We start from the raw sequence: 94172 nt of genomic DNA on the forward strand, positions 1-94172 counted from the left end.
TGGAGATTATTTGACGGTAGAAGTCGAACGAACGACGCATCAGGATATTCCGCATCAGCTTCGATTCGGCATGCCCGCCGTTTTATTCAGCAATCATGATCCAAAAGCAGATCGGGTTGAGGGGACGGTTTCGCATCAGAGTGGTAATCGCCTTAAAATTACGTTACGTACCGATGAACTTCCTGATTGGTCAAGGGATGGCAAACTAGGTGTCGAAGCGCTATTCGATGACAATAGCTACGACGAAATGGAAGGGGCTCTTAAAACGGCCAATACCTTAAGTGAGAAAGGCAACAGTAAGTTAATCAGTATTTTAACTGGCGATCAATCCCCAACATTTCATCCTGAGACTCCTACCCTTCTTCTTCCAAAACTAAATTCGAGCCAGGTTTCGGCTGTTGGGAAAATATTGACGGCTAACGAACTGGCGATTGTCCATGGACCTCCTGGTACGGGGAAAACTACCACGTTAGTACAGGCTATCAAAGCCATGTATAAACAGGATAATAAGAAAATTCTGGTGGTAGCCCCCAGCAATACGGCTGTCGATTTGCTCAGTGAAAAATTGCATGATGAAGGGCTCAACGTGCTACGTGTGGGCAATCCGGCCCGAGTATCGGAGCGTTTGATGGCGCTGACGCTGGATCATAAAGTAACCGAGCATCCGGCCATGAAAGAAGCGAAAAAGCTAAAAAAACAGGCCAACGAGTATCGGAACATGGCGCATAAATACAAGCGAAATTTTGGCAAAGCCGAACGCGAACAACGTAAAGCCCTCTTCGATGAAGCGCACCGAATCATGAAAGAAGTTGCTAATACAGAGCAGTATGTCATCGATGACCTCATTGCCAAAGCTCAGGTGATTACGGCTACGTTGGTCGGTGCAAATCATTATACTGTTCGCCATCTGACGTATCATACCGTCGTTATCGATGAAGCCGGACAAGCCCTCGAACCTGCCTGCTGGATTCCCATTCTGAAAGCGCAAAAAGTAGTGCTGGCCGGTGACCATTGCCAACTTCCGCCAACCATCAAATCGCCCGAAGCGGCTCGAAACGGGTTAGCGACTACGTTACTAGAAAAATGTGTAACCCTTCACCCAGAAGCTGTTACGTTGCTAGATGAGCAGTATCGTATGCACGAATACATCATGGGCTACTCGTCGCAGGTATTTTATGAGAACAAAGTGAAAGCGCATCCGTCGGTGGCTAGTCATTCCCTATTTGAGGGAGATACGCCACTAGCGTTTGTCGATACCGCCGGTTGCGGATTCGATGAAAAACTAGACGGAACCAGCTCGACCAACCCAGAAGAAGCGGCCCTGTTGATGAAGCATTTAACGCAACTCGTAGCTGATTTGAGTCAGCATTATTCTGTCGAGAACTTCCCAACGATTGCGGTTATTTCGCCGTATAAACAACAGATCACTATTCTGAAAGAGCAACTATTGCAATCATCCGAATTACGTGCTTATGGTGATAAAATTTCGGTCAATACCATCGACAGCTTCCAGGGACAGGAACGTGATATCGTTTATATTTCCATGACCCGTAGCAATGCCGAAGGAGAAATTGGTTTTCTATCAGACGTCCGCCGAATGAACGTAGCGATGACCCGCGCTCGCAAGAAATTAATTATCGTCGGCGATAGTGCGACACTGGCCAGTCTTCCTTTTTACGCTGATTTTATTTCGTATTCCGAACATCTCAATGGCTATCAGAGCGCCTGGGAATGGATGGATTAGTTATCTAAACATTCTCGTTAAGGATGCGTTCATCAACGAACAGTAATGGTGTCTTTGTCCCAGTTTGTGATGTATGCAGTTTGATTCTTTGTTAGCTACCCGAATACTTGATGCCCACGAGCGGCTGAACGAGGTGTATGGTATTCAGCCAATTAAAGGATATTCCGATCCGATGCACGAACTGATTGGCACGATCTTATCGCACCGAACAACCCACGCAAACGAAGCGGCCGCTTACCGAACCATGCGCGAGCAATTTCCGACTTGGGAGCAGGTTCGTGACGCGCCTGTAGACGATTTGATCGATGCCATAAAAACGGCGAATTATCCTGAAGTAAAAGCACCCTACATTCAGCATTTGTTGGGTCATCTTTTCCAGGAACGGGGAAGTGCTAACCTTGATTTTTTGAGTGATTTATCCACCGAGGAAGCCATGAATTGGCTTACTGTGCTGCCCGGTATCGGCTTAAAAACGGCGACGATTCTGTTGCTGTTCAAATTTCACAAACCCGTACTACCCGTTGATACGCACGTTCACCGCGTCACGCAGCGTATAGGTTTGATCGGTCCAACAATGAGCGCCGAAAAAGCGCATACGTTTTTGCTGGCTCATTTGCCCAAAGATGCTTTACTCCTGTTCAACTTCCACAAGCATTTTTACTGGCACGGCCAGCGGATTTGCACCTGGTATTACCCCAAATGCCGCGACTGTGTGTTACAAGGAATGTGCAACTTTTATCAAACTGGCGGTACGGCTCGTTTAAGCAGCACGCCCGTCCGAAAAAAGAAACCTATTGATCCTTAATAAAGGAGACTATCTTGATGCTAATAGTTTCGCATGTCAACTAACGAAGCAAAGCTATCAATTCAGGAAATGATTTGGAGATAACGTTGGATGGAAGTTTCAAATATGGCACGTCCGTTTTCAGGAATCGTCATCCACTCAAAAGCACCGTAAATACGGTCGAACTCGAAAGCTTTTAAGCGATCACGGATTTGCTCAATGGCCTTTTTAGAGAGTGGAATATGGTTGGGATAGCTGTACATAAACGTTACAGTCTTCCGATCACGAGCTACATAAATGGAGTCACCAGTTAGCAAACTGGCCGGGGTAGACTTTCCGGGAAGATAGCACACGCAGCTTCCCGGAAAGTGTCCCTCTACGTTGATAATTCGTATCCCATCCCAAAGTTCTTTCTCATTACCTGTCCAGAATTGACGATGTGGAGTAGGGTTTTGCACCCATTCAGCGTCATGTTGATGAATATAAATCGGGCAATCAAAAATTCGCGCCCATTCTGCCATGATGCTGTAATAGTGCGGATGCGATATTGCAATTGCTTTCAATCCGCCAACTGAACGGATGAAAGCGACGGTTGGCTCATCAATAAATGGCAGACAATCCCATAATATATTTCCATTTACCGATAAAATCAGGAAGGCACGCTGACCGATAGCGAACGCAGGAGAAATTCGTAAATCGTATAGGTTTTCGGCAGCCTGACTAAATCGGATGGTACGTGTTTGTGCTAACGTCGCCAGACTTGTCCATTGCTGTCCGTTATCACCAATGTATTGCCGATCATCGTTACAAATCGGGCATAGCTCAGGCAATGGCTTGTCAACAGGGAATTGCGTACCACAAGTCGCGCAAATGGTTTGATCGGTTGTATGATTGACAGAACGAGTAGACATTACTATAGTTGATTTAGGATTACGGCGATTATTGCTTTTCCAGTTTCTTCAACTCGCTCTGAATGTACTCCTTTGACAGCCAGTTCGTTCCCATCATAACGCCTTCGATCGATCTGGTTTGCGAAATATCTTTCAACGGATTGCCACTCAATAAAACCAGATCCGACACATTGCCGGTTTTGATGGTTCCCCAATCCGGCTTATTGAAATACGAAGCAACGTTGACCGTTCCCGTACGCAATGTTTCATAAGGTGTCAATCCCGCATCGACCATGTATTTCATTTCGTGGTGAATCGAGAAACCAGGAACGTTCAACACCTGCGGAGCATCGGAACCAAGCAATAGATCCACTCCACCTTTCTGACATTCGTAAATGAGTTTACGACGAATCTGTACTAGTTTTTCAGCGTGTTCTTTTGAGAAATTAGGATTGTTGGTATAGCTGTTTTTCGCGTTCATCCAATTGGTTATATCCTGAGGACGCATGTATTTAAACTCTGGCGCGTTTGCATAAGCATCCCAGGTAAGTGGAGACAGCCATCTTTCTGCTAAGGCTTGGGTAGGCACAACCCGAATGTGTTTTTCGCGTAGTCCTTTCACAAGTTTTGGGATCTGCGACGCGTCGGCCCGATAGGCAATCCAGGCTCCAAACTGCCCCGTTTCCCGCTCAACCAGTGTATCAGAGCGGGGTACAATAGCCTCAACAAAACCATCCAGATGGTCGATGGACGAATAGGCAGCCTCAATAGCCATCCAGATACCAACGTTGAACGAGACATGGCCGACAAACGGAATACCCACTTGGTGAGCGGTTTTGGCAATGGCCGGAAAAGTTTCTTTAGTGAGTCCGGGATGAAGTTTCAGGAAGTCGTATCCGGCCGCTTTCTGTTCGCGGACCATTTCGGCTCCTCGTTCGGCGCTTTTCACGGTTTGCCCACTAAACGAGGGACCAGTTGCGTAAAAATGAGGGCCAAGAATCTCTCCACTGTTGATTTTACTACGTAATTCCAGATGTTTTGGATGGCCTAACATTCCTCGTATTGTCGTGATTCCGTTCGCCAGATACAGAGTTAATACCTCTTTCATGGCCTGAATATCGTCGTTGGGCGGAACGTGGGCATGAATTTCGGCCCAACCAGGTGTCAGATATCGTCCGTTGGCGTCAATGATCAGCGCGCCATTTGGCACTTTCACACTTCCTTCATTGCCCATCGCAGCAATTTTGCCATTTTTCACGATAACTGTCTGGTTTTCGATAACGCGTTCCCGATCCATTGGAATCACATTGACCGACCGGAACACAATATCGCGCTGACGATTGCTCACTAATTCCTGGGCAAAAAGCAAGGACCAGGGAGCTAGGAGCAAGACACTCAGCAGCAGCCAACAAAAGCGTTGCATAGTTTGAGATAGATTAGCGGTTGACGGATATAGACTTAAAGGAACATTGATCGGGTAGAATACTGTTAGGCCATTGTCAACGCACAATTTATGAAAATTAAAGCGATAATAACCGGCGCAACCGGCATGGTTGGCGAGGGAGTCTTACTCGAATGTCTGAATCATCCTGATGTAGAACAGGTACTCGTCATCAACCGAAAACCCGGTGGCGTATCGCATCCGAAACTGCGCGAAATCATTCACAAAAACTTCTTCGATCTAACCCCAATCGAAAGTCAGTTGAGTGGCTACGATGCCTGCTTTTTTTGTCTGGGCGTTTCGTCGGTCGGTATGAGCAAGGAGGAGTACAAACATCTGACGTACGATCTTACATTGCATGTAGCAGAAGTAATGGCTAAACTTAGCCCCGACATGACTTTCTGCTATGTTACGGGAGCGGGTACCGATAGCACTGAACAAGGTCGAGTTGCGTGGGCACGCGTGAAAGGCGCTACTGAAAATGCCGTAATGCGTTTGTTTAAAAACGGGTATATGTTCCGTCCGGGATTTATGAAAGCCATGCCTGGCCAGAAAAATCTAAAGAGTTTTTACAGATACCTTGCCTGGTTGTATCCGATTGGCCGAGCAATTTATCCGGCAGGTTTTTGTACGCTAAAAGAAGTGGGCGACGCGATGGTTAATGCTGCTACGAAAGGCTTCGACAAGAAAATTCTGGAAGTCAAGGATATTGTTGAATTAGCAAAACGCTGATTCTCAATCAGTCAATTACGGAAACAATTACATAATTGTCGTTTCGGGTAATACCATAAAGCACCCGTTTGTCTTTGATGCTTCGATCAATGGCAAACGCCTGTCCTTCACTCACAGTCGGAATTGTTTTTATGTATTGCAGAGTTGAGCCTCGTTCGGGAAGTTTCAGCACATATATTTCCGGCTTATCATGGCCCGTACAGTAGAGTAATCCATCGCTGCCCCAGGTACCACCTGATGTACTATAAGGTGCAAAGGATTGTAACACGTTCGTTGGAAACGACCACGCTTCAACTTGCTGCCAATTTTCGGTAAACTTGATTAGTGTTGTCCATCGGTTGTCGCGCCCTTCTGCCATTGCTTTATTTGAGTAATTGGCAAAGGCAACCCACCAATGCCCCTGATAGAAATCCGCCCAGGTCAACGAACCAGGAAATAAACCAAAGCTATGATTGCCAATATGTTTGAGCGTTTTCGTATCGAAAATTTCGATAGAGCTAGCCATTGGTACGTCGGGATAATTGGAATGGGTGCAATAGAGTTTCTGCCCTAGCACTATCCCACTATTCATGTGTTTTAATAAACCCGTCGTATCCTGCCACGCTGCCACCTGCTTCCCATCAGATTTGTTATGTTTGCTCAGCGAATGGTTATTGATCACATAAAAATGCGCCTGATCGACGGCCACACCCTGCTGTACCTGTGCCAGTTGAAAACGCCGAATTTCAGTAGCTTTTTGGGCATGAGTGTCGCCAATATAAAAGAAGTAAGACAAGAGTATTACAAATCGAAATCGCATGGCTTTGGGTTTCTCTGGTAATGGGCGTAAGTTACAATTCCATTGCTCTTTTTCTGCGTTATGCAACCGACGAATCCACCTGATATAACAACTCAGGAACTGCCAATTCTTTACCAATCAGAAGATCTGGTAGCTATTAATAAACCGCACGGCCTGTTAGTCCACCGATCACCGATTGCCAGTGATGCCAGCGAATTTGCCGTTCAACTCCTACGTGATCAGCTAGGCCAGCGCGTCTATCCGGTTCACCGGTTGGATCGCAAAACGGGTGGCGTACTTTTATTCGCTTTAAACGAATCGATGAATTCGGCGATGCAAACTCTTTTTGCCGAAGGTAAAGTCCGAAAAACGTATCTGGCTATGGTACGTGGCTATACCCCTGATCACCAGATCATTGATTATCCGCTCCGAAAAGATGACGATCCCACTATAATTCAGGATGCCATTACAGAACTGAAAACGCTGCAACGCACGGAAATTCCACTTCCGTTTGGCAAACACACCACATCGCGTTATTCACTTGTCGAGTTAACACCAACCACAGGTCGAATGCACCAATTACGCAAACACATGGCGCATATTCTGCATCCAATTATTGGTGATCGCCCGCACGGCTGCAACAAACAGAATAAGCTTTTCAAGGATCATTTTACGATGAATACCATGTTACTACATGCCCAAAAACTAGAATTTGAGCATCCTCTTACATCAGAATCAGTTAAGATTACGGCTTCCTGGCAAGCTGAATTTGGCCGAATGATGACTGAATTGTTTACGTTATCTGGAAAAAATAATCCTGTACAGCAATGACCGAGATTGCTACAAATTATCTACAAATTCGAGATGCAACTTTGACTGATGCGCCGATCGTTTATGATTTTTTATGTACTCTGGAGGAGTCCATTCTAGATCGAACGGCTTTCGATACTGTCTACAATCAAAACCTGGTCAATCCGTCCATTCATTATTTAGTTGCTGAGCTAAACGGTCAAGTTGTCGGCTTTGTGAGTTGCCATGTCCAAATTCTTTTACACCACTGCGGCAAGGTGGGTGAAATACAGGAATTATTTGTTCTGCCAGCTTTCCGCAATCAGAGAATTGGTCAAAAACTGGTCGACGAACTTAAATCATTAGCCATCCAGGAAAACTTTGTCAATCTGGAGGTTACAACGAATCAGAAACGAATAGACACCATCCGATTTTATGAACGAGAATCATTTAAACGCACGCATATTAAACTCGTTAATCCAATTAAACACTAATGCGCACTTCTTTTTTCGTCCTCGTATATCTCAGTTATAATTTATTGGTTAATGGTCAGTCGATTCCCCGAACGGACAAGGTGTTGGAGCGAAAACTACAGGCTGCGTTTGCTAATTTTCGCGGGAACGTAGGCATTTATGTATACCATTTTCGAACAAATAAAATCATAGCTATCAATGCAGATACGCTGTTTCCAACTGCCAGCATGATCAAAATTCCGATTCAATGCGGTTTATTCGACAAACTCCACAAAGGTGAACTAACCTATGATCAGGAATTGACTTATGCAGATTCGCTCCATTACGACGATGGAATTATTGGCTCCTTAAAAAATGGCGCTAAAATTTCACTTAGTAAAGTAGTTATGCTCATGGAAACGGTAAGCGACAATACTGGAAGTTTGTGGTGTCAGGCATTAGCAGGTGGAGGAACAGCAATTAACAACTGGCTCGAAACGAATGGATTTCACCAGACACGGGTCAACTCAAGAACTCCCGGTCGAGAGGCCAATCGAACTCAATATGGCTGGGGCCAAACAACACCCCGCGATATGGCGAAACTGTTAACCTACATTCGCCAAGGCCGAGCTATCAGTCCTGATGCAAGTGATGAAATGTACCGAAATCTTGGTAGGCAATTTTGGGATAGTGATGGTTTGTCACAGATACCGCCTGATATCAAAGTAGCAACAAAAAATGGAGCTGTCAACCAAGCTCGGTCGGAAGTTGTGCTGATTCATGCACCCCACGGCGAATACGTTTATTGCGTTATGACCAAGAACCAGCAGGACCAAAGCTGGGAACGCTCAAATGAAGGATTTACGCTATTACGCGCCGTAGGCGCTATACTTTGGCATCACTTCGAGCCTAAAAACTCCTGGATACCTGCTGAAGGATACGAAAAATGGTGGTAGTTAGTTTTAGAAAACAGCTAATTTGTAACGTAAATGAAAATATATTCGCCTTAAAAAAACGTTACTTGCTATGCTAGTTACCCAACCCATGCCTAAGACATATACATTTGACGAATACGTTGCGCTTGAACAGGCGGAGGGCATTCGTTATGAGTACTGGGAGGTGAGGTTATTGCTATAGCTGGTACGACAAAACGGCACAACCCAATTGTTCAAAATATAGCGTTCACACTACGCCCTTCTGCTCGCAAAAACGGTTGTCAGGTTTATGCAGAAAATGTTCGGCAGAAATTAAAAACGGGGCAACGCTTCGTCTATCCTGACATTATTTATACCTGCGACCCAGCAGATTTAGAAAACGACTTAGGCGTTTGGGTAAACTCGCCAAGTTTGCTAATTGAATTTGTATCCAATTCAACACACAGCAAAGATTTCCATGAGAAACGACCTCACTATACCAAGTTACCTTCTTTACTCTATTATTTATTAGTCGCACAAACGGACTATCGAGTCGAGGTATTTGAGCGGAACGTTGACTTTTGGAAATATCAGGTTATTGAAGGTATTGATGCAGTAACCGATCTGCCTCTACTGGAAATAACGTTGCCATTAAGAGACATTTACGAAGGCATTATTCTTGCGACGGAATGAATGGAAAAATTTAATAAATCAAAAAGCCGCTTCTCTGTTAAGGAAAGCGGCTTTTTGATTATAAAAGATTCGATAGCTTAATTCAAAAATTGCAATCGAATATCGTTCAATTGGCTACGAATTGACCCATCGATTTGCTGGTCACCTACGCGCAACACGTAACCGCCAATCAACCTCGAATCAATCTTTTCATCCAGTTCAATCAACTTGCTACCGGTTGTTTGAGTCACAATTGCCTTAAATTTCTCACGCAAGGCATCCGTGAGTGGCACAGTCGTAATAACGGTTGCTCGCTCTACGCCTTTAAGTCGATCATACTGGCTGATGAATTCATCAGCAATAGCATCCATAATCGGCTCCCGATTCTTTTTCGCAATAATCTGGAAGAACGACATCGTTACTGAATCGACGTGGCTAGCGAAAACCTCCTTCAGAACAGCACTTTTTTTCTCAGCCCGAACAATTGGATTCTTCAGCATGAGCAGTAGCGGGCGGCTGCCCTCAACTGTCTTTTTAAAGAACTGCATATCTTTATACAGAGTCTCAGTCAGACCCTTTTCCTGCGCCAAATCCAGCAACGATTTGGCATAACGTGCAGCTACTGTTGCAATTGCCATAATCGAATTAGTTTAAACGCGAGTTAGAAACCAGCTCATTCACTAATTTCTCCTGGGCTGATTTATCACTCAGTTCTTTACGAAGTACTTTCTCAGCAATATCGAGCGACAACGTAACGACTTCTTTTTTCATTTGCGTAACTAACGCCTGACGCTCGTTTTGCATCGACTCACGAGCCTGCTCCAGGATTCGCTTCCCTTCGGCTTCGGCCTTATCGCGCGAATCAGCCACCATTTTATCGGCAGTTTCTTTCGCACCACGCAGAATAGCTTCGCGCTCAGAACGAGCTTGTGCCAGCAGTTTTTCGTTGTCTGCTTTTAGTGCTGTCATTTCGAGCCGGGTTTTTTCAGCCAGATCTAATGCACTTTGAATGTTATTTTCGCGCTCGCTCAGACTATCCGTAATAGGTTTCCAGGCAAACGTGCGGAGAATAAAGAACAGGCCCAGGAAGACCAATACCTGCCAGAATAAAAGACCAAGATCGGGAGTAAGCAAATCCATGGATTTACGATTTTCGGTGTTCGATTTACGATATGTTGGTATTCTTTGTCACGATTACGTTTTTACTATAAACTATATATCGTAACTCAATTCAATCTTTTGTTAGAATCTGTCCATCCACCGGCTATCCCAAACGGATGAACAGATTCCGGGAAATTGTTGGGTAGTGGTGCCAGTGCCTAATGCAACCAGCCTGCCCGAATTCAGATGACCGCTTAGGCTGCTGTAGCAACCAGCAGACAAATAACGGCTGCGAACAGAGCAACGGCCTCGATAAGAGCCGCGATGATCAGCATGGCGGTTTGGATACGACCAGCCGCTTCTGGCTGACGAGCAATACCTTCCATAGCACTACCACCAATTTTACCGATACCCAGACCAGCGCCAATAGCAGCCAGACCAGCACCGATAGCAGCACCCATAACCGAAACACTACCGCTTGCTTCTAACAGCATAGAAAACAACATTGCGAACATAACCTTCAAACAGATTTATTAAACGTGAAACAAAAGATTGCGTAATAGTCAATAGTTGTCAGTCAGAAGTCGACAGTATTTATGCAGTGTTAGCCACTGTAGACTATCGACTGATAACTATAGTTTAGTGCGCTTCCGCGCCTTCGTAACCGATACCGTGGTCAGCTTCGTGGTGTTCTTCCACCGCGCTACCAATATACATAGCGGTCAGCAGGGTGAAAATGAACGCCTGAAGGAAAGCCACCAGCAGTTCGATCATATTTAAAAACAAGGTAAAGAAGACAACTACCGGGCTAATAGCCAGACTCGTACCAGCACCACCCAAGGCATTTGCCATGAAAATCAGCCCCAACAAGCTCAGGATAATGATGTGACCTGCCGTAATGTTGGCAAACAACCGGACCATGAGCGAGATAGGTTTCATGAACACACCTACAATTTCCACCGGAATCATGATGGGTAACAACGCTACAGGAACACCCGTTGGTTTAAGGATGTGCATCCAATAGTGTTTATTACCGCTGAAGGTCACAATCAGGAAGGTAATTACAGCCAGAACAAGCGTAACGGCAATATTTCCTGTCAGATTGGCAGCGCCCGGTAATAGCCCTAACAGATTGTTCGTCAGGATGAAGAAGAACAAAGTCAGCAGGTAAGGCAGGAATTTCTTGTACTTAGGACCAATGCTTGGCTTGGCGATTTCGTCGCGTACAAAGAGGATAATTGGCTCTAAAAACGATTGAATACCTTTTGGTGCTTTGCCTTTATTCTGCGCATATCCCTTGCTGACAGACGAGAAAACCAGCAACATGATAACAGCGCTTAACAAGAGCGATGCAACGTTTTTAGTGATCGAAAAGTCGTAGACTTTGGCTTCATGATCGGTTTTACCCGCTTCATCGACCCGGTGAATTTTACCGTGTTCGTTCTTGTAGCCATTATATACTTCACCATGTGCCAGATGTGAAGAGGAGAAAACTTCCAGCCCCCGATCGTTTGAATAAAGAATAACCGGTAATGGTAAGGTAACGCCATGAGCAAATTCCCAACCGTGGTCGTCTTTAATATGGTGCATAATCATATCACCCACATTAAATTTTCCTTTATCGGCGTGCGCTTCAGCGTCGTGCTGAGCGTGCTGTTCACCTTCGTGATTGTGTTCTTGAGCCTGAACACTTATTAACGAGCTCAAAATGAGAGCCGTTGCTACTAGAAATCTATTAATTGACGAACGCATCATATGATGTGACAGATCGTTTTTACGAATTGCGTCGCAAGTTACGAGTAAGCGTCCAAATCTCAAAGCCTGTGTAAAATATATATAGTACAAGAAAGTCCAAAACGAAGGCTCGACGCTGCTCAATATGCCGGAATAGGAAAAAGCCGACAAAGGCTAATCCCAGAATCAATCGGGCAACGGTTGCCGCTAAATAAAGAGGAATAAATCGTTCGCGATCTCCCTGTAAACCAGTCTCTACCAGTCGATACGTAAGAAACGAAACGCTTAAAAAAAAGACTAATAGAATTTTCCAATCAGGGTGTAGCCAGGGGGCGACCAAATATCGTTCGGCTACAAAAAATCCAATTGCGAGAAGAATTGTAAATAGTACTGTACGGAGCATGAAAAATAGTTGATAATTATAAGTCAATAGCCATCAGCAAGCGGCTAACAACTATTGACTTATAATTATCTTTTTGTCAATTGGCGAATAAATAAATAGAGCGATGCGCCGATAGCGGTCATGGAAAGTACGATGGTCCAGATGGGACGGTGATTATTTTGCCAGGCATCCAGCTTCATACCCGCCCATACGCCTAACCCAATTGTGCCAAGCATTTGAAAGGCAATACCACTAAACTGAACAAATGAGGTCGTTTTTTCCGTTGCATTTTTCAGCGGATCATTCTCCCGAACCGGTTTGCCGGGACCATTTTGATCGGGTTGTTCGGGCGTGTTTTCCATAGGATTCAGGACAGGCATGCTATTTGCCAGACAAAATTCGTTAATTTGGCCTAACGTTCCATATTACCAAACGGGCCTGCAACGTTTTAATACGAGTGATCACGCGTTATTTCCGAATGTCCCGCTTTTTTCGTAATTCTCTGTTTCTCTTCATTACGGTCTTGGCTTCCCTGACCGGCGGGCTGATTTCTTGTTCCCAATATAGCACCAAGCCAATTAGCAAAGGCTATCACAACCTGACGGCTCATTATAACGCCTATGTTATTGCTCGCGATGAGATCGACCAGGTTGAACAGTTTCTATTTAAAAAGAGGCAGGAAAATTATAACCAACTGTTACCCATTTTGTTACCAGTCGATTCAATGGCAATTCAGCCAGTGAAGCAACAACTGGATGACGCTATTAAAAAGGCATCGCTCATTCCGGAGCGGCACCAGAATAGCAAATGGCTCGACAACGCTTACATTCTGATTGGTAAAGCCCGATTGCTCAAGCAGGACTTACCAAACGCTATCGAAGTATTTAAGTACGTCAATACAAAAGGCACCAATGAGGACGATAAACATGCGGCTCTGGTTGGGCTAATGCGGTCCTACGTCGAAGCCAGCGATTACGTAAATGCGCTGAATGTAGCGGAGTATCTTCGCAATCAACCGCTTAACAAAACAAATACCCGCGATTTTTATCTAACAAAGGCTTATTTGCACGAACGTCAGGGGGAATATCCGACCGCTGCCGGTATTTTAGAAGCGACGTTTCCTGCGCTAAAAAAAGGAGAATCAACGGCGCGGCTTCACCTGATTGCAGGTCAACTTTATGATTTAAGTGGACAACCTGCCAAAGCTGTCGATCAGTACCGGCAAGTGCTTAAATCACGACCTAGCTACGATCAATCGTTCTACGCCAATCTCTATGCGATTCAAAGTAATGGTTTGACCGGCGATGAGAAACGTATGGCGCAATCGACTCAAACGTTCGAGGCTCTGCTGAGAGATCGCAAGAATGAAGACCTAAAAGATAAAATTTACTTTACAATGGGGCTGCTCGAAGCCCGACGCGGACATACCGACAAAGCCATCCAGCTGTACAGTCAATCGATTCAGTCAGCAGGCTCTGCGAACGCGCAAGTGCCTTATACCTATCTGGAAATCGGCAAGTTGTATTTTGAGAAAAAGTCTGATTTCCTCCACGCGAAAGCTTATTACGATAGTGCTTTGGCCCTAATGCCCAAGCAATCACCTGATTATTTAACACTCTTAAATCGAAAAAAAACGCTCGACGAATTTGTTGAATACAAAACCACTATTCAAACCGAAGATAGTCTGTTGAATCTGGCAAAACTTGACGCAGCAGCCCTCGACAAGGTACTTGACAGAACGATCGATCAACGGGAAAAAGAAGACAAAGCAAAGGCTGCGCTGGCACAGCAAATTATTGATAAGGCAACCAATGGGAACATTAGCTCGGTGCCCGGCGCAACGAATTCGAATCTACAGCCTACCGAACGCTGGGTCTTGTATAACCCAGTTGCCATAACGCAAGGTCGGCAGGAGTTTTCCGTAAAATGGGGAAATCGGCAACTCGAAGATAACTGGCGACGGGCTAGTAAAGAAGCATCAATAGCTGTAGCCGGTGTTAATAGTCCGGTTTCGGGAGCATCACCCGCCAATTCCCTTAATCCGAATGCACCTTTGTCGCAATCAGATGCCAGTGCGTCAGCTGCGGGGGCCACCGGATTAGCTTCTGGTCGAAAAGCGCAGAAAGATGCGATGATGGCTAAGATTCCATTTAGCAAGGAAGCGCAGGTAGCATCCAATCAACGAATTGAAACGGTGCTGTATAAACTGGGGAAATTATATAAACTTCAGCTTAATCAGCCCGCTGATGCTATTCCGACCTTTGAACAATTGTTAACTCGATATCCGAATACGCTCCAGAAGCCAGAAGTCTATTATTTACTTCATCTGTCAAATGAACAGTTAGGAAAATCCTCATCCTGGAAAGAGAAACTGTTGGCCGAATTTCCCAACACGTCTTACGCTCGCTTAACCGGACGAACGGCTGCCCAAACCAGCGACTCGGAAGCACAGGCACTGAAAACGTACACGGCGATTTATGAACTCTATCAGGCCAACAACCCGACAGAAGCTTTGGCACGAGCCGAAACAGCCATGAAGAGTTTTTCTGGTTCGCAATTAGAAGATAAATTAGCACTGTTGCGGGTTATTCTGGTTGGCAAGGTCCAGAATGTGGATGCCTACCGACGGGCTTTGGCCGAATTTATACGCGATTATCCGTCGAGCCAGCTACTACCCCGCGTTAAAGACATGCAAACCGCAGCCGATCAGGCAACGGCAAAACGCAAATAAGTTATTGGTTCAGGTTTTATCTTTCAGGCTATAAATAGGTTTAACTTCCTAAGTCTGGTAATCTGAAAAGTAAAACCTGCAACTTGAAACCCAAAACATAAAGAATGATTGAATTTGCTTCCGGCCCCTACCGGAAAATTATCCGGAATCTCTGGCGCTATTCCCTCCTTGGTATAGCCTTATTGATCTTTTACGTCGTTGCCGTTAGCTATAACTTCCTGTGGCTTTTCGGCGGTATGCCCAGCCTGAAAGCGCTTGAAAACCCTAAAAGCGAAGAAGCGTCAGAAGTCTATACATACGACAATCAATTGTTGGGTAAATATTATGTAGAAAATCGGACACCTATCGAAATTTCGCAGGTATCGCCTAACGTAACCTCTGCCTTATTAGCCACCGAAGATGCTCGTTTTATTAAACACTCCGGTATCGACCCTCGCTCCCTTTTCCGGGCGGTAGGTGGTTTTTTAACGTTTAAGGACGCATCTAGCTCGGGCGGAGGTAGTACACTGACGCAACAGACCGCTAAAAACCTTTTCGATACACGGCAGGAAGAATTACGTGGTGCATTGGGCAATATTCCCATTATTGGGTTAGTCATCGCTAAAACCAAAGAGTGGATTCTGGCCGTACGGCTGGAGCGGAACTATACCAAGCAGGAGGTCATGATGATGTACCTCAATACGGTATCGTTCGGTAACAATACATACGGCATTAAAACAGCCGCTAAAACCTATTTCAGCAAAGAGCCCTGGAATCTTAACGTCGAAGAAGCGGCTATGCTGGTCGGTATGCTCAAAAATCCGACACTCTACAATCCCCGAATCTTTGAAGAACGGACAAAGGAGCGCCGAAACGTTGTGCTGGCGCAGATGAAGAAATACAAGTTTCTGACTGACGAGCAGCTTTTTACCTACAAACGTAAACCGCTGAAACTTGATTTCAGCGTCGAGAATCAGAATACGGGGATGGCTGCCTATTTCCGTTCGGTGATTAAAGACGACATAAAACGGTGGATTAAAGACTATAATGAAGAGAACCCAGGTGCCGAACTCGATCTGTACACAAGCGGTCTCAAAATTTACACGACTATCGATTCACGCATGCAGGCCTATGCCGAAGAAGCTGTAATGACCAACATGCGCGATCAGCAGAAGAAATTCTATGAACACTGGCGTGGCCGCAATCCGTGGGTAGAGAAAGACCGAAAAAGCAAGAAATACGTTGAAATGGCAGGCTTTATTGAGCGAGTGGCCCGTCGAACAACCCGCTACAAAAGCCTGAAAGCTGTTTACGGCGAAAACGAGAAAGCGATCTGGCAGGAAATGCGAAAACCGATCAAGATGAAGGTTTTTGTATACGGTGGCAAACGCAACGAAAAAGATACGACCATGAGTCCACTGGATTCAATTCGGTATTATAAACGATTGCTGAATACGGGTTTTATGTCGATGGATCCCCGAAATGGCTATGTCAAAGCTTGGGTTGGTGGCATCAATTTTAAATACATGAAATTCGACCACGTAAGGCAAAGTCGTCGCCAGCCGGGGTCAACGTTTAAGCCGTTCGTTTACCTAACCGCTGTCGATCAGGGATTTGTGACGCCATGCAGCCATCTGGTCGATCAGCCGACTACGTTCGATCATGGAGAAGATAACAATAACGGCCCTGCCTGGACACCCAAAAATTCGACCGGTCGTTACAGCTATCAGAGCCTATCCCTACGCGAAGCACTGGGCCAATCGATCAATACCGTTAGCGCACAATTGATCAAGAAAACACGGGCAGCCGAAGTAATCAAGTACGCCCACGAAATGGGTATTGAAAGTAAAGATTTACGGGAAGATCCAACCCTTTGTCTCGGAACGAGCGACGTGTCTGTTTACGAGATGGTGTCGGCTTATTGCGCATTCGCCAACGGGGGGATGCGCGTTCGCCCTATGATTCTGACCCAGATTACTGACAAAAATGGCAACATTCTAAAGAAATTTACGGTCGATGCCAAACAGGTCATTAGCTCGAACCGGGCCTACGAAATGCTGTATCTGATGCGTGGGGCCGTCGAAGAGCCAAACGGCACAGCCCAGCGGCTTCGGACGCAGTATAAATTGCTGGAAGGCGGCAATGAAATCGCGGCTAAAACGGGAACGACGTCCAACTATTCGGACGGTTGGTTTATGGGTATGACGCAACACCTTGTTTCGGGCTTGTGGGTTGGTGGTGATGATCGATCGATTCACTTCCGTACTATCGAATATGGGCAGGGTGGCCGATTGGCGATGCCTGCCTGGGGTATGTATATGCAGAAAATTTACAAAGACCCCGGCCTGACCCAATATCGTCCTGAGCCATTCCGAAAGCCCAATAACTTCAAAATTGACTGTGGTGGCTATCAAATCGATTCATCGCAACGGTACATTCCACCTAAGGTAGTACCGGAGGACGAAGACGAGATTTTGCAGTAACTGATAGTTTTTTGTCATTCTGACGCAGGAAGAATCTTTAAGACTCCTCACTTAAATAGTAGGATACGTTAAGATTCTTCCTGCGTCAGAATGACAAAAAACTTCCTCATATACAAATTCCGAACAGGTTATACATTGATTTTACTGACGAGCAACCTTTCGTGATTACCGTGTGTTATTACTAAGCCCCAATCGGCTAAAACGGGCTTTTATGGCTGAATTCGACTATAAACAAGAACTAACCAAAGTCCCTCACGAACCGGGTGTGTATCGGTATTTCGATGCAACGGGCGAGGTTATTTATGTTGGGAAAGCGAAAGATCTAAAGAATCGGGTCAGCAGTTATTTCACCAACTCCAAAGGGCACGACCGAAAAACGCTTCGTCTGGTCAGTCAGATTCGGAAACTTGAATTCACCATTGTTCATACGGAATTTGATGCGCTACTGCTGGAAAATCAGCTCATTAAGCGCTACCAGCCGAAGTACAATATTTTACTCCGTGACGACAAAACATACCCGTTCGTTTGCGTCACCAATGAGCATTTCCCACGTGTTTTAGTCACTCGCCAAATTGACCGCAAATTGGGGACCTTTTACGGCCCGTTCGCGAATTTAAAACCGATGTACACGGTGCTGGATATGTTCAGCCAGCTATTCACGATTCGCACCTGTAATTACAATCTGGCTCCCGAAAATATTGCGGCTGGTAAATACAAAGTTTGTCTGGAGTACCATATCGGCAATTGCAAAGGGCCTTGCGAAGGAAAACAAAGTGAAGAATCGTACGAAAAAGACATCGAGCAGATTCATCATATTCTGAAAGGAAATCTGAAACCGGCACAGGAATATTTCAAAGGCCAAATGATAGAAGCCGCCAGCGAACTGGCTTTCGAACAGGCCCAGAAATACAAGGAGAAAATTGATGTATTACAGCGGTTCCAGAGCAAATCGACCGTTGTCAATCCCAAGATTACGAACGCCGATGTGTTCTCCATTGCGTCTGACGAAGTGTCGGCCTACATCAATTTTATGAAGGTTGCCAACGGCACGATTGTGCAGACGCATACGGTAGAAATCAAGAAAAAGCTGGACGAAACCGACTCAGATTTGCTGACGATGATGATTGTCGAGTTTCGGGAGCAATACGGCAGCGATGCGAAAGAGATCATTTCCAACATCCCGCTCGATGTTGATTTGAAAGTCGAAGTAACTGTTCCGCAGATTGGCGACAAGAAAAAATTGCTGGATATGTCGCTGAAAAACGTACTGTACTTCCGACGCGAACGGCAGGAACGTGCAGCCGCCGAAGCAACCGCCAATGCCAGCAAAAAAGATCGGGTGCTGATTCGATTGAAACAGGATTTGCAATTGAAAACGATTCCGAATCGAATCGAGTGTTTCGATAACTCGAACATTCAGGGGACTAATCCCGTATCGGCGATGGTTTGCTTTATTGGTGGCAAACCCGCGAATCGGGAATATCGCCATTTTTCGATCAAAACTGTCATTGGTCCCAACGATTTTGCCAGTATGTACGAAGTTGTTACCCGTCGGTATACGCGCGTACTGACCGAAGGAACGGACATGCCCGATCTGATCGTAATTGACGGTGGGAAGGGCCAACTCAGTGCCGCTTGTGATGCGTTGAAAGCGATGGATTTATATGGCAAAGTGCCGATCATTGGCATCGCGAAACGTCTGGAAGAAATCTATTTCCCCGAAGACAACCTTCCGCTTTACATCGACAAAAAATCGGAATCGCTCAAGCTCATCCAGCGCATCCGCGACGAAGCCCACCGATTTGCCATCACCTATCACCGCGACAAACGCAGCCGGAATAGCCTGATTAGCGAACTGGAAAATGTGGAAGGCATCGGCAAGAAAACGGCCGCCAAACTGCTGAAGCATTTCAAAGGAGTCACGAAAATTCGGGATGCTAATTTCGATGAAGTGGCCGAAGTAGTGGGGAAAGACCGTGCGCAAAAATTGAAGGAATATTTCGATACGATTGAGCAGTAAAGACACGTTCGGCGGCTTCGATTATACCTTACGATAACTGGTTTTCCTGTTAATCAGCTAGATACCAAATGCGCCGTTATATTTGCTCAATCTATGCGGCTAAAAGACAAATTACCTCTTAGTTATCTTCTTTTTACAATCCGTGGTCGTATTCAGCGGTCCACTTATTGGCTGGTTTCGGCTTTTATCTGGAGTACGTTTTATGTGCTCCATACGCTTCTGTACGACGGCTTTGGCGAAGGTGCAACTTATTTTCTTTATCCCCTCCTACTCGGTTCGCTTCTTGCCACATCCACCAAACGATTGCATGATACCAATCATTCCGGTTATTGGCTATTAGCTATTTTGATTCCAGTTATCGGGCCAATCTGGCTAATTTATCTCCTGGGTTTTCGGCGGGGTGATAAACAGAAAAACATATTTGGAACGGTACCCAATGAAGCCGCTGACTATCTCAAAAACGATTTCGGACAACCCGTCTCGGCTGTAAATTCTTCCGAGCGAATCATTAACGATGTAACACATCTCAATCCGATTATCGTAGCGGAAGTATTCCGACCCAAATCAATAGGGGAATTGCAGGAGCGGATTCGCACGACGAAAGGGCCTATTTCTGTCGGTGGAGGGCGCTTTAGCATGGGCGGGCAAACGGCTAGTCCGCAGAGTTTGCACATCGACATGCGGGGGCTGAATCAGGTCATTGATTTTTCGAAAGAGGCTAAAACGATCAATGTACAAGCCGGCATTCGATGGTGCGATATTCAACACTTTATCGACACCCACGATCTGAGTATCAAGATCATGCAGACGTACGCCAACTTCACGGTTGGTGGAGCATTGAGCGTAAATTGCCACGGTCGGTATATGGGGCACGGCCCACTAATTTTGTCGGTTCGTTCGATTGAACTTTTGCTGGCCGATGGCTCGCTCGTACACGCGAGTCGTACCGAAAATCCAGATTTTTTTTACGGAGCTATTGGCTGTTATAATGGTATAGGCATTATCGTATCCGCCGAACTTGACCTGGAAGATAACCTCGCCGTTCAGCGCGAATTCCATAAACTCCCCTATTCGGAATACAGACAATATTTTTTCGATACGACTCGCGATAATACCGAAGCGGTTTTCCACAATGGCGATATGTATCCACCCGAGTTCAAGAATATGCGAGCTGTTACGTGGGTAAAAACAACGAAGGCTCCAACCGTGAAAACCCGGTTGATGCCGCTTCGGGAATCGTATCCGCTGGAGCGATATTTTATGTGGGCGTTTACCGAGACGATGGCTGGAAAATGGCGTCGCGAACACATTGTTGACCCACTTCTTTACCTGACGAAACCGATTCACTGGCGCAACTACGAAGCGGGTTATGACGTGGCCGAACTCGAACCTCGTTCCCGAACCAAGCGTACGTATGTTTTGCAGGAATATTTCGTTCCCGTCCGGAATTTTGAAGCGTTTGCCGAGAAAATGAGCGAGATTTTCAATCGATATAACGTCAACGTCATCAATGTATCGGTTCGGCATGCGCTCACGGATTCAGGTTCTTATCTGGCCTGGGCGCGGGAAGAAGTTTTTGCGTTTGTGGTTTATTACAAACAACGAACGAACGACGTTGCCAAGGCCGAAGTGGTGGTCTGGACTCGCGAGTTAATTGATGCGGTTTTGTCGGTCGGTGGTGCGTATTACCTTCCTTATCAGGCGCATGCCACGCTAGAGCAATTTCACCGCGCCTACCCGAATGCCGAAAAGCTATTTGCGCTCAAGAAAAACCTGGACCCCGATTTTCGGTTTCGTAATATATTCTGGGATACCTATTATCAACCGTCAATTAGCTAAACCATGGCCGCTATTTCTGAATTTCACGCCGTTTTTGATCATACTAAACCCCGCGATGCATTCTATCGCTTCCTGCAGGTCGTTTTTCACCTGTACCCCGAAGATAAATTCCATCACCTAATTGGAGAGGTCACAAAAAGGGAAACAACCGACGAGCGTATTTATAAAACCATTCAGGACCGACTGTCCAGCATCAAACCATTTTTGTCGGAACTGACCTATGCATTGCCTGCACTCAAGGTTCAGAAAAAGGAAATGACCCGACAAATGTTGGAGTTATTACCTAAGGATGCGAAAGTGAATGGCTACGTCGAGATTGGATCGCCGGGTCGATACATTAGCGATTTACGGAAAAGCCTGCCCGTTAGCGGGCCTATTTACCTGATTAATGATGTAGCGCCCTCTTACAGTCCAGCCGATATTATGGAGCGGGGGCAGTTGACTAAACTCGGCACGTTTATCGAATCGCACAATTTCGAACCGATCAGTCCGAGCGAAATTCCCGATGCCAGCGTCGATCTGGTAACTTGTCTGATTGGACTGCACCACACTCGTCCTGAAAAATTGCCGGATTTTCTGGCGTCTATTCACCGAATTCTACGGCCGGGTGGCTGGTTTATTCTTCGCGATCACGACGTAAAAACGCCCGATATGGCAACATTCGTTTCGCTCGTTCACACGGTTTTCAATCTGGGGCTAAACATCAGTTGGGAGACGGATCAGGAGGATTATAAAGATTTCAAGCCCATTGAGGAGTGGAGCAAAATCATCACCAAAGCAGGGTTCACCGATGCGGGCAAACGGCTTCTTCAGGCTAACGATCCGTCGGATAATACACTCGTTTTATTTACAAAGAAGTGAGAATTCATCGAATGCGTTACCTGCTTTTCATAGCGGGTCTGTCTGTGCTTTGGGGTTGCTCCAGCAAGAAAGAATCGAGTCAGGCAAGCGCACCGGATTCGGTTGTAGCCAGTCCGCAGGCAGAAGTCCCTGCTGGTGCTGGTTCTGGAGTTGAAAAGCAACCCATTACAAACGGCAAAGGTGATGTCGCGGGAAGTGAGAGCTGGGCGTATACAAAGACAACTGATAAAGAAGGGCGTACGGTTTACAAAGCATCGATTAACTCGCCTAATTTATTGGAGTTTGATTTTCCATATAATGGTGGGGCAATTGCTACACTGACCATTCGAAAACGGGAGGATGATACGCATTTGTACATTCAGATATCGAAAGGTCAGTTTAACCGAAGCTATCAGGAAGGTCAGGCTCGCGTCCGATTCGACAAAAGTCCACCTGCTATGTATATGTTTTCAGCCGCTGAAAATGGTAGTGCGAACATCATCTTTTTCAATTCTGAACAAGAGCTGATTAAGAAGATGAAAGCAGCAAAGAATATGATTATCGATGTTGATTTCGCTGGTCAAGGTAGCCGCCAAATCGAGTTTCGAACGGCTGGTTTAGAGTGGAATCATTAATACTATTTTTTGTCATTCTGACGAAGGAAGAATCTTATAATACCCTAATACTCAAGTGAGGATACTTTAAGATCCTTCCCTGCGGTCAGGATGACAAAATTTGCAATAACATAACTAAGCGTACTACATGCTTCGACTCCCGATTCTGACGGTTATTATGGTCGTACTGGCCATTTTTCTGTTTTTCCGCAGCAAACGGAATAACCTGACCATTCCGGCCGGGAAGGGTTGCGTAGTACCCAAAGATTGGTTGGTCAGCAATCCGCATCCGGTAACACCCGCCGAGCACGTCCGGCCTGCCGATCAGACATTTCTGACCTTTCCAGAATGGTTTCTGGTGCATAGTCCAGCCGAAATTGCGGATTATGCGCATGGACATACAACCACAACATTTCCTTACATGAGTCACGTTCGGCAGCTCTGGCAGAGTTACGGCGTTATGTACGACCAAATCAAAGAAGCGTTCCCGTTCAATACCGGCTATCATGTTATGATTTGGGTGATTGGGGTAAGCACGACCGTCGAATACGCACTGAAAGCACTTTACGAAACCGTTGTAGGACGATTGACTGATCCGAAAAATGGAGCAGTAGTAACGGATGAGGATAAATTCAATGCACAGTTTACCCAGGATTACGTCGATTTTATTCGCGTGCTGCCCTGGTACGAATTCGACTTTACGTCCCGTATTCCGAAGTTACTCCGCGGTACTTCTTTTTTCGGTCCTCATTTTATCCGCAAGTGCGAACGGAAGTATATGTTGTTGACGGAATTACTGGTAAAAGCGGGCTATGGGTATCTCATTAAACTGGGCACCAAAGCGGCTTACGATGAAGCTCTTCTCACTACCGGCATCATTGTTGATAAGGCTCCCGCTACTTTCCCAACGGTGTCGAAAGCCAAACTTTTGCAAACGTACCCTGATCATTCGGCGTTACTTCTGCTGCCCCGTTACGAAGCGTTCAATCCAGCCGTATCGGCCCTTGTCGAACAAGGCGTTACGTTCCGGGAAATTGCGGGAAACAACTCAGCGCTTCTACTTACCGTACTGGCTCCAGAAACCTGGAAACCTATTTCAGACGATTTTCAACCCGTATTCACACAACCGATCGTCACCAAACCCGGTTTGAAACGAGTTGCGCTGGTAACGACAGTCACCCGATTACACAAAACCATCCGACTTATTCAGGATCAACAGGTGAAAATTGAGCACGTATACGATTATTAATCGACTTACCTACTCTTTATGAGACAATTACAATTCTGAGAACTAGCTTTTGGCCCATAAATAGCCCGCGATAAAGAACAAAACAAAGCCAATCGGACCATAGACAAAAATGCTGGTTATACTAGCTTCCACACCTCGGTCGTGGCTATTCGATGAAAATTTACCAATCAGAAAGTAACTTAGAAACGCGATCAGGATATAGCCGATTACACCAGCAAGCAGAGTAATACCAACTATTTTCATGAGTTAGTCTTCGTGACGATATGGGTTTAATTTAACTGTCGCTATTGCAGTTCAGAAAGGTTCACTCGCTGTCCTTCTTTATACGAATGCGTTTTATCAGCCGCATCCCGATGGGCTTCATTGCTCACCAGATTGAATGAAGCAGGCTCTGTCCCTTTCAGTAGTTTCCCGTTATGATAGACGTGTTTCCCATCTTTTGCATAGCCCAGTTCTAACACCTGAAAAGTCGCAACGGAGCACCCGTCTAATGGTTTTTCTTCGTAAAAAACGCTCGTTTTATCCTGAGCATAGTCATCGTTTAATAGCTTAAACGTGGCTTTATCGGCGACTTTTAGCTGTTTCTCATGGTAATAAATGCGTTGACGATCAGCCGCGTAATTAATGGTATAGTTATCCCACTGCTTAAACGTTGCAGGATCGGCGTCTTTCAACGGCTTATCCTGATAATAAGCGCGAGAATTGTCTTTGGCATAATACATATTCATCACTTCGAAACTCGCCGGGTCAGCCTTCTCAATTACGCGAATACCTGCTGATTCACCCGTATCGACTACAGTCCAGGAATAATAAACATGCTGACCATCTTTCGAGAAATTCTTACTCAACACAGCAAATGAGCCACCTTCGCTACCGGGTGTGGGCTTTAAATCGAAATAGGCAATTTCCTTATCTCTTGCAAAATCATAGGAAAGTACTTCGAAGGAAGCTATATCCTTCACAGCGAAGCCTTTGCCTTGGTAATAACAACGAATTTTATCCTTTGCATATTCGCTATTCAGCACCTGAAATGAACTCGCATCAGCCAAAGAAACCTGGACTATTTTATTTTTCCGGGTCGTTTCGAATAGCTTAAAATCGATGTAATTGTCACAATAAAAAACTGACGTCTGGTCTTTGCCATAATGCTCATCGAGTGCAGAAAAGGTAGCTCCAATAGAGCCATCAATGGATCGCCCCCGGTAATAAGCTTGGTTTTTATCCCGCGCAAATACATCGTTCAGGAATTCAAACGATTCATAATCAGCCGAACTGATCAGTATGTCTTTAAAATAGATCGAACCATTCTTTTTCTGATAGCTGGAATTCCGACACGATGTCAGGATGCCTAAACCAAGAATCGACAGGAGTATATGGAGTAATTTCACGTTTAGCGGAAAGTGAACAACGTTATAGGGTATGTTCTACTATGTCAAAAGTAAGTTAACTAACCTAAGGTCGTTACTACAAATTGACAACGAGTCGATCTAAGATGATAGCTAGCGATTTTGGGCCTATATAGCGTCAGGATTCCACAAAATGACTTGCGTTTGTCAAGCCATAAAGTCAAGCCGGAGCATTGACGGTAGTATGAAACGGATTCCGGGCTATACAGCAGTCATCGTTGACTGGAATTGACCAAAACAAGCTATCCGCTGGGTAAAGAGAAGAGTAACAAAAGCTCAAAACAAGCTTCATCCGATAAAGCGCAATTCCCCGAACTTACTTCCTGTTCACAAACGATACCAATCAGCATGACGATCCCGAAAAATGACTCTTCTGAGAACGCACGCAGACGCTTTCTTCGTCAATCCATTATCGGCACAGCGGCCTTATCGGTAGGCGGTATTCTTCCCGGTTTCAGCCCCAAAAGTTACGCCCGGATTCTGGGAGCCAATGAAAAAGTACGGGTCGGCATGATGGGTGTTAATAGTCGTGGCCTCGCGCTGGCCAGTAACTTCGCTCTCCAGCCCAACGCAGAGGTTATTTCTATATCGGATGTTGATACAAGGGCGGCTGAAAAATGCGTATCTACCGTCGAAGGGCTTCAACAGACAAAACCGAAGACTCAGCCCGATTTCCGAAAAGCGCTGGAAGACAAGAACATGGACGCTTTAATTATTGCTGCGCCCGATCATTGGCACGCGCCCGCTGCCATCCTGGCATCCAAAGCCGGAAAACATGTTTATCTAGAAAAACCGTGCAGCCATAATCCGCACGAAGGCGAACTCTTGCTGGCCGTCGCCAAAAAATACAAGAACGTGATTCAGATGGGCAACCAGCGACGATCGTGGCCTAATGTAGCGCAGGGAATCAAGGAGTTGCAAAACGGTATAATCGGTCGGCCTTATTTTGCCAAAGGCTGGTACACCAACAATCGGGCGTCGATTGGGATTGGTAAAGAAGCTCCCGTTCCTACCTGGCTGAATTACGACTTATGGCAGGGCCCCGCTCCTCGCCGGGCCTTCAAAGACAACCTTATTCACTACAACTGGCACTGGTTCTGGCATTGGGGTACCGGCGAAGCGCTCAACAATGGCACCCACATGCTCGATCTGATGCGTTGGGGTTTGGGCGTCGATTTCCCAACAAAAGTCACTTCGTCGGGCGGCCGCTATCGGTACAAAGACGACTGGGAAGCACCCGATACGCAGGTAATTAATTTAGAATTCGCCAACAACACCGCCATGAGTTGGGAAGGTCGAAGCTGCAACGGGCGAACCGTCGAAGGCAATAGCGTAGGGGTTATGTTTTACGGCGAATCGGGTTCGCTCCTGATCGAATCCGGCAATTCCTACAAAATCTTCGATCTGGAGAATAAATTGGTTAAAGAAGTCAAAAACGACCTTCAGATTGACCCACGTAATCGAATGAATCCGTCGCAGGCGCTGGATGCTATCCATATCCAAAACTTCTTCGATAGCATCAAAAAAGGAACGGCTCTTGCTTCTGATATCGTCGGTGGTCACAAAAGCACGTTGCTTTGCCAATTGGGTAATATTGCTCTCCGTTCAGGTGGAACTCTTAGCGTTGATCCATCCAACGGGCACATAAAAAACAATAAAGAAGCTGAGAAACTCTGGCAACGCGAGTACCAGAAAGGCTGGGAGCCAACAGTCTAAAACCATACAGGCGTACCTGCTCTTCTCTCCTAAAACAGGAGAGGGGGTCAGAGGTGAGGAAATGTTATAGAAAATCAAATCTCAACAAGAAAATCCAGGAGTATGGTGCCAGAAATTGAGCAGATTGATGAATTACAAGTACATATATTCGATACCCGTCAACAAATGGGAGTTGCGGCTGGTCAGGCGGTTGCGGCTAAAATAAAGGAGCTATTGACCGAAAAAGACCGCTTGCGTATTGTATTTGCAGCCGCTCCTTCTCAGAATGAAATGCTGGACTATCTAGCTACTGCCGAAGGAATCGACTGGAGGAGGATTGACGTATTCCACATGGACGAGTACGTAGGACTAGCGCCGGATTCTCCACAACGATTCGCTCATTTTCTGACGACAAAACTATTTAGCAAAGTCCGCCCAGGACAAGTCCATTTAATCGACGATTCCGCAGGAGCCGTTGCTGCTTGCGAGCGGTATGCTCACCTAATCACCCAAGCACCCATCGATATTGTTTGCCTGGGCGTTGGTGAAAATGGACACCTGGCGTTTAACGATCCACCCGTGGCTGATTTTAACGATCCAGACATCATAAAGCGTGTCCAATTAGATGACGTTTGCCGCCAGCAACAGGTGAACGATGGCTGTTTCCCTACCTTCGACGATGTTCCAGAAGAAGCCCTGACGCTGACCATCCCAACTTTACTATCGGGTCAATTTCTTTTCTGCGTCGTGCCTGGCCCAACTAAGCGCGAAGCAATCAAAATCATGCTGACTGGCCCTATTTCGACCAGTTGCCCCGCGTCCATTCTTCGTCAACATCCACATTGCACACTGTACGTAGATCGGGATTCTTACGGAGTAATCGCAAACTGACCTAATTTCTACCGGCTATGCTGACCCCTGACGCAATCGATCAAGCAGTCTTACCAAAGCGAAATACAACGGGCCCTATTCTAATTGTGGGTATCATGTTTTTCGTGTTCGGTTTTGTGACCTGGATCAACTCCATCCTGATTCCGTATTTCAAAATAGCCTGTGAGTTAACCCATTTCGAGTCGTATCTGGTTGCCTTCGCCTTCTATATTTCCTATCTGGTTATGTCGATGCCTGCGTCAGTTTTGTTAAAAAGAGTAGGCTTTAAGCGGGGCATGATGGTCGGGTTTTTTATTATGTCGCTTGGGGCATTATTATTTGTTCCGGCAGCTTACACCCGAACATACGGCCTGTTTCTGACAGGTCTGTTTACAATTGGAACTGGACTAGCCATTCTTCAGACGGCGTCGAATCCGTACATCACGATTCTAGGTCCCATCGAACGGGCGGCCCAGCGATTTAGCATTATGGGCATTTGTAACAAAATGGCGGGCATTTTGGCCCCGTTGCTCTTTGCGGCTGTCATCCTGAAGACATCAGATGCCGAACTGTTCAAACAATTGCCCAGTATGTCTCCCACCGACCGGAGCCTGGCGCTGGATGAGTTGATTCAGCGGGTTATTGTGCCGTATGCCTGCGTCAGTATCGTTTTGTTAGGCTTGGGCATTTTTATCCGTTTTTCTCCACTACCCGAAATCGATACCGAGCAAGAAAGTGAAGAGCTATCGATAGCTAATTCTGAAAAAACCAACGTTCTGCAATTTCCAAATCTGGTGCTAGGCGCTATCGGCATCTTCTTTCACGTTGGCTCTCAGGTTATTGCTATTGATACGGTAATTGGTTACGCTGGGTCGATGGGCATTTCGTTGCTCGACGCGAAAGGATTTCCAGCCTATATTCTCTTCGGAACAATTTGCGGATATCTCGTCGGCATTGTTACCATTCCTACGTTCATACGACAGGTAAACGCCCTGCGCGTCTGCACATTCCTTGGACTATTCTTTAGTCTGGGAATTCTGTTTGCGCACGGCAATGTGGCTTTGCTAGGCTACCAAGCCGACATATCTCTCTGGTTTCTAGTCAGTTTGGGGTTAGCCAATTCGCTGATTTGGGCGGGCATCTGGCCGCTGGCTCTGGATCGACTTGGACGATTTACCAAAGCAGGCGGATCGTTGATGATTATGGGACTTTGCGGCAATGCGATTATGCCGTTGGTCTACGGCTATTTTGCCGATCAATACTCCTTACGGCAGGCCTACTGGGTACTTATCCCCTGCTACCTCTATCTGGTATTCTATGCCGTTTACGGGCATACAATAAGAAACTGGCGATCAGCGCAATAGTACTATACCCTAAGTTATTCTTCTGTACGATTGTGGCCTTTTAACTACCATTTTCAATCAATTCTCTCTGACCCTAATACGCAGTTCATCCGATGTCAATCCAGCTGAACTAGCTTTTAGCGTAATATCGCCCGTTATGCCCTTTGGGCGAACAATAGCCAGACATTTTCCGCGAAACGTTGTTTTTCGAGGTTGCTGAAAACTGCTTACATCTGTTGGGTTTGCATTTCCAACCCCTGCCAGTTCACCAAATCCAAATAGTTGAAAATCAACCGAAACCGCTGCCGAAGGAATAACCTGCCCTTGTTCATCGACTACCTCAACGGTCACGTACGACAGGTCGTTACGATCATTGCGGAGGGTCGATCTATCGGCAGTTAGGCGAAGTCGATGCGGTTTGCCTACGGTGCGTAGTTCGACGGTGCCTGTTAGTTTGCCGTTTTCAAAGCTTGTGGCTTTTAAGAGTCCGGGTTGATAAGGAACCGTAAAATTGGTGGTGATCGTGCTATCTGGCAAATGTTGTTCGCCAATGAGTTTGCCGTTTAATTCTAGTCGTACCAGCGAGCTGCGGGAGAAAACACGCACCTGAAGCGGCTTACCTTCGGCTCCCGACCAGGACCAGCTTTGTTGTTCATCCGGCCAGCCCCAATTTGTCACTGTTTCTTTCATACCATCTGGAATAGGACTGTGAACCGCCATCGCAATAGGCCGGTTTCGCCAGACAACATCGCGATAATAGGACTGCGGTTTCTTCTGACCAATCAGGTCCAGATCACCGCACCAGGCATTGAACCAGGGCCAGGGCAATACAGCTTTCGTGCTGTCTTTATCGGCTTTAGGCTGGATAATCGTATGTCCAATAGCCGTTTCACCCATGTAGTCCATAGCCGTCCAGACGAAATCACCAATGACGTATGGATGTTTTTCAACCTGCTGCCAGTTTTCAAACGCTTCTTTGGCGAAGGTTTCTGTGCCGACAATAATCCGCTCAGGGTAGCGCTTGTGGTCAGATTCGTTATGTTTCCATTCGTAGTTGTAGCCACCTACATCCAGGATCGCAAACGCTTTATCGGAGTCTTCCCAAACTTTTCCAGGATGCTCCCAGAATACACAAAGCGCTTCGGTTACGGGTCGAGTTGGATCAAGTCGATGTACTTCGTCCGTCAATTGTCGGGTAATTGCCAATCCAGAGGGGTCGGCGCGTTCGTTGATTTCATTGCCGATACTCCACAGAATAACTGACGGATGGTTTCGGTCGCGGTGAATCATAGCAGACAAATCGCGCTGCCACCAGGCATCGAAAAAACGGTGGTAATCCTGGGGTTTTTTAGGCCGCTGCCACATATCAAACGCTTCGTCAATGACCAGCATACCCAGTCGGTCGCAGGCATCCAATAACGCCGTTGATGGCGGATTATGACTGGTGCGAAGGGCGTTAAATCCGTTGGTTTTCAACAGTTCTACTTTGCGTTCTTCGGCCCGGTCAATAGCAGCAGAACCTAGTGGTCCATTGTCGTGATGAATACACCCCCCTTTTAGCAGAACTCGTTTTCCATTCAGGACAAATCCTCGTTTTGCGTCAAATTCAATTGATCGAATTCCAACCGTTGTCGTTACACTGTCCAGCCGTTTTTTACCCGCTACCAACACAACCGTTGCCCGATACAAATGGGGCGTTTCCGGCGACCATAGTTGCGGTTTAGCCACGATTAATAGTTGTTTAGCTTCCGCACTCCCAGGCGCCGGAATCACTACAGACTGTTGATTTGTGCTAATACGTTTGCCATCCGGCCCAATCAACGTCGTTTGTAAAGCAAGAGATCCCTGGCTTTTCGTTGTATTGATCAGCGTTGTAGTAATCTGTATCTGAGCCGATTGTTGGGAAACCTGTGGCGTAGTGATCGACAAACCAAACGGGGCAATATGAATAGGGTCGGCAACGGTTAGCCATACATGCCGGTAAATTCCGGACCCCGTATACCAACGACTATTTTGACCGAAATTTTTTACGCGAACGGCCAGTACATTAGCTTGTCCTGACGGCGAAAGATACGGCGTTAGATCGTAGTAAAACGGCGTATATCCATACGGATGATAGCCCAAATGATGCCCATTTAGCCAGACATCGGTTTCCGTATACGCGCCATCGAACTGAATCCATACGTTTTTCTTTTGCTCTGATGGGCTGAGCGTAAAGGCTTTACGATACCATCCTGTTCCACCAACAGTATACCCCGTCGAGGTGCCGCCGACGCTTGCCCGCGAAAACGGCCCTGAAACCTTATCCACAGCCGGGTTGGGTAAGTTTTCGATGCTCCAGTCGTGAGGAAGATCTAGCTTTCGCCAGTTCATGTCATTGTAGCCAGGCCGTTCTGCCTGAATCGTACTGTCTTTTAAAAATCGCCAATCCGAATCAAAGAGACGGGTTCGACTAGACTTTTGCTGGGCAAACGCGCCAGTCGCTAGGCATAAAATGTATAAAACAAGAAGTCTTTTCATCAATTTATTGATAAACAAGAAAGCCATTTACCGAAGGGTTATTTCGTACAGGATCACTATGTATGGTTAGTCGACCATTTTTCCACGTCCAGCTATTGAACGGTTTCTCTGATCCGTCCGTAACCACCACTACTTTAGTCGGTTTCTTCACTCGTGAGAGTTCTATCGAACCGCCATCAAATGGAATTAAAGCGAGTTTCTTCGTATCGAAAATACTGTGCTCGTCCTGCGAAATGATCGCCCATCGACCACGCCACTGCATGGCCCGAATGGCTGATTTATCAAAAGGAATCGAGCTTTCCCGTAAAGCAAGTGCTGTCAGTTGGTTATTTTCCAGCCGTCCCCAGCAATTGGGCGTTGGCTCCTGCGAAAAGTTCCCTTTCTGACTGTTGAGCCACAAAGGAGTCCAACCCACCGTTTGACGATGCCAGAGCGCCAGTGCTACACGTTTGCTAATTTTCTGCGGAGGCACGGGGGCACCATCGTCCAGTTTACGAGGCAAAACAGCCCCCTGTGCACCAATAATAGCGGTGTTTAGTAATACGTCTTCATCGGCATTCCAGTCATACCCACTCGACGCCATAATGGGCATTCCCTGCTGACCCGCCAATGAACTCCAGACGCTCCACTGGCCATGTCCTTCAGCTTCACGCCCACCCGCATCACCCAGATCGTCCAGCGCCAGTAGATTCTGCACTCCGCGAAATAATGGATGAATAGAATAGTACTGAATCGTAATATCCGCGTTGATTTCACGTGCCGCATCCGCAATTAGTTTGAGCAAGGTATACGCCAGATTTTCTCCTCTGAACGCAGGATTACGAGCCGTCGCAACGTCGGGACTGGGGATTCCGTACCCAAAGTCGAGTTTTAGCAAATCCGGTTTCAACTCCTTTACGATTCGTTGCGTCCGACTTCGGATCAGCGCTACAGCTTTCGGCGAACTGGGGTCCAGACAATAGTGCCCACCTCCGTGCGGATTCATATTCCAAGACGTTTTCACAGGCAGCCCGTCGATTCCGCAGAGCAAATCGGCCGCGGTAAGTCCGAATTCATCGGCTTTGTTTATCCAGAGTATATTCTGCCAATACCCAATCTTTAGCCCTTTCGCTCGAACGTAATCCAGATCCTGCTTATAGGTCGGGAAACGCGCTTCATACCACAAACCACTCCCCTGAAAACTCTCCCACGAATCATCAATGGCGAACAAGTCGGCTTTAAACGCTACGGCTTTGTCGGCAATAGCTTTCAAATTGAAATCGCGGTTTTTAAAATCTCCCCAGGTATTCCAGACATTCACCTGATGATGGGCGGACAAAGGCGCAAGCGGACCAAATGAATCAAAATACGTCTTATAAGCGTCGTAGGCCGTTGCTGCCCAGGTGATCCGTAATGGCTCATTCCAGATACGCTGAGCAGGTGTCGTTTTACTCCATAAATCTTCCCGGTACAGATACTGTAGACATCCGTTGGACGATTGAATCTTATACACCATGGCCGCGTCGGGAATGCTTCCAGCCCCCAAAACGATCCAGCCTGGTTGATTCCCCATTGCGCAACTGTAGAATGGTCGGGGAAAGGCTGCCGCATAAGGTGTTCCCAGACTTGGCCCGAAACTTCCCAGCGGTAAGATAGCCTGCCCTAAATCCCACATGCGAAAAAAACTCTGAACAGGATTTCCCTTCGCACTCGGAATACAAATCCCGGCGGCTTCCCAATCTGGCCAGAAAGGATAGTCACGCGAGGAAGCCGGGATGGATTCTTCGGTTCGCAGGGGCGACGTACCAAAATACATCGAGATCAACCGAGGGGGCGCTCCAGTCCAGTCGATGGTTAGCCGGGTCATACGAATCACGCCCTGGCTATAGGCCAGCTCTATACTACCATTTCCCAATGTACCGAATGACAGTTTTACCCTGCCACCGTTTTCGCGTAGATCAGAAGCGTCGATAAGGGTAGCTTTCACGTATTGTCGATCGCCAGATGCGGTTTGCAGCCAGAAAGCGGGCAACAGACTGCCTTTCCAGAGCGTTTGAGCGGGCTTTTCTTTTCGGAGTAACGCGGAGTCTTTGGCTATATCCCAATAAAATTCGTAGCCGTCAGATTTAACCGAAAATATATTTCCAGCTGATGCGTCGAAGCCGACAAGGAGCAGTAGAAAAATGAAGATCGGACGATAGACGAAGTACTGTATCAGCAGCAAAAAAGTCTTCATTCAGTAAGGGTTCTTGACTGAGAATCAGTCGACATTAGAGTAATGCCATTTCAGAATAATCGTGTTACCCCCACCCCCCTGAAGGGGCTTAAGCCACTCATAGTCAAATAGAGCCCCCTTCAGGGGGTTGGGGGTTAAATGAAGGCAATGAAGCAGGAGCCCTTTAGTAAAGAACTCCTGACTTATAACCAACCTAAACTGCCTGGCCCCTATGCAGAACCAGTCAATAGTGTATTGCTATTCAAAATAGCTAATTAATACGGCACAAATCATTTCTGAGCCAGCGAATAATACTCAGTTTCACTTGTTTTTTGTCAACAGTCGTTCGATTTCTTCGAGTGATTTACCTTTAGTTTCCGGCACATTGGCTTTCACGAACACAAAGTAAATCAGACAGATACCTGCATGAATGCCGAAAGTAATGGGCAGACCAAAGTTGGCTTTCATAATCGGAAACGATGCTGTTGTGAAGAAATTAGCGATCCATAAGGCAAGCGTTGACAAAGCCATGGCATTGCCCCGAATTCGGTTGGGGAAAATTTCGGAAAGCGCCACCCAGGTAACGGGCCCCAGTGTAGCGGCATAAATCGCAATGAAACCCAGCACGAACGTCAGAACCCAGTAGCTGGGCCACTGAAAATAAAAGGCGGTTGCCAACGCCAGTGCATCGAGACAAAGGAGCGCCGAACCATACAGCAATAACGATCTGCGGCCAATTTTATCGATGGTTCCGATGGCAAAAAACGTAAACGTAAAATTGATCAATCCCAGAATAACCGATTGCAGAAAAGCCGAGTCTTCGGCCATACCCGCCTGTTGAAAAATCTGAGGAGCATACGAAAACAACGAATTCTGACCGTCGGCCTGCGAAAAAACAGCAATTCCTATCCCCACCAGTACAATTCCAAACAGGTCTTTGCTGAAAACATTCCGGATATTCTCCTCTATTTCCTGCGCAAAGCTCTGGCGGATCGTTTCAATTTCCTGACGGGCGTAGCTAACGCCACCGATTCGCGTCAACACCTGCTGGGCGAGATCGTCGCGCTGTTTCCGAATGAGCCAGCGAGGGCTTTCGGCGACGAGGAAAAGGCTGAAAAAGAAAAAAATGGCGGGGAGCGACTGCGACGAAAACATCCATCGCCAGTTGTTTTCGCCGGTATCCAGTAAAAGATAATTGGCGAGATAGGCCAGCAGAATACCAGATGTAATCGCCAATTGATAGATCGCCACTAAACGTCCTCGTAAGGGTGCAGGAGCCGTTTCGGCAATGTACATAGGGCATACCAGCGCAGCCGCTCCTACTGCCACTCCACTCAATAATCTAAAAAAAATGAACGTCGTAAACCCTGTTGCCCAACCCGTACCCACACCCGATATGGCAAACAGGAGCGCACACAACAACAGCGATTTCCTGCGACCTAACGAATCACTCAGTTTTCCGGTAACTAGTGCTCCTACCGCCGAACCGAGATTAATACACCCAACAGCCCAGCCCGTTTCGACGGTATCCAGTCGAAAATAATCGCTGAAAAAGCGTACGGTTCCTGAAATAATAGCCATATCAAACCCGAACAACAGCCCGCCCAACGCAGCGACCGTGCTGAGCAGATAGATATAGCTGTAATTGTATGTACTGGATACGGCGGTTGCGGAATTGGTATGTGCAGGAATTACAATGGCCATAGGATACGAATTAACTGTGAGTACTAAGTACGTGTAAGCTACATCGGATTAGGTCAGCGATACGTCGTTTTCTTTATTGAGAAAATCCGTCTGGTCTGCAATTCCGGCGACATCCCAGGTCAGGAGTGCATCGTCGGGTACGGTTTCCAGGGGTGTAATGCAGGATGTAGAGACCTCATTATAAGGCACATTCCCCTGACGGTTGTAGCACGAAATAAGCGACCAGCGCGCATTTTTCGACAAATTGGCTTCGGAACGATGCAGGAGATTACTGTGAAAAAATAGCGCATCGCCCGGTTTTAACTCCACATAAACAAGCGACATTGTTTTCAAAGCCAGATCTACATAATGTTGGGAAGCCCCCACCTGTTCGCCCGCGAAACCATGCTCAATCCGACCCATTTTATGTGAACCTTTAATCACCTGCAAACATCCGTTTTCTTTGGTTGCTTCGGTAATGGCAACCATGACCGAAAACATCTGGTCGGGCAGCAAAAATTCGTTTTTATACCAGTAGCCATAATCCTGATGCCACTCCCAGGCGCCACCTACGTGCGGCTCTTTCTGCATCAGTTTCGAATGAAAATGACACACGGGTGATGACCCTTCCAGTAGTTTATCCACCGAATGAACGATTCGCTCACTACGGGTCAATAGGCTATACATATCGTTTCCCGGCGTGAACCACAAGGCCAGTTTGGTTTTCCGTCCCGACTGATCATTCAAATCATACGAGTTACGGGAAATGGTGGCGTCGTCCAGGGCTACCTGATAGAGTTTCGTAATTTCTACCGACGAAAATAAGGCCGGAACAATCAGGTAGCCGTCCGCATGATATTGGGCTATCTGAACCTCCGATAACTGATAAACAGACATAAAACGTTGATGTTAATTTTCTTTATCACAAATAGTATATTACTTTCATAATGCAAAAAAACGGGCAAAAACAACGAAATTCTACTAGCTTTGAGTCAGAAGGCGATACGATTTTAACAGTCTATGAAAGCCCTATTAGAGAAACTTCCAGCCACCGAGCGATCTTCCTTTAAGCTCTATAATTTTGTTTATCCGTACTTCCCGACGCCCTGGCATTTTCACCCGGAATACGAACTGGTGCTGGTTGTCAAGAGTCACGGACAGCGAATTATTGGGAATGGCATTGGCGATTTCACCGACGGTGATCTGGTTTTTATTGGCTCCAACGTACCGCATATCTACCGCAACGATTCCCTTTTTTACCAACATTCGACGGATCACTGGGCAGAATCGGTTATCGTGCATTTTCTGGAAGACTTCCTCGGTGATTCCTTTGTTGATCTTCCGGAAATGATCGCTATCCGCCAGTTGTTTCAGCGAGCTGCTTTAGGTCTTGAAATCCTGGGGCCTACCAAAGAATACGTAACGGCCCGGATGCTGGAACTACCACAGCAGGAAGGCATGCGCCGGTTGATAACCCTGCTGGATATTTTGACCACGCTGGCCGAATCTCCTCATCTACGCACGCTGTCTACCCAGATTATCGAAGGGAGTAATCCGGTTGAAAGTGAGAAAGTAAGCCTGGTTTTCGATTACATTTCCCAGCACTATCAACGCCGGATTGCCCTTAGCGAAATTGCGGATCTGATGAATATGTCCGTCCCGTCGGTTTGCCGGTTCATTAAACGACGCACCCACAAAACCCTGATCAATCTAATTAACGAGCTTCGGATTAGCCATGCCTGCCAATTGTTGACGGATACCAATCTGTCGATCATTGAAATCTGCTACGAGTGTGGTTTTCAGAACCTCTCTAATTTCAACCGACAGTTTCGGCTCATTAAAAACAGCAACCCGCAAACTTTCCGCAAACAACTCTGGAATAGCAATCCGCAGGAATGATAGAGTTTTGAGTTTTCTCCCCTCTCCCCGTTTTGGGAGAGGGGCCGGGGGTGAGGGAAAAGTCAATTCGAGGATTCCACCTCACCCCAACCCCTCTCCTACTACAGGAGAGGGGCTTCAGAATCTTCATTACAATCAATAGCCCGTATTCTGCTTAAGTACATTATTGCTCAGGTCGATCTGGCGTTGCGGAATCGGGAAATATTCATGCTTCCCGGCTATGAATTTCGCACCAGCCAGATAGGTACGTATGGTACTTTCATACTGGAGATATTTGTTGATAGTAGCTTCGGCCTCACCCCAGCGAACCAGATCGAAAAAGCGGTGTCCTTCCATACCCAATTCCAGTTTTCGCTCGAAATGAACTGCTTTTCGGGCCGTGACCTGATCGGGCCAGGCCTGCTCGTATAAACCAACCTTATAATTCGCTGCGGGCGTTGTGGTACCATCTTTCATAACCCAACTGCTGGGTTTAGCAGCCCTCGCCCGCACTTCATTCACGTAGGCTCTGGCTTTTGTTAGACCACCCGCTTCTACTTCGCATTCCGCCAGCCAAAGAATGACATCGGCAAAACGAATTAGGTTTACATTGATGGCCGTTACCGTACTGGCCCAGAACGATGCATCCGTCAGCGCGCCCTTCTGCGCTTTATAATATACCGTCTTTTTGGTGTTGTAAGGACCACCGTATGCCTGATCGCGCTGCCAGCTAATTCCCTGATGCAGACCATAATCCAGGTACGGAATACCCCGACGACCAACGGTCCAGTCCAGACGCGAATCCAGCAAACCGGCATAAGGCGTAAACGCATCGGTAATGGCAATTCCTTCATCGCTCGTGACTGGGTTTGTGTTATACGTATCGACGTTCGGCAATCCGGTTGCGCTTACTTTGTAGGAATTCACCAGATCCTGCGAAGGCTGGAAAAAACCACAGCAATCGAACGGGCCGCCATAGGGCGCATTCAATACATCGCCGTAGTTTGCATTGGCAGCAGTGGCCCCATCATTTACCGAATTCTGAACCGCAAATACCGACTCTTTCGAGTTCTTGGTCGCTGCGTTAAAATTATCCTGATAACTATCTAGGAGCCCATACTTAACACCCAACGGATTTGTACCTCGTTGATAGACCTGCTCCAGTACCGTTTTGGCTTCTGCATATTTTTTCTGAAAGAGCAGACATTTACCCAACATAGCCCCGGCAGCCCATTTGTTAACCCGACCAACGGCCCCCTGTAATTCGGGCAGATTGTCGTACGCGAATTGGAGATCAGCCTGTATTTTTGGCCAGATATCCTGATTATTTGCGACGTTCACTTTAACGTTAGGCACCTGAAAATCAGTCATCGTTTCATCGATAAACGGCACCTGATTCCACATTTTTTTGGCTTCGAACTGGTAATGCGCCCGCAGGAATCGCGCTTCCCCTTCAATTCGCTTGCGATCCGCAGCTGATATATCCGGAGCATCGGGCATCGTTTTCAGAACAATGTTTGCTCTCGTTATGCCTTCGTAAACGGCTTTCCATTTATCGCTAAAAAATCCGTTGGTCGGGATGGGCGTATAATTTTCGATCGTGTTGATTTCCGGCTGATCAGTTCCTGTACTTCCTTTGTGGGCATCACCCCCGGCTATGCTGCCGTAAATCCAGTTGGAAGCCGCACTCGACCAGGAACCAATTGTTGTGGTACCTACACTATAGCCATCCAGAACGGCATAAGCGCCAATCAACAGCGATTCGATTCCATTCTTATTTGCCAGGGTCATTGCATCGAGTGTACCGTATGTACTTCGATCCAGATAGGCTTTGTCGCAGCTAATGAGTCCACTAACTACAAAGCCCAGAGTCAGGAGTATATATAAAAACTTTCGCATTGGAGTAATGGATTAAAAGGTAAGACTGGCGCCAACGAGGTATTGCTTGACGGCCGGATAGGCATTCGCATCGATGCCCGCAGCCCGATCGTCCGTACTGATAATTTCAGGTTCCAGACCCGTGTAGCGTGTAATCGTAAATAGGTTCGTAGCCTGTACGTACACCCGCAGTCGATCAACCCCAACCCGGCTCAACAATGGTGTTGGCAGCGTATAACCCAGGCTCAGGTTTTTCAACCGGAGGTACGACGCATCTTCTTTGTAGTAGGAATTTGGAATGGCATTGGTGCTGAAATTACCCACCGTTTCCTGAATCGGTACGGTTGCACCCAGATTGTCGGGCCGCCAGGAATTGTAGAGGGCATCTTTGCTCTTGTTGGTGACGCCCTGCGCGTAGAAATCCGTCGTAAATCGGGCGTAATTGATCGCATCCCGGCCCTGAACGCCGTAAAAGAATCCGGCCAGATCAAACCCTTTATACGCCAGATTCAGGTTTAATCCGTAGGTGAATGTAGGGTTTGGATTCCCAAAGAAAACGCGATCGTTTGCATCAATTTTCCCATCACCGTTGGCATCTCTATATTTAAAACGGCCCGGTCCTGCACTCTGCTGCGTTGGCGATTTGGCCACATCATCTGCACTTTGAAACAGGCCGATTACGTCATACCCAAAATAAGCATTGATCGGATGACCGACGGCATTCCGGGTAAATACGCCCCCAATCCGGTTTTGCTCATTCAGCGGACTGTTATAATCGAAATACGTAATGCCATCCGCGATTTTGGTGATTTCGTTCGCATACGTTGTGAACGTTAGCGTCGCATCCAATTTTACGTCACTCAGATTAGCCCGCTGCGAAATCGCCAGATCGATACCGGTATTTTTCATGCTGCCTACATTGAAAAACGGAGGGTTTTGGGAGGCAATACCGCCCGCTGTGGCCAGTTGCTCAACGGTGTATAACAGATCGTTGGTCTTTTTCTGATACCAGTCGAAGCTAATGTCTGTTTTACCGCCGAATAATGTCGCATCGAATCCGATATTCGTCGACACGTTTGTCTCCCATTTTCCAGCCGAATTGCCAATAAACGACAGGTAGTAGCCAGCTTGTGGGTTGTTGTTTGTACCCGCAATATCATAGGCAGCGGCACTCCTGCTTGTAGCAAACTGGGTATATTGATTAGCTGGATTAATGCGCTGATTGCCCATCATTCCATAGCTTCCGCGCAGTTTTAAGTCCGTCAGCCAGAGCACATTTTTCAGGAACGACTCTTCCGAGATACGCCAGCCCGCCGAGACCGATGGGAAAACGGCGTAACGATTATCCGGACCAAAGCGTGACGAACCATCGCGCCGGACCGTTACACTAGCTAAATATTTGTTCTTATACTCATAGTCGACTTTGCCGAAGAGTGAAAATAACGACGCTGGTGTATTCGGAAAACCACTCACCAACTGATTCGCCGTGCCCGAACTGAGGGTAATGGCATTCTGATTCGTGTAGGTAAAATAGGTACTACGCGACCCCTCGATCCGATTACCCGCATCTTCCACTGCTTCCGTTCCGGCCAGCACCTGAAGGTTATGATCGCCAAACGTGTTTTTATAGCTTATCTGGTTGGTCCAGGTCCAGGATTGGTTTTTGAAAAATCCGACAGCCAGCGTTGGGTTCCGATTATTTTCAGACCCTTCGTACTCAATAGTCGGATAGTTGGTGTAGTCATTGGTGCCATACGAACCGCCAAAACTGGTTCGGGCTGTAAAATGCTTCAGGAAGTCGACTTCCAGGTACATGTTACCAAAAATGCCGAACGCGTTGGCGCGGTTATTTTTGATACGATCCCGGACCGCTACCGGGTTGTCGGCCGTACCTAAGCCATTTCCTTTTGTTCCGGCAAAATCACCCTCCCGAATAGTATAAACCGGAATAATGGGGAGAATATAGCGGGCCAGAGCCAGTTCGCTGGCTTCGGTATTGTTCGCTGCTCCATTGGCCTGTGTTGTGGATACCTGTAAGTTTTCGCCAATTCGGATGTTCTTTTTCAGGGTAAATTCCGTGTTAACACGGGCCGAATACCGCTTGTAAAAGTTATTGATGACGATCCCATCCTGATTAAAATAGTTGAAACTGAATAGGTATCGACTCTTGTCGGGTGCGCCACCCGAAACCGTGAGATTGTGGTTCGCGATCGGTGCATTGCGCGTCACTTCTTTCCACCAGTTTGTTCCCTGTTTATTTGCCTTCACAATAAGATAGGGCGCATAGGTCGAACTAGCCAGATTGGCGTAACTTAAATCATACAGGGCCGGATTTGCTGCCGGATCGCCTTCTTTAACACCAGACGCCGTACCCGCCAACAGATAATCGGGCAACACGGGCGTAGCTCCTTTGCCGTATTGAACGCTTTGCTGAGGCTGACCGGAGTTCTTAAGTGCTAACCATTGCAGATCGGCATACTCCTGTGGATTCAACATATTCGTCCATCCTTTGCCGGGATTCTGAACACCATAGGATACATCGTACGATACTTTCGCACTCCCCACTTTTCCTTTTTTGGTGGTTACGACAATAACGCCGTTTGACGCGCGAGCTCCGTAAATAGAAGCCGAAGCCGCATCTTTCAACACCTGCATTGATTCGACATCACCAGGGTTAATTCCGACCAGGGAGCCCGTTGGAACCCCATCCACGATGTACAATGGGTCATTCCCTGTGAACGAAGCAAATCCCCGAATCCGAACAGTCGACACACTACCAGGCTGATTATTGCTGATTACGGTAACTCCGGCTGCCCGACCTTGTAGCTGATTTTCAGCCGACGAAGCAGGTAATGCCTGTAAATCGCTCACCTTGACAATCGCTACCGACCCCGTAATATCTTTCTTCCGTTGCGACGAATACCCGGTTACGACGACTTCTTCCAGTGCTTTTGCATCATCGGAAAGCACGACGTCCAGCGTTGTCTGGGCATTTACCGGAATTTCCTGCTTTGTAAAGCCAATGAAGGAAAAAACCAGAATGGCATTCCCATCGGGTACGTTGATGGAATACTTTCCGGCTGCATCGGTAATCGTACCCGTCGATGACCCTTTAACTACCACACTGACGCCTGTGAGTGGTTCACCTTTAGCATCCGAAACCTTTCCCTTAACGGGAATTTCCAACCTATACCTACCAGAAAAAAATACCGTTTGCTGCGCGGCATTCCCTGTTTTCACTGGCAGAGAGGGACTTGCCGATACGGCACTAGTCATTAGAAAGACCGGCACCAGAATTGAATAGAGATTATTCATCATCACAGAAAATAGGGTTTAGGAAATAAATAGCGATCAAATCTTGATGACCAGACAGTCGATATCGAATCAACTGCGCACAGAATCAGAGCAGGCTTATCGTTTCAATAGCCTGTTAACTTTCTTGTACTGTGTCAGATTATTATTTCAATAGTGCAAATAGACAGCGATATAAGCCAACAAGCTACTCGTTTCGTATCAGCTTCCGATACGATTTTAACAGGCTATTAAAAACGCATTAACACTATTTTATAGAAGGGAAATGAACTTCGTTTCGACCCGGGAGGATGGGGTTAGGGCATACAAAAGCTCCCGCCATCAGTATAGGCGGTAAGCAAATTTGGCAACGAAGTAGTTATGAAGCTTTCTGAATGATAAATGAATACAGTAAATTATGGCTCACCAGAAACTAAAATTCGCTATCAATAGCGTAGGAATCAGTTAGCGAAGCGGCTGCGCTTTTACACCGTCAACGGTAATCTTAACCGGCGCGATCCCGCCTTTTTCATCGAAATACATGCGGTCGATGCAGGTTTCGCGGTGATTTCCATCGGTTTCAGTCAGTGGGCGACGGTGGTAAATAATGTACCAATCGTCGGTTCCGGGAAGTTGAATGACGGAGTGATGCCCAGCCCCTCTGGCAACGGTCGGGTCTTGCTGAAGAATTTTTCCCACGCGCTCAAACGGGCCAAAAGGTGATGACGAGGTCGCGTAGGCGACCGAGTAATTCGGCCCCGTCCAGCCCCCTTCCGACCACATGAAATAATAAATTCCCTTGCGCATAAACATGATAGGACCTTCCACATAGTTTTTTGGCGTTATTTCCCGATACGTGGTGCCATCGGGGAAAGGCAAAAATCCGGTAAAATCATCCTTCAGACGAGCCATGTTGCAGTGGCCCCAGCCACCGTAAATCAGATAGTATTGTCCGTCTTTGTCTTTGAAAACAAATTGATCGATGGGCTGAGCGCCATTATGAATTTGTCCGACCAACGGCTTGCCCAGATAATCCTTGAATGGTCCAGCCGGGTTGTCGGCGACGGCGACGCCAATCCCGCCCACTTCCTTTTTATCGTCGTGAATATCGTTGGCTCCGAAGAACAGGAAGTATTTGCCCTCTTTTTCCACAATAGCCGGTGCCCACATAGCCCGTTTCGCCCATTTAACTGCCGTTGAATCGAGAATACGGCTATGCTTTGTCCAGTTCACCAGATCCGGCGATGAAAACGCGTCGAAAAATACCTGCTGATTATAAGGGGCTGAATACGTGGGGTAAATCCAGTATTGCTTTCCAAAAATAACCCCTTCTGGATCGGCATACCAGCCCGGAAAAACAGGATTACCAGATGTTGTTTTGGCCGATTTCTGAGCCATACTGGTCAACAAAAAAAAGAATAAAAACGGCAGAATGAGCAAATAGCGTAGGCAATGCATAGCGCGTGGAAAAATGAATCGCGAGAAAACTTTCCTGTAAAAGTACACAGGTTTAACTACCTTTTAATAGCCAATTTGCTTTGTCTCTGAGTTGTTATGAAAACAAATACCACTTTGAATTAAATACTCAACACACATGAAACGATTATTTTTTGTCGCCGTCTTACTCCTGGCGACCCGCCTGACTCAGGCACAGAACGTGACCGTCAATAGCGAAACGAAACCTAACACCGACTTCAGCCGCTATAAAACGTACACCTGGGCCGTACAGGTAGATAACAAAGCGAATCAGAGTCGCTACTTCATGAACGATGCGAATCTGAAACGACAAGTACGCGATGCCGTTGGCTTTGCTATGGACGGACGAGGCTACAGATTGATGCGTCAAAACGCGGATCTCCTGGTTAACTTCCGCGTATTCGACAAACCAGCAACCATCAAAGGCTATGCCAGCACAGGTACCGACTATTTTGGCCCCGGCGAAGTACAAAGCCTAGGCGATGAACAGGATGTTAACGTACAGTCAGGAACGATCCTCATTAACCTCGTCGATACGAAAACCGATCAGGTCGTTTGGACAGGCTGGGCATCCGGTTTTACCACAAGCAACGGTTTCGCCAATCAGCAAGGCAAAATCCGGGAAGCCGTCAGCCTGATTTTCAACCAATTCTCTTCCCGCGCCGATAATTATTAATTAACAAACCACAGTATAAAACTAAAAAGCGCGTCACTCACAAGGTGATGCGCTTTTTTAGTTTTCGGGAATTTTAATTCAGCTGTAAGTATTACCAGATAGTTTCCAGAAAGGCAGATGCTTGAATGAGAGGATCATTCGTAATGAGTGGATTATCTATACTAAGAGCAGTTGCAGCAATTAATCGATCGTGTAGTTCAGGAATATCATTGATCTGAACACTCGACTCAATAATCTCTAAAGTTAAAGGCTGAAAATGATAGGAATCATACTGCTGAATGTAAAGCTTTAAATCAGCTAATGATACGTCAATGCGCCCTTTCCCTGATAAATAATTTACCTCTACAGCAACGATAGCTGGAATGATTATGGAACAAAGTCCAACGTCTGCTGTCTGAAAAATTTGCTTTACAGAAGGTGGAAGTCGACGCTTACTCAAATAGGATACAATAGCCATTGTATCGCTCACGTACTGATTCATTCTTTAGGGAACTGTTGATCAAAATCCTTGAATTCGTCTTCCAGATGTTGACGTTCGTGAGCATCCAGCAGATGTAATTCCTGACGGATTTCCTGCAAATCATAAGGTTGCTGTTGCAAAGCACGACGACGGATAAATAGAACAAAATCTGCAACTTCGCTTAAATATTGCTGTGGCAGACCTTTTATACCTTCAGTAATGAGTTGCTCTAAATCAAGGGAAGCATTCATACTATTATGCAATTGATTATTGGCAAGATAACGAAATTTTAAGATGTTTTGTACGTCATTCGACTACTACTATGAGAACACTAACTGTAACTGAAGCAGAATACGCTGGCGACCATCGGTTACGCCTAAGTTTCTCTGAGGGGACTACACAAGTGGTTGATTTTGGGTCATTTCTACAAAATTATCCTCATCCTCAACACAATAAATATTGGCGTTTATCAAACTTCCAGCGATTCCGAATTGAGAGAGGTAGTGTCGTCTGGGGAAAAGACTGGGATCTTATTTTTCCCATCTTGCAGTTGCATCAGGGAAGCATAAACTCAACCGTTTATTAATTGATGCGCCAGCTACTTCTTAAATCGTTCCTGCATATGCCACGAAAACTCTCTATTTTCGGATAGTGCATTTCGCTAAACGGTAATCGGATTGACCGACCATGAAACTGCTTTAAGTTGTAAGGGCTCGCTACGTTATCGGCTAAAGAAGGAGACACCACTACCCGTAATTGTTCATTTATCCCGATCATGCCCTTATCGAAAGCGGTATGCAAGTTCGGACAAAGCGCAATACCGTTTGTGACTTTATCGTCTCCAGAAATGCTGATGGGTACAATGTGACAAGCTTCTACTAACGAAGACCCATCTACAGAAATCACTTTCATACCCGAAATAGCACAGGTAAAATCATAAACCTTGGGTACTAATCTCTTGAATAAACCTCCACGTACGAAACGGATTTCTTCATCATCTGTCGGCTGTAGTAATGCGTATGGGCTTGTTTTTTCACTCAGCAAGTACGCTTCCAAATCATTTACATAACTACGTCCAGCATTTTTAACTCGCAAAAATTCAGCTTTTGTATCTGAAAAATAATAATTGAGCAAGGTATTTCTCAGAGCTAAACGAGCATAGTCATTCCGTAGCAAATCGTACAACCCATCCGCGAAATAACCGAAATCAAGTCGGTCACTAAGCGTTTGGACACTTCGGATATGCGTGTCTATCGAATAGCCTGCTTTCGGTTTAAGAAACCAGAATCCATCACTTTGCAAATAAAAAAATGGTTGGGTAAAATCGTCTTTATGAGTTGTTTTGACCAGTAATGAAAAATTCTCCTTAAACGTCGCCACTAATTCAGGCGTAATAACCACACAGTTGTCGATAACAATTCTATTATCAATTAATTCGATAAGTGTAAGAAGAAATATGGGCTTATGAGGAGCTTTCCCATACCGTGTACCACCTTGTTTGAGTTTGGTAAATTTTCGAGTGTAAGTGGCTAAATGAGATTGGTCAGATGAGGTTGGCATAAAATGCAAAATTTCAAGATAAAGGCAATTTGGCTTTTATTCTTTTGCCTACATCCCCTTTTCGCCGTATTTTTATCGGTTTACAACCTAATTGGTCCTCTGAATGAAAACACAATTTCTTACTGCAGCTTTATTGCTGCCCGTACTTGCACTTGCCCAACCGAAAGCAAAGAAAGCGGCTGCGCCATCCGTAGATCCAGACAAACAAACTATCCTGGCTGACCTGGATAAGCGGTTTCCTGAATATGCCGGAATCTCCAAACAAATCTGGAATTTCGCGGAAATGGGCTACATGGAAGAGAAAAGTTCGGCACTATTAGAAGAGCAACTCAAGAAAGAAGGTTTTGATGTGAAAACTGGTGTAGCGGGGATTCCAACGGCATTTGTCGCTACCTATGGTTCGGGAAAACCTGTTATCGGAATCTTAGGCGAGTACGACGCGTTACCTGGTCTTGCTACAGAAGCCAAGCCTGAATTTACGCCTATAGCCGGGCAAAAAGCGGGGCATGGTTGTGGACATAATCTGTTCGGAACGGCCTCAGTAGCCGCAGCGACGGAAATTAAAGATTGGCTCAAAAAGTCGGGGCATTCGGGAACGGTTAAAATATACGGTTGCCCAGCAGAAGAAGGTGGATCGGCCAAGGTTTACATGGTGCGTGAAGGGCTGTTCAATGATGTCGACGTAGTGTTGCACTGGCATCCAGGCTCCGCCAATTCAGCTGATGCGGGAACATCGCTGGCGAATAAAAATGCGAAATTCCGGTTCAAAGGGATTGCTGCTCACGCGGCCGCAGCGCCTGATAAGGGCCGATCGGCTTTAGATGGTGTCGAAGCGATGGATTTTATGGTCAATATGATGCGGGAACATATTCCGTCGGATACGCGCATTCACTACGTTATTACACGTGGAGGTGAAGCACCAAACGTAGTTCCGGCTTATGCAGAAGTGTATTATTATGCCCGTCATAAAGATCGTGACGTTCTGCAAAGCGTCTGGAAACGAATCGAAAATGCGGCCGAAGGAGCTGCTAAGGGAACAGGTACACAGGTCACCTGGGAAGTTCTGGGCGGTGTTTTCAATCTGCTTCCCAACGTGACGCTGGCCGAAGTAATGCACCAGAATCTGAAAACCGTTGGTGGTGTAAACTATACGCCGGAAGAAACCGCATTTGCCAGGAAGATTAGCGAAACCTTCGACAAGAAAGTACCTATTGAAGAAGCGGCTACCATAAAAGACTTCCGCGATGCATCGGACAATCCAGTTAGTGGTGGTTCGACCGATGTTGGTGATGTAAGCTGGACAGTTCCAACCGTTGGTTTATCTACCGCAACCTGGGTGCCGGGTTCGTCGGCGCATAGCTGGCAATCGACAGCCGCCAGTGGTATGAGTATTGGGCAGAAAGGAATGCTGGTAGCTGCTAAAACATTAGCTCTGACCGCCCTTGATTTATTCAAAACCCCGACCCTTATCGAGAAAGCCACTGCCGAATGGAAGCAGAAACGTGGTGCTGATTTCAAATACGAAGCCCTCCTCGGCGACCGCAAACCGGCACTTGACTACCGGAAATAATGAGAGAATGAGCGAATTAGTGAATGAGTGAATAGTCGGGTTTCACCAAAGTAGCTACCTTTGCGAAAAATCAATTGGGAATGAGTGAATGAGCGAGTGAATGAATAGAAGGTTGCGCCAGCTATTCACTCATTCGCTCATTCACTCTTTCGCTCATTAAATCCATGCTTCGAACGCATACTTGCGGGGAACTCCGCCTTACTGACAACAACAAAACCGCATCATTGACCGGTTGGGTACAAACCATTCGTGACAAAGGAGGGGTTCTCTGGATCGATCTCCGCGACCGCTATGGTATCACACAACTCCTGCTCGAAGATGGCCAGACCGCTCCTGAACTCTTCACGATTGCCCGTTCACTTGGTCGCGAGTTTGTCCTGAAAGCAACCGGGACGGTCATTGAGCGAAAATCAAAAAACCCCAACCTGCCCACGGGCGATATTGAAATTAAGGTTACGGCGCTGGAAGTATTGAATCCAGCCAAGTTACCCCCTTTCCTGATTGAAGATGATACCGACGGTGGAGACGATCTCCGCATGAAATATCGATACCTCGATTTACGTCGGAATCCGGTTCGTCGAAATCTGGAACTGCGTCATCGGATGGCTCAGCAAACGCGGCTGTACATGGATGGGCAAAATTTCATCGAGGTCGAAACGCCGGTTCTAATTAAATCGACGCCCGAAGGTGCGCGCGATTTTGTTGTACCTAGCCGGATGAATCCGGGTGAGTTTTACGCGTTGCCCCAATCGCCACAGACATTTAAGCAATTGCTGATGGTATCTGGTTTTGACCGGTATTATCAGATTGTCAAGTGTTTCCGCGACGAAGACCTCCGTGCCGACCGTCAGCCTGAGTTTACGCAAATTGACTGCGAGATGTCGTTTGTGGAGCAGGAAGATATTCTGAACATGTTCGAAGGACTGATCCGGCACTTGTTCAAAGCGGTAAAAGGTATTGATCTGGCCGAAGTGCCTCGTATGACCTACGCCGATGCGATGAAATTCTACGGTTCCGATAAACCCGATACCCGCTTCGATATGAAGTTTGTGGAGCTGAAAGGTACGTTCGATACTGTCGATATGACTTCGGGCAAAGGGTTCGGCGTATTCGATTCGGCTGAATTGGTGGTGGGCATCAATGCACCCGGTTGCGCACACTATACCCGCAAGCAGATGGATGAATTGACCGAATGGGTAAAACGTCCGCAAATTGGGGCAAAAGGACTGATTTATGTTCGGTATAACGAAGATGGTACACTCAAATCATCGGTCGATAAATTCTATTCGGAAGACGATTTAAGAGGTTGGGCAACACATTTTATGGCCAAACCCGGCGACCTGATGTTGATTATTTCGGGCGATGCGGCCAAAGCGCGCAAACAGTTGAGTGAACTGCGTCTGGAAATGGGTAGTCGATTGGGTTTCCGCGATCCGGCCGTATTTAGTAGCCTTTGGGTGCTTGATTTCCCATTGCTCGAATATGGCGAAGAGGAAGCCCGTTGGTTTGCCATGCACCATCCATTTACTTCACCAAAGCCAGAAGACATTCCACTACTGGATAGCGATTTAGGCTCTGTTCGGGCGAATGCTTACGATATGGTAATCAACGGTACCGAGGTGGGCGGTGGTTCGATTCGGATTTTCAACCGGGAGTTACAGGCTCGTATGTTTAGCATTCTGGGCTTTTCGGATGAAGAAGCAAAAGCACAGTTTGGCTTCCTGATGGATGCGTTTGAATACGGCGCTCCTCCCCACGGCGGTATCGCTTTCGGTTTCGATCGATTGTGCTCAATTTTCGGTGGAGAAAATTCGATCCGCGATTTCATCGCATTCCCGAAAAATAACTCAGGACGCGATGTGATGATTGATTCACCTTCTACCATTTCGCAAGGTCAGCTGGACGAGCTGAAAATTGCAACGGTAGCAAAATGAGTTAATCTTTGTCATCCTGACCAAAGGGAAGGATCTTAGGGTTTCCTACCTCTCGATTGGGGAAGATTTGAGATCCTTCCCTTTGGTCAGGATGACAAAAAATTGATAAATAGCTTTACCATACATTAGCTAGTCAAACTCCCACTTACTGACCCACGGATCGTGGGTTTGTTTTTGAAACAGCTTTAGTTTCTCCTGCATTCGCTTCAGTGTCGTCTGATACTTCGGATTTGCTGCCAGATTATGCACTTCGTCGGGATCGGTTTGGAGATCGTATAATTCAAATTGGGGTCGGTTTAGAAACGCTGATACAGATCGTTTACCGTAATTCTTCGCAGCCGTTTTCCGTATATCCTGCCAGGTGTATGAATTATATAGGTCGAGTGCCATTGGGAAGGGTACGCCATTAGCAACGTTGTATATCAGTTTGTAGCGTCGCTCGCGTAGTACGCGCATGGGATAATACATAGTAATTTCATGCAGCGAGTGTGAGGCATACACTTCATCCCAACCCGAAACGGCTTCTTTTTCAGTAATTTCTTTGAACGAACGGCCCTGCCGGGCAACGCCTTTGACGCCTGCAAAATCCAGTAACGTTGGCGTTATATCGACCCAGGAAATCATAGCCTCCTGCACAAAGTTCTTCTTTTGCGATTTCGGTGGTTTTACCAGGCAAGGTAATCGCATTCCTGGTTCATATAGGGTCGTTTTGGCACCTGGAAACAGGGCAGTACGATAATACGGTAATTATCTGATAGATAGATAATTACCGTATTATCGTACTGCCCTGTTTCTTTCAGGTAGTCAATCAATCGACCAACGCCCTGATCAAGTCGGTTAATCGATTCGTAATATTGAGCTAATTCAGTTCGACAGGCTTTCGTATCGGGCAAATAAGGGGGAACCAGAACGTCGCGAGGCTGATAGAAAATGTCTTTTACCTGGGCATACCCGCCAGGCTTATTCCCAAACAAATTCGGTTTTGTTCCATCAAAAATTGGTGTTCCATCCGGTGCAACGTTATTGCTACGATGCGGATCATCAGTAGCGAAATAGAGAAAAAATGGCTTAACGTTCTCTGGCGTCACTAACTTCTCAGCGATAAAGCCATAACAAGCCCGCGCCATTTCAACCGGACTCCGACCAATCGAGGCCGGATCGTTTACACCTCCCGCTCCTAACACTTTCTGAAAGTGATATGCCATTTCGGGCGCCACATGCAGTTTGCCAATTCGAGCCGTTCGATAGCCAGCCTGTTCGAGTAAAACGGGCAACGATCTTACGGTATCAAACGAGCTGAAATGATGCTCCTGATGCTGCAATCCATACATACCATTGGCATGATTATGAAGTCCGGTCAGCAAAACTGACCGGCTGGGGCTGCAGCTGGCCGTTGTACAAAAAGCGTGCGAGAATCGTACGCCGTCGGCTGCTAACTCGTCGATATGCGGAGTTTTAATGGCCGAATTACCATAACATCCAACCGTTTCACGCCCATGATCGTCGGCTACAATCAGCACAATATTTGGGCGATCATCTGCTAATTTATAGCTGGACAAGCTGTTTCTGGGCCAATAATCGCCTTCTAAAATCCCGGCCAAAAAGCTCAAAATGCCAATAAAGGCGAATCTGACAGTATAACTCATAGCAATAGGCGAATTCGAGTACCAATAATAACCTTTTCATCACACCATCGCTACAACTACCTCAAGAAGTGAACCGACAGGTTTCATAGATTATTTACCAGGTATAGCATCCTGTGAAAGATTCTCCATCAAAAAAATATATACTGGGGAGCGTATTATAGGCACAAATTTTGTCTTCCCATTACCTATCCCTTCCATTATATGCTTATAGTATGATTTGTTCTTTACGATGGCTAATTCTCGTTTTACTGGGAATAGGATTACTTCCGTCAACATCATTGTATGCGCAACTAACCATTACCAGCCCGGTCTCCCGAATGGTTTTTCAGCGCAACTTAGCCAATGAAGCGGCTGTTTTGGTGGCGGGTATGGGCCCTGCCAATGCCACATTGATAGAAGCCCGTTTTGTGCCGTTGATTGCGGGACAAGGTACCGCCACCAACTGGACGAAGTTAAATTTTATATCAGGCACCCCAGCTTTTCAAGGAAAAGTGACCGTGTCGGCTGGATGGTATCGTTTGGATGTCAGAGCCAAAGCAGGTGCCGCACTACTTACCCAAACACAGGTTGGCCGAGTTGGTGTTGGAGAAGTATTCGTTGTAGCCGGTCAGTCGAACGCATCGGGTGGTTTTTTGCGAGCCAGTAACTCTGTCGAAGATCGGGTTTCCTGTCTCGACTTTCGGCAGGATAGTATTAGTGATCAGATGTTACCCCTTCGGTTTAGTCCAGCCAGTTATGGCAGTGCGATTGGACCGGGACAGCCGCCCCATTTGTGGAGTACACTGGGCGACATACTTGTTCAACGCTTAAATGTACCGGTCTTATTTTTTGGAGCCGCTTTAGGAGGCAGCAGCAGCACAGAATGGAAACAGGGAGCTATTGGAAACCTGGGGAATACGACTAATTCACAAGTATACAGACGGCTTGGCGAGGTTCTGTTACACTATCTTCCCCGAACGGGTGCCCGAGCCGTGCTTTGGCATCAGGGAGAGACGGATACCTATTACGGCGTCAATAATCAGACGTATTATAACAACGTCAATACGGTCATTCAGAAAAGCCGTCAGCAAGTAAGCCCTCAACCGCTTGCCTGGATGGTCTCGCGAGTAAGTTATAATAACTACATGACGAGTCCAGGTATTATTACGGCTCAGAATCAACTCATTGCCGACCTAACAAATATATTTCCAGGGCCTGCCTCCGATAGCATTGTTGGTCCCGACAATCGACCCGACAACGTTCACCTGAAGGGAGCGGGACTAGTAAAATTTATAAATAGCTGGAATCAGGCGCTTACGGCCGATTTCTTTCAGCATGCCATTCCTTACGTACCAACGGGCGATTCGGTAACCTTAATTACAAGTGGCTATACGTTACCACTCGTTCGTAAACAAGGCGATACTCTTGCCGTTGCCTCATTACGATCTAACCCATACAACGCTGGTAATCAATATGTTGCACAGATCATACGAGCGGCTGATGGAGTAGTTGTTTACGAGTCATCCCCTTCCCTCGACAATCCAATCCTGGTCAAAATACCCAATAACCTACCAGATGGCCAGTATCGCCTTCGAACTCGATCAACAAATCCGGTGCTACTTAGTACACTAGGCGAACCATTTACTGTACAACAATCTGCTTCGCCCAGTGCTCTGACGCGTATAGTCCGCCAACCAATTCCTGGTGGGACACCTTTTCCTGAGATAAAACGCTTTACGTATCGCTACGAACCCGGTACTCATGGTTTTTTTGCGATGATTGAATCATCGGTTCCTGTTGAAATGCGTTTGGAGCGCATTGATGGCGGTAGCTTTACCGATTCAGGATGGTATGTTGTCCCGCCGAGTTATCAGGCTCCTAATTATGATGAATTTGCCAATTTCAACTACATCCGAAATTACCCGCCAACGATTCCTGGGGTCGATGGTGTAAGCCCTGGCCGATATCGATACTCCGTACGGCGGCAAGGCGACACAGGGCAGGGATTATGGTACGACGTTGAGTTTTTAGATATGCGTACCATTCTATACGAAAACGAACAGATTCCAACGGCTCCCCCTTTGGTCACTATTACAGATTTACCATTACCCGTTAACTGCCAGACCAGGAGCATAAATGTATCCGTTGAGGTATCGGAAGGTACGATAGGTAATAATAATACGTATAGCGTCCGCATATCCGATTCGACGGGCTCATTTGCATCCGAAACCATTATTGGTAGTGGCCATACAAGTCCTATCACGGCTACAATACCGGCAAATTTACCGTCTGGGAACAATTACCGTCTACGAGTTGTGGCTTCAGATCCAGCTGTTGCCAGTCAGCCAAGTCAACCCTTTGCCGTTTGCAGTTATGCCGACTTATCGATGTCGATGAGGCTTAGTAATCGTGTACCAGCGGTCAATGAACCCATCACACTCACGCTAGTATTAACCAACGATGGCCCCCAGTCGACCAGTGGCGTTACTGCCCAAAGTCGATTACCGACTGGAATCGAATTTGTTGATGCGCCGAACTCAGCCGTCAGTGCAGCGAATAACATCGTCAGTATCCAGGCGGGCTCCATCCCACCCTGGAGCAGTATACCTTTTGAATTTCGTATTAAAGCCAACCAGAACGGTCATTTTGCTACCTCCGCTCAAATAATGACCAGCAGTCAAAACGACCCCGATAGCCAACCCGGATCGGGCACAGGCGACGGACAGGACGATACGGCCATAGTCGATATGAGGACGTTAGAGGCTAATGAGACTGGCGAACAAGTGATTTCACCGAATCCGAATCAGGTTCCTTTACCACCTGTGATCGGCTATCAGATTCCTACCGACCCAGCCAAAGCTGATTTAAGTTTGACGATTAAAAGCGACAAACTGGCCGTTGGGGCAAATCAGGTAATTAAATGCAACCTCATTGTAGCGAATCGGGGTGGTGCAAACGCGACTAACGTTATCCTGAGTACGCTTCTGCCCAGCGGCTGGCAACCAACAGTTACCACTGGCCTAACGGTAACTGGTCAAACGATAACCGCTAACATTGGTTCCGTTTCCGCCGGAAGTTCCGGCTCATTGACTTTGTTTATTCGGGTAACTAACTCAGGAACGATTCGGTCACAAATTATGAGCGTTAGTCCATCCGATTCTGATTCAACGCCAGCTAATGGCTATACAAATGGCGAAGATGATGAAGCGTCTGTTAGTATACGTACGATGTAGAGAGTGGTAGGGGCCTAGGGAAATTAACTACCCTCTGCCCCTACCAGTTTTATCTACTTCTTAACGATTTCTTCCAGAAAAGCCCGGAATTTTTCAGCAAACTCTGGTCGCTTAAGTGCGAATTCAACGGTTGTTTTCAGGAAGTCGAGTTTGTTGCCGATATCGTGGCGCTTTCCTTCGATGCAATGGGCGTAAAGATTCTCCCGTTTCAGCAACATAAGCATCGCGTCGGTTAACTGAATTTCATTGTTTTTACCCGCTGGCGTTTGCTCGAGCATGGTAAAAATTTCGGGCGTTAGAATATAGCGTCCGGCAATGGCTAAGTTCGACGGAGCATCTTTAATAGCAGGTTTCTCAACCAACGTATTCAGCTCCAGAATTCGATTGCTTAACGACTTCCCGCCAACAATTCCGTAGCGATTTACTTTATCATGCGGAACTTCTTCAACCGCAATCACCGAACCTCCATATTGCGCATAGGTATCGATCAATTGCTGCGTCACGGGAATCACCGAATCCATGATTGTATCGCCAAGCAATACAGCAAACGGCTCATTTCCAACGTGATGCCGAGCATATCGAATAGCATCGCCCAAGCCGTTCAGCTCACGTTGCCGAACGTAATGCAGGTTTGCCATATCCGACAATCGGCGCATTTCATCGAGCAACAACTGATCTTCTTTTTCTTCGAGCCGAACTTCGAGTTCGTAGTTCCGGTCGAAGTGATCTTCAATCGCTCGTTTGCCTTTTCCCGTAATAATCAGGATATCTTCAATCCCCGAATCAACGGCCTCCTGTACGACGTACTGAATCGTAGGGCGGTCGATAATGGGCAGCATTTCTTTGGGTTGCGCCTTGGTAGCAGGCAAAAACCGGGTTCCAAATCCGGCAGCAGGAATAACGGCTTTCTTAATCATTTTTGAATGATAGAATGATTGAGTGATAGAATAATTGAATTGATTCTTATGCTATTCAATCATTCTATCATTCACTCAGTCAAAATTAAACTACGTATGGCTTTATAACGCGGGCGTTAATTTTCTTTAGTTCAACAAAGAGTCGGTTGAGCATGGCATCGTCGCGGTAGATACCGATGATTGAGCCGCCCGAACCCGTAAATGAGGCCGAAGCTCCGCAGGCCCGAGCCGTTTCGATCAGACTTCGGTTTCGGGCGCTAATGTTATAAATCTGGGAACGCAGATCGAAATTACGATTGACAAGTTCGTTCAGAGCAGCCATATCGTGATTCAGCATGGCTTCGCGGCCCTGGCGAGCGACATCGGCAATGGCACTCATGGTCTCAACGACTACAGGTTCGCCTTTGAGCCAGCGCGCTCGTACATCGTTATGCACCTGCCCCGATTGTTTACCCAGATCCGTGTTGTAGGCAATGTATAATTTGGGCAACAATTTGGGCTCAAGTGGCTCGTATTCTCCATACCCCTGACGTTCCATCGTCGTCCGGTCGAAATCCATATAGACACAACCTTCATAACACTGAATAACCCGGTCTTGCAAACCCGCCGTAATACCCAACTCTTCCGCTTCGGTAGCCAGCACTAAATTTGGCAATATGGGTTGCGGTATTTCGACGTTATAAAACTGCATCAACGCCCGAAAGGTGGCCACAATAATGGCGCTGGAACCCGATAAACCAACCTGGCGGGGAATGGACGTATTATAGCGGATCGAAAAGTTCTGATTGGGCAACCGAATCTGCTGGCTTTCGCAATATTCAGCAAACTTCTTGATGGCGGCCTTCAACAGTGGAACGCCCCCATGATAACCAAGCGTACTGACCGAATCGCGCAGATGGTGCAAACTTCGAAATACGTTTGTATCCTGTAGTTGGGGTTCGATGTGCAGTTCGGGCGACTGATAAAGAGTTACCGATGCGCCAAAGTTGCGCACCGAAATGGCGATGGTTTTGCCAAAAAAGCCATCAGACGGGTTTCCAAGTAATCCCGCCCGGGCATAGGCACGAGTCTCGATGAGCAAAACAGTAGGGCAGAATTCTCGTCTGCCAGCTTAATCAAACAATGAAACGACAAGTTTACGAAAGAATTTTCAGTAAAAATTCCGTAGACAGACCGGTATCCAACAAAAAAGGCAACCAGATTTATTTTCTGGTCGCCTTTTTCAGAAAGCAACTGATCTATTACTGATTTTTGCTTATATCGGTTTTATCTTTTCCATCATAACCTACATTGTGAGGGTCATAACCTTCGTTCGGATTATCGCCCTCTTCCAGATAGGTAGCATCAGCCCGATGCAGCAGGGCATCATCCGATGGGTTCTCAGCCACTTCGCGCAGTTTCTCTGCTGCTTTATCGCTCATCATTTGGCCTTTTGGCTTTTCAGCAATAGCATCAGCATCGACGTCCCACTCCTGAAAACCGCCCAGGCTTTCGCCATGCGGTTCGCCAAAGCGGCCAACACCTTGATTGGCTTCTTTTGTATTTTGCATATCCTCCCTATTGTCCTGATCCATATCTATACCAGATGTGGACCCTCCAAAGGTGTTATTGCCAACTCCTTCCGACTCGCGGTCATAATCAGAATTGCCATGTTGATTGGGATCTTTTGAATAATATTCAGGATCAACTTTTTCGGGGTCGAATGGTGATATCGTTGCCATAGCGTTAAGTGTTTTTCTCTATAACCCGAAATCAGATGGAGTTGTTTTTTGGCAGAGGGCGTGGGGCTCAGGACATAGGGTAAAACTTTGCAGTCCAATACCTCCATCACTATACTTCCTGCCCTTCCCCCTCTATCCGCTGCCCCATACGTGCCAATTCCGCCAGCAACTGATCGTTGGTCTGCTGGAGTAAGGCGACTCGCTCATTGAGCTGAAAGAGCAGATATTCGACGTTCCGTAGGCGTTCTTCGGTCGTTATAGCGGCAGAAGGTGAATCCAGCACCTTAAACATCATCCCTTCTCCCCGTAGCAACCAGTCAGCGTTGATTTGCGGATAGGCAACCAGGATCTTTTCAAGCGTATCGAATCGGGGTTTTAGCCGACCATGCAGAATATGATACACTTTTTCCCCGCGACGCTCTCCTAACTGGCGCGCAAATTCCAGCACACTTATGTTAAGCGTATCAATAAGTTGCTGCAAACGTAAGTGGATGGTCATGTGGCAGAGAGCAGAGGGTTAATGATTAGGGGCCAGGCTATTCAACCCTATGCCCTCTGCCCTTTGCAATTTTACACAAAAAGACGTAAAAATCGTTAATAATAGCGAAAGAATAGTTTTGAAAATTACACAAAACTATGTATTTTTAAATCCTAAATGAAGTCGTAAAAAAAGGCAAAAGGGACCGCAAAATGGGTCCCCTGCTTGAACAGTAAACAACAAATACTAATGAACACACAAAAGAAAGACCAAATCGAGACAATTCAAAGCGGTACCCCCCTTAAACCGTATCAAAAAATTCACGAAGTAACCGGAGAGATAGTCAATAAATACAAATATCTGGAAGGACACCCCCGTCAATACCGGTTTGATGCGAAAGAAGGTGTGTTCAATATCAATGGTACAGAGAAGCTGGGCCGTACCCTCACCTTTCAGCCAATCGCCTGGCGAATTTTTACGGACAACATTTTGAACATGGGTACCAAAAACTGGGCGGAAATCTTTTTTATCGACCAGAACAATTGTGTATCTGCTATTCTTTTCCACGGCTATTCAGTCGATAACATCTTCCGCCTGATTGAGCCGCTTTATTACGATGATCTGACACTGGCCGATGTGGTGATTACCGCCGTTGCCGAAAAGAAAGAGTATACCAAAACGCAACCCAAAGGAGTTTACTACATTGCTACATTCTCCTACAAAATTGGCGATGCAACTCAAACCGCTGAACTGAAGCAATTTGCGCAGGATGTAAAAATCTTCCGCCAGGAAACCCTTACGGATATTGCCAACATCAAAACGGCAATGAATTACTACAATCCATTCCTGAGCCCTCTGGATGAGCCTGAACTGCTATCAGTAGGCTAATCATTTGTGTTGAGTCTGTTCAGGTGTAGCGGTTGAAAAATGGCTACACCTGAGCGTTTTTTTTACTGGTAACTCTCTTTTTATGGTGACTTCATCCGTCGTTGAAAAAATAGCTCCTCCGTTTAGCGCCCCCGGCGATTATTATCGGGCATTGATGCGTGTGTCAAATTCCGATCTGACCCGGTTGAAGGAAGAGCATTTAGGCTACTGGTCTGATCCATCGACTCGGTTTATTTCCGAAAAAACGAAAGTATTTGGTCGGGCCTTTCATCAGCACCTTCTCGAACCCGAATCGGTTGGAACGGTGCTGCAACAGTTGCAGCCTGATTTGCTCGAACCATTGAGCCAGTCTGGTATCGCAGATTTAGCTCCCGCACAAAGCAAGCAATTAGAAGCCCTGATGCAAACTATTCGGCAGGATACATTTTGTCGGCGGTATTTGCGGGCTTCCGAACGGGAGCGTATCGTTTTATCAACCGAGCTAACAACGGGAGTGGCCTGTAAAGCGCGTCTGGATATGGTTTACACCAGCCCCAAACGTCGAAACGCATTGGTTATTGATCTGAAAACAACCTCCGCCCGCACTCAGGCACAGTTTCTGGAGTCGTGCTATACCTACGATTACGATCGGCAGGCAGCTTTTTATATCGATAGCTTACGAAATGCTGACAATAGTGAATGGGCAACTACGCGCCAATTCAGATTTGTATTTATTGGGATTATGAAACAGAAACCTTACCGACTCTTTGCCGTCGACGCTTCGTCGATTCCCGGCTTTCTGGAGTATGGTCGGAAGAAGTATCGTTTCTGGCTCCGTAAATGGCGCGAAGAGCAGGAATCAACGCCATTGGTTACGCCTGCCTGGAGTATGATTGCTTAAAAACGAGTAAACAACCATCAACGTATGAACGCTTCGATAATTAACCTGGCTCCTACTCCGCTCAATTTCGATTGGGGAACGGATGGGCTAGTGCTTTGGATAGAAGAATTAGATAGTACGGATAGTTTGACCGGCCATATGAGCGATGTTATGGAACGGATTGGCTTCGCCATCGAACTGCAAACCGGCTGGGATCATCGTACGGATAGCAATACGATGCACCCTTTATATGGCTTTCGACTGCTCCTGCGCGATGCTTCAGGTTGCTGGAATGCTATCCAGACCGACGAAACAGGTCATTTCAAAAGCCTCGTACCCCTTCAGGAAATGGACTATGAAATTGCCTATGAAAAAGTAATGTGGATGGATTAATAAAACGTTTTCACGAAGACCTAAAGCCGAATCCTTTTTTAGATTCGGCTTTTCGTTTTAAGAAACGTGCAACCTTTAGTCTTCAGCCTGCATCTTTCAGGAAACAACATCGTTACTAAGCAAACGAAACTATGAAAATCCTGATTACTTCCCTTTTTGTTGCCCTCGTTGCCTTGTCGCCTTCTTTGGCACAAACAACTGTTGATGCGAAAGACATTATGGCAAAAATTAACCGAAAAGAAGCTGTTTCTTACCAAAATGCCACCATCACCGGCGACCTGGATCTAACCAGTTTGGCCAACCGAAAAGAAATTCGGGATGGTAACTGGGGGGATTCTCAGCATTATCTGAGCATTGTTGATGTACCTATGACGTTCAAAAACTGCACATTCAAAGGGAAGTTCCTTGGTTATCGAACAGACGATCAGGATGGTAAATTATTCCGAGTTAGCAATACGGTTTACAATACCGATTTTCCTGAGTCAGTAACGATTGAAGGCTGTACATTTGAAGACGACGCTACGTTTAAATATTCCCATTTCGATCAGAAGGCTGTTTTTACAAACAATACCTTCGAAGACGGCGCTCTATTTAAGTATGCGAAATTCAGAAACGCAGCCGATTTCGGTGGAACAACGTTTAAGCGATTTGCTGATTTCAAGTATACCCATTTCGACGAAGAATCTGTATTTCAGAAAGCCCGTTTCTCGGGCCAAGCCGATTTTAAATACACAAAGTTTGACGAAGGAACTGATTTTCAGCAAGCTCGTTTCACCGGCAATGCTGATTTTAAATACACCCATCTACCACGCGGCAGCAATTTCGATGAAACCCGGTTTGAGGGATCGACGGATTTTAAATACACTACACTCGCTGGCCGAAAATTTGTACCAAGCCGATACTAAATTAAAATCGAGCCGACAGTAAAAAGCGCGGTATAAATGGGTAACAGGAGGCAGAAAATCCTTGTTTTACCCATTTATACCGCGCTTCTCGTGTTACCTGAGAGGTTCAACAAAACCGGAAAGCTATTTTTTTGTTTACCAAAACGTTACACCAATCACCCTCAACGTTTTGAAGAAGTCAACAAAAATCCTGATCGGCCTTGTCGCTCTATTGATCATTGCCCGTTTGCTATTGCCGTACTTCGTATTGCGGTATGTTAATAAAACGCTGGCCGACATGGGGGGCGGCTACACAGGGCACGTCGATGATATTGGGATATCCCTTATTCGGGGCGCCTACCAACTTAACGACCTGCGCATTCGTAAAATCAACGGGAAGATAAAAGAACCCTTTCTGTACATCCCCAAAACTGATCTTTCCGTCGAATGGAAATCGCTATTTAAAGGTCGGCTGGTGAGTGAAGTAGAGTGCTACGAACCTGAAATCAATTTTGCCTTTAGTAGTGAAGAAGCCACCAATCAAACCGGTGCCGAAGTTGATTGGACAACTTATTTAAAGAAATTATTGCCGATTAACATCAACCGATTTGCCGTGATCAATGGCAAAGTCAATCTGACCAGCTTAATTACCCAACCCCGTGCCGATTTATCATTACATCGATTTCAGGGTGAAGTCCGAAACATTCGAAATGTAGAGGATCGTAGTAATAAGCTCCCTTCGCCGGTTGTTGCTTCGGGTGATGTACCAGGTTATGGAGGCACCATTAATTTCTCGGCAAATATGAATCTGCTGAAGATCGTCCCCGATTTTGATTACAATCTAAAATTCAATGATCTACAGTTAGTTAAGCTCAACAAACTCGCTCGCGCATATGCGAATGTCGACTTTGAACGGGGTACAGTAAGCGTATTTAGTGAGATGGCCATGCTCGATAAGAAGCTGAATGGCTATATCAAACCGCTCACGAAAGACATGCTGATTTTCAAAGTCAATGAGCATGAAAATCGGTCCGTTGGCAAATTCTTCACTGAATTACTGGCACAAGCAGGTACAGCCATTCTTAAAAATCAGAAGCACGATCAGGTCGCTACCCGTATTCCGTTGAATGGTACTTACGATAACATTCAAACAGCGGTCTGGCCCACGATTTTCGGGTTGTTACGCAATGCCTATGTCGAAGCTTTCCAAAAGAACTTTGATAATAACATTACCCTGAATGATGCTATCAAAAGCATCAAAGAGGATTACAAAGCTAAACGCGAGGAGAAAAAAGCCGAACGAAAACAAGCACGGGCCAAACGCAAAGCGGAACGGCAAGAGAAACGAAAAGAACGAAAAGCCGAACGGGAAAAGAAGAAAAAGGAAGGCAAATAGCCTGTTTTTGTCCTAACGACGACGGGAGAAATCTCGAGCTTGACTAATAACGTTGAGATTTTTCCTGTCGTTAGTAGGACAAATACACCATTCCATTAGCATTTATTCAAAAGACTTCAACCTTCACTAGTATCACCGCACCGTATCAACTTTGGTAGCTCCTCCGCGACGGAGTGAATCGGGTCGTAAGCGAGGTTGCTTTCGTTTTCCGGGCGATGTAGAGTCTGGCAGCGGTTTCTCAGTATTTCTCTTAGTTGGGCGGGTGACCGGTCGCGATGGGGTCGGTTGCTGATTGATGATTAAATCCGGTTCTACTGTCGATCGCGAAAGAGATACTCCCCATACATTTCCGCAAACGATACTGCTCAATAGACTACCGACAAAAAAGATTCGTTTCATAACGTTGACTAGCTTGTGTCACTATCTAACGATCAGCAGCCGTATTCGGTTATGGAATTTGGCCAGTCCGTGCATCTTCATACGTAAGCAGACAACAGCCTATGTTTCTGAAACTGTTTCGTAAACCTAAATCCACATCTGATCGTACCCGAACCGAATCAGCCAGCCTGGTCGCGGCTTACCGCGCCACGGGCGATCTGACCATTTTGGGCGAGCTCTACGAGCAGCACATGGAATTAATCTATGCGGTTTGCTACAATTACCTGCGCGACGAAGAGGAAGCTAAAGATGCGGTCATGAATCTGTTTGAGCAGTTAATTACGGATTTGCGTCGGCATGATGTACAGCAATTTGGTCCGTGGCTGCATAGTGTGGCTCGAAATTATTGCCTGATGCAGTTGCGAAAACATCAGTCGCACCCAACAGTAGCCCTGATCAATCAGACTGAAGCCGATCCGACGGATGAGCCCATTGGCCAACTGGCTAGCGATGATAACGATATGATCGAGCTGGAAGAAGATCTGACGCGGATGGAAGCCTATTTATCAAACTTACCCATTGAACAAAAAACCTGTCTGACACTCTTCTATTTAGAACGAAAGTCGTATACTGAAGTAGCCGAGCTGACAGGCTACGATTTAAAACAAGTGAAAAGTTATTTGCAAAATGGTCGGCGAAATTTGAAAATTTGTATGAGTAAATAATTCCTATGAGCGACCAACTAACATTCGATGAATTACGGGCTTACCAGTCGGGACGACTGAGCGGAGCAGCACGACATCGTGTTGAGCGACTCCTATTGGAAGATCCGTTTTATGCGGATGCGCTGGCAGGCCTGGAAGCTATGCAACAGACCGCCACAAGTCAGATGACCGATCAAATAGCCGATCTTCGGGATACGCTGCATCAGCGGATTCATGAGTCGGCTAATCGGAAGCGTCTGTGGCCCCTCTGGATTGCTACGACTACGGCCGCCATTCTGTTCATGCTGGCGATGGCTATTTATTTTATCTTTTTTGCGCCTAAATATTCGCAGAAATCCAAACCCGTAACTCCCCAGAAAACCACTTCAGTCATTCATCAAAATGCCGATCAACTTCTAAGAATTGATCGGCACGAGTGCCCAACAAGGCATACATACAAAGCATAAGAATCAACTAGTGTATACGTCAGTACACGGTTACAATCTTCGACATATTGTTGGTTTCGTCAAGTTCGTCGATATAATTCGGCCCATCGGCGGAGAACACCAGTTCCTCGTTGGCACCAGTCCGATATTCTCTCCGAATCCAGATATATGTACTAGGGTCGGCTGTTGAGGACGGGGCCACCCATAAATCGCCCGGCGCCAGATTGGAAGAGCGTCTGAAACTCCGAAGGTAGCGCAGACTATACGTAACAGTAGTACCAATAATAGCGCGAGTTCGATGATACACGTAAATATCCGTCGGCTTAGAGAGTTCAGTACCTACGTTGGTCTCGATCAGGTGCACCACGTACACGCGCCCACCGGTCCCGTCGCCGTACGAACCTCCGCTAAAGGATGCCTTAAAAATTTTCAGATCAGGTTTTCCCGAAGTCCGTGCCCCTGAATGCGACACAACGGGATCAACGCCTTCTACCCCTTTCTCAGAACAACTGCTCATAAGCAGCGTAATAGCTATCGATAACGCGAGACTGATGATGTTTTTCATTTTTTTGCTGATTAATTGAGGAAATACCGTAATCTCAAAACTCTGTTGGTATGTGGAAAGAATTCCGTTTTTTAGGTGAGGTAAAAGTAGGCTGCTATCATTCCTGAAAGCAATACCTATTTTGGGTATTTTACGGGCTTTCTATTTGTCTTCCAGCCTGTTCCATTGGTTGTCAACAAACAGCAATACGATCCTCATGTCGAATTCATCCGATACTGATCACTCATTTTCGCATTTTCATGGTGATTTTGTACGCATTTGGCACGAGATGAATCAAACCACTGCCGACGAGCCAATTAATACCAAATACGCCGAACTGTCGAAGATTATGGGCCAGTATGCAGCCCTCAATAATCAGTTTATTTCTATCTTCAATACAAAAGCGCAACGTGTGTTGTACATGAGCGACAATTATCTGAATGTAATGGGGTACAGCTGTACCGAAGACGATTACAAACGATGGTCGGTCGTTTATTGGATGCGTGATCTGCCGTTAGCCCAAAGCTGGTTTTTTATGCAGATGACGTTGTTTTTCAAAAATACGGTTCAGAAAAAACTGTGTGATGCGGCAGAGCATAAGTCCTTAAGTTGGTATATGCACAATTTCCTTTTGAATCCGCCCGGTTCGCACCTGCATCACATTAGCCTCGTCGGAAATGCATTAGAATTATTACCGGACGGAAGCATGTTAATTATGTTGTTGATTATCAAAGACGTAAGCGGCCTAATAAAAGAAGATGGAGCGTGGTGGGCCGAATTTTGCATTAACGGAATCGAGAAATACTCTTTCCATCAGGATCACAAGAAGTTTGAGAAAGGCAGTATCTTGTCGGATCGGGAACAGGAAATTCTACACTGCATCAACGGTGGTTTAGAGACAAAACAGATTGCTGAAAAACTGTTCATCAGTCCACATACGGTCGATACTCACCGCAAAAACATGCTTGAACGTACTGGCGCCAAAAACATATCGACGCTGATCCAGATTTGCCAGATGGGAAAAATTATTGACTAGTTTTTTATGCCTATGAAGCATTACATTTCTACGCTATTTCTCATCTGTTTTACCCTGGTAAATGGCTTTGGGCAGGCTGCCTGGCCTCCAACTTATCCAATCATTTCCGATACAGCATACTGGCAGAAACTTAGCCCTGCCTACTGGCAAATTCTTGAGGACAAATCCGACAAATGGGCGTTGGATGACATTATAAAACGAGCGGACCAATTTCGTTATCAGAACGATAAAAATAGACTCGATACAATTTCTCACACGTACTGGTTTCGCTATCGGATTAAAAATAAAATGCCTCGGGAAGCGCGTATCAATCTAAACTCCGTGTCGGATTATGATGATTTTTACGTGTCTGATTCCAGTAAAACGTGGAAGCATTATCAAACAGGTTCGCTAAGCGACTGGGACAAGAAGGATGGGTTTAAAGGGGCTGATATTATTCCAATTGTGCTGCAACCGCAGGACGAACTGACTATTTATCAACGCATTCACAACCAGAAACCGGGGCTGGACGAGAAATTTGAGATTGCGCTAACAGGTACTGATTCGGTTGTTAAAAAATATTATGTTGATTATGTAGACAGGCGACTTTTCTTGTATGCGTTTTCTCATTTGGAAGAAGCGCTAATGATTGGCATTCTGCTTATTACGGCCGTTTTCAATCTGTTTTTTTACGCCACGGTCAAAGAAAAAATGTATCTGCATTTTTCGCTCTTTTTGTTATTTCTGGCGTTCAATCGAACAACGAACATTGCAATTTCGTATGCAAACTGGGGTCGTCGAGACCTGCTTGATAATCTTCCTTTATTCTACTCGGCCTGGATATTTATTACCTATTTTTTGATTCAATTTTTTCGTCATGCACTTAAAACATTTGCGACCTTTCCGAAATGGGATAAGTTTTTTGTCGGACTAATGATTTTGCTGATTTTGAATCAGGTATTATCCATTGCGTACCAGGTAAAAATAATTCCTATTCGACTAGCCATTCCAGAAGCGCAAGGTCTTCTCCTATTTGGCTCTTTGCTGGTCACCCTGCTGTTGTACAACAAGCGCCGTGATGCTTTTTATCTGACATTTATGGCCGCTTCTTTACCCTACATCCTGCTGAATTTGTCGTTTACGGCCTTGATGTTTAGCCGTCAGTTTCGATTCAATTTCAGAGAGTGGGAATTAGGTTGCATCATTTGGTTAGTTGTCTTGTTTGCGTTTAATCTGTTTCTGCGTTTCAATAACCTGCAAAAAGAAAATGCGCAGAAAAGCATTGATAATGAACGATTAGCGAAAGAGAAAGAAATAGAGCGTAATCAATTGATTGCTGCCCAAAACGAAACCCTTGAGATCGAGGTTGCCAGGCGTACTGCCGAACTGGAACAATCATTAGCGCAACTCAAAACTACCCAAAGTCAATTAATTCAGTCGGAGAAACTGGCGTCATTGGGTGAACTGACAGCAGGCATCGCTCATGAGATTCAGAATCCGCTCAATTTCGTCAACAACTTCTCCGAAGTATCTGCCGAACTGGTAGATGAAATGCATGAAGAACTGGCCAAAGGTGATCTCGAAGAAGTGCGAGCGATTGCCGATGACGTTAAACAAAATCTACAGCGTATTAATCATCATGGCAAACGAGCGGATAGTATTGTCAAAGGAATGCTGGAACATTCCCGAGCTTCAACGGGGCAGAAAGAGCCCACTGATTTGCATGCTTTAACCGAAGAATATTTGCGATTAGCCTACCATAGTCTGCTCGCAAAAAATAAACTCGTTACCTGCGAGCTGGTAACTGACTTTGATTCTACTTTACCAGACGTACCCGTTGTGGCTCAGGACTTTGGCAGAGTATTACTGAATCTATTCAATAACGCTTTTTACGCGGTCGAGGAAAGGGCGCGGAGCATAGGGCCTGGGGTAGAGTACCAACCTACAGTTTGGGTGAGTACGGATCAGGTTAATGGACAGGTGATAATTCGAGTGCGAGACAATGGACCCGGAATGCCCGATAGTATAAAAGCTAAAATATTCCAGCCCTTTTTCACCACAAAGCCAACCGGACAGGGTACTGGATTAGGCCTTTCCCTAAGCTATGACATTATTACCAAAGGACATAATGGTTCACTTCTGGTACAGAGTCAGCCGGGAGAAGGTACTCAATTTACCATCGAACTGCCTGTTTAGTAGCCTCAGTTTTGATTTGTTCAGGCTCATCTGTTTGTAACTTCTGTCAGATGGTAACAAGATTGAATGCCAACCAAGGCAAAAAATCTGCTCGAAATAGCCGAAGTATGGTGCAATTGTAAAACATTTGCAGAGCGTCAGACGTTAACCCGGCATATCAACCCATTGATTTTTTTATGTTTCGTGCACATTCACTACGTTCTATCATTCTTTCATTTTTTATCATTCCCAGCTGTTTATCAGCTAGTTTTGCTCAACAACGCTTTACAGCAGGGCCACGTATTGGCTTGAATTTATCTAATTATTGGGGTAGTGCCGACGGAATGAGCTTTACACCAGGATTAGCAGCAGGTGCTTTTTTGATGTACAGTTCCCTGAATCACTTTGGTATCTCAGGTGACATTTTGTACTCGCAGCGCGGCACGAGTTATCAGGGCAATAACGTGAAGTTTATTCAACGAGTCAATTACCTCGAAATCCCGGTAGTTGCCCGTTATTTTTTAACGCTGGAAGGCAATTTCAGGCCGAATTTCTTCATTGGTCCTTCATTAGGCGTAAAGCTGAACGCCAAGCGAATAAAAGGCGAGTACCTAAGCGGCACAGGGCCTGCGATTAATGTCGATAACAGCGGTGATTTTAACTCTCTAGACTTGGGAGCAACGGGTGGCTTCCAGCTCAACTGGGGAACAGGCAATCGACAACATTTTTTGATTGATGCTCGCTACACTTTAGGATTGTCCGATGTACAAGCTGGCTTACCCAATTTATGGGGAGCCCGAAGTTCTCTCCAAAATTCAACGGTTACATTAACACTCGGTTACGGCTTCGGCGTAGGCCCCGAATACCGCAGCCGATTCAGAAAGTAATATGTATGATATATGATGTATTCTAGAGGATCATCGTATACAACATACCCCCTATATCATACATCATACATTCCTTTCTCCTCGCTGTTTCTCGTTTTCGGAAGTGGCGAGGAGTTTTTTTGTATTTTTGATTCTTCACGTCCCAATTAGTAGCTCATGTCTTTTTGCCGACCTTTTTTAGTTGGTTTATTTTGCTTTATCCTTACCTCGATGGCTATAGCGCAGCGAACCGCGCCCGCCTTTCTTCAACTCAATGCGCGCCAGAGCTGCTGGGTCGATTCGGTGTTTACCAACATGTCGCCCGACGACCGCATTGCTCAGTTGATTATGGTAGCGGGTTATTCCAACCGAAAACCTTCATACGAAGATTCGCTGGTGCGGCTCGTGCAGACAAATAAGCTCGGCGGAGTTGTTATGTTTCAGGGTGGCCCGGTTCGACAGGCACAACTCACAAACCGACTACAGGCTGGTTCGAAGGTTCCGCTACTGATTGCGATGGATGCCGAGTGGGGCATTGCCATGCGGCTGGATAGTACCGTTCGCTACCCATACCAAATGACGCTGGGGGCTATTCAGGGAAACGACAGTCTGATCTATCAAATGGGGGCGAATCTGGCTCGACAAGCTCGTCGATTGGGGATGCATATCAATTTTGCCCCAACAGTCGATGTAAATAACAATCCGAATAATCCGGTCATTAACTTTCGGTCGTTTGGGGAGAATAAATACGATGTTGCTCGCAAAGCACTGGCTTATGTACGCGGTATGCAGGATAATCGACTGCTAACCAGTCTCAAACATTTCCCCGGACATGGTGACACTGGTACGGATTCGCACTATGATCTGCCAATAATTAGTAAAAGCCGAGCCCAGCTCGACTCCCTTGAGTTATATCCGTTTCGGCAACTTATTAACGCGGGAGCTGCTGGCGTCATGGTGGCTCATTTAAGTATTCCAGCGCTCGACACAACTAAGAATCGCCCATCAACCCTATCGCCTGCGATTATTAATAATCTGCTTAAAAGCGAATTAGGTTTTCAGGGACTGGTTTTTTCGGATGCCATGAACATGAAAGGCGTTACGAAATATTTCCCATCGGGTCAGGCAGACCAACTTGGCTTGGAAGCGGGTATGGATGTACTGGAATTTACGGAAGATGTTCCGGCAGCGCTGGCAAAGATCAAACAGGCCATTGCCAGCGGACGACTCACTCAAGCTTCGTTGGATGCACGTTGCCTGAAAGTTCTGAAAGCAAAAGCCTGGGCAGGTCTGGATCAATACAAGCCCATCGACCTGACCAATCTGGTAAATGATCTGAATTTACCAAAAGACGATCTGTTGAATCGTAAGCTTACAGAAGCTAGTCTGACGGTCTTGAAAAATGATAAGAATCTGCTTCCGCTTCAACGACTGGATACGTTGCGTATCGCGTCAGTAGCGATTGAAAGCAACAAGATCACGGCTTTCCAGCAAATGGCAGGTAATTACACCCTGATCAATCATTTTAATATAACGTCCAAAACACCCGATTCGACGTTGGCGCAGGTCCGCGATTCGCTCAAAAATTACAATCTGATTCTGGTCGACGTTCACCTGAATAATATTCGCCCTACTGTTAATTACGGCATACAGCCCCGAACAGCCGCTCTGGTGAGCGAATTCATTGCTACCGGGAAAGCGGTTGTTACGGTTTTTGGGAACCCTTATGCGCTGGATAAATTCACATTCCCGAACGATTCAAGTCAACAGAAACGGAATATCGACCAGGCGCGCGCCCTTGTCCTGCCCTATCAATTGACCAATTATACCGAAGAATTGTCGGCGCAATTAATTTTTGGCGCTATCGGTGCGTCAGGAAAACTACCCGTCACGGTTAATCAGGGTTTTCGATATGGCGATGGAATAGCGATCCAGCCGATTGGCCGAATGAAATACACCATTCCCGAAGAAGTGGGCATCGACAGCCGATATCTGACACAGCAAGTCGATTCGCTGGTTAATGTTGGAATTAGCCAGAAAGCATTTCCAGGTTGCGTAGTGCAGATGGCCCGAAATGGAAAAGTGATTTTCCGGAAGGCATACGGGACGCATACCTACGATGCGTCGCTGGGAGCGGAACCCAAGCCTGTGCAGCTAGACGATCTGTACGATATGGCATCCGTCACGAAGGTAAGTACCTCTACGCCAGCATTGATGCGTTTGGTAGACGAAGGCAAATTCAACCTGAACGGTAAAATGGGCGATTATCTGCCCGACTTCAAAAAATCGAACAAAGCCGATTTAGTCTGGCGCGATGTGCTGACGCATCAGGCCCGACTAAGAGCGTGGATTCCGTTCTGGATGGACACCAAAAATCCAGACGGTTCGTGGAAACCTAAAACTTTTCAGGCAGAACGCTCAGCGCGCTATCCAATTGAGGTGACAGATAGTTTGTATGAGTTCCGCAGATATCCTCAAACCATCTTCGAGCAAATCCGCGACTCTCCGCTCAATCCAAAAAAAGAGTACGTTTATTCTGATCTATCGTTCATTCTTTACCCGCAGATCATCAAACGCATTACGGGTGAAAACTTTGAAGATTACCTCAAAACGACATTCTATCGTCCCCTGGGTGCCACAACGCTTACCTTCAATCCACGACGGTTTTATTCACTCAATCGCATTGTTCCTACAGAATACGATTCGTTATTTCGCAAAACGCTCATCTGGGGTCGAGTCCACGACGAAGGAGCTGCCATGCTTGACGGGCTCTCTGGCCATGCGGGCTTGTTTGGATCGGCCAATGACTTGATGAAGGTGTATGAAATGTATCGTCGGATGGGTAGTTACGGTGGCCAACAGTTCATTTCGTCAAAAACAATTGCTGAATTTACGCGCTACCAGTTTCCGGAATTAGGAAACCGACGTGGATTGGGATTCGATAAGCCCTCGTTTACCTATAGCGGCAATGGCCCACGCTCGGCCACGAAAGCTAGTTATGGTCACTCGGGTTTCACGGGGACGTTTGTTTGGGTTGAGCCCGATCCGGCTTATAATCTGACGTACGTCTTTTTGTGCAATCGCGTCTATCCAACCCGTAATAATCCCACACTTGGCAATCTCAATACCCGAACCAATATCGTTGAGGTATTATACCAGGCAACAAAACGCGGCATACAATGAAAGAGCATCTGATTCAACTTCTCGATTATGAGCTTTGGGCCAATCGACGCGTTATCGACGCACTCGAAACCGTACCGAATCCGCCTGCACGAGCCGTCGCGGTGATGGGGCATATTCTATCGGCGCAGCTAACCTGGCTTGGTCGATTGACCAAACAACCCGTATTTGTATCGATCTGGGAGGATATTCCGGTTAGCTGGATGGGCGAAACGGCTGAACGTCAGCATCGGCAACTTGTCGGCTATGTAGATGGATTTCAGGAGAAAGAGTTGTTTCAACTTATTAGCTACGCCAATTCGCAAGGAGAGCCATTTCAGAATTCGCCGTACGATATTTTAATGCACATGAGTCACCATGCCGCCTATCACCGAGGTCAGGTTGTCCAACTCACTCGTCCCCTACTCGCCGAAGCGCCTGTTACAGATTACATTGTCTGGCAACGAGAAGGGCACGCAAAAACGGTTTAAGGCCAAGCTACTGATCAACAATAAATTAATCTACAAATAATCTTCCCGACTAATCGATCCAAAACCCATTTACGTACTATTTAGTTAATCGTAGCAGATAGGAAGACACTCTATCCCCCATATTCCCTATACGACTTACGAATTGATTATGAAGGTGCCTTCAAAACACTGGATATACATACTTCTTCTTGTGTTGGCACTTCCCGTTCTGGCAGGAGGAATCGCGTATTATGTGTTGGTGCATAACCTGAAAGAAGTCATCATTTTCGCGATTGATAAAGAAACCGAAGGTGGCTATGATTTCCAAAGCAATAAACTAAGTCTGTCGATTCTGAACCGAAAGGTTACGATTGATGGATTGACATTTGCCCGAAAAGATACGGCCAACGTTCCTCTCTACTATACAGTACGCATTCCAAGCGCCTATTTATCTGTCGATTCATGGCGTGAATTACTGATTAACAAGCGATTATTAGTTGACAGCTTTTCGGTTGTAAAGCCCGAAATTGTCATTCACGATTATCGGGCCGATCCGCTGACGCATCATCAAACCCGCTTTCATACCTCAAGCATTCTTGAGAATCTGCAAAAAACATTAGATCATTTACACGCCCATTCATTCAACGTTCAGGGAGGATCGTTCGCGCTTTTTCGACACGGATCAACAGCACCGTTTGCGGTTAAAGACATTAATCTGACCGTTCGTAATTTTTCCAGAATCGACAACGATAATCGGCGAATCTTAGGGTCAGATCATATTGAACTCGCACTGGGCAGGCAGAAATGGGTGCTCTCGGATGGAAAAAACACGCTGAGTTTTCGTGGATTACACTTTATCAGCTCAACGCAGTTATTTGAGATCGATTCAATCGATTTTCGGAAACCGGCTACAGCCGAAAAAGGCGAAATGAGCTTGCAGGCTGAGAAATTTTTCTTCAACTCAACGCATTTGCCGGCCGTTTATCAGAAAGGCGAACTCTGGCTCGATACCCTCATTTGCATTAGACCCGTGCTTAACCTCCCCCTCGAACGCTCGAAAGGGAAACAGCGAATCGTAGATACGAGCGGCACCATTCAGGCAAACGTTAAAAACCTATTCAAAACCGTCACGATTGGCTATACGGCTATTAAAGACGGCGAAATCTTATTGGGCAATAAAACCAGTCCGATTTCCAGAGGCAGTTCTGAACAGGCTAACGTCAGCATCTACAACCTAACTCTGAATCAGAATAGCGAGCATTCTATTAGTACGGACAGTATTAATCTGAGTCTACATCACATTGCTTTTTTCTCGCCGGATAGCCTGTTCAAAATTGGGGTAGAATCGTTTCATATGGTTCGGAAAGATGTAATTTTTCGAAATGTGATGTATGGAACCGCATCGCAACGAATTAGAGGAAAAGGCCTGACATTCAAGGCTCCCCTCCTACATCTGCGTAATGTCAGCGTTGAAGATTTAATGCAGAAGCGAATTGTAGCGTCGGCCGCTGAACTGGTCCAGCCCAGCATCGTGGCAGTAGCCACAAAAAAGGCAGCGATTCATCCAAAGCCTTTCGTTCGAAAAACGGCTCCGCCTAAAAAAGTGGATTTATTTAAAACACTGCACGGCCTGGGCGAAATTCTGGAGGTGGACAACTTCCGAATCATCAACGCCAATGCACAGTATAAATTATTGGGTGATGATCCGATGGAGGTATCCATGAAAAACATGAATGCCACGGTTTACCTCAACGATTTTTTAGTCAGCGATTCGCTGATTGACATGAAACACGCCATTCCGAGCCTAACCATTGAAAATGCGCGATTGAAAACCAGGAAGGTCGATGTACTGCTAACCAAATACGCGATGGAGGGAAAGCAACATTACAATAAGGTCGATCAATTGCAGATGAACCTGACCAGTGGAATCACCTTTCAGGCGAATAAACTGTATTGGGAAGCCTTTGCCTGGGATGCGCTTCAACACTCGAAAGACGTTCAGATCGATCTACTTCGTGTTCAGAATCTAGCGATTAACGCAAATCTGGCAACAAAAAAGGCAAAGGTAGGTCAAGTTCAGACTGATTCAGAATCAGCAAAACCACTGCCGCTGGTTCACATTGGTCGATTGGTTGCCGATCATGTCAATCTGAAAGCAGCCTTACCGAAACAAACCCTGGCCGGTTTTCAGGGATCAGCTATTCAGATCGATAGTCTGACAACCGAAACGGGCTACATTGGCTGGCAGCAATTCGGCGGCAAACTAACTAATCTCTATGTGGATAAGCCGGGCGACAATCAACTATCGGTTGCCCAGGTGGACATGAACAGTCGGGCAACGACTACATTCCGAACAATTCGATACGGCGATAATCGGTCTGATAAAGTAGTTCAACTTTCGCTCCCGCAGCTTCGCGTAACAGGGTTGCTAAACTCGACCGATTTTTCAACAGTCCGTCTCCATTCGGTCAATATCGATCAGCCTATCGTCATGATCAAAGGCGATGCTGATGCTGTTTCAAAGACAACCTCAGCAAAAGGACTTTCGCTTCCGTTTGCCTTTACACTGCAGGAATTGCACGTCAATGGGGCCAGAGTAAATTATGTTCGAAAGAAAGCGGCTGATTCGATACGCGTACAGACTCTCGTTGATATCGACGCGGCCGATTTGAAGGGCTCTAAAGACGGGCTAACCTTCGATTCATGGCGCGTAACCCCAACGACTATCGCCTTGACAAGCTCAAAACTCAACACTGTTGTTCCTGCGGCCACTGCCCAGTTGACACATGGCAAAGTGTCAACGACTAAAACTGGAGAACTTCAGGTAACGGGCCATTTGCAGGGCAAGATAGCTGCCAATGAATTGGAGCCAGTTCTGCCTACAAAGAAAAAGACGGAGCCCAATCAGTTAAGTCTCGGCCACATTGCCGCGACTATCGACTACCCTACTTTTAGCTGGACAGCGGGCAAAAAAATACCGTGGTCTACCTGGATGGATCACGCGAATGTAGCCGTTACAAACGTATCGTTCAAAAGCTCCAAAACGGCCATTTGGGCAGATAAGATCGACTGGGGAGCCAAAGGGTCACGACTGCAATTGAATAATTTTCAGGTAACGCCAACCATTCCCAAATCGGAATTTATGAAGCCTCCGCACAAACAGGCCGATTACATTACGATTCAGGGCGATGAGGCTCAGTTCTACGGATTCAACATGCGGCAGTGGCGTCGTGATTCAACGATTGCAGTTCGGCATGTGGTTGTCAAAAACATAACGACCGATGTATCGCGTGACAAGCGACTGCCAGACCCGGCTTATATACCTGACAAATTGATGCCCACCCGGCTGATTCAAAACATCAAAATTCCATTTCGCATTGATTCGATATCGGTTGTCAACAGCAACGTAATCTATCACGAAACCTCCAAGTTGACCAATCGGGTGGGCGATGTTCCTATGAAGGAAATCAACGGGGTGCTGAAAAATATTACCAATCGTCCGAAAAAGCTATCGGATAGCCTAAGTCTAAAAGCCAGCACGCAAATACTCGGTTTGCATATTGATGGACTACAATATCGCGAATCATACGGGGATTCGCTGGCTGGCTTCCGGATGCTGTTGCAAACGTCGGATGTCCATTTGCCCGAACTAACCAAACTAACCAACCCCATGATTGCAGCCAATCTGGACGGTGGTTATGTTCAGCCCATTACGGCTCGTGTTATAGGTAATCAATATGCTTCGATGGGGAACATGCGATTTCACTATAAAGACCTAAAAATCACCTTACTTACCCCTGCCGATACAACGAAGAAAACGTTTCTGACCAAGTTAAAGAACTTCGTAATTGGCAAGGTGATCCGCAAGAAAAACGAAACGGATTCGCGCATTTTTTATGATCGTGACCCGCAAGTCTTTATTTTCGGCTACTGGATCAAAACCATGCTTAGTGGCGTTATGACCAGCGTTGGCGTAAAGGGGAACAAAAAATACCAGGCCAGCTATCAGAAACTCAAACAGCAGCGTCGTTTGCCTGTCGCAGAAGAATCATTATGAAGTATTTATTTATGCTCGCCTTACTTGTGTCGATTCCTGCATCGGCGCAATTTCGATTACCCACGAATGAATTAGGACAGGTTCAGTATCAGGAAATTGTAAAAGTGCCCAACGCCAAACTCCCGGCCAAACAAATGATGGGGCAATTTCATGAATGGGCTGAAAAATACTATGCTGCAGGAGGTTCTGCCGAGCAACAATACGATCCGGAACACAATATTATGTTTATCAAATCTCTGTACCGAATTAATGGACAAACCATACGGTATTCACTTACAGCTGAAGCCAAGTTTGGTCGCTATCGGGCTACGATAACGGATTTGGTTGCTGAAAACAATGGCTTTAATACACCCATTTTAGGGGCCAGTAGTACCGTGGAAGAAATGGAGCAGGCAGCCGGTGGCAAAACGACGAATCGAAAAGTAATCGAGCAAACCGCCCAGCAACAGGCCGATCTCTACCGACAGATCGACAGAGCCTGTCGCGATACGTTAGCCAATCTGAAATCAGCATTGATGAGTCACATTTAGAGGTTTAACTATCCTTCTTCTCCAAGGTCTGTGTCCTCACAGACCATTAACCGGATGATATTGGCTGTCGCAAGAAAGGTCTGTGAGGACACAGACCTTGGAAAGAATACATTTAACCGTAATTTCACCGATGCCGCTCTACGCCTACTTGCTCGCACCACTCTAGTACTGGGCAGGTGGAACAATGCGGGAGTGTGCCTGTGCAAACATGTTTACCAAAGGGCATCAATAGCCGATTGATGTTGATCCACTGCTCGTGTGGCACTTGACTCTCAAGGACTTTCAGGGTTTGTTCGGGTTGCTTTGTATGCACAAATCCCCAGCGATTCACAACGCGGTGTACGTGAATATCGACACTGATGGCGGCCTGTCCAGTGGCTACGCCTAAGGCCAGATTCGCGCATTTTGGCCCTACTCCCTTCAGGGATGTCAGCGTATCATAATCGGCGGGAAGGTTGCCATTGAATTCATGGATAATTCGTTCGGCAATGCCGTGTAACGTATAAGCTTTCTGATCTGGGTAAGTCGTTCCGTAAAGGAGTTCCGTGAGAGTGGGAATATCGATGGCCAGCAATTGCTCCGGTGTACGCGCTTTCTCAAATAGCCGCAACGATACTGGAATTGTGGTTTCGTCGAGTGTTCGAATCGAGATAATACACGAAATCAGTTGTTCGAACAGCGTATTGTAACCTCGTTCGAACAGATCGAACATAGCCGCTTTAGGATAGGGCTTAATGGCTTCTTCAATCCGGGCCAGAACAACGTTGAGATCAAAATCAGGTTTCATAGTTCAGGTTTCACGTTCAATGCATAGGTCAACATGGAACAGTAAACGTGAAACCTGAAACAATCGGTTAAGTTTAAACTTTGACAATCACCATTTCTACCCGGCGGTTTTCGGGACGCTCTTTTAGTGTTTTGTTGGTATTGATGGGTCTCGACGGACCATAACCAACCGTTTCGATTCGGCCGGCGCTGATGCCTTTGCTCACTAAATATTTCTTCACCTCATTGACCCGATTGCGCGACAATTCCACATTGGCATCAAATTCACCAACCGTATCCGTATGCCCCTCCAGCCGAATCTGCATGGTTGGATTGCTTTGCATGACCCCTACTAATCGGTCCAGTTCAGGAAACGACTCGGTTTTAAGGTCATAGCGGGATACATTGAAGTAGATATTTTTCAGCGTGATTTTGGCTCCCGCTTCAATCGGCACCAGATTGAAATCACGAGTTATATCAACCCGATTCGTTGCCAACGTATCATTCTGACTAAAATAGCCTTTTGCCGAAGCCGTCAACGCATACACTCCCTTTCGATTAACTGAAATTTGATATTTTCCGGTCGGATCAACACTCTGCACCGAATCAGCAGGATCATCGCCAGAAGCTTCCGCGCCCGATAGGAGTCGATACGTCACGGTAGCAACAATAGGTTCTTTCGTTTTCGAATCACGTGTGACCCCATTGATAGTTACCTCAACCGGAACTGGCGTTACCTTCGGTTGGGTCGGTGTGGTAGGGTCATCGCCAAGACCAGGTCTGGTACGAGGAGTATATTTTGGTTGCTGAGGCTGAACGGGCGGGGCTGTTTTTGGGGTTCGTTGTGAGTATTTGTCTTTACGGAGGGGGTTAGTGATATGCACTCCCCAGAAGTTAAAACAAATATAGCCTTTACTATCCCGGCACTCAAACAAATCGAAGGTGGTGTAGCCCGGATCGATCCGTTCAAAATAGGCAACAAAATCCACACGCTCACCCGGTCGAACTGGGCGACGTGTTTCGGCAGGTATATTCTCTGCCCGAATAAACTTGTACGATCGTTCGCCCTGATTAACGTATAGACGTGACGTTGGCTGAAAACCAATATTATTTTCGCTTAGTGGCTGGCTCGGTCGTCCATTCGGCATCGGAAATTGAAAGGGCAGCGAACGCTTCGACGCAGGCGCTTCGAACTTCATGTAAATAATGGTGTACTGATCCGTTAATTCGACCCGTTTGATCGTTACATCGCGGTCGTTTACATCCTCAACGCGAGGACTTTCGGTTGTATAGTTTCCTTGTGCCCACAAGCTTGGTGCGGCCAGTATCAGAGCGAGAAAGGTTAGTAATCGACAGTTCATTGGTGTTGTTTATGAGCGGTTTGTTTCTATAAACGTTTGACTGCATCAGGTAGTTTAGGTTTAATCTCATACTTTCGGAACAGTGGGTTCTTTCCGGTATACGGTCTATACTTCCTGATAACTTCAATATAAAATTCCTAACAGAAAGCCATATAACTATCCACTTAATTATATATGGACATATAGCCTTTTTAAATTATTTTATTTCTCTATCTAACTTCTTTTCAGACAATAATTTTAAAAATCAAGGCAGACTTTATTGTCTATTTCTTTAATATCGATTTAATTTACGCATCGTTGATTGGATTTTTTCGTCCAATATTCTTTTTTTCACCTAACAAACAATATGAAAAACCTCTTCATAATTAGCCTTCTGCTGATGACAGCATGGAGCGCTCATGCCCAAAGTCAGGTTGTTGCGGGCAGGGTTACATCTTCCGATGATGGTGCTAGCTTACCGGGCGTATCGGTCAGTATAAAAGGCAGCACCCAGGGCACATTAACCGATGCAACAGGCACTTATCGACTCAACGTTGGAACGAATGCCACGCTCGTTTTTAGCTTCATTGGCTTTTCGACAGTCGAAGAAACCGTCAATAATCGGTCTACGATCAATGTCGTCTTAAAAACAGATGTTCGTAATCTGAATGAAGTCGTCGTAACGGGTTATGGTCAGCAGATCAAGCGCGATCTGACTGGAAACATTGCAAAAGTCAAAGCCGCCGATATTCAGGATCAACCCGTCACTACGTTCGATCAGGCGCTTCAAGGGAAAGCCGCTGGCGTACAGATCAATTCAGGATCTGGCAAACTAGGTCAGGGCATTCAGGTGCGGGTACGGGGTCAATCGTCGGTTTCCGCTTCGAACCAGCCACTTTACGTAGTTGACGGCACGCCGGTAACAACGGATAATCTGAGCTTTAACAGTGCGTCCACTAACCCACTGGCCGATATTAACCCACAGGATATTGAGTCAGTCGATATTCTGAAAGATGCCTCAGCAGGTGCTATTTACGGAGCACGGGCGGCCAATGGTGTGGTGCTGATCACGACCAAAAGAGGGAAAGCGGGTCGCACAAACATTACATTTGGCGCGCAATACGGATCAAGTAAGCCTACCAAAAAACTGCAATTTCTGAATACGGAACAGTATGTAAACTTCTATAATCAGGCAGCTGCCAACTCCGATCGCATTGATGGACTTGCCGCTAACGACCCTGATTCATACACGTCCTATATGAAAGGATTTTATGAATCTCAGGGGCTGGGAACCTACGGAACACCCAATCAGGTGAGTACCAATTGGGGAGATCTGGCATACCAGGACGCTCCCTATCAGCAGTACGACCTGAACCTGAACGGCGGCAACGACAAAACGACGTTCTACCTTTCGGGGCAACTTCTGGATCAAAAAGGTATTCTGGTTGGCAATGCGCTGCAACGATATTCAGGCCGACTAAATCTCGATCATCAGGTTTCTAATCGACTTCGGGTTGGGCTCAACATGGGGTTGACACGTACGCTCAACAACCGACTATCCGCTGATAATCAGTTCGATAACCCCATGCAGATGGTTGCGTTACCACCAATGACACCCTCCACAGATCCGGTTACGGGTCTGCCAGTAGGCTCTCCTCCTGGCGATATCAGCATTCCGGTCTATTATAACCCACTGATTAACATTGGGAACGCTTATTTTAATACAACGGTGTATCGTACGCTCACCAATGCATTCGGTCAGTTGCAGATTGTCAAGGGGTTATCGTTCCGAACCGAGTTTGGTCTGGACGTGCTCAATCAGCAGGAAGAGTTGTATTATAATAGCAAAACGCAACGGAATTTCAGTGCTCCACTGGGCGTCGGCCAAAACCGATATGTTCGGGTAGAGAACTATACGACGAATAACTTCTTCACCTACAATGCCTTATTCGGCCGTAGTGTACTCGACCTGACCCTTGGTATGTCGTATCAGCAGTCGCAGCAAAAAACCAACTTTACGGAAGGCCGCGACTTCCCATCCGATGCGTATCGTCAGATCATTAGCGCAGCTCGTAAAACCGACGGATCATCAACTCAGACCGACTACCGTTTCCTATCGTATTTCGCACGGGCCAATTACAAGTTTGCCGATCGGTATTTGTTAGGTGTAAGCGCCCGGATTGATGGTTCATCGCGTTTCGGACGGAATAGTCGCTACGGTTTTTTCCCGGCTGTTTCGGCAGGTTGGGTACTATCCGAAGAAGGCTTCCTGAAAAACAACACGTCGATCAGCTTTCTGAAACTTCGCGCCAGCTACGGTCAAACGGGTAACGCTGAAATTCAGAACTTCCCACAACTAGGTTTATATACGGGCGATGCCAGTTACGGTACGCTACCTGGTCAGCGTCCATCACAATTAGCCAATCCCGATCTGAAATGGGAAACAACGAATCAATTCGATGTAGGGGTTGATTTCGGATTCCTGAACAACCGGATCAATGGCGAAATCGACTACTATAACAAACAAACGTCTGGTCTTCTGCTGAACGTAAACGTTCCGGGTACGAGTGGATTCTCTACCCAATTCCGAAACGTGGGTAGCTTGGAAAATTCAGGATTCGAGTTTGTACTGAACACTGAAAACCTGACAGGTGCTTTCCGCTGGACCACGAGTTTCAACGCGGCTACCAATACTAACAAAATCACCAATCTGCAGGGGCAGATTATTGAAGGGGGTATTAATGCCATGAGTCGTGCCGTTGAAGGCCAGCCCCTGGGTGTGTTTTTCACGCAGGAATACGCTGGTGTAGATCCTGCGAATGGCAATGCACTCTGGTATAAAAACACCCTCAACACGGACGGTACGCTCGACCGAACAACGACTAGTACATACAGCCAGGCGCAACGGGTGGTGGTTGGTAGCCCGCTACCTAAATGGACGGGGGGTATTACGAATACGTTCAGTTATAAAGGCATTAGTTTAAGCGTTCTGTTCAACGGCGTATTCGGAAACAAAATCAATTTCTACGGTGTCGGACGATATTCGTCGGCGAATGGTCGGTTTGAAGATAACCAGACAGTTGATCAGTTAGCGGCCTGGACAGCGCAGAACCCAAACACCAATGTTCCAGAAGCACGTTTGTTCTTTAATAATGGCGCTCAATCGTCGAGCCGATTTGTTCTGGATGGCGCTTTCGTTCGACTACGGACTGTTACGCTCGCGTACAATCTGCCTAAAACGCTGATTAACAAAGCTAAACTGAACAACGTTCGGCTATTTGTAACGGGACAAAACCTGTTAACATTTACGAAATACGCTGGATGGGATCCTGAAGTGAATGCCGATTACATCGTATCGAATATTGCGCAAGGGTACGATTTCTATACGGCTCCACAAGCACGCACCATTACGGGCGGCATTAACATAGGCTTCTGATTCTGAGACGTTAAAAAAACTTCAACCGCATTTTCATCATGAATATATCCTTAAAACATTGGTTATACGCCGGGACTGTCACGCTGCTGATAACCGCCTGCGACAACCGACTAAATGTAGAACCGACACAAAGTATTGAACAAAGTCAGGCGTTAAATACTGAGCAGGATGTCATTATTACGCTAACAGGTGCTTACGATGGACTCAGCGACGTCAATCTCTATGGCGGTGGCATTCAATACATTGGTGATCTCATGGGCGACAACCGAGATGTAGTTTTTGGAGGAACCTACGCTACGCTCGACGAAATATGGCGCAAAACCGTTACTACCTCCAACACCGTAACGCGCGATTTCTGGCTGGACGGCTACAATGCCATCAACCGGGTAAACAATATCCTACCCGCCCTATCGAAAGTCAGCACAGCGAATCGGGCAAACGTTGAAGGGCAAGCCCTGTTTATTCGGGGAGCCCTGTATTTTGAACTGGTAAAAGCATTCGCCAAAAGCTGGAACGACGGCACGCCAGCGTCAAATCCGGGCGTACCCCTGGTGCTAACCCCAACAACCAGCATTACGGATGCCGACTACCGCGCTCGGAATACAGTCGCCGAAGTATATACTCAGGTGATCGCTGATCTAACAAAAGCGGAAAGTGAATTACCCGCCAAACAAGCCAATAACGGGTTTGCGACTAAAGGCGCTGCGGCTGCTATCCTGGCCCGCGTTTATTTGCAGCAACAGAATTACGCAGCCGCCCGCGATGCGGCCAATCGGGTGATTACCTCGGGCAATTATAGCCTCCTCACGAATTTTGCGGATGTATTCAACGATGCGACTTCCGAACCTGAGATCATCTTCAAGATCATCGTTACGGATCAGGATGGCGTTAACGATTTGAATACATTTTACGCATCAGCGCTCAATCAGGGACGTGGCGATGTACGGGTACAAACGAAATTCCGTCAACTATACGCGGCTGGCGATGTACGGGGTACTTTCTTTAACACAGCTGGTCAGAATACATTTACTAGCAAATTCAACGATCAATACGGAGATGTTCCGGTAGTTCGATTAGCTGAAATGTACCTGATTCGTGCCGAAGCCAATCTGCGGCTCAATACTAGTGTCGGTGCAACTCCACTAGCTGATGTAAACCTGATTCGTAATCGTGCAAAAGTCACTGCTCTCACTTCCGTTGATCTGGCAGCCATCCTGCTAGAGCGTCGGCTCGAACTCGCTTTCGAAGGGCAGCAAATTGCTGACATCAAACGAACGGCCGGAACGGTTGGTACTGTAGCTTATAATGCCAACAACCTGGTTTTGCCGATTCCTCAGCGCGAGATCGACACCAACAAAAGTCTGGTTCAAAATCCAGGCTATTAAACTGTTAATCTCATTTTCTCTACAAACGCAAATCGAGCCGGATTTTCACCCGGCTCGATTTGCGTTTGTAGAGAAATAAATAGGCTTACCGGATAATGAGTTCAATCGGACTGCTCACCGACATACCTCGATCATCGGTCGCAGTAGCCGAGAGGGTGAACGTACCAGTCTGAGTGGGTGTGCCTGTTAGGGTAAGACCCGAAAGTACCATTCCCGTTGGAGGAGTTCCGGAAAGGGTCACTTGCGCAATTCGACCGTCGGGATCGAAAAACAGGCCTTCAGGTAGTATGTAGCTCAGGCTATCACCGACCAATCCTTCTACCCGATTTGCACTTACAGTCACAATCGGCGATTGATTGACCGCCTGAAGAATCTGAATCGCTGCGGCATTTTCGGTTTGGGAGCCCTGATCATCAGTAGCAATGAGGGACAACGTATAGCTCCCAGGCAGCGTTGGCACTCCAATCAGCTGGTTTCCCTGCACAACCAGGCCCGGCGGTAAACCGGTTGCTCGAATACGAACATCCGCCAACTGCCCATCCATATCCCGAAACGTAGAATTCGGTATTGTCCAGGAAACAACCTGTCCTACTAACGCACTCCAGGAAGTCAACGGAGGTTGGACCAGGGGAGGTTGATTACCCACCAGCAACCAACTGACAGACGATGTGCCTGCTTGTGCATTTTGAGCTTGTGCCGTGACCGTGTAGGGACCTGGGCTACTTAGTATACCCTGAATCGTTAGACCAGTAACGGTTACCCCATCAGGTAAACCCGTCGACAAAAGGTTCACCTGCGGAGTTTGCCCCTGACCATTCGCAAAGATTCCATTCGGCAGAGTATAACTAAATGATTGTCCGATAGTTACTGTCATATTTGGAACACTCGTTATTGCGATGGGTAGTCCGCTAACCGTAAGAGGGAAGGTAGTTGCGACTCTATAGCCATCCGATGTTACACCTTGTGCCGTAACAATAAAGGTGCCTGCCTGGAGGGGGATACCACTCAGTGAACTACCCGAAGCCATTATTCCACTGGGAAGACCTTGCGGTAAAATACTGATAGTTAGTCCACTCTGAGCAGGATGTACGAAAACCGAATCAGGAATACTATATGTAAACGACTGGCCTACGGAAACCAATTGAGCCGGTATCGTACGATAGACATAAGGAGACAGACCGGGACTTGCAGTGTTCGAATTCCCAATCGTTGCGGATACCGATTGCCAGTTCGATACGCTACCATCTTTAAAGACAGCCTGAATCTTATACCGATATGTGCCGCTTGTTGTGGCTTCCATATCGTCAACGGATGATTCAAGCCCCGAGACCATTTTCCATAAACCTAGGGCATTCGAGCCTGTAGCCCGGTAAAGTTGAAATTCACTCACATCGGCCCCATTGTAACTCCAGCTTAGTCGGATACCGGGCAGATTTCCGTCGGGTTGGGCATTAAAAGCCGTCAAAGGAGGATGACTGGCCCCTTGTGAGGCCGGGACTTCAACTCGCCAGATATGAGTCGAATCAGAATACAATCCAGTACGATCCTGGGCTACAATCAGATACTGATAACTTTTAGCGGGCTGAATACTATTATCCGTATAGGTCGATTGCGTAGCTGACAAAGTAGTCAGCGTTAGCCAGGAGTCAGCCGTTGTTTCACGACGAAGCATCAACTGACGAATCACATCCGCTGACGAGCTCAGTGACCAAGTCAGGGCCAACTGGCCATATTGCAGCGTATCGCTAATGATCAGTGGTGCCGTAGGTTGGAGAATATCGGGCTTAAGCAATTCGACAGGGGCCGATAATGCGGAGGCATTGTATCGTTTGTCAATAGCTTTAACCTGATACAACACCGTTGGATTAAGACTGTTGAGCAGGACCGAGTTCAGAAACTCGGAACGGACTAGAATCGTATCGGAAACGGCTGACGGTTCTTCACCTCTTCGTTGACTCCGGAATACTTTATAGCCGAGGAGATCCGGCTCTTCGTTAGGATTCCAGCTTAAATATACCTGACCATTTGCCTCAATTCGTCCTTTCAAACCCGTAGGCTTCGCTGGAGCAATAGTATCCAGTGGTTCAACGAACAACGAAGCAGACAGGAGTGAATCGCCATCCTGTCGAACCGCACCCACGGTAAAGTAGAGTGTTGATCCACTCGGAACTTTTCCCAGATAATTGTCGATATACGCCAACGTATCAGTCGGAGGAATATTAACCTTTACGGTCGTGGGTTTTTCCGATGGGCTAGCCGCCACACTAATGAAAAAGTTTTTTAACAACGAGTCCGCTCCTGCCTGACTGGAATTAGTCAATGTTGTATCGCCCGGAAACTGCCAGCTCAGATAAACCCGGTTATCGGACAGTAACCGCAGCGACTTGATCTGTGGGGCAAATACTAGCGTATCTTTAGACTGGCCAATGACTACTGTGGAGGAATTCAGTTCGTCGAAGGGTGTTTTGCCCGTTATGCGGTAATAGTAGGTTCGGCGACCTTTAGGAACCGGATCTTTATACGTGTAGATCGTCGTAGAGGCATCGAGTTGAACAAACGGGCGATCGTTAACTCGCTGAAAAGTAGCCCCATCGACAGATCGTTCGACCCAATAACTAACATAGGGTGGAGACTGGAGGGTATCATGAACCCACTTCAGATCAGCATAATATCGCTCAAAGGTAAGCTTGGGTTGCCGGAGAACAGGAAGTAGGCTGTAATCAGCCAACCCAACTGGAGTCGTTTCCTCATAGGCTATTGACATCCCGGCAGGTTGTGTAGCCAGCACTACACGATACACGTAACGTTCATTGGCCTGAACGGTGGCATCAATATAACCTAACGCGGCCAGGCGGGCTGCGGAGTAGCTTTGACTAGCCGCCATTAGCCCAAAATAGAACCGGCGATCCGTATCCGATTCCTGACGAACCAAATTATTGCTATCGGCCTGCACGGCGACTGTATCCTGTCCCGTGACCAGCCGGTAGAGTACCTGATGCTGAACACTATCCGGAGACAGATAGGGAGTCCAGATCGTGCCAGTGGCCGGGCGAATAGGCAGCGTCGTTAGTCGAACAAATGGCTCCCCGGTAACCAGAGCATTGTTCCGAAAGACCACTTTTCGCTCCACATAATACCCTCCCTGAATACCAGCAGTCCATAACGACTCGGTCGATGGCTCCCACCGAAGCAGAATCTGATTGGCCCGTATACGGGTCAGTGTCCGAATCGCCAATGGTTCACTTTGTGCCTGTATGCGAACGAACGGAAAAAAAAGTAAGGAAATTAGTAAGGCTATATATCTAGGCATAATTGGTTGGGCGAAGACGTCAAATCGTACTGAGATGGTTCGGTTAGAGTTCGCAGACATCTCCGGTTTGAATGCCAAAGGAAATGCGCGGCTTGATGAAGAGAAGTTTAACCTGAGCAGCTAGCGTTCCCCGGAACCAGCTGGGATTGGGCACACCACCTTCCAGCAGAACGGCGGCTGACGCGCTGATGAGCCTAAAGCCAAATACGCTCAGCCCGGCACTCGCCAGCGCATAAATTTGCCCTCGTCCGTACCAGCCGTTTACCCCAATCGGATTCCGGCCACAATAGGTCCCAGGATAGTCTCGAAGCATAATATCGAATCCAGCAAGGGCCTGCGCTTCCAGGCAACCTACCCAGGCGCAACCGCAAATCTTAACGTTCATGCTGGCCCCAAAAGCTAAGCCCGTACCATCAATTATGGCTTCTTTTTCGGTATTCGTCCGAGTCTGTTTTAAAGCCGAACCAATAACATTCCGCACTTCAACTGGCGGTAAGGGCATTGCAGGAATCCCATAGCCAACCATCATGTACGCCCGAGTGGAGGCTTTGACACCGAAATCGATGGTAAGATCGAAAGGCTGGGCAATTGTCCCTAGGTAGATGTGCCACTGATCGGGTGCAAAGTAGAGGTCAATGAGCCCTACACGATTACCTGGCCCACCGCCGTACACAAAACTTCGACCAGCCGCCCGGATATTGACGTAAGCGTCGGAAACCCCTTTAAAAATATGGTTCTGATGATCATATAGTAAAGCTAGTCTGGCGTAAAGGGGTGCATTGGTAGCATTACTGGCAGCCATATATTCTTCTTTGGCTTTGCGAACCAGCTCAGCATTATCGAAGGTTTCAGCGGACACATAGGGGCGGCTATAGAGCAGACTTTGTTTCGTGGCAAAGAATGTATCGTCATTGGTTTTATCCGTCCGCCCGCCGGTTAAGGCGCAATCACCATAAAGGCCTACGCTGTTCAGACCCCCATTTCGATTGAAGAGTATTTCAAATCCGGCCGCCCCCTGTAACAATTTCTCTGATCCGGTCACTAACCCTATACCGCCTTTAAAACCCAACCCAAAGGTGTTGTCTGGTGCATAAGCGATGGCTGCCGATGCGATGGGGCGCATGCGATAGTATGCCCCTGCATATACGTAGTTTATACTTAGAGGACCAACCAGGGCAACTTTGGGTACGGATGCCCCTCCGGTAACATACCAGTACCGGAAGTCTTCCGGGCTGCTTTTCCGCCCAAACATAGCGATGGCTGTTATATTAACTTTTGCGAACTTCGACATGCTGAAGTTTACACTGCCCCGAAACCCCGTGCCATAAGTAGTATCGTCTTCAAAAATGGCAACGCAGCCATTGAGACTAAACAGGCTGACAGTACCATGCGCACAGATCTCAGATAGTTTAACCCGTTTAAAAGACCAGCGATGAACCGACCCTGTCTCGATTTTGCCAAAGACAGTGAAAGCCGCCTAAGCCCCAAAAGCATTCTCCATCAGGTTGACTTCCATATTAATACCCAGACCCACTGAATCTCCCTGAAACAGGGCGTTGATACCATGGAGCGTAACCGGAAATCCAGCTAATTTCACGTCGCCTTCGTAGCCGAACGCTGTGGCGCTGATGTAAGGGCGCTCAGTCTGGAGGACCAGGCCAGCAAACTGAATACCTTCGAATTTGAATAGAGCATCGCTGGCCGTTTTCTGTGCACCACTCACGTTAGTATAGATACCGAGAGTTCCGTGGAGGATGGCTCTGGGTTTTTAAATGCTCCGTTGACGACTTCCATCACTACCGTGGAGTTTGGGGACAAGTCGGCCTGAGCACGCCACATCGGAATCGAAAGGGTATTAATAGTCGAGAGTGCCAGTCCGTAATCGTCGGAATCGTCGATCTTACCGGTATACCGCAGGGGCGTATCCGGAGCAATCGGTAGCTGGAGGAAACCACCAAACCGCCCACCAATGAGTCGACTTTTCTCAAAGTTGAGCGCAAAATCGGTGAGCGACATGGCCCAACCCGAAGCAGTCATATCATAGGGATTTGTCGACCGGTTCATGCCAATCTGGCCACTGACTCCCTGTCGGTCGATCAGCAGATTGGTCGCTGAAATAGCCAGGCGTCCCGAACTACTGGCTGGCTTGAATTCACTGGGTAACAACAGATCAAATTGCTGAACATATACCCCTCGCCAGTCTGCGTGATCAGCCGATGCATTGGCCGATTCATTCTGAGGATTATCAAAATAACCAGTTGGATAGATTACATTTGGGGAGTTCCGCTTATCGCTCAAATCCAGTGAGGCACCTGTCAATATAAACCCAAATTTGGGGTATTTGGCGATAGCAAAGGGCTGGCTGAAGCGGATGTCCGCCAGCAAATCGTTAAAGTCGGGAGCATCAATGCTAAAAGAAGCGCTGATCTTACTTTGGTCTTGTATCACAGCACCAGTCAGCGGGTCAATAGGAACGAGCATGGAGCGGGAGAAAATTACATCGCCCGACATCCGCAAACCCGCCAGAGACTGACAGCTTACATTGGCATAGGTAAGATCCTGCGAGGTTCCCGTATATCGGTTTAAGCCTCCTTTGAAACGCAGAGTCATGTTGCCCAGAGGTTGAACAAAGTCCCCCAGCAGCACTAGCTTAAAATCACCCGCAAGACCTCCATCCCGGCTAAAGACCACATCATCAGCACCAAAAAACAGTTCTCGTTCCTTAATAGTAGAGTTATTATCAGGCGCCGGGAGTCGAAGTCGAACGAAAACGGTTAGTAAGGCTTTGTCTGAGAGAAACCGAACTTTTAAAATCCCGATATCCAATGTTCCGTTTCCATTTCCCAACGTTTTCCGAATACCTACGGGCAATACCGTCAGATCATTACCTCGCAGACTATCGACAAACCCACCCCGACTATCGAGATAGCTGAATAAACCCGCAGCGGTGTCGCGTTCAGCTTGAGCCGCTGCACTTACGACCGCATCAAACTGATGGGCTTCAGTTTGCAGATACTGGGTACGGGCAACCAGCCGGGCTTTCGTTTCTTCAATAGCCACGATCAGAGCGGGCGCTAATTGGCTCTGCCCACTCCCCCAAAACGACCTTGCAGGAATTGGAAGATCTTCATTAAAGGATGAACTCGCAGCCCATGTACTGGGCAAAAGCATCAGCCAGAGCCAAAGAACCCCAAACAGATGTCTAAGAAAAGTAACCGTAATAGTCATAACATAAGCACAATAAATACTCAATCGACCCAATGGAGTCAATAAGCCGGCTAACAAAAAGTACGGGAATTACCGAATCGAATTAAGAATTAAATCAAGGCGGGAAAGACGTTCACAATTGGACTGAGTTAAACTTTCTAATTAGTATGACCAATACAGAAACCTTGCCAAACAAATAGTTAAATATAAAGTATTTTTATTTTAGCATTTTTATTAATATACTTTAAGACAGCATTAACTACAAAAAATTAACAAATAGTCTATTGAGCTAAGTTGAATATTAGCAGGTTCGACAAACGTATAATTGTATGGATTGAGTGGATGTGCCGATCAAGCTAGTCACAAAATTGATTTGTCAGATTCATTTTTCTGATTCGGATTGACTACAGTGGGCCATAATAACCTATGGCCTAAATCTTGCGGGGCATATATAATGCCATTCAGAACTTAAGTATCCAACTACTATATCATTTAACTCTGTCTTCATTTTGCGCCCGATCAGGAAATGGCCTCCGTTTCAGGGGCAGCTTACTATATAGATTAATTTAAGGATCTCCCACCGATTATGGCAGATTAATTATACTATATATCAGTACTTCTTCATTTAGATACATAATTTATTAATACACTGTTACTTTCTATTCGAATGATTGTCTAAGTCAAGTTAAATCAAATGTTCGGGTAAAATAAAAAGAGATTTTCAACAGACTTCAAGGAAATGACCAGTTATTTTTTGAGAGTAAGCTTACTTGTTTTCATACACATCTTGAAACTACTATCCTTAGATAAAGGATTACTTATTAATTTTTATTTATACACTTATACTATTAACATATTATAAAATAAAACAATTATTAACTATATACAACATTAAGTCAACAAACTATTGTTACTAACAGTATCAGTATTTTTTTATGCAGAAGAATAATTTTGATTTTATTCGGTTTGTATTGGCGTTTGTAGTTTTACTTAGGCACTTGGTCGAATTAATGGAAGAAAATAGAATATCATGGTTACAAAAATATTTAGACTCGTACAGTGCCGTAACAGGTTTTTTCATAATAAGCGGCTACCTCATAACTAAAAGTTATAAAAATTCCGATAGACTATCTAGCTATTTACAGAAAAGAGTCCGGCGCATACTTCCGGCTTATATAGTGTTTGTTCTATTAGCTACTATCTTTTTTTCATTGTCAAGCGATTTATCTCTAATTGGCTATTTTACAAGCAAGCAGCTGTATTCTTATTTTCTTTCAAATTTATTTTTCCTGAATTTTTTACAACCGACTTTACCTGGTGTTTTTGTTACAAACCCACAACCCGCTATAAATGGTGCTCTGTGGACAATTAAGGTAGAAGTGTTATTCTACTTATCATTGCCTATATTACTCTATTATACAGACAAGTATAGATCATATAATAGAATTATTTTATTGGCAATTCTGTATACTCTATCACTCACATACAAATATTACTTATCGAATTCGAGCAATGACTTCCTGCTTTTTCTAAGTAGGCAAACCCCTGGATTCTATTGTTACTTTATTTGTGGTATTTCATTTTATTACTACAGAGATTTTTACATAAATAAAAACCAAACGCTCTTACTTATACTGTCTATATGTATTTTTTCATTGGAGTATTCTGTCGACTTAGAGATACTTAGACCGTTGTGTTTCACGGTTATATTGATTTATGTAGCCTATAATTTCCCGGCATTTAATAATTTCGGGAAATATGGCGATTTTTCATATGGCATCTATATATATCACTTTCCGATTATACAAATTTTTATCCATTACAATATATTTGACAAAATTAAATTATACCCAAGCATAGTGCTATTAATTATTACTGTATTGTTTATCGCCATTTTGTCTTGGAATTTTATTGAGAAGCCTTGGTTGAAACGGAATAAAAACTAGCTTGATTTTTTTAAATCATAAGCAATTGAACTACCTAGTATTGGTAAATTCGACTGCACTCCGATTGTCACCTATATATAGCTCCAATCCGTCCAACCTCCCGATCCCCCACTCAATACCTCCGTCACGATCACATCGAAATCTCCCGTGCGAATCGTGTCCCCTGCAGCCAGGTTGCTGATACCCGTATCGCCCAGACTACTACTGGTGTAGCCGGACGCCCACATTGGTAGGTATGAGCTACCTGTCTACAAGGCTTCGAACGTAAGGTCGTATACGCAACCAACGTATCAGCGCCCCGCACCAAGGTCACCTTGTACTCCCCGATCCTGCCTGCTACCAATGTGGTCGTGGTTGCGGTACTGGTGGTCACTGTTGTGCTGGTCGGCTCACGCCACAGGTAGCTGTAGCCTTACAAATCCAGACCAGCCAACTCGTCCACCGATAAATTCAGACTAACTAGTCCACCACTGACTCGAGGAATTACATCCGTTTCCGCAGCCGTCGCATCCACCGACTTGATGCGGATGGTACGCACCCGCTGGTCACAGTGGACCGTCAGGCTTCGACTTCCCGCCCGACACGTGTCACTCCCCCATAGCACATACGCTTCTAGCCGGTAAGTCCCATCCAGCAGTCCGGTAAAGCTAGCCGGTGAACTCGATTGAGTCGCCACCAGTGTAGTCTGCTGATACAGACTGATGCGTAGCTGGCCATGCGCTGGCACATTGGCCAGCTTGACCACAATCATACCCTGGCGGGTGGTGTCGGCCGCCAGCGTGTCGCAGCCAACCAGTGGCTCCCCATCAAAACGTAGCAAACAGGCTGTCGAGACCGATACACTTGTCTGAGCTGTGGCCGTACAGCCCCCCGGTGTGCTCACCACTACCGTATAGGCGCCCGACTGAGCTGAACTACTAACTGGTAGCACTGGAGTAGCAGCTGAACTACTAAAGCTGTTGGGTCCCGTCCACTGATATGTAGCCCCGCTTACAGGCTGACCGCTCGTGCTCAGCCGAAGCGTATCGCCCCAACTCAACTCGCCAGCCGGGCTGTTACTACTAGCCGACAGTGAAGGCGGTGCCGACACGCTCAAGGCTACGGATGACCCTGTCGTTGGGGGATACGAGCTAACCACCCGTACTTGATAGGTACCCCCAACCAGGTTGGCCGGAATAGGTACGATAATCGGGCTAGTGGTCCCACTACTCAGGGTAGTCGACGAAGCGAAGCTACCATCAGGCCCCGACAACTCGACGGTATAGACATTACTACCGGAGAAACTACCCGTGGTGGAGAAGGGCACACTCAGGTTCGCACCCACGCAGGCCACAGAAGCACTCAGAGGTAGCGTCTGGATGGCGTTGAGGTAGCCCGCGACTATAATAGAAACGAGTTGTCGACCTGTACAGCCTGAGCTGGCCTGAGCCACCACCGTGTAAC

General features: G+C 46.5%; 76 protein-coding genes and 1 pseudogene (1 of these 77 running past the window's edge). 40 read left to right on the forward strand and 37 right to left on the reverse strand.

The features are described 5' to 3' along the window. Together ACYVE4_RS29160 and ACYVE4_RS29165 are read left to right on the forward strand one after the other, a co-directional pair. A protein-coding gene (locus tag ACYVE4_RS29160; protein WP_461044015.1) for an AAA domain-containing protein crosses the window boundary here: on the forward strand, positions 1-1744 show its 3' portion. Its footprint begins 158 nt before the window's first position; only the last 1744 of its 1902 coding nucleotides appear in the window; its start codon lies off the left edge, out of view; its stop codon occupies positions 1742-1744. A 73-nt stretch (positions 1745-1817) separates the two neighbouring features. Then, complete coding sequence (locus tag ACYVE4_RS29165) at positions 1818-2549, forward strand: endonuclease III domain-containing protein (RefSeq protein ID WP_461043939.1); 732 nt, start codon at positions 1818-1820, stop codon at positions 2547-2549. 62 nt (positions 2550-2611) lie between these two features. On the opposite strand, the gene ACYVE4_RS29170 is transcribed toward ACYVE4_RS29165, so the two are convergent. Together ACYVE4_RS29170 and ACYVE4_RS29175 are read right to left on the reverse strand one after the other, a co-directional pair. Then, positions 2612-3439 carry an MBL fold metallo-hydrolase gene (locus ACYVE4_RS29170; RefSeq protein WP_461043940.1) on the reverse strand — a complete coding sequence of 276 codons (828 nt, stop codon included), beginning with the start codon at positions 3437-3439 and terminating at the stop codon, positions 2612-2614. 28 nt (positions 3440-3467) lie between these two features. Beyond that, positions 3468-4841, reverse strand: a complete 1374-nt coding sequence (locus ACYVE4_RS29175; RefSeq protein WP_461043941.1) for an amidohydrolase family protein — start codon at positions 4839-4841, stop codon at positions 3468-3470. 90 nt (positions 4842-4931) lie between these two features. Between ACYVE4_RS29175 and ACYVE4_RS29180 the strand changes: the two genes are divergently transcribed. After that, positions 4932-5591, forward strand: coding sequence for an NAD-dependent epimerase/dehydratase family protein (locus ACYVE4_RS29180; protein ID WP_461043942.1), 660 nt, complete (start codon positions 4932-4934; stop codon positions 5589-5591). Positions 5592-5598: 7 nt separating this feature from the next. On the opposite strand, the gene ACYVE4_RS29185 is transcribed toward ACYVE4_RS29180, so the two are convergent. Then, positions 5599-6390: a hypothetical protein gene (locus ACYVE4_RS29185; RefSeq protein WP_461043943.1), complete on the reverse strand. Its 792-nt coding sequence runs from the start codon at positions 6388-6390 to the stop codon at positions 5599-5601. A gap of 60 nt (positions 6391-6450) precedes the next feature. Between ACYVE4_RS29185 and ACYVE4_RS29190 the strand changes: the two genes are divergently transcribed. The 4 genes from ACYVE4_RS29190 (at position 6451) to ACYVE4_RS29205 (ending at position 9217) form a co-directional block, all read left to right on the forward strand. Further along, entirely contained in the window at positions 6451-7200 is a 750-nt protein-coding gene (locus ACYVE4_RS29190) for a pseudouridine synthase (protein ID WP_461043944.1), read from the forward strand. Further along, on the forward strand, positions 7197-7652 hold the full coding sequence (locus ACYVE4_RS29195; protein ID WP_461043945.1) for a GNAT family N-acetyltransferase: 456 nt from the start codon (positions 7197-7199) through the stop codon (positions 7650-7652). The genes ACYVE4_RS29190 and ACYVE4_RS29195 overlap by 4 nt, the downstream gene beginning before the upstream one ends. Next, the gene (locus ACYVE4_RS29200; RefSeq protein WP_461043946.1) at positions 7652-8566 is read left to right on the forward strand and encodes a serine hydrolase; all 915 of its coding nucleotides are present in this window, start codon (positions 7652-7654) and stop codon (positions 8564-8566) included. The genes ACYVE4_RS29195 and ACYVE4_RS29200 overlap by 1 nt, the downstream gene beginning before the upstream one ends. Before the next feature lie 219 nt (positions 8567-8785). Beyond that, positions 8786-9217, forward strand: coding sequence for a Uma2 family endonuclease (locus ACYVE4_RS29205; RefSeq protein WP_461044016.1), 432 nt, complete (start codon positions 8786-8788; stop codon positions 9215-9217). Positions 9218-9294: 77 nt separating this feature from the next. On the opposite strand, the gene atpH is transcribed toward ACYVE4_RS29205, so the two are convergent. The 6 genes from atpH to ACYVE4_RS29235 all read right to left on the reverse strand — a co-directional run bounded on the left by atpH (position 9295) and on the right by ACYVE4_RS29235 (position 12775). Then, entirely contained in the window at positions 9295-9834 is a 540-nt protein-coding gene (atpH, locus tag ACYVE4_RS29210) for an ATP synthase F1 subunit delta (protein WP_461043947.1), read from the reverse strand. A gap of 7 nt (positions 9835-9841) precedes the next feature. Further along, positions 9842-10336 (reverse strand): F0F1 ATP synthase subunit B, encoded by a 495-nt coding sequence (locus tag ACYVE4_RS29215; RefSeq protein WP_461043948.1) that lies wholly within the window; start codon positions 10334-10336, stop codon positions 9842-9844. A gap of 215 nt (positions 10337-10551) precedes the next feature. Then, positions 10552-10812, reverse strand: coding sequence for an ATP synthase F0 subunit C (gene atpE, locus ACYVE4_RS29220; protein ID WP_461043949.1), 261 nt, complete (start codon positions 10810-10812; stop codon positions 10552-10554). Between the two features lie 124 nt (positions 10813-10936). Beyond that, a complete protein-coding gene (gene atpB / locus ACYVE4_RS29225) occupies positions 10937-12052 on the reverse strand; it encodes a F0F1 ATP synthase subunit A (RefSeq protein WP_461043950.1) in 1116 nt (371 codons plus the stop codon). Positions 12053-12071: 19 nt separating this feature from the next. Beyond that, positions 12072-12434: a hypothetical protein gene (locus ACYVE4_RS29230; protein WP_461043951.1), complete on the reverse strand. Its 363-nt coding sequence runs from the start codon at positions 12432-12434 to the stop codon at positions 12072-12074. Between the two features lie 65 nt (positions 12435-12499). After that, a complete protein-coding gene (locus ACYVE4_RS29235) occupies positions 12500-12775 on the reverse strand; it encodes an AtpZ/AtpI family protein (protein WP_461044017.1) in 276 nt (91 codons plus the stop codon). A 116-nt stretch (positions 12776-12891) separates the two neighbouring features. Here ACYVE4_RS29235 and porW point away from each other — a divergent pair, with 116 nt between their 5' ends. The 7 genes from porW to ACYVE4_RS29270 all read left to right on the forward strand — a co-directional run bounded on the left by porW (position 12892) and on the right by ACYVE4_RS29270 (position 24168). Continuing rightward, positions 12892-15144 carry a type IX secretion system periplasmic lipoprotein PorW/SprE gene (porW, locus tag ACYVE4_RS29240; RefSeq protein ID WP_461043952.1) on the forward strand — a complete coding sequence of 751 codons (2253 nt, stop codon included), beginning with the start codon at positions 12892-12894 and terminating at the stop codon, positions 15142-15144. Positions 15145-15248: 104 nt separating this feature from the next. Further along, positions 15249-17606, forward strand: a complete 2358-nt coding sequence (locus ACYVE4_RS29245) for a penicillin-binding protein 1A (RefSeq protein ID WP_461043953.1) — start codon at positions 15249-15251, stop codon at positions 17604-17606. A gap of 211 nt (positions 17607-17817) precedes the next feature. After that, on the forward strand, positions 17818-19626 hold the full coding sequence (gene uvrC, locus ACYVE4_RS29250) for an excinuclease ABC subunit UvrC (RefSeq protein ID WP_461043954.1): 1809 nt from the start codon (positions 17818-17820) through the stop codon (positions 19624-19626). A 93-nt stretch (positions 19627-19719) separates the two neighbouring features. Next, positions 19720-21465, forward strand: coding sequence for an FAD-binding protein (locus tag ACYVE4_RS29255; RefSeq protein ID WP_461043955.1), 1746 nt, complete (start codon positions 19720-19722; stop codon positions 21463-21465). Between the two features lie 3 nt (positions 21466-21468). Beyond that, positions 21469-22326: a methyltransferase domain-containing protein gene (locus tag ACYVE4_RS29260; protein WP_461043956.1), complete on the forward strand. Its 858-nt coding sequence runs from the start codon at positions 21469-21471 to the stop codon at positions 22324-22326. 11 nt (positions 22327-22337) lie between these two features. Beyond that, on the forward strand, positions 22338-22940 hold the full coding sequence (locus ACYVE4_RS29265; RefSeq protein ID WP_461043957.1) for a hypothetical protein: 603 nt from the start codon (positions 22338-22340) through the stop codon (positions 22938-22940). A gap of 127 nt (positions 22941-23067) precedes the next feature. Continuing rightward, positions 23068-24168: a hypothetical protein gene (locus ACYVE4_RS29270; RefSeq protein WP_461043958.1), complete on the forward strand. Its 1101-nt coding sequence runs from the start codon at positions 23068-23070 to the stop codon at positions 24166-24168. 42 nt (positions 24169-24210) lie between these two features. On the opposite strand, the gene ACYVE4_RS29275 is transcribed toward ACYVE4_RS29270, so the two are convergent. Both ACYVE4_RS29275 and ACYVE4_RS29280 read right to left on the reverse strand, forming a co-directional pair. Then, positions 24211-24411, reverse strand: coding sequence for a hypothetical protein (locus ACYVE4_RS29275; protein WP_461043959.1), 201 nt, complete (start codon positions 24409-24411; stop codon positions 24211-24213). 41 nt (positions 24412-24452) lie between these two features. Further along, complete coding sequence (locus ACYVE4_RS29280; RefSeq protein WP_461043960.1) at positions 24453-25556, reverse strand: DKNYY domain-containing protein; 1104 nt, start codon at positions 25554-25556, stop codon at positions 24453-24455. 366 nt (positions 25557-25922) lie between these two features. On the opposite strand from ACYVE4_RS29280, the gene ACYVE4_RS29285 reads away from it, so the two are divergent. The 3 genes from ACYVE4_RS29285 (at position 25923) to ACYVE4_RS29295 (ending at position 29503) form a co-directional block, all read left to right on the forward strand. Next, on the forward strand, positions 25923-27290 hold the full coding sequence (locus ACYVE4_RS29285) for a Gfo/Idh/MocA family protein (RefSeq protein WP_461044018.1): 1368 nt from the start codon (positions 25923-25925) through the stop codon (positions 27288-27290). 102 nt (positions 27291-27392) lie between these two features. After that, the gene (locus ACYVE4_RS29290) at positions 27393-28160 is read left to right on the forward strand and encodes a glucosamine-6-phosphate deaminase (protein WP_461043961.1); all 768 of its coding nucleotides are present in this window, start codon (positions 27393-27395) and stop codon (positions 28158-28160) included. A 17-nt stretch (positions 28161-28177) separates the two neighbouring features. Continuing rightward, on the forward strand, positions 28178-29503 hold the full coding sequence (locus tag ACYVE4_RS29295; protein WP_461043962.1) for a sugar MFS transporter: 1326 nt from the start codon (positions 28178-28180) through the stop codon (positions 29501-29503). Between the two features lie 57 nt (positions 29504-29560). On the opposite strand, the gene ACYVE4_RS29300 is transcribed toward ACYVE4_RS29295, so the two are convergent. The 4 genes from ACYVE4_RS29300 to ACYVE4_RS29315 form a co-directional block, all read right to left on the reverse strand. Beyond that, positions 29561-32002, reverse strand: coding sequence for a glycoside hydrolase family 2 TIM barrel-domain containing protein (locus ACYVE4_RS29300; RefSeq protein ID WP_461043963.1), 2442 nt, complete (start codon positions 32000-32002; stop codon positions 29561-29563). A gap of 4 nt (positions 32003-32006) precedes the next feature. After that, positions 32007-34217, reverse strand: a complete 2211-nt coding sequence (locus ACYVE4_RS29305) for an alpha-galactosidase (protein WP_461043964.1) — start codon at positions 34215-34217, stop codon at positions 32007-32009. A gap of 300 nt (positions 34218-34517) precedes the next feature. After that, a complete protein-coding gene (locus ACYVE4_RS29310) occupies positions 34518-35900 on the reverse strand; it encodes a sugar porter family MFS transporter (protein WP_461043965.1) in 1383 nt (460 codons plus the stop codon). 48 nt (positions 35901-35948) lie between these two features. Beyond that, on the reverse strand, positions 35949-36776 hold the full coding sequence (locus tag ACYVE4_RS29315) for a phytanoyl-CoA dioxygenase family protein (protein WP_461043966.1): 828 nt from the start codon (positions 36774-36776) through the stop codon (positions 35949-35951). A gap of 123 nt (positions 36777-36899) precedes the next feature. On the opposite strand from ACYVE4_RS29315, the gene ACYVE4_RS29320 reads away from it, so the two are divergent. After that, entirely contained in the window at positions 36900-37778 is an 879-nt protein-coding gene (locus tag ACYVE4_RS29320; RefSeq protein WP_461043967.1) for an AraC family transcriptional regulator, read from the forward strand. A 135-nt stretch (positions 37779-37913) separates the two neighbouring features. Here the strand turns inward: ACYVE4_RS29320 and ACYVE4_RS29325 are convergent, their stop codons facing one another. From ACYVE4_RS29325 to ACYVE4_RS29335, 3 genes are all read right to left on the reverse strand, one after another. Continuing rightward, the gene (locus ACYVE4_RS29325; RefSeq protein ID WP_461043968.1) at positions 37914-39656 is read right to left on the reverse strand and encodes a RagB/SusD family nutrient uptake outer membrane protein; all 1743 of its coding nucleotides are present in this window, start codon (positions 39654-39656) and stop codon (positions 37914-37916) included. 12 nt (positions 39657-39668) lie between these two features. Further along, on the reverse strand, positions 39669-42953 hold the full coding sequence (locus ACYVE4_RS29330) for a SusC/RagA family TonB-linked outer membrane protein (protein ID WP_461043969.1): 3285 nt from the start codon (positions 42951-42953) through the stop codon (positions 39669-39671). A 438-nt stretch (positions 42954-43391) separates the two neighbouring features. Beyond that, positions 43392-44324, reverse strand: a complete 933-nt coding sequence (locus ACYVE4_RS29335; protein ID WP_461043970.1) for a glycoside hydrolase family 43 protein — start codon at positions 44322-44324, stop codon at positions 43392-43394. 196 nt (positions 44325-44520) lie between these two features. Between ACYVE4_RS29335 and ACYVE4_RS29340 the strand changes: the two genes are divergently transcribed. Beyond that, on the forward strand, positions 44521-45078 hold the full coding sequence (locus ACYVE4_RS29340; RefSeq protein ID WP_461043971.1) for a DUF4136 domain-containing protein: 558 nt from the start codon (positions 44521-44523) through the stop codon (positions 45076-45078). Between the two features lie 91 nt (positions 45079-45169). Here ACYVE4_RS29340 and ACYVE4_RS29345 read toward each other — a convergent pair whose 3' ends face one another. Together ACYVE4_RS29345 and ACYVE4_RS29350 are read right to left on the reverse strand one after the other, a co-directional pair. After that, complete coding sequence (locus ACYVE4_RS29345) at positions 45170-45559, reverse strand: type II toxin-antitoxin system VapC family toxin (RefSeq protein ID WP_461043972.1); 390 nt, start codon at positions 45557-45559, stop codon at positions 45170-45172. After that, the gene (locus tag ACYVE4_RS29350; RefSeq protein WP_461043973.1) at positions 45556-45789 is read right to left on the reverse strand and encodes a hypothetical protein; all 234 of its coding nucleotides are present in this window, start codon (positions 45787-45789) and stop codon (positions 45556-45558) included. Before ACYVE4_RS29350 ends, ACYVE4_RS29345 begins: the two co-directional genes overlap by 4 nt. A 71-nt stretch (positions 45790-45860) precedes the next feature. Between ACYVE4_RS29350 and ACYVE4_RS29355 the strand changes: the two genes are divergently transcribed. Further along, on the forward strand, positions 45861-46124 hold the full coding sequence (locus ACYVE4_RS29355) for a DUF2442 domain-containing protein (protein WP_461043974.1): 264 nt from the start codon (positions 45861-45863) through the stop codon (positions 46122-46124). On the opposite strand, the gene ACYVE4_RS29360 is transcribed toward ACYVE4_RS29355, so the two are convergent. After that, positions 46121-47098: an HNH endonuclease gene (locus ACYVE4_RS29360; RefSeq protein WP_461043975.1), complete on the reverse strand. Its 978-nt coding sequence runs from the start codon at positions 47096-47098 to the stop codon at positions 46121-46123. The genes ACYVE4_RS29355 and ACYVE4_RS29360 overlap by 4 nt on opposite strands. Before the next feature lie 103 nt (positions 47099-47201). Here ACYVE4_RS29360 and ACYVE4_RS29365 point away from each other — a divergent pair, with 103 nt between their 5' ends. After that, complete coding sequence (locus ACYVE4_RS29365) at positions 47202-48668, forward strand: amidohydrolase (RefSeq protein ID WP_461043976.1); 1467 nt, start codon at positions 47202-47204, stop codon at positions 48666-48668. Between the two features lie 164 nt (positions 48669-48832). After that, complete coding sequence (gene aspS, locus ACYVE4_RS29370; RefSeq protein WP_461043977.1) at positions 48833-50602, forward strand: aspartate--tRNA ligase; 1770 nt, start codon at positions 48833-48835, stop codon at positions 50600-50602. Positions 50603-50731: 129 nt separating this feature from the next. Here the strand turns inward: aspS and ACYVE4_RS29375 are convergent, their stop codons facing one another. Beyond that, positions 50732-51289, reverse strand: a complete 558-nt coding sequence (locus tag ACYVE4_RS29375) for a sulfatase/phosphatase domain-containing protein (protein WP_461043978.1) — start codon at positions 51287-51289, stop codon at positions 50732-50734. Then, on the reverse strand, positions 51268-52248 hold the full coding sequence (locus tag ACYVE4_RS29380) for a sulfatase-like hydrolase/transferase (RefSeq protein ID WP_461043979.1): 981 nt from the start codon (positions 52246-52248) through the stop codon (positions 51268-51270). Before ACYVE4_RS29380 ends, ACYVE4_RS29375 begins: the two co-directional genes overlap by 22 nt. A 212-nt stretch (positions 52249-52460) precedes the next feature. On the opposite strand from ACYVE4_RS29380, the gene ACYVE4_RS29385 reads away from it, so the two are divergent. Beyond that, positions 52461-55460: a sialate O-acetylesterase gene (locus ACYVE4_RS29385; protein WP_461043980.1), complete on the forward strand. Its 3000-nt coding sequence runs from the start codon at positions 52461-52463 to the stop codon at positions 55458-55460. Positions 55461-55513: 53 nt separating this feature from the next. On the opposite strand, the gene galU is transcribed toward ACYVE4_RS29385, so the two are convergent. The 4 genes from galU to ACYVE4_RS29405 all read right to left on the reverse strand — a co-directional run bounded on the left by galU (position 55514) and on the right by ACYVE4_RS29405 (position 58597). Continuing rightward, positions 55514-56377, reverse strand: a complete 864-nt coding sequence (galU, locus tag ACYVE4_RS29390; protein ID WP_461043981.1) for a UTP--glucose-1-phosphate uridylyltransferase GalU — start codon at positions 56375-56377, stop codon at positions 55514-55516. Positions 56378-56462: 85 nt separating this feature from the next. Continuing rightward, positions 56463-57458 (reverse strand): mevalonate kinase family protein, encoded by a 996-nt coding sequence (locus tag ACYVE4_RS29395; RefSeq protein WP_461043982.1) that lies wholly within the window; start codon positions 57456-57458, stop codon positions 56463-56465. A 160-nt stretch (positions 57459-57618) separates the two neighbouring features. After that, a complete protein-coding gene (locus ACYVE4_RS29400; RefSeq protein WP_461043983.1) occupies positions 57619-58098 on the reverse strand; it encodes a hypothetical protein in 480 nt (159 codons plus the stop codon). 109 nt (positions 58099-58207) lie between these two features. Next, positions 58208-58597 carry an XRE family transcriptional regulator gene (locus ACYVE4_RS29405; RefSeq protein ID WP_461043984.1) on the reverse strand — a complete coding sequence of 130 codons (390 nt, stop codon included), beginning with the start codon at positions 58595-58597 and terminating at the stop codon, positions 58208-58210. Between the two features lie 228 nt (positions 58598-58825). Here ACYVE4_RS29405 and ACYVE4_RS29410 point away from each other — a divergent pair, with 228 nt between their 5' ends. The 5 genes from ACYVE4_RS29410 to ACYVE4_RS29430 all read left to right on the forward strand — a co-directional run bounded on the left by ACYVE4_RS29410 (position 58826) and on the right by ACYVE4_RS29430 (position 62996). Further along, positions 58826-59464, forward strand: coding sequence for a hypothetical protein (locus ACYVE4_RS29410; protein WP_461043985.1), 639 nt, complete (start codon positions 58826-58828; stop codon positions 59462-59464). Positions 59465-59546: 82 nt separating this feature from the next. Then, entirely contained in the window at positions 59547-60344 is a 798-nt protein-coding gene (locus tag ACYVE4_RS29415) for a PD-(D/E)XK nuclease-like domain-containing protein (RefSeq protein WP_461043986.1), read from the forward strand. Positions 60345-60368: 24 nt separating this feature from the next. Continuing rightward, positions 60369-60716: a hypothetical protein gene (locus ACYVE4_RS29420; RefSeq protein WP_461043987.1), complete on the forward strand. Its 348-nt coding sequence runs from the start codon at positions 60369-60371 to the stop codon at positions 60714-60716. Between the two features lie 131 nt (positions 60717-60847). Then, positions 60848-61621 (forward strand): pentapeptide repeat-containing protein, encoded by a 774-nt coding sequence (locus ACYVE4_RS29425; RefSeq protein WP_461043988.1) that lies wholly within the window; start codon positions 60848-60850, stop codon positions 61619-61621. Between the two features lie 169 nt (positions 61622-61790). Continuing rightward, positions 61791-62996 carry a DUF748 domain-containing protein gene (locus tag ACYVE4_RS29430; RefSeq protein WP_461043989.1) on the forward strand — a complete coding sequence of 402 codons (1206 nt, stop codon included), beginning with the start codon at positions 61791-61793 and terminating at the stop codon, positions 62994-62996. A gap of 132 nt (positions 62997-63128) precedes the next feature. Here ACYVE4_RS29430 and ACYVE4_RS29435 read toward each other — a convergent pair whose 3' ends face one another. Beyond that, positions 63129-63395 carry a hypothetical protein gene (locus tag ACYVE4_RS29435; protein WP_461043990.1) on the reverse strand — a complete coding sequence of 89 codons (267 nt, stop codon included), beginning with the start codon at positions 63393-63395 and terminating at the stop codon, positions 63129-63131. Between the two features lie 101 nt (positions 63396-63496). Here ACYVE4_RS29435 and ACYVE4_RS29440 point away from each other — a divergent pair, with 101 nt between their 5' ends. Together ACYVE4_RS29440 and ACYVE4_RS29445 are read left to right on the forward strand one after the other, a co-directional pair. Further along, positions 63497-64099: an RNA polymerase sigma factor gene (locus ACYVE4_RS29440; RefSeq protein WP_461043991.1), complete on the forward strand. Its 603-nt coding sequence runs from the start codon at positions 63497-63499 to the stop codon at positions 64097-64099. A gap of 5 nt (positions 64100-64104) precedes the next feature. Further along, the gene (locus ACYVE4_RS29445; protein WP_461043992.1) at positions 64105-64545 is read left to right on the forward strand and encodes a hypothetical protein; all 441 of its coding nucleotides are present in this window, start codon (positions 64105-64107) and stop codon (positions 64543-64545) included. Between the two features lie 19 nt (positions 64546-64564). Here the strand turns inward: ACYVE4_RS29445 and ACYVE4_RS29450 are convergent, their stop codons facing one another. Further along, positions 64565-65089, reverse strand: coding sequence for a hypothetical protein (locus tag ACYVE4_RS29450; protein WP_461043993.1), 525 nt, complete (start codon positions 65087-65089; stop codon positions 64565-64567). Positions 65090-65285: 196 nt separating this feature from the next. Here ACYVE4_RS29450 and ACYVE4_RS29455 point away from each other — a divergent pair, with 196 nt between their 5' ends. From ACYVE4_RS29455 to ACYVE4_RS29485, 7 genes are all read left to right on the forward strand, one after another. Continuing rightward, entirely contained in the window at positions 65286-66104 is an 819-nt protein-coding gene (locus ACYVE4_RS29455) for a helix-turn-helix transcriptional regulator (protein WP_461043994.1), read from the forward strand. Between the two features lie 12 nt (positions 66105-66116). Further along, positions 66117-68279 carry an ATP-binding protein gene (locus ACYVE4_RS29460; protein WP_461043995.1) on the forward strand — a complete coding sequence of 721 codons (2163 nt, stop codon included), beginning with the start codon at positions 66117-66119 and terminating at the stop codon, positions 68277-68279. Positions 68280-68455: 176 nt separating this feature from the next. Continuing rightward, entirely contained in the window at positions 68456-69145 is a 690-nt protein-coding gene (locus ACYVE4_RS29465) for a porin family protein (RefSeq protein WP_461043996.1), read from the forward strand. Positions 69146-69355: 210 nt separating this feature from the next. Then, positions 69356-72307: a glycoside hydrolase family 3 N-terminal domain-containing protein gene (locus ACYVE4_RS29470; protein ID WP_461043997.1), complete on the forward strand. Its 2952-nt coding sequence runs from the start codon at positions 69356-69358 to the stop codon at positions 72305-72307. Next, positions 72304-72774 (forward strand): DinB family protein, encoded by a 471-nt coding sequence (locus tag ACYVE4_RS29475; RefSeq protein ID WP_461043998.1) that lies wholly within the window; start codon positions 72304-72306, stop codon positions 72772-72774. Before ACYVE4_RS29470 ends, ACYVE4_RS29475 begins: the two co-directional genes overlap by 4 nt. A 148-nt stretch (positions 72775-72922) precedes the next feature. Further along, a complete protein-coding gene (locus ACYVE4_RS29480; RefSeq protein WP_461043999.1) occupies positions 72923-76810 on the forward strand; it encodes a hypothetical protein in 3888 nt (1295 codons plus the stop codon). Next, positions 76807-77340: a hypothetical protein gene (locus ACYVE4_RS29485; RefSeq protein WP_461044000.1), complete on the forward strand. Its 534-nt coding sequence runs from the start codon at positions 76807-76809 to the stop codon at positions 77338-77340. The genes ACYVE4_RS29480 and ACYVE4_RS29485 overlap by 4 nt, the downstream gene beginning before the upstream one ends. A 124-nt stretch (positions 77341-77464) precedes the next feature. Here ACYVE4_RS29485 and ACYVE4_RS29490 read toward each other — a convergent pair whose 3' ends face one another. Both ACYVE4_RS29490 and ACYVE4_RS29495 read right to left on the reverse strand, forming a co-directional pair. Next, positions 77465-78127 (reverse strand): endonuclease III domain-containing protein, encoded by a 663-nt coding sequence (locus ACYVE4_RS29490; RefSeq protein WP_461044001.1) that lies wholly within the window; start codon positions 78125-78127, stop codon positions 77465-77467. Between the two features lie 73 nt (positions 78128-78200). Next, a complete protein-coding gene (locus ACYVE4_RS29495; protein ID WP_461044002.1) occupies positions 78201-79466 on the reverse strand; it encodes an OmpA family protein in 1266 nt (421 codons plus the stop codon). A gap of 346 nt (positions 79467-79812) precedes the next feature. Here ACYVE4_RS29495 and ACYVE4_RS29500 point away from each other — a divergent pair, with 346 nt between their 5' ends. After that, positions 79813-82881: a SusC/RagA family TonB-linked outer membrane protein gene (locus ACYVE4_RS29500; protein WP_461044003.1), complete on the forward strand. Its 3069-nt coding sequence runs from the start codon at positions 79813-79815 to the stop codon at positions 82879-82881. A gap of 38 nt (positions 82882-82919) precedes the next feature. Continuing rightward, the gene (locus ACYVE4_RS29505) at positions 82920-84266 is read left to right on the forward strand and encodes a RagB/SusD family nutrient uptake outer membrane protein (RefSeq protein WP_461044004.1); all 1347 of its coding nucleotides are present in this window, start codon (positions 82920-82922) and stop codon (positions 84264-84266) included. Between the two features lie 85 nt (positions 84267-84351). Here ACYVE4_RS29505 and ACYVE4_RS29510 read toward each other — a convergent pair whose 3' ends face one another. From ACYVE4_RS29510 to ACYVE4_RS29525, 4 genes are all read right to left on the reverse strand, one after another. Then, a complete protein-coding gene (locus ACYVE4_RS29510; RefSeq protein ID WP_461044005.1) occupies positions 84352-87576 on the reverse strand; it encodes a hypothetical protein in 3225 nt (1074 codons plus the stop codon). Between the two features lie 43 nt (positions 87577-87619). Continuing rightward, complete coding sequence (locus tag ACYVE4_RS29515) at positions 87620-88867, reverse strand: hypothetical protein (protein ID WP_461044006.1); 1248 nt, start codon at positions 88865-88867, stop codon at positions 87620-87622. A gap of 186 nt (positions 88868-89053) precedes the next feature. After that, positions 89054-89299: a hypothetical protein gene (locus ACYVE4_RS29520; RefSeq protein WP_461044007.1), complete on the reverse strand. Its 246-nt coding sequence runs from the start codon at positions 89297-89299 to the stop codon at positions 89054-89056. Continuing rightward, on the reverse strand, positions 89296-90804 hold the full coding sequence (locus ACYVE4_RS29525; protein ID WP_461044008.1) for a hypothetical protein: 1509 nt from the start codon (positions 90802-90804) through the stop codon (positions 89296-89298). Before ACYVE4_RS29525 ends, ACYVE4_RS29520 begins: the two co-directional genes overlap by 4 nt. 914 nt (positions 90805-91718) lie before the next feature. Between ACYVE4_RS29525 and ACYVE4_RS29530 the strand changes: the two genes are divergently transcribed. Next, positions 91719-92729: an acyltransferase family protein gene (locus tag ACYVE4_RS29530; protein WP_461044009.1), complete on the forward strand. Its 1011-nt coding sequence runs from the start codon at positions 91719-91721 to the stop codon at positions 92727-92729. Between the two features lie 71 nt (positions 92730-92800). Here ACYVE4_RS29530 and ACYVE4_RS29535 read toward each other — a convergent pair whose 3' ends face one another. Both ACYVE4_RS29535 and ACYVE4_RS29540 read right to left on the reverse strand, forming a co-directional pair. Continuing rightward, on the reverse strand, positions 92801-92956 hold the full coding sequence (locus tag ACYVE4_RS29535) for a hypothetical protein (protein ID WP_461044010.1): 156 nt from the start codon (positions 92954-92956) through the stop codon (positions 92801-92803). 185 nt (positions 92957-93141) lie between these two features. After that, positions 93142-94172 (reverse strand): annotated as a pseudogene (locus tag ACYVE4_RS29540) (hypothetical protein); the annotation flags it as partial.

The organism is Spirosoma harenae (genome assembly GCF_054776975.1).

What these genes read in the sequence shown, in the direction of transcription:
- ACYVE4_RS29165 (WP_461043939.1), top strand. Translation starts at nt 1,818, where the DNA reads ATGCAGTTTGATTCTTTGTTAGCTACCCGAATACTTGATGCCCACGAG.
- ACYVE4_RS29170 (WP_461043940.1), bottom strand. Translation starts at nt 3,439, where the DNA reads ATGTCTACTCGTTCTGTCAATCATACAACCGATCAAACCATTTGCGCG.
- ACYVE4_RS29175 (WP_461043941.1), bottom strand. Translation starts at nt 4,841, where the DNA reads ATGCAACGCTTTTGTTGGCTGCTGCTGAGTGTCTTGCTCCTAGCTCCC.
- ACYVE4_RS29180 (WP_461043942.1), top strand. Translation starts at nt 4,932, where the DNA reads ATGAAAATTAAAGCGATAATAACCGGCGCAACCGGCATGGTTGGCGAG.
- ACYVE4_RS29185 (WP_461043943.1), bottom strand. Translation starts at nt 6,390, where the DNA reads ATGCGATTTCGATTTGTAATACTCTTGTCTTACTTCTTTTATATTGGC.
- ACYVE4_RS29190 (WP_461043944.1), top strand. Translation starts at nt 6,451, where the DNA reads ATGCAACCGACGAATCCACCTGATATAACAACTCAGGAACTGCCAATT.
- ACYVE4_RS29195 (WP_461043945.1), top strand. Translation starts at nt 7,197, where the DNA reads ATGACCGAGATTGCTACAAATTATCTACAAATTCGAGATGCAACTTTG.
- ACYVE4_RS29200 (WP_461043946.1), top strand. Translation starts at nt 7,652, where the DNA reads ATGCGCACTTCTTTTTTCGTCCTCGTATATCTCAGTTATAATTTATTG.
- atpH (WP_461043947.1), bottom strand. Translation starts at nt 9,834, where the DNA reads ATGGCAATTGCAACAGTAGCTGCACGTTATGCCAAATCGTTGCTGGAT.
- ACYVE4_RS29215 (WP_461043948.1), bottom strand. Translation starts at nt 10,336, where the DNA reads ATGGATTTGCTTACTCCCGATCTTGGTCTTTTATTCTGGCAGGTATTG.
- atpE (WP_461043949.1), bottom strand. Translation starts at nt 10,812, where the DNA reads ATGTTCGCAATGTTGTTTTCTATGCTGTTAGAAGCAAGCGGTAGTGTT.
- atpB (WP_461043950.1), bottom strand. Translation starts at nt 12,052, where the DNA reads ATGATGCGTTCGTCAATTAATAGATTTCTAGTAGCAACGGCTCTCATT.
- ACYVE4_RS29230 (WP_461043951.1), bottom strand. Translation starts at nt 12,434, where the DNA reads ATGCTCCGTACAGTACTATTTACAATTCTTCTCGCAATTGGATTTTTT.
- ACYVE4_RS29235 (WP_461044017.1), bottom strand. Translation starts at nt 12,775, where the DNA reads ATGGAAAACACGCCCGAACAACCCGATCAAAATGGTCCCGGCAAACCG.
- porW (WP_461043952.1), top strand. Translation starts at nt 12,892, where the DNA reads ATGTCCCGCTTTTTTCGTAATTCTCTGTTTCTCTTCATTACGGTCTTG.
- ACYVE4_RS29245 (WP_461043953.1), top strand. Translation starts at nt 15,249, where the DNA reads ATGATTGAATTTGCTTCCGGCCCCTACCGGAAAATTATCCGGAATCTC.
- uvrC (WP_461043954.1), top strand. Translation starts at nt 17,818, where the DNA reads ATGGCTGAATTCGACTATAAACAAGAACTAACCAAAGTCCCTCACGAA.
- ACYVE4_RS29255 (WP_461043955.1), top strand. Translation starts at nt 19,720, where the DNA reads ATGCGGCTAAAAGACAAATTACCTCTTAGTTATCTTCTTTTTACAATC.
- ACYVE4_RS29260 (WP_461043956.1), top strand. Translation starts at nt 21,469, where the DNA reads ATGGCCGCTATTTCTGAATTTCACGCCGTTTTTGATCATACTAAACCC.
- ACYVE4_RS29265 (WP_461043957.1), top strand. Translation starts at nt 22,338, where the DNA reads ATGCGTTACCTGCTTTTCATAGCGGGTCTGTCTGTGCTTTGGGGTTGC.
- ACYVE4_RS29270 (WP_461043958.1), top strand. Translation starts at nt 23,068, where the DNA reads ATGCTTCGACTCCCGATTCTGACGGTTATTATGGTCGTACTGGCCATT.
- ACYVE4_RS29275 (WP_461043959.1), bottom strand. Translation starts at nt 24,411, where the DNA reads ATGAAAATAGTTGGTATTACTCTGCTTGCTGGTGTAATCGGCTATATC.
- ACYVE4_RS29285 (WP_461044018.1), top strand. Translation starts at nt 25,923, where the DNA reads ATGACGATCCCGAAAAATGACTCTTCTGAGAACGCACGCAGACGCTTT.
- ACYVE4_RS29290 (WP_461043961.1), top strand. Translation starts at nt 27,393, where the DNA reads ATGGTGCCAGAAATTGAGCAGATTGATGAATTACAAGTACATATATTC.
- ACYVE4_RS29295 (WP_461043962.1), top strand. Translation starts at nt 28,178, where the DNA reads ATGCTGACCCCTGACGCAATCGATCAAGCAGTCTTACCAAAGCGAAAT.
- ACYVE4_RS29300 (WP_461043963.1), bottom strand. Translation starts at nt 32,002, where the DNA reads ATGAAAAGACTTCTTGTTTTATACATTTTATGCCTAGCGACTGGCGCG.
- ACYVE4_RS29305 (WP_461043964.1), bottom strand. Translation starts at nt 34,217, where the DNA reads ATGAAGACTTTTTTGCTGCTGATACAGTACTTCGTCTATCGTCCGATC.
- ACYVE4_RS29310 (WP_461043965.1), bottom strand. Translation starts at nt 35,900, where the DNA reads ATGGCCATTGTAATTCCTGCACATACCAATTCCGCAACCGCCGTATCC.
- ACYVE4_RS29315 (WP_461043966.1), bottom strand. Translation starts at nt 36,776, where the DNA reads ATGTCTGTTTATCAGTTATCGGAGGTTCAGATAGCCCAATATCATGCG.
- ACYVE4_RS29320 (WP_461043967.1), top strand. Translation starts at nt 36,900, where the DNA reads ATGAAAGCCCTATTAGAGAAACTTCCAGCCACCGAGCGATCTTCCTTT.
- ACYVE4_RS29325 (WP_461043968.1), bottom strand. Translation starts at nt 39,656, where the DNA reads ATGCGAAAGTTTTTATATATACTCCTGACTCTGGGCTTTGTAGTTAGT.
- ACYVE4_RS29330 (WP_461043969.1), bottom strand. Translation starts at nt 42,953, where the DNA reads ATGATGAATAATCTCTATTCAATTCTGGTGCCGGTCTTTCTAATGACT.
- ACYVE4_RS29335 (WP_461043970.1), bottom strand. Translation starts at nt 44,324, where the DNA reads ATGGCTCAGAAATCGGCCAAAACAACATCTGGTAATCCTGTTTTTCCG.
- ACYVE4_RS29340 (WP_461043971.1), top strand. Translation starts at nt 44,521, where the DNA reads ATGAAACGATTATTTTTTGTCGCCGTCTTACTCCTGGCGACCCGCCTG.
- ACYVE4_RS29345 (WP_461043972.1), bottom strand. Translation starts at nt 45,559, where the DNA reads ATGAATCAGTACGTGAGCGATACAATGGCTATTGTATCCTATTTGAGT.
- ACYVE4_RS29350 (WP_461043973.1), bottom strand. Translation starts at nt 45,789, where the DNA reads ATGAATGCTTCCCTTGATTTAGAGCAACTCATTACTGAAGGTATAAAA.
- ACYVE4_RS29355 (WP_461043974.1), top strand. Translation starts at nt 45,861, where the DNA reads ATGAGAACACTAACTGTAACTGAAGCAGAATACGCTGGCGACCATCGG.
- ACYVE4_RS29360 (WP_461043975.1), bottom strand. Translation starts at nt 47,098, where the DNA reads ATGCCAACCTCATCTGACCAATCTCATTTAGCCACTTACACTCGAAAA.
- ACYVE4_RS29365 (WP_461043976.1), top strand. Translation starts at nt 47,202, where the DNA reads ATGAAAACACAATTTCTTACTGCAGCTTTATTGCTGCCCGTACTTGCA.
- aspS (WP_461043977.1), top strand. Translation starts at nt 48,833, where the DNA reads ATGCTTCGAACGCATACTTGCGGGGAACTCCGCCTTACTGACAACAAC.
- ACYVE4_RS29375 (WP_461043978.1), bottom strand. Translation starts at nt 51,289, where the DNA reads ATGCGATTACCTTGCCTGGTAAAACCACCGAAATCGCAAAAGAAGAAC.
- ACYVE4_RS29380 (WP_461043979.1), bottom strand. Translation starts at nt 52,248, where the DNA reads ATGAGTTATACTGTCAGATTCGCCTTTATTGGCATTTTGAGCTTTTTG.
- ACYVE4_RS29385 (WP_461043980.1), top strand. Translation starts at nt 52,461, where the DNA reads ATGATTTGTTCTTTACGATGGCTAATTCTCGTTTTACTGGGAATAGGA.
- galU (WP_461043981.1), bottom strand. Translation starts at nt 56,377, where the DNA reads ATGATTAAGAAAGCCGTTATTCCTGCTGCCGGATTTGGAACCCGGTTT.
- ACYVE4_RS29400 (WP_461043983.1), bottom strand. Translation starts at nt 58,098, where the DNA reads ATGGCAACGATATCACCATTCGACCCCGAAAAAGTTGATCCTGAATAT.
- ACYVE4_RS29405 (WP_461043984.1), bottom strand. Translation starts at nt 58,597, where the DNA reads ATGACCATCCACTTACGTTTGCAGCAACTTATTGATACGCTTAACATA.
- ACYVE4_RS29410 (WP_461043985.1), top strand. Translation starts at nt 58,826, where the DNA reads ATGAACACACAAAAGAAAGACCAAATCGAGACAATTCAAAGCGGTACC.
- ACYVE4_RS29415 (WP_461043986.1), top strand. Translation starts at nt 59,547, where the DNA reads ATGGTGACTTCATCCGTCGTTGAAAAAATAGCTCCTCCGTTTAGCGCC.
- ACYVE4_RS29420 (WP_461043987.1), top strand. Translation starts at nt 60,369, where the DNA reads ATGAACGCTTCGATAATTAACCTGGCTCCTACTCCGCTCAATTTCGAT.
- ACYVE4_RS29425 (WP_461043988.1), top strand. Translation starts at nt 60,848, where the DNA reads ATGAAAATCCTGATTACTTCCCTTTTTGTTGCCCTCGTTGCCTTGTCG.
- ACYVE4_RS29435 (WP_461043990.1), bottom strand. Translation starts at nt 63,395, where the DNA reads ATGAAACGAATCTTTTTTGTCGGTAGTCTATTGAGCAGTATCGTTTGC.
- ACYVE4_RS29440 (WP_461043991.1), top strand. Translation starts at nt 63,497, where the DNA reads ATGTTTCTGAAACTGTTTCGTAAACCTAAATCCACATCTGATCGTACC.
- ACYVE4_RS29445 (WP_461043992.1), top strand. Translation starts at nt 64,105, where the DNA reads ATGAGCGACCAACTAACATTCGATGAATTACGGGCTTACCAGTCGGGA.
- ACYVE4_RS29450 (WP_461043993.1), bottom strand. Translation starts at nt 65,089, where the DNA reads ATGAAAAACATCATCAGTCTCGCGTTATCGATAGCTATTACGCTGCTT.
- ACYVE4_RS29455 (WP_461043994.1), top strand. Translation starts at nt 65,286, where the DNA reads ATGTCGAATTCATCCGATACTGATCACTCATTTTCGCATTTTCATGGT.
- ACYVE4_RS29460 (WP_461043995.1), top strand. Translation starts at nt 66,117, where the DNA reads ATGAAGCATTACATTTCTACGCTATTTCTCATCTGTTTTACCCTGGTA.
- ACYVE4_RS29465 (WP_461043996.1), top strand. Translation starts at nt 68,456, where the DNA reads ATGTTTCGTGCACATTCACTACGTTCTATCATTCTTTCATTTTTTATC.
- ACYVE4_RS29470 (WP_461043997.1), top strand. Translation starts at nt 69,356, where the DNA reads ATGGCTATAGCGCAGCGAACCGCGCCCGCCTTTCTTCAACTCAATGCG.
- ACYVE4_RS29475 (WP_461043998.1), top strand. Translation starts at nt 72,304, where the DNA reads ATGAAAGAGCATCTGATTCAACTTCTCGATTATGAGCTTTGGGCCAAT.
- ACYVE4_RS29480 (WP_461043999.1), top strand. Translation starts at nt 72,923, where the DNA reads ATGAAGGTGCCTTCAAAACACTGGATATACATACTTCTTCTTGTGTTG.
- ACYVE4_RS29485 (WP_461044000.1), top strand. Translation starts at nt 76,807, where the DNA reads ATGAAGTATTTATTTATGCTCGCCTTACTTGTGTCGATTCCTGCATCG.
- ACYVE4_RS29490 (WP_461044001.1), bottom strand. Translation starts at nt 78,127, where the DNA reads ATGAAACCTGATTTTGATCTCAACGTTGTTCTGGCCCGGATTGAAGAA.
- ACYVE4_RS29495 (WP_461044002.1), bottom strand. Translation starts at nt 79,466, where the DNA reads ATGAACTGTCGATTACTAACCTTTCTCGCTCTGATACTGGCCGCACCA.
- ACYVE4_RS29500 (WP_461044003.1), top strand. Translation starts at nt 79,813, where the DNA reads ATGAAAAACCTCTTCATAATTAGCCTTCTGCTGATGACAGCATGGAGC.
- ACYVE4_RS29505 (WP_461044004.1), top strand. Translation starts at nt 82,920, where the DNA reads ATGAATATATCCTTAAAACATTGGTTATACGCCGGGACTGTCACGCTG.
- ACYVE4_RS29510 (WP_461044005.1), bottom strand. Translation starts at nt 87,576, where the DNA reads ATGCCTAGATATATAGCCTTACTAATTTCCTTACTTTTTTTTCCGTTC.
- ACYVE4_RS29515 (WP_461044006.1), bottom strand. Translation starts at nt 88,867, where the DNA reads ATGTCGAAGTTCGCAAAAGTTAATATAACAGCCATCGCTATGTTTGGG.
- ACYVE4_RS29525 (WP_461044008.1), bottom strand. Translation starts at nt 90,804, where the DNA reads ATGACTATTACGGTTACTTTTCTTAGACATCTGTTTGGGGTTCTTTGG.
- ACYVE4_RS29530 (WP_461044009.1), top strand. Translation starts at nt 91,719, where the DNA reads ATGCAGAAGAATAATTTTGATTTTATTCGGTTTGTATTGGCGTTTGTA.
- ACYVE4_RS29535 (WP_461044010.1), bottom strand. Translation starts at nt 92,956, where the DNA reads ATGTGGGCGTCCGGCTACACCAGTAGTAGTCTGGGCGATACGGGTATC.